A 95,264-nucleotide genomic window follows, 5' to 3' on the forward strand; every position below is an offset into this window, starting at 1 on the left:
GTCGAGCCGTCGACGTGGAACGCGGACTGGGCGGCGTCGTTGTAGACCCAGTGGCCGACCTGGACGAACTCCAGCCGTTCCGGCGTCGCCGCCTGCCCGGTCACGGCGAGCCCGATCAGCGCCAGGCAGCCCGCGACCACCAGCGCCACGGCCATTCTCGTCCTGGCGACCACGCTGAACCGCTTCGTGCCCCGCTCGTCGGTGTTCACGCGATCAAGCTAGAGAGCGACCATGAAATTTCGATGAAACAGCCTGTCTCGCCGCTCCCGGACGCCGTGTCATCGAAACCTCATGTTCGCCGGGGACGCTGAGCAGACCCGGTTGGAGGAGGCAGGACGATGACCGATCTCGGCGCGGCGAGGACGGACGGGCGGTACCCCGCGGTACCCCCGCCGCTTCCCCGGATCGCCCCGGCCGCACCGCCGGCCCAGGCCATGGCCGATCCGCTCGCCTACGCCGCGCCCGCCGCGCGGGCAGCCGCCCGTGAAGCCGCGCTGGCCGCGCTCACGGCGGCTCGCCAGGCGGAGCAGCGACCGCGCTGGTCCGCGACGGCGCACGTTCCCGCACCCGCGCCCGGTCCGCCGCCGCCGTCGCCTGGCCGAGGACGCCGGCAAGGCCGGCCGGGCGGGATCGGGGTGGCGCAGATCGTCTGCTGGCAGCTCGTCCTCGTCGCGCTGGTCCTGGTGGCGGGACGGCCCTGGCCGCTGGCGGCCGCGGTGGTCACCGCCGCCGTGGTGGTGCTCGCGCTGACCGCCGTGCGGATTCGCGGACGCTGGCTCTACGCCTGGCTCGGTTCGGCGTCGGGCTACCTGGCCCGCGACCGCGACCGGGATCTCCGGCAAGCGGGCGAGGCGGGCCGGGCGCTGCTGGGTCTGCTTTCGCCGGAAGCGACGGGGATCACCGGCGAGATCGGCGACGAGACGGTGTTCATGGTCAGCCGCGCCGACGGGATCACCGCTGTGCTGCAACCGAAATCCGCCGCCCGCGAGCAGCCGATGCCGTCGCCGCCGATGTTGCTGCCGCCGCCGTCCCGCGAGCTGGCACTGGACGTCGCCGCGCAGGTCATCCACCACGTCGGCGCGGACCGTTCCCGGCCGCCACGGGGCTGGGTCGCGCTGCAGGCACTGCGCACCGCCGAAGTCCACCGCGACGCCGACGTGCGGCAGGCGCTCGGGAACACGGTCAGGCGCGTGCGTCGGCAGCTTCGCCGCGACGGCCTGCCGGTGCGGGCGCTCAGCGAAAACGAGGTACTCGGCACGCTCGCGTCGCTGGCGCACGTCACGGCGGGCCGGGCGCGGATCCGCGAAGACTGGCGGTTCTGGCACAGCGGGCCGATCAGCCAGGCGACCTTCCGCCTCGACGGCTGGGACGCCCTTCCGCCGGTGCTCGCGGCGGACCTGTCACGCCGTCTGCTCGCCGCCGCCCCCGGGTCCGCGGTGACCCTGGCCGTGACCGCCCGCCGGAGCGCCGCCGAGACCGAACCCCGCGTCAGCGCCGCGATCCGGGTCGCGGCCGCGGGGGTTCAGGCGGTGGACCACGCGGTGCGGGACCTGGAACTCGCCGCGCGCCGGGGTGGGATCACACTGGAGCGGCTCGACGGCAGGCACGCCAAGGGAGTGGCCGCCACCTTGCCGATCGGAGTCAGTTGAGCACGACGATCGCGGCGGTGAGCGCGGTCGCGTACAGCGTCCAGGCGAGGTACGGCACCAGCAACGCGGCCGAAACCCGGGAAGACCGGCGGAAGTACAGCGCGGTGACGACGATCGCGACGTCGAGCAGGACGATGTCCACCAGTGCCAAACCGTACGCGCTGGCCGCGAAGAACAGCGGCGTCCAAGCGGCGTTCAGGACCAGTTGTCCCGCGTACCAGAGCAAGGCCCGGCGTTCGCCGCCGGATTTCCAGTACAGCCAGCCCGACACCGCGATCGCGAGATACAGGACCGTCCACACCGGACCGAACAGCCAGGCGGGCGGCGCGAACGACGGCAGTTCGAGTCCACTGTAGACAGAACGGGCGTCGGCTGCGGCGAGCCCGCCGACGACCGCCACCACCGCGACCGCCGCCAGGAACGGGAGGAACGCCAGCGGCGCGCGGAGTCTTCCCGGGATCGTCGTCATCGTTCGAGCGTACGGGCGCGGACACGGGCCCGCGCGCTCAAAGTAGTGGCGGCGGAGAGGATACGTACACCGTTCGAGTGGCATCAGTCTCGGCGTGCAACTCCACCGCGGTACTACCCGGTCGTGAGCTCGGCCCGGGCCCGATCCGCGCCGATCAGTAGTCGACATCACATCCGGCTTCGCTGTGAGGGCGGTACCGCGGCGAGCCTCGTGTGACCAGACTCGATGCAGGGGGTGCTGCTCGGAATGGAATCAGGCGACAGACACGAAAACAAGATCACCGGTGACGTTTCCGGAACCTCGGTACAGGTCGGTGCCGTGCACGGCGACTTCTTCCTCCAGCAGGGGGTGAAGCCCGTCGTCCCGCGGCAACTGCTTCCGGTGTCCGCGTCGTTCACCGACCGGGAACGGGAACTCACCACGCTGACGCGGTTGCTCGACGACGATCAACGGCAGGGGCCGGCGCTGGCGGTGATCACCGGGTCCGGCGGAATGGGGAAGACCGCACTCGCGTCACGATGGATCACGAAGCATCTCGACCGCTTTCCCGACGGCCAGCTCTACGTGAACCTGGGGGCCTTCAGCGCAGACGGGCCGACGACTCCCGACGACGTCCTCAGCGGTTTCCTCCGCGCGCTCGGCGTGCCCGCCGGGGAGGTGCCCGCCGAGATCGCCGAGCAGGCGGCCATGTACCGGTCGGTGACCGCCGGGAAGAGGTTCGCCGTCCTCGCCGACGACGCGGATTCGGCCGCACAGGTACGACCGTTGCTGCCCGCTTCACCGGACAGCGTGGTCGTCGTCACCAGCCGATGGCGGCTGGGCGCACTGACCATGGACGGCGCGCGCGTGCTCGTCGTCGACCCGCTCGACGAAGCCGCGGGTTTGAGACTGCTCGAAAGGACCGTCGGCACCCACCGCGTCACGACCGAACCCGAACGCGCCAGGGAACTCGTCGAGCTCTGCGGTGGCATGCCGATCGCCCTCTGTGTGGCGGCCGCTCGGCTTTCGACCCGGCCTCAATGGCCGATCTCCCATCTGGTCGGCGCGCTCTCGGACGAAAAGCGGCGTCTGGAAGCCCTCAGCATCGCCGACGAAGCGAGCGTCCAGGCGAGTTTCGACCTGTCCTTCGAGGAACTGGACGCGGAAACGGCGCGGGTCTACCGGTTGCTCGGCCTCCACCCCGGCCGCGAGTTCGGCGTGGGCCTCGCGGCGGCCGCGATCGACCGCACCGTGCTCGAGACCGAAGGCGCGTTGGACTCTCTCGTCGTCTCCAGTCTGCTGACCGACATCGGGCCGGACCGGTTCCGATTCCACGATCTGGTCAGGGTGCACGCCCGGCAACAGGCGGCAAAGACGGAAGACCGGTCGACCAGAGCCGGCGCGCTGCGGAGGATGCTGAACTGGTACCTCGACAACGTCGCCGAAGCGGATCTCGTCATCATCCCGCACCGGCGTCGGCTCAGCCCCCGCCATGAACACCCGCGCGAGCCATCACGATTCTCCGGCGCTCGAGACGCCTTGGACTGGGTGGAGCGGGAACTCGCGAACGTCGTCGCGACCATGCACACGGCCGTCGAAGAGGGCTGGTGGCAGGAGGTCTGGCAGTTCTGCGAGGGACTGTGGGGTTTCTTCCTCTATCGCAAGCACTACCGCCAATGGGAGAAGACCCACGAATGGGCCGTGACCGCCGCTCGGCGGTGCGCGGATCCCGCCGCGGAAGCGCGTATGCACGTCCAGCTCGGTTATGCCTACCTCAACACCGAGAAATTCGAGGACGCGCGGAGACAGTTCGCGGCCTCGTTGGAGGCCTCGCGCACGATCGAGGACGAGGACGGCGAGGCGACCGCGTGGGAACACCTCGGCATCGTCGCGCAAAGCACCGGTGACCACCGGCACGCGCTGGAACATTTCACCCGGGCCCTGCGGCTCACGGAGAAAACAGGGCAACGACGCGGCACGGTACTGCAGCTGAGGCGGGTCGGAGAGGCCAACGCGGCTTTGGGCCGGACTCAGGAGGCCATCGATCATCTGGAGCGCTCGGCCGCCGAAGCGCTGGCGATCGGCGACATCGTCCTCCACGCGCGGGCGCAGACACGGCTTGGCCAAGCCCATCTCACCCTGGGGCATCACGGCGAAGCCTCCCGGCTGCTGGAAGAAGCGGCGGCCACGTTGAACCGTGCCGGAGCGGACCCGTATCACGCAGAGGCGCTCGAAGTCCTGGCGGAGAGCAGGCTGCGTGAGGGCGAGACTCACGCAGCCCGTGCTCATCTCCGACAGGCGTTGAAGATCTACCGCGCATCGAGGGATCTCAAAGCGCATCGCGTGGAGGCACGGATCGCGGCGATCGCGGACGACACCGAAAGCTCCTCCGGGGCGTCGCCGGAATAGCGGGACCAGCCGTCGATCTCGGGCGCCGCCTCCCCGGCCCGAGGAAGGGTCGCGGCCGGCCGCTGATCCCGGAACCGGATCGACCTCCCGGCGATGACCGCCAGCGCCCCGGGCAACGCGGCGAGAACGTCGCCCGCGTGCCGCCAGGCGTCGTCCGGAGGCGCGGGACAGATGACCAGATCGGCCAGGCACAACCAGGTCTCGGGAGTGCGGTCCGTCCAGGCCACCAGCACGTGGTCCGGAAGGCCCCACTCGTCGGTCCACCGCACCTCGACGAGGGCGCCGTACGCCTGCGCCCTCATGTCCCCGGCGATTCTCGGGTGAGCAGCGGCACCGGTACGACGTGGACCGGACGGTCCGGCTCGGGCATGCCGAGTATCCGGTAGATCTCCTCACGGAGGCGCGCCGCCGCCTCCCCCGGCATCGACGTGATCCGTTTCTCGATGGCCGGAAACCGGCTCCGAACGCCCACGGCGACGAGCTCGTCCACCTGACGCCGCAAGGGCCGCGCGGGATCGAGCACCGGCGCGACCTTCCAGAGCCTGTCCGCGAGGCTTCCCTTCCGGACGTCGAGCACGGAACCGGGATTGAGCAGCACCGGTTTCCCCAGCCCGGCGGCGTACTGCGTGACCGAGCCGTGATCGCCGATCACACAGTCCGAAGCGACCAAGGCGGCGCGCCAGCCCTCCTCGGGCGGCAAGAGCCGGGTTCCCGCTTCGAGCGCGTCGGCGAGCCACGCGCGAACCTGCCGGGACCCGTGCGCCGACCAGGTCAACGGATGCAGCGCCACCATCACCCGGTACTCGGGAGCGGGCAGTGCCGCGGCCAGCCTGGTGATCAGGTCCAGATTCCCGCCGAACAGCGAGTGCGGCGACCAAGTCGAACTGATCATCACCAGTTTCTGATGTGCTTCGACACCGGCCGCGTCCCGGTAGCGCAGTCTCAGCGGCATGCTCGCCCGGATCCGGTCGTAGCAGACGTCGCCGGCGACGACGACCCGTGAAGCCGCCTCGGGAAAGACCCGGCACATCCGCCGGGCGTCGTCCTCGTGTGCGAACACCATCGCCTTCGGGACCACCCTGCCGTCCCGGACGAGCAGATCCCTGGGATGTCCCGTGACCTCCGTGCCCTGAGGACTGACCCGCGACCGGATCCCGCCGGTGCCGTGAGGCAGCACCATCACCGGTGCCTCGATTTCGTCGATGCCCACGTGACTGGACGCGAGGGCCAGATCGAAGCGCATTCGCGAAGCCTGGTGCCATGGCAGGACAAGGCCGCCCGAACGACGCAGATACTCGTCGACGCCGGGCCACCTGTCGGGGCCGTCCGGAGTGGAGAAGGCGATCTGCACCCGAGCGTCCTCCTCCAAGAGGGGCACCACGTCCGCCAGCCGGGTCCCCGCCGTCATATGCGGCACCACCACGAGTACGCGGCGGCACCCCGTTCTGGTCAGCCATCGCTCGGCCGTCCTGCTTCCCGGCACGCGCGCCCAGGAGGTCCCGGTCATCGCCGTCCCCTCCCCGAAACCGACGAAATCCGCAGTCGCTCCGCCATTCCCGCCTCCACTCGTTTCAGTGATTCATCGCCACTGCGGAAAAGCGTGACGGGCCGATCGTTCAGCGCCCTGTTCCGGGAATAACACCTCCCTTTCACCAGATGCCAGAGACATGACAGATGCTTGTCAGCCACCCCGTTGACCTGGCCAGATCCGGTTCCACCTGCGAAACTCGACCTTGGGAGCGCAGTCACTTCGGTGACACCTTGGGAGGGGAGGCCCCGTGGAGCAGCTCATTTCGCTCGGATTTCTCGGCCAGACAATCGTACGGATGCACGGTCATTTGACCGTGCAATGGGGCAGAGCGCAAGAACACGCCGTTCTCGCCGTCCTGCTCGCACAGGCGGGGCGGCGCGTTCCCATCCAAACGCTCGTACAGCAGGCCTGGCCGGAGAACCGGATTCCACGGAATCCCGCCGCGACACTGCATACCTACGCCAACCGGATACGCGCGACCTTGCGGCGCGGCGACACGAACGCAAGACTCGACAACACCGGCGGCGGTTACCAGCTCAGTGTCGACCGTAAAACGATCGACTACTTCCGGCTCAGCGAGCTGATCACTTCCGCGCATCAGGCGGCCCGCGAACACGATCACGAACGAATACGCACCCTTCTCGAAGCCGCGCTGCCCCTGTGGCGCGACATCCCACTCGCCGAAGTGCACACGGAATGGGCGGAAAACTGGCGTAATTCCGTCATATCCGATGAATGGATACCCGCCAACGGTCTGCTGATCGACGCTTACATCGGACTGGAGAAGTACGAACCGGCGCTTCGGCGGCTGAATGATCTCCATCGTGAGCACGGTTTCCTCGTCGGTCTCGCCCGGCGGAGGCTGACCCTCCTGCACAAACTCCAGCGGCACAATGACGCCAACGCGTACTATTTGGAAGCGCGGCGGCAACTCCAGGCCGACGGCGACTACCGGGGCGCCGAAGAACTCCGCCGTTTCCAGGATTCCTTTCCCGAACCCGATCCACCGCCGGTGGCGGACTGGCTTCGCGCGCCACGCCACGAACCGAACGTTCCCCTGCTGTTGCGCCGGCTTCCCCGCGACATCACCGATTTCACCGGCCGAGAGGCGATCCTGACGTCTCTTGACGACCTGACCGGAGCGCGCGAAGGACCTCCGCATCCCGCCGTGATCGCGCTCGTCGGCGCGGCCGGAGTCGGAAAGACGGCGACCGCGCTGAGATGGACCCATCGCACCAGTGCCCGGCATGCCTTGGGCGCCTTCTTCATCGACCTCCATGGCGACGGCACCGCGCCGAGAGTGGAGGCCACCCAGGTCGTCGACGATCTCCTCGACGCCTTGGGCTACGAAATCTCCTCCATCGCGGGTCCCGCCGGGCGGGAGGCCAAACTGCGATCGCTGCTCGCCGACCGCCGGATGCTGATCGTGCTGGACAACGTGGCCGACAGCGCGCACCTGCGCCCGCTTCTCACGGCACTGGCCGACTGCGTCGTCATCGTCACCTCACGCCGTCGCCTCACCGCGCTCTCGGTCCGCGACGCCGTAGGAAATCTCACGCTGTCCCCCTTGCCGCAGAACGATTCGGCGGAGTTCCTGATCCGGCGCATCGGCGCCCGGACAGCCAGGGAACCGGAGGCCGTGGCACAGTTGGCCCGGCTCGGCGACGGGCTCCCGCTCGCTCTCACCCTCATCGCCGAACGCGCCGCCAACCGAGCCGGAACCACGCTGACCACTCTCGTCGGCCAATTGCGGAACCCCGAATTCCTGCTGCACATCGGCGATGACGGCGACGGTGCGGACACCAGCCTCGACTCCGCCTTCTCCCTGACCTACCGGGCGTTGCGTCCGGCGCACGCCCGGGTTTTCCGGCTACTGGGCATCCATCCCGGCGCGGAGATCAGCGTCGAGGCGCTCAGCGCGATGGCCGCCACCAGCCGCTGGGAAACCCAGCGCGCCTTGGACGCCCTCGTTTCTTCACACCTCGTCTTCCAGCCGGGTGACATCGACCGCTACCGGGTCCACGATCTCCTGCACCGGTACGCGGCCGTCCTGGTCAGGAACGACCCCGAATTCGACTCCGCCCGGAACCGCATGCACTCCTTCTATCTGCACAGCGCGAACGCGGCGCAGCGAACCGCCTTCCCCCACCGCCAGGCGCCGCCGATGCCTCCGCTCGAACCGGGCTGCGTTCCGCAGCGCTTCGACGACGTGTCCGAAGCGCTGCGTTGGAGCCTCCTCGAGCGGTCGAACCTGGTGTCCATGGTCCATCACGCCGCGCGGGCGGGCCTGCACGGCTACGCGTGGCGGCTGCCCCATTGCCTCATCGACACGCTGAAGCGCTACGGGCTGTACGAAGACGGCATCAGCACGCTCACCACCGCCATCTCCTCCGCCGCCGAGGACCGGAACATCCAAGCCGAGGCGTCGTCGCTCAACGACCTCGGCGAGATCCACCTGATCACCGGCGCTTACGACCTCGCGGACCGCTACCTCGGCCGGGCGCTCGAACTGGCCCGGCTTCACGGGATCGCGGTGGGGGAAGTGACCGTGATGCTGAACCTGGCGCGCCGTCATCAGTACGCCGGGCGGCTTCCCGAGGCCGTCACCCGCTATCGGGAATGTCTGCGGCTCGCCGAATCCATCGGCGATCAGGAACGGCACGCGGTGGCCGCCCACCGGCTGGGCGACGCGCTCGTCGAACTCGATCTCCACCACCAGGCGCTTCCCCACTATCAGCTCGCCCTGGACCTGCGCCGGAAGGCGAACGACGTGGCAGGCACCGTCGGCTCCCACATCGCGCTGGTGGATCTGTACACGACGCTCGGACAACTGAACGCCGCGGAATCGCACCAGCGCCACGCCCATGAGCTCCTCGATCAGGTGCGAGGTTTGACAGCCGCGACAAGGCTGTACATCGTGATGTCAGAATTAGCCCATGCCCGACATCAGGATCGGGACGCATTACGGCACGTCCAACACGCCATTGAATTGGCCGAACGCGCGAATCATGTCAATGGACGAGCGCGAGCCTATACCGCACTGGGGCGAATACTGGCCGATCGCGGAAACCGCGAGGACGCCCGCTGGGTGTGGCGGGAGGCGGCCGGGCTCTATCGGGATACGGGCCGGGAACGGAAGGCGGTGAAACTCGACCGTCTCGTCACCGAAATCGACGAACCCGAGCCGGTCGTCCCGCTCGCGAGGTCGGGCGACGAGGACACCGTGGCGTTGCCTGCGCCGCCTCGCCTGAACGGACGACGCACGCCCCAAAAGGATGATCATTTGCACTCGTAGCAAGGCGAAGTAACCCGTTCTCCACCAAAGGTGCATGTCGAACGGGTGTTACCCGAATGGTCGAACAACCCTGCGTACGTCCTCGATCTTGCGGCGGAGGAACTTCCTCTCTACGATCCGATCCCAATCGGGTTCAACCCCGCGATTTTCACATTTCCGAGGAGTACGTTGTCCATCCCTGCGATTCTTGCTGCGCTTCCTGACGTCCCTACGCTTTTCGCGGTCATCGCGAGCTGGTGGAACTGCTGACGCACACCCGGTCGCCCGGACTTCGGTCCGGGCACCATCAAGCCCCGCGAAGTACCGGTATCGTGAGGATGGCCCTGCCCGACCGGACCCGACGGGGAGCCATCCGATGCCAGAACCGGTCCTCATTTCTCTCGCCGCCGCCCTCGCCGCTCGTTCCGTGACCGGTTTGTACAAGCTGGTGAAGGAAAAGTTCTCCGGAGACCCGGAAGCGGCGGCGGTACTCGAAGCCGCGGAAGGCGCAGCGGAGGATTCCCCCGAGGTCCGGGCGCTGGCGACGCGTCTGTCCGCCGCCGAGGACGAAGACCCTGGCTTCGCCGAACGACTTCGCCGCGAATGGGACCAGTCCGGCGGCGTGGTGAACGCGATCTCGGGCACGGTTTCAGGGAAGGTCGTCCAGGCCCGCGACGTGCACGGGAACATCTCGCTCTGATTTTCCGGCGCTCAAAACCCGTCGCTTCCCCGCGGGGCACGGCCCTACGATCTTCACGCGATGAACGACGACACCTTCCTTGCCCACGTGGCCGACGGCCTCGCCGCGCTGCCCGCCGTGCACGCAGTCACGCTCGGCGGATCCCGCGCCCAGGACACCCACGGTCTCGGCAGCGACTGGGATTTCGCCGTCTACTACCGCGGCGGCTTCGACCCGGCCGATCTGCGCGCCGTCGGCTGGGACGGCGAAGTCTCCGAAATCGGCGCTTGGGGCGGCGGCGTGTTCAACGGTGGCGCCTGGCTCACGATCGACGGCAGGCAGGTCGACGTCCACTACCGCGACCTGGACTCCGTCGAGCACCATCTCGCCGAAGCACGGCAAGGCCGGTTCCACTGGGAACCGCTGATGTTCCACCTCGCGGGTGTCCCGAGCTACCTGCCCGTCGCGGAACTCGCGGTCAACCGCGTGCTGCGCGGCGACCTGCCGCGACCGGACTACCCGGAAGCATTACGGGAGACGGCTCCGAAGATGTGGCGGGGTCGTGCCGAACTGACGCTGCGCTACACCCGCGGCGCCTTCGTCCCGCGCGGACAGGCCACGGAGGTCGCGGGCGCGCTGGCCACCGCCGCCATGGAGACGGCGCACGCCGTCCTCGCGGCCCGCGGCGAGTGGGTCACCAACGAGAAGCGGCTGCTGCGGCGCGCGGGCCTGCGTGAGATGGACACGATCCTCGCCGGGTTGCGCGCGGATGTCCTCGCGAAGGCGGTGGACGACGCGGAGGCGTTGTTCCGGACGGTCTGAGCGTTGTGGCGCGGGTCACGGAATGACCGGCGATCTTCAGCGCTACAGAGAGATGAGACCAGTTCCGTACCGAGGGAGAGACATGTCCGCCACCGCCACGCCGGAAGAGACCGCTCTGGCCGTCCCCGCGCTCGACGATTTCGACTTCCCGCTCACCGACGGCGCCGCCTGCCGCATCGACGACCCGGACTGCGAAGCCTGCCAGTAGCGGACTGGCCGTGACGGCCCGGCTTGGTCCCTGAAGTACATGAAGGCCCCCTTCCTTGCGCCTGGCGCAAGGAAGGGGGCCTTCATGTACTTGGGCAGGTGTTCACGCGCCGCCGTGGTGGTTGCTGCTGCAGGTGGCGATCTCTGAAGGTAGTGAAGGCCTCCTTCACTACCTTCAGGGTAGGCAAGGAGGCCTTCACGGACCCGACCCCTGATCAGCTACAGCCAAATCCAGTAGGCACTTAAGGCACTCGCCCTAACCCGAAACGCCACTCACGACCACCCGGACGGCGGGGGCGAAGGCTCCTTTTGTCGCATCACACGCGGCGAAGGGAGCCTTCGGCCCACGCACCTCGGACGCGTGGGCGAACTACCCCGTCCGGCCGTCGACGGCCGCCACGATGAGCGCGGCGCACCGCTTGACCGGCAGCCCCCGTTCCCGCGCCATCGCGGCGAGCGCCGCACGGGCGGCCTCCCCACGCAGTCCTTGCGCGGCAAGCACTTCCAGCGCCAGACCGATGACGTCGGCCGTCGGCGGGGAATCGGATCGGACCAGCATCGGAAGACCTCCGGCTCGCTCGAGGGACGGCCGCGGATACCCGCTCCGCACCGGTTTCACACCCACGTCACCGCGAAGATTGGCGATCCCGCCGGTCGTCGACGGCCTCCCGCCGGACCTGCTCGGTGTGCATGCCGATCTCCCCGAGCCGTTCGGCGAATCCGTTGTGCTCGCGCGGCAGACGGGCGCGCAGGTCGGCCATCGGCGCGAGGAGGCCGGTGACGTCGTCCTCGCCGAGCACGGCGCTCAGCCTGTCCGCGCTTTCCCTGGCCTCGGCGTCCAGCCCGGGCAGCGCGCCGGCCTGACCGGCGAGTTGCCGCAGGATCGCCGAATTGCGGCGAGCCCACTCCGCGACCGCGCGGTCACCGGCGCGCCGGTCCCGTTCCGCGTCGACCCGCGCCTCGCCCGTCCTCTCGCCACTGACGGACGGCCGCAACCGCAGGAACCGCCGTTCCGCGGCCTGACGGCTCGCGACCCCCAAGGCCGGGGCGAGCGCGGTCCAGCTGGTCCCGCCCGCGCGTGCCGCCGCGATCAGCTCCGGTTCCCACGCTGCCAGTTGTTCGCGTACGTCCCTCAGCGCCGTCAAAGCCGCCAACAGCCGCTCCGGGTCCGAGACGCCGGAGCGGGCCTCTACCACCACATCGCGCACCGCACGCACGGTCCGGGCGGGGTCTTCGTTCATCTTTGTCATCCCATCGACGACTCGGTGGTTGTCATCGTTTCGATGACATGTTAGAACAGTGGTGCGTGTTGACACCAGAGACAACGAACCCAGGAGGTGGAACCCGATGTTGATGCGCACCGACCCGTTCCGCGAGTTCGACCGGCTGACCCAGCAGATGTTCGGCGCCGCGACCCCGGGGACCTGGTCCAAGCCGGCCACCATGCCGATGGACGCCTACCGCGACGGCGACGAGTTCGTCGTCTGCTTCGACCTGCCCGGCGTGGCCGCGGACGCCATCGAGCTGGACGTCGAACGCAACGTCCTGACGGTCAAGGCGGAGCGCCGGCCCACGCCCGGCAAGGACGTGCAGATGCAGGTTTCCGAGCGCCCGCTCGGCGTCTTCTCGCGCCAGCTGTTCCTCGGCGACGCCCTCGACACCGACCACATCGCGGCCGGATACGAAGCAGGCGTGCTGACCCTGCGCATCCCCATCGCCGAGAAGGCCAAGCCGCGGCGCATCGAAATCTCCGGCGCCACGACCGACCGCAAGGAGATCCAGGCCTGAGTGTCCCGTTCGGTGCGGGGCCGCCGGGTCCCGCACCGGACGAGACCGGGGAAGAAAGGAAAATCCTCGTTGCTCACCATGCCTGTCCGCCACCCGCACACCCGGGACGCCGTGTGGGGCTATCTCGGCGAGGTCACCGACGTGCTCGGCATCGGCCTCGAGTCCTGCACCGTGGACATCGACGACCCGGTCTCGGCGTATGTCGCGCTCGACGAGCGGCTCGCCACCCATCCGGAGCGCGATGTCGCCCTGCTGTGGGACGAGGTCCACGGCTGGGCCGTGGCGATCGAGACCCATTCCGGCGAGGACCTCATCGTCCTCCGCTACCTGGGCGGGAAGTCCGCCACGCCGCGGCCCGCCGAGGTCGCGCGCTTCGTCAAGGCCGTCCGCGAGGACGACCATCGCGTCGGGCAGCTCACCCCGCCGGATTTCCGCGCCGTGCCCGCCGCGTGAGGGCGGCTCGCGTCGGGTACCTCCGAAGGGCGTCGACCCGGAAGGAGTGAGCCGTGATCGGCCTGCTGTACCCGACGCGGGACTGCGGCGAGGACGATTTCCTCGCGTGCGCGCGAAAACTGGATCCGGGCCTCACCGTGGACTTCGCCTACGTCCCGTGGGGCGAGAACATCGGCCGGGTCGACGACCTCGATCCGGCCGAAAAGCACGAAGCCGTCCGCGAACTCGGTGCGCCGGAGAGACTCGCGGCCGCCGCGCGGTTCGGCACGGCGCCGGACGTCGTCAGCTGGGCCTGCTCCAGCTGCAGTTTCACGCGCGGCCTCGCCGGCGCGCGTGAACAGGCGAGCGTGCTCAGCGAGCGGCTCGGCGTTCCCGCGCGCAGTACTTCCTTGGCCTACCTCACCGCGCTGGCCCACCTCGGGACCAAGCGGGTGGCGCTCGCGTCCGTCTATCACCGCGACACGACCGCGACTTTCGTCGATTTCCTTGCCGAGGCTGGAATCGAGACCGTTCATTCGGTCTCCGCCGACGCGCCTTCGGACCGCGCCCTCGCCAACTGGGATCGCCGCCGGATCACCGAACTGGCGACCGCGGCCGACCAGGAAGACGCCGAAGCCGTCCTGATCCCCGAAACCGCGTTGCACACGACACCCCTGCTCGAAGACCTCGAAACGACCCTCGGCAAGCCCGTGCTGACGGCCACCGCGGTCACCCTTTGGGACGCACTGCACGCACTGGGCACCCCGCCGGTCCGGCAGGGCCTCGGGACGTTGTTCAGCCGCTGAGACTGCCGCGCAGATCCTGCAGGATCTTCGCGAGCAGGCGGGAAACGTGCATCTGCGAGATTCCGATCCGTTCGGCGATCTGGGATTGGGTCATCCCGTCGAAGAACCGCATCGTGACGATCGCCCGCTCCCGCTCCGGCAGCCGCTGGAGCAGCGGGACCACGGTGTGCCGGTCCTCGATGTGCTCGAACCGGGAATCCAGTTCCCCCATCACGTCGGACAGGGGAAGCGAGCCCTCGCCGTCGTTGACCGACCGATCGAGAGAAGAGGTCTGGTAGCTGTTCGCGGCGAGCAGGCCGTCACGGACGGTGTCGACGTCCACGTCGAGATGCCCGGCGAGCTCGGACGGGGTCGGCGCGCGACCGAGGGTCTGGGTCAGTTCCGTGGTCGCCCGCGTGAGCCGGGTGCGCAGTTCCTGCATCCCGCGCGGGACGTGCACCGCCCAGCCGGTGTCGCGGAAGAACCGCCGCACCTCGCCCATCACCGTGGGCACCGCGTACGCCAGGAACTCCCCGCCCTGCGCGGGGTCGAACCGGTCGACGGCCTTCATCAGGCCGATCCGCGCCACCTGGATCAGGTCTTCCCTCGGCTGGCCGCGTCCGCTGAACCGGACGGCGATGTGCTCGGCGATCGGCAGCAGTTCGAGGATCAGCCGCTCCCGCAGGCGCCGCCGGTCCGGGTGACCGTCGGGCAGCGCGGCCAGTTCGTCGAACCAGGGGCGGCAATGCGAGTAGTCGTCCTTCCGCCGTGTCCGGCGCTCCCGGGGAGCGGGCGGCATGGGCTCCTGTGAGACGGTCCGGTCGACGTCTTCCATGAGGAGCGGGGCGCTCATCGAAGTTAACCTCCGTCCCTTGTGGACTGACATACGTCCGTACGTGCGTTGTCGAGCTGATACCCGGGATGTGGGCGGGGCAAACATCCGCCGCCGGGCCTGGCCGCGCTGACCTGGACGGGTGATCTTCCGATTCACCGGCGCGCGAAAGGGGTATCCGCAGGTCACGACGAAGGAGGAGCCGTGCCTGAACAGAGCTGGAGCGACAAACGCGAACGTCAGTACGAGCACATCAAGTCGTCGCAGAAGAAACGCGGCGCGAGCACCGGCCGCGCGGAGGAGATCGCGGCGCGAACGGTCAACAAGAACCGCGCGCAATCAGGTGAATCGAAAACGGCGAGCAAGAGCTCGACCAAGGACACCTCCCCGCAGAAGCGCGGCGGGCAACGGTCCGGCAACCGGAAGGGTCCCGGCGGGCCGACCAAGGACCAGCTCTACAACGAGGCCAAGAAGCGCAACATCAAAGGCCGTTCCAGTATGACCAAGAAGGAACTGCAGAACGCCCTCGGCCGCTGATCGGAGGCAGGATGGACCACTCGCGCGCACCGGTACTGGAAGCCATCGAGGCCTACCGCCGCGCGGGCGGGCTGGCCTTCACCCCGCCGGGTCACAAACAGGGCCGGGGAGCCGATCCCCGTGTGCTGGACCTGCTCGGCCGCGACGCGTTCGCGTCGGACCTGCTGACCCTCAACGGTTTGGACGACCGCAGGATGTCACGTGGCATCCTCAGCCAGGCGCAGGACCTGATGGCCGACGCGGTGGACGCGGAGCACACCTTTTTCTCCACCTGCGGGAGTTCGCTTTCGGTCAAAAGCGCCATGCTCGCCGTCGCCGGCCCGGGCGAACGGCTCCTGGTGTCGCGCAACGCACACAAATCCGTCGTCGCCGGCCTGGTGATCAGCGGGGTGCATCCGGTCTGGGTGCGCCCCCGGTACGACGAGGAGCACCATCTGGCGCATCCGCCCGGCCCGGAAGAGACCAAGGCGGCGCTGGCGGAAGCCCCCGACGTCAAAGGCATGCTGCTGATCACGCCGACCGACTACGGCACCTGCGCCGACATCCGGGGCGTCGCCCGTGCCCTGCACGACGCGGACAAACCGCTGATCGTCGACGAGGCGTGGGGCGCGCACTACCCGTTCCACGACGACCTGCCGACCTGGGCGATGGACGGGGAAGCCGACCTGTGCGTCACCAGCACGCACAAGATGGGCGGCGGGCTGGAGCAGGCCTCGGTGTTCCACCTGCGGGGTGACCGCGTGTCACCCGATCTGCTCAAAGCGAGGGAGGACCTGCTGGGCACCACCAGCACTTCCGCCCTGCTGTTCGCCTCCCTCGACGGCTGGCGCAGGCAGATGGTCGAGCACGGCGAAGAACTGTTGGGCAAGGCGCTGACACTGGCGGCCCGGGCACGCGACGAGATCGAAGGCATCTCCGGTCTCCACGCGCTGGCGGAGGAGTTCCACCCGCTCGCCTTCGAACACGATCCCCTCAAGATCGTGATCGACGTCGCCGAGCTCGGTATCACCGGCTATCAGGCGGCGGACCATCTCGCCGAACACCACCTGCACGTGGGGTTGTCCGATCACCGGCGGATCGCGACGCAGATCACCCACGCCGACGACGAGGACACCGTTTCCGCCCTGCTGCACGGTTTGCGCGGGCTGACGGACCACGACTTCGAGCGGCGCCCGCCGGTCGACCTGCCCTCCGGGGCGGACTTGACGCTGGAAATGCGGATGCTGCCGCGCGACGCGTTCTTCGCCGAGGCCGAGCACGTACCACTGGACAAGGCCGAGGGACGCGTCAGCGCGGAGATGATCAGCCCTTATCCACCAGGGGTTCCGGCGATCGCTCCCGGCGAGGTGTTCACCGAGGCGATCATCGACTATCTCCACACCGGCGTGCGGACGGGTATGTTCATCTACGACGCCGCGGATCCCGAGCTGGGCACCGTCCGCGTCGTCGGCTAGTCGCCCGCCATCTTCAGCGTCGGCGACAGCCCGGTGAGCTCTATGGCCCGGCGCACGACCTTGGACGGCGCGAAACGCAGGTCGACCCCGGACTCCTGACACTGCCGGTTCAGCTGTACCAGCACGGAAAGCCCCGACGAATCGCAGAAACCGACACCGGTCATGTCGACCACCACGCTGCCGGGGGCGTGCGCCAGCAACTCGAACAGCTCGGCCCGGAGCCGGGGGCTGGTCGAAATGTCGATGTCACCCGCCACCTCGACGGTGATCGCGTCTTCGGAGCGGGCCGCCTCGGCCACGACGAGAGGAGCGGCCTGCCCGGCTTCGGAGTCGATCGCCATTCATCGACGGTAGAAGGGGACGGTCCGGTCCGCAACCGTCGCGATCAGGAAGACTTGGCCACCTCGCGCGCGATCTCGTCCTTGTCCATCTTCGAAGCACCCGTCACGCCCGCGTTGCGCGCCTGGGTCAGCAACTCCCGTTTGGTGGCCTCACCGGGACGGTCGCCGAGATGCGCGGTCCGGCTGCTCACGAAAGCCTGCCCCAGCTCGCGTCGCCGGGCTTCGTTCAGCTCGCGCCGCATCTTCGGCAGGACGGTGGATTCCTCTTCCTTCACGTGATGCGTGACGGCCTCGACGAGGTCGGAGAGCACCTTCTCGAACTGCTTCGATTCGGGCTCGGTTTCGTTCAGCTTCGCGAGCAACTGCTCGGCTTCGGCGTGTTCCTTCTGGCCGTGCGCGACGTCTTCGGCCTCGCCCGCCTCGCCCTTGGCGGCCGGGTACACCTCGGCCTCCTCGGCGCGGCTGTGCGCGGTGAGCAGCGACGAGAGCACTGGGACGAGCAGTGGCCGTTTCTCGGGATGCCGCTCGAGTTCGCGGAACAGCCGCTCCACCTCGCGGTGGTCCTGCATGATCAAGTCCACGACGTCGCCCGCCACGGCCGCCTCCTCGGTTCGGGATCAACTCGACGCACCCGGATACCCGTTCCGCGCGGATTCAACCGGGCTATCCTCGGCCGTATGGCCTGCCGTATCACCGAACTCATCCTCGACTGCGCCGATCCGGTCCGGATGGCGGCGTTCTGGTGCGAAGTGCTCGGATACGTCGAGATCGGCAAGGACGGCGAAGACATCGAGATCGGCCCGCCCGGCGTCGGTTTCGGCGGCCCGCAGCCGACGTTGATCCTGAGCCGCAGCGACGATCCGAAACCGGGCAAACTCCCCCTGCACATCGACGTGAACCCCACCGACCGCGACCAGGACGCGGAGCTGGAGCGGTTGCTCGCCGCCGGGGCCCGCCCCGCCGACGTCGGCCAGACCGGGGAAGAGTCGTGGCACGTGCTCGCCGACCCCGAAGGAAACGTGTTCTGCCTGCTTCGCAGGCGCGTAGAACCGTCCACTTAGGACGAGCCACTGGTTGGCCCGCGGCCCCACCGGGTAACCGGCGAAGGACATCGAACCCGACTGGGATGGTCAGCTGATGGCGGACGAAAGACTGTGGCAACGCGACAAGGACGAATTCGGCTCCGGCGAGTACACCTCGGCGGGCCCGCTGGCAGGCCAGTTCGTCGAACTCACGCGCCTGCTCCTGGCCGCCTCGACACCGGCCCAGGTCCTCGAACAGGTCGTCGCCGCCGCGTACCGGGTGGTCCCGGGCGCGGATCTGGTGTCGGTCACCCTCCGTGCCCCGGACGGGACCTTCCACACCCCGGTTTCGACCGGCGAGGTGGCGCTGGAACTCGACGAGGTGCAGTATCGCGCCGGAACGGGGCCCTGCGTCGATGCGGCCGACAGCGGAAGCCCCGGCTATATCCGCAGTGAGGATCTGAAGGCGGAGAAGCGGTGGCCGGATTTCTCCGCGGCGGCCGTGCGGCACGGCTACACCGCGATCCTGTCCACCGTGCTGATGCCCGACGCGAACCCGCCCAGGATGCCCGGCGCGCTGAACATCTACAGCCACCGCCCCGGCGCCCTCGACTCGCAGGCCCAGGACTCCGCCCTCCTGCTGGCCACGCACGGCTCGCTCGCGCTGGCGAGCACCAACGCCGTGAGCCGGGCGGAGCTGGAGTCGAGCCATCTCCGGCGGGCCGTCGAATCGCGCGACGTCATCGGTCAGGCGAAAGGGATCCTCATGCAACGTCGCGGCCTGACCGCCGACGAGGCCTTCGACCTGCTGCGCCGGACCTCCCAGGACCTCAACGTCAAACTCGCCGAAGTCGCCCAGACCCTGGCCAGCCGGCATTCGGAGCTCGACACCCCTTGATGCGCGTGAAGGCCTCCTTCCCGCGGCTGAGCCGAGGGAAGGAGGCCTTCACGCGAGTCACGTCCAGCTGTACCGGCGTCAGTCGAGGTCGAACCGGTCCAGTTCCATGACCTTGGTCCACGCCTTGGCGAAGTCCGCGACGAACCGCTCCCGCCCGGCCTGACCCGCGTACACCTCGGAAAGCGCCCTCAGCTGCGAGTTCGAGCCGAAAACGAGGTCGACCGCGGTCGCCGTCCACTTCACCGCGTCCGTGGCGGCGTCGCGGATCTCGTACACGTTCTCCTCGGACTCCGACACCTTCCACCGGGTGCCCGGCGAGAGGAGGTTGGTGAAGAAGTCGTTGGTGAGCACGCCGGGCCGGTCGGTGAGGACGCCGTGCCGGGTGTCGACGGCGGTGATCCCGAGCGCACGCAGGCCGCCGACGAGGACGGTCATCTCGGGCGCGGTCAGGTCGAGCATGTAGGCACGCTCGACCAGCAGGACCTCCGGCTGCAGTTTCTCCTCGGGACGCAGGTGGTTGCGGAACCCGTCGGCACGCGGCTCCAGCAGCGCGAACGACTCGACGTCGGTGTCCTCCTGGGTGGCGTCGGTGCGGCCGGGGTGGAACGCCACGGTCACGTCGGTGCCCGCGTCGCGCGCCGCCTTCTCGACGGCGGCCGTGCCCGCCAGCACGATCAGGTCGGCCAGCGAGATCTTGGCGCCACCGGCGTCGTTGAACTCGCGCTGGATGCCCTCCAGGGTCTCCAGCACGCTCGCGAGCTGCTCCGGCCGGTTGACCTCCCAGTCACGCTGGGGCGCCAGGCGGATCCGGGCCCCGTTCGCGCCGCCGCGTTTGTCGGTGGACCGGAAGCTCGCCGCGGACGCCCACGCCGTGCCGACCAGCTGCTCGATCGTGAGCCCGGACTCGAGCACCTTCGTCTTGAGCGCGGCGATGTCGGCGTCCCCCACGAGTTCGTGGTCGACGTCCGGCACCGGGTCCTGCCACAGCTGCGGTTCGGGCACCCACGGCCCCAGGAAACGGCTGACCGGGCCCATGTCGCGGTGCAGCAGTTTGTACCAGGCCTTGGCGAACGCGAGCGCGAAGTCGTCCGGGTTCTCCAGGAAGCGGCGCGAGATCTTCTCGTACTCCGGGTCGACACGCAGCGCCAGATCCGTGGTGAGCATGGTCGGCTTGTGCTTCTTGGCCGGGTCGTGGGCGTCCGGGATGATCGCCTCGGCGTCCTTGGCGACGTACTGCTTGGCGCCGCCGGGGCTGGTGGTGAGCTCCCATTCGTAGCCGAAGAGGATCTCGAAGAACCGGTTGCTCCACTGCGTCGGCTTGTCCGTCCACGTCACCTCGAGGCCGCTGGTGATCGTGTCCGCGCCCTTGCCGCTGCCGTGGGTGCTCAGCCAGCCGAGGCCCTGCGTCTCGAGCGGGGCGGCTTCGGGCTCCGGGCCGACGTGGTCGTCGGCGATACCGGCGCCGTGGGTCTTGCCGAAGGTGTGGCCCCCGGCGATGAGCGCGACGGTCTCCTCGTCGTTCATCGCCATCCGGGCGAAGGTCTCCCGGATGAAATGCGCCGCGGCGGCCGGGTCCGCGTTGCCGCGGGGACCCTCGGGGTTGACGTAGATGAGGCCCATCTCGGTCGCGCCGACGTCGGGGACCATCTCGGTGTCGCTCGCGTAACGCTCGTCACCCAGCCAGGTGTCTTCGGGACCCCAGAAGATCTCCTCGGGCTCCCAGGTGTCCACGCGGCCGAAACCGAAGCCGAACGTCTTGAACCCCATCGACTCCAGCGCGACGTTCCCGGCGAGCACGAGCAGGTCGGCCCACGAGATCTGCTGGCCGTACTTCTCCTTGACCGGCCACAGCAGCCGCCGTGCCTTGTCGAGGTTGGCGTTGTCGGGCCAGCTGTTGAGCGGGGCGAACCGCTGCGCGCCGTCACCGGCGCCGCCTCGGCCGTCGTGGATGCGGTAGGTACCCGCGGCGTGCCAGCTCATCCGGATCATCAGGCCGCCGTAGTGGCCGAAGTCGGCGGGCCACCAGTCCTGCGAAGTGGTGAGCACCTCGGTGATGTCGCGTTTGAGGGCCTCGACGTCGAGTTTGGCGAATTCCTTGGCGTAGCTGAAGTCCGCGCCGAGCGGGTTCGACTTCGACGAGTGGGCGTGCAGCACCGAGAGGTCGAGCTGGTTGGGCCACCAGTCCTTGTTGGTGCGCGGGCGGCCGCCCGATTTGGGCGTCGGCGAGTCGATCGCCGGGTTCTCGCTCTCGCTACCGTGCGCGGTCACGGAGTCGTGGGCCACCGGGCAGCCCTTCTCCGGGTTGTCACTCATTTCTTTCCTTCCGAGCAGGCGAATTCATCACTGGACAGGTTCGGCCGCGCAGCCGGGGCACAGGCCCCAGTAGACGACCTCCGCCTCGTCGATCACGAATCCGTGATCGCCCGAAGCGGTGAGACAGGGGGCATGGCCGACGGCGCAATCGACATCCGCGATCGCCCCGCAGGAACGGCACACGACATGGTGATGGTTGTCCCCCACCCGGGTCTCGTAACGGGCGAGCGCGCCGGCGGGCTGGATCCGCCGGATCAGACCGGTTTCGGTGAGCGCTCGCAGGACGTCGTACACCGCCTGGTGCGAGACCGTCGGCAGATCGGCCCGCACCAGCGTGATCACCGTTTCGGTGTCGACATGCGGATGATCGCGCAGTGCCGCGAGCACGGCCAGCCGAGGCCGCGTCACGCGCAACGAAACCGCTCGCAGCTGTGCCTCGAAGTCGGACATCACCAAGGACGATAAGAGCGTCTTTGGAACGGGTCAAATCAAGAACCCTGGGGAGTGAAGGCCGGTTTCGAACGCGCTGACACCGGGTAGTCGTGGACCGAGCCATGACTTGCGTGAGGTGAGTTCATGACAACGACCGGCCGGATCGGTGTCGCCGACGTCGAATGTCTCGAAAACGCGGTCGATACGCTGCGCGCGTTGGACTATCGGCAGGGCGGCGCCTTTTCCCGCGACGCGGTGCACGTCGTGAAGTCGGTCAGCCTGCTGCTCAATTGGGGTGCCGTCCCCGGCGGGCTCCGGTCCCGGCTGTTGACCGTGCTCGCGGATCTGCACAATCTGCTGGGCTGGACGGAATTCGACATCGGCCGCCCCGTCCCGGCACGGCTCCGGTTCGATCGCGCGCTCGGCCTCGCCGCCGCGGCGGGCAACGACGATCTCATGGCCAACATCTGTTACCGCCTCGGCAGGCTGGCGCTGCACCACGACGACGTCGAAGGCGGGCTGGACCATCTCCGTCAGGGCCAAGCCGCCGCCCACCGCTGCGGTTCCCTGCGGGCACAAGCGATCCTGACGGTCAACGAGGCGTGGGCACTGGCCAAGGCGGGCGACGAGCGCGCCGCCCTCACGAGCCTGGCGCGGGCGGAGTGCGAGTTCGAGAACGCGGGCACCTGGGCGGCGCCACGGCCGTGGGAAGCCTTCTTCGGCACCACGGACATGGCCGCGATGCGCGGGACCGTCCTGACCGAATTGGCCAGGACGGTCGCCTCCCGGCACAGCGAAGAAGCGATCGCGCGGTTACGCGACGCCGTCGACGGCTACGGCGTCGACATGTCCCGCAGCCTCGCGCTCACCCTGATCATGCTCGCGCAGAACCACGCGCTCCAAGGCGATTTCGACGAAGCCGTCCGCATCGGCGACGAGGCGCTGGACCTCGCGCGGGGCCTCGGTTCCACCCGCACCAAGGACCGCCTCGCGCCGCTGGCGGCACTTCTGCGCGGAGACGCCGATCCCGCCTCCCGCGACCTGCTCGCCCGGATCGACCGCTATCGCGCCGAACCGGCCCCTTGACCGGCGAAACGCCGTCCGAGCAGGATCGCGGTCGCCGCGAAGCCGAGACACAGCCCGGCCCAGACCCCCCAGCCGCCCCAGGCGAACACGTAGGCGCACAAGAACATCGCGGGCACGCCGACCGCCCAGTACCCGATGAGAGTGCAGCGGAGGCCGGAAACGGTGTCACCGAGCCCGCGCAGCAGGCCGACGAGGATGTTCTGCGTTCCCTTGCCGTACTGCTGCGCGATGGCGAACACCAGCAGGGTCGACGCCGTGCCGAGCACCACCGTGTCGGTCTCGTCGTGCAGGAACGGCCACAGCAGCACCTGCGGCACCAGCAGGTACGCCAGGCTCACCACCGCCATCAAGGACCAGGAGAGGGTGAACGCCTGGCGGGCGATCACCGGCACCCGCCATCGTTCGTCCCTGGCGACCGCGCGGCTGACCAAAATGGACGATCCCTGCGACAGTCCGATGTTGGCCTGGTAGACGATGTAGGCGAGCTGGTTCGCGACGTTCGACGCGGCGAGCATCGCCGGGCCGAACGCACCCATCAGCATCGTCGCGATCGAGGTGATCGCCGCTTCCGAACCGTAGGTGAAGCAGATCGGCGTCCCGTGCCGGACGATGCGCCGGACCACCGTCCGGTCCGCGCGCCACAGCGCGAGGGACACCATGGGGCGCAACAGCGGATCCCGACGGAGGGCCGAGGCGAACACGGCGAGCGTGAAGAACTGGACCAAGGTCGTCGCCAGGCCGATACCGGCGACGCCCAGCTCGGGCAGGCCCGCCCACCCGTAGATGAAGGCGGCGTTGAGGCCGGCGTTCACCGCGATCGACACCAGCGTCACGGCGAGGAGCGAACCCGGACGCCGCAACCCGACGGCGAACTGGCGCACCACGTTGAGCCACACCATCGGGAACAGCCCGCCGGCCAGCGCGAACATCATCGGACCGGCGAGCGACACGATCTCCGGTTTCTGGCCGAGCGAGGGCAACGCGGCGGCGAGTCCACAAAGGACGGCCGCGCCGAGTGCCGCGGTCAGGGTCGCGACGAGCAGCGCCGACCGCAGGAGCGACCGGATCTCGTCCCGCGCCCGTTCGTCGAGTTCGCCGGTGCCGGTGCGCAGCTCCCCGGCCCCGGCCGCCGTCGCCACGAGGTTCCCGACGCCGGTGACCATGCCGACGCACATGGTGCGGATCTGGTTGTAGAGCAGGATCGCCAGCCCGCCGGCCGCCACCGCGGTCACCCCGAGCAGTCCGAGCATGGCCAGGTCGACGCTGGTGAGCGCGACCTGTGCCAGCTGGATTCCCGCGATCGGCGCGGCCAGCCCGGCGAGCGCCCGGTAGCCGCGGGTCGTCACCGCCGTGCTCATCCGCCCACCGCCACCGGGGTCCGGCGCACCGCCCGGTCGCGCGTGGCGACCTTCACGGATTCGGCGTAGGTGGCGAACCAGCGGTCCATCCGGCGGTGGGCCAGTTCGTCGAGTACGCCCCTGGCACGCAGCCACTCGTCGTCGTACACCGAATCGAGGTACTTCTCCCCCGCGTCGTTGCACAGCACCACGACGACACTTCCGGCCGGATACGCGTAAAGCCGCCGCAGCGCGACGTGGATCGCGCCGCCGGTGGTCCCGCCGACCAGCACGCCGGTGCGCCGGGCGACGACGCGGGCCCCGGCGAACGCGTCGCTGTCGGAAACGCGGTGGGCTTCGCCGATCACCGACCGGTCGACGTTGTCCCCGATCGGGAAACCGGCCGGGCTGCCCGCCCCGGTCTGGTGGTAGATCCCCGGCGCGCCACCGAAGATGATCGAGCCGACGGGTTCGACCGCCACCGCGTGGGTGCCCGCTCCCGCCGTGCGCAGGGCGCGGGCCGTACCGCACAGGGAGCCGCCCGTGCCGATCGCCGCGACGAGCACGTCGACGTCGCCGAGTTGGTCGAGGAGTTCCCGCGCCAGCCCGGTGTAGCCGTTGCCGTTGCCGGGATGGTTGTGCTGATCGGGATGGTAGGCACCGGTTTCCGCGGCGATGCGGGCCGCGACCCGCCGCCGCTGGACCGAACTGACCCCGCCGTCCGGCGGGCAGTCGACGAACACCAGTTCCGCGCCGAGCGCGCGCAGCATGCCGAGTTTCTCGCGGGCGGCGTGGTGATCGACCACGGCGGTGAACCGGTAGCCGCGTTCCAGCGCGACCAGCGCGAGCCCGTTCCCGGTGTTGCCGGAGGTGGGTTCGACGATATGCCCGCCCGGCCGCAGGAGTCCGTCGAGCTCCGCCTCGTCGATCATCTGCCTGGCCATGCGCACCTTGCACGAGCCGGTGGGGTTGAGGTGGTCGAGTTTGAGCAGCAGGCGCGTCCCGGTGCCGGTGCGCGCGAGCTCCAGCAGCGGCGTGTTCCCGATCAGGTCGGACGCGCGCCGGACGATCGTCATCGGATCTCCTGGATCGGGTGGTCGGTGTCGAGGTGCCAGCGACCGCCGTCGACCACCACTTTCGGCGGCAACGGAAGCTGGTGGAAACCGCTCTCGTTCTTGTCCATCTGGTAGCCGGCCGTGTTGGGGTACACGAGCAGGTCGCCGGTCCTCGGCCGCGCGGGCAGCTCGACCGCACGCCAGGTCAGCACGTCGTACTCCATGCAGCTCGACCCGGCGACGATGGTCCGCACCGGCGTGCCGCCCGGTCCGTCCCGGCGCACGAGCAGCGGGTCGGGCAGGAACTCGCTGCCCTTCCACTGTTCGGACAGGCTCATGGACAGGCCCGCGACCGTGGTGATCAGGTGGTCTTCGGCCGGTTTGCAGCCCAGCACCGGGAACACCGAGAACCCGGCGCCGTCGACGAGGGCCCGGCCCGGTTCGAGCAGCAGCTCGATCCCGGCCGCGCGCAGGCGCTCCGCCAGTGTCTTCCCGGCGATCTCGTGCCGGAGGATCGCGGTCACCATCGCCGCCCCGGTCGGCGCCTGGTGGTACGGGTACGTCCTGGCCGGATTGCGGCCGGCGTGGAACCAGCCGTCGTGCCTGCCGGATTCGAACCGCGCCCAGTCACCGGCGTCCACATAGGACACGGCGATCCCGCCGCCCGCGCTGATCTTCGACGCGGGATGTCCGAGCGCACGGGCGTCGTGGCACAGATCGATCAGGTACGCGGCGAGTTCCGCCCTCGGCACGGAGTCGTATCCGTCGAGATGGAACGAGAAACCCCGCAAGACGACCGGGCCGCCGCACTGTCGCACCGCCGCTTTCACCGCGTCGGGCGCGAAACCGAACCGGCTTTCCGGCGCGGACGGCGGCCGCACCCGCAGCAGCACTTCGGCGGTCTCCCCCAGTTCGGTGGCCAGCCGGACGACGCGTTCCAGCTCGTCGGCCGCGTCCACCGCGATGAGACAGCGATGCCGCAGGGCGAGCCAAAGGAGGCCGTCGGGTTTGGCGGCGCCGGTGACCCCGATCGACTCGCCGCGCAGACCGTTTCCGAGGGCGTGCACCAGTTCGGGCACACTCGCGACATCGACCCCCGTGCCGGGACGCGTGCACTCCCGCAGCCAGGCCGCCGCCTTGTTCGCCTTTTTCCCGTAGTAAACGGTGCCTTCGACGCGTTCGGCGGCGAGCGCGTCGACCATTCCCCCGAGATTCTCGGAAAAAGTGGCCGGATGGATCACGTGGAACGGACCGCCGCCGACCCCGCGGGCGATCTCCCACAGCGTCTCCGAGTCACGCAGCCGGCGTGCCCAGGGACGTTCGAGCGCGGGCAGGGGCGGGGACAGGGTGTCGATCAGGTCCACAGGGCCACCTCGCGGCCGCGGCCCGCGGCGATGGCGCGGGCGGCCAGCGCGTGCGCCACCGGGATGTCGGTGATGATCATGCCGCTGCTGAAGGCGAAAACCCGGTCTTCGTCGCCGCGGCGGCCGGGAGCCTTGCCCGCGAGGATCTCCGGGAGTTCGGCGTCGATGCGGAACACGCCGTCCGGACCCGCCATCCGCTGCCCGGTCACCTCGACCTGCGCGCCGCTGGTGGCCACCGTGTAGTCGGCCTCGGCGAGCGTGCCTTCCTGGACTCCCTTGCTGGCGACCGAGATCAGCAGCCCGCCCGGCGGCAGCCAGCCGAGGCGGATCTTCGGGTGGGCCGCCCGGCCCGACGCGGCGACCACGATGTCGGACTCGCGCGCCGCGGCCTCCACGTCGTCGACGAGTTCGACCTCGCGGTCGGGGAAGCGCTCCTTCAGCGCGGCGACGCTGTCGCGAAGACCGTCGGGATGCGTGCCGAACAGCCGCAGCCGCTCCAGCTCCGGCAGCGCGGTGAGCAGGTACGGCAGCGTTCGGATCCCCTGCGCGCCGGTGCCGACCATGAGCGCGGATCGCGCGCCCGGCCGAGCGCAGGACCGCGCGATCAACGCGGTGCTCGCGGGCGTACGGGTGGCACCGACGCGGTGGCAGTCCATGAGCGCGAACGGCAGGCCCGTGGTGTCGTCGTACAGGGTGATGGTCGTGTAGTACTTCTCGGCCGACGTGCTGCCCTGGCGGTAGCTCGTCTTGAACGCGGCCTGTTCGAGGGAACCGTCGTAACCGAGCATCGAGTACGCGACGGCGTCCCGCGCTGGATCCGGCATCGGCACCATCAGCTTCGCCGGGTTCCGCGACGCCCCGGCCGCGTAGGCCAGATAGCCGTCTTCGACCATCGTGATCGCCTCGCCAGGGGTGAGTTCGAGGCTGTGCAGATCCGAGCGCGTGAGTATGTGCAGCGAGGGACCGGAGCTCATGGACGATCGACCTTTCTCGTGGGAAGGTGGCGCGCCGCAGCTTAATGAAAATGATTGTCTTTATCGATGACTGTGGTCCTTGTCACGCTAGGCTGGCGGCCGTGAGTGGACCCTGGAGCGCTTCGGAAAGCCGCGCGCGAGCGGAAGAAGTGCGGCATCTCAACGCGATCGGCCATCTGGCGCCGCACGATCACGCGGCCGCGCCGGCGGGCCCGCTCAGCGGGATCCCGTTGGTGGTCAAGGACAACATCCACGTCGCCGGGATGCCGAACACCGCGGGGACCCCGGCGCTGGCGGACCACGTTCCGCGCGAGCACGCGACCGTGGTCCGGCGGCTGACCGACGCGGGCGCCGTCGTCGTCGGCAAGGCGACCATGCACGAACTCGCCCTCGGCATCACCTGCGACACGACGCCGCTCGGCCCGCTGCGCAACGCGTGCGACCCGTCCCGGTTCGCCGGGGGCAGCAGCGGCGGGACCGCGGTCGCCGTCGCGGCGGGCATCGTGCCGGCCGGCCTGGGCACCGACACCGGCGGTTCGGCCCGGGTTCCCGCCGCGCTCAACGGGGTTTGCGGCTTCCGGCCGACCACGGGCCGGTACCCGTCCGACGGCATGACGCCGCTGAGCAGCACGCGGGACACGGCCGGACCGATCGCCCGCACGGTCGCCGATCTCGCGCTCCTCGACGCGGTCCTCGCGGCGGAAGAGCCGGCACCGCTGATCGAGAGCACGTCGGTCAGGCTGGGTGTGCCGCACGGTTTCCTGACCGGCGACCTGTCCGAAGACGTCGAAGAACTCTGGGAGGCCGCGCTCGCCCGCTTGGGCGCGGCAGGCGTCACCCTGGTGCCGCTCGACGACACGCCCCTCGCCGAACTCGTCGCCGATCAGGGAATGCCGCTGGTGATCCACGAAGCGGGCGTCGGGCTCCGGTCCTACCTCGCCGAGCACGTACCCGAGGTCTCGTTCGAGCGGCTCGTCCGCGAGATCGCCGCACCCGACGTCCGGGCGATCTTCGCCGAGGCGGTCGTGCCGGGCGTCGAGCCCGCGGTCTACGAGGCGGCCCTCGCCACCCGCTCCGCCTTGCGCCGCACCTACGCGAAGATCTTCGACGAGAACGGCATCGACGCGCTGGCGTTCCCCACCACACCGGCGACGGCCCGGGACTTCTCGGCCGTCGGGAGCTTCGTGCACCGAGGGCGCGAGGTGCCGACCTTCCCCACCTTCATCCGCAACTGCCAGCCCGGCAGTATCGCGGGATTCCCCGGCCTGACCGTTCCGATGGGGCGCGCACGCGATGGGCTGCCCGCCGGGCTGGCACTCGACGGTCTGGTCGAGGACGACCGGAAGTTGCTGGGCGTGGGGGCTTTCGTCGAGCGGGTTCTGTAGAGGTCCGTGAAGGCCTCCTTGCCTACCCTGAAGGTCAGAGCTCCGGCAAAGTCACATAAGCGCAGGTCCAACGCTTGGTTGCCCCTGGTCGACGGGAGTCGAACGGGCTCCAACCGTCCACTGTGGTCACTTCTCGGCGACCGAATGTCCCATTCATGGCGAAATGGGTGATTATGCCGAGGGGTCGTGAGTGGTAAAGGTCGTTCTAACCCTCTTTGCCACTCACGACCCCTTTGCGAAACACCCAAATCGGGCACTCTCACCCTGGAAGAGTCCCTTGTGGACAGTCGGGAAAGGAGTCAGACCACCGTGGCGAGTGCCTCCGTTGCCCACTTGACCAGCGAATAGGCGACTTTGCCGGAACCCTGACCCTGAAGGTAGTGAAGGAGGCCTTCACTACCTTCAGGATCGCCACCTGCGGCTCTTCAACACCGCCGGCCCCAGCAGTCACAGCGGCCGCGCGTGAAGGGCCCCTTCCCTCGGCTCAGCCGAGGGAACTCGACCTTCACACCTTCCCAAGTACATGAAGGCCCCCTTCACCGCGTCTAGCGCAGTGAAGGGGGCCTTCAGGTACTTCAGAACCCCGACCTAAGCCCGGATGCTGGCCCGAAGCGCGTCGATCAGCGCCGCCGCAGCCGGAGGGTCGGGCGGATCGCCGTAGGTGACGGCGTAGATCTGACGCGGGTCTTCGGCCAGTTCGGTGGCGTGCACACCGGGCATCCGATGCGCGCGCAGCGCCAGCCGGGGCAGCGTGGTGACGCCCATCCGGGCCGCGACCAGCGCCTGCATGACCACGATGTCGTCGCTGACCATCGAAATACGCGGGGCGAACCCGGCCCGCCCGCAGATCGTGACGAGTTCGTCCTGGCAACGGGCGCAGCCGCCGATCCAGGTCGAGTCACGGTGATCGGCGATGGTCTGCCCCGGTTCGCTGGTGAGCAGGTAGATCGGGTCCTCCAGCAGGTGCACGAGCCGGAGCCCCTGCTCCTCACGGGGCGTGTCCGCGTACCGAAAAATCAAGGCGACGTCGATCCGCCCCTCCCGCAGCATGCGCAGCGCCTCGCCCGGATGTTCGTCCACCAGCCCCAGTTCGAGTCCGGGATGCGCGCGGGCCAGCGTCGCGGCCGCGTCGGGGACGATCGTGCTCAGGATCGACTGGAACCCTGCCATCCGGACCCGCCCGGCGCGCAAGCCCACCTGCGCCGCCAACTCGGCTTCGGCGCCTTCGACCCGGCCGACGATCTCGGCGGCGCGAGTGGCGAGCAGTTCCCCTTCGGGGGTGAGCCGGATGCCGCGGCCGATCCGCTGGACCAGCTTCGCGCCCGTCGCCGCCTCCAACCTCGCGAGATGGTGGCTCACCGCCGGCTGCGTGTAGTGCAGTTCCTTCGCCGCCGCGGTCATCGAACCGTGCCGCGCGACCGCCGCCAGCACCATGAGCTGCACCAGATTCAGCATGGATAAAGAATATCTATGTCAAGGAAAGAACGTCGTCATTGGACGCCGCCCGGACGGCGGACCACGATGAGAAACGACGAGAAGGGAGAACGAAAATGACCGTCACCACCCTCAGACCGGGCCTTCCGGAGCTGATCAAACGTCTGATCCAATGCACCGGAAGACCATCCGAACCCCTTGTCACCGCACAAGCCGTGGCGAATGTTCTCACCGAACTCCGCCCGACCCCGCAACTGCTCACCGCGGCGGAACGCGCCGGCTCCCCCGACGGCTACACCCGCACCACACTGCACGCCGAGTCCGCCTTTTCGATCGTCGCCCTGGTGTGGCGGCCCGGCCAGCTCACCGAGATCCACGATCACCTGGTGTGGTGCGCATTCCTTGTCCTGCAAGGAACCGAGACCGAGACCATCTTCGACATCGACGACGATCGGCTGGTCCGGAAGGCCCAGCGGCTACGCCCGGCGGGGTCGGTGAGCGGCGTCGCGCCGCCCGACGACATCCACCAGGTGCACAACGCGGGCGACACCGTCGCCATCACCTTGCACGTGTACGGCGCCGACCTGAGCAAGGGGACCAGCGTGCGCCGCAATTACCGGATGCGCGCCACCGCGCGGTGAAAGGCGCAATCGGCAGGGCCATTTCGCCCAGCGCGCCCGACCGATATCGGCGCACGATTCCCGGACGCCCTATCCGGCGTTTTGGCGCCGCATGCCGATGGTCCCGGGAGCGGTCTCCACGAAACCGTGGCGTTTGTAGAGCCGCCATCCGGGTGGATCGCCGAGCAGATTGACGTACGCACCCGGCGCCGCGGCGTCGATCGCCGCGAGAAGGGCATCGAGGACGGCGTCCCCGATGCCGCGGCGCTGATGGGGCGGCAGAACGGCCATGTCGACGATGTGGAAGTACCACCCGCCGTCGCTGATCACCCGGCCCATCCCGACGGTCTCGCCGGTGGGCCGGTGGATCACCCGGACCGACGTCCAGGCGCCGCCGACCCCGCGCTCCGCCTGGTCCCTCGGCGGTTCGCTGAGACCGGCCTCGCGGCGCAGCCGCAGGTAGTCGTCGACCGACGGGGAGCCTGCTTCCAGGCGGTAAGAGTCGTCCATGACGGGCTTGCCTTTCTCTCATGCCAACGGCCTACAGCGTCGCACCCGGAGCCGGTCCATCCACAATGGCCCCACGGTGAATCGCCGGAGTGAGCCCGGAAAACGACTTCACGAAGTCGATATCGGACGCCATCGGGTTTTCCAACGAAATCAACCAGTCCGTTACGCCGGGCGCCGGACCCCGGCTTTCCACGCGTCCGGTGCGGCGCGTTCGGAATCTGTATCCCCGTTCCGCCGTCCGGCCCAAATCCGGCGCCCCGCGTGGCGGCTTTTCACCCCTTGTCACCCGATTGCTGGTCCTCACTCGCGCGGATAAGCGGGAAGATCACTGCCGGACCGCGACGAAAGAGGATTCGGCGAAAAATGAGTACCGACGTCGCCGCGACGGTCGGTTCGACGGATCGCCCGAGCGAGCGAACCTGTTCTCGGCGAATGCGAGCGCCGCCCGGCCCGGGCCGACCGCACGGCCCGGGCCACACCGGGCGCCCGTCGATACCCCAAGGGGAACCATGAACCGCGTCACCACGCTCGTAGTAGACGATCAACCCCTCATCAGATACGCGCTCAGCAGGCTGTTGCGGGATTCGGCGGGGGTGGGGGCGGTGGCCGAAGCCGCGAGTGAGCCGGAAGCGTTGTGGCAATGCGAAAAGAGCCATCCCGACATGGTCATCACCGAGCTGTCGATCTGGGGTGAGCCCGCCGGCACCGCGATCTGCCGGTTCGTGAAGGAACAGTTCGAACGCGCGGCCGTCCTGGTCTTCGCCGGTGATTCGTCGCCGTCGGCCATCGCCATGGCGCTGAACGCGGGCGCGGACAGCTTCGTGCACAAGTCGGCCAGCGGCGGCCAGGTGATGTCGGCGGTGCGCTCGACGCTCGCCGGGCAGCGGGTCTGCGTGCAGGCGGGCGGAACCCCGCCTGCGGTCACCGAGGCCGTGCGCTACGCGAGCGCGATGACCAGACGGGAGGAGGAGATCCTCGCGCTGATCCTCTACCGGTGGTCGAACGACGAGATCGCCGAAGAACTGCACCTCGCGACGCAGACCGTGAAGAACTACGTCAGCCGGATCCTGCAGAAGCTGGGCTTCGGCAGCAGGCGCGACCTGTTCCGGGCGCTGCGTTTCCGGCCGGGAGGAAACCCGTTGCCGCGCCTGGAGACGACCGAACGCGAAGGCGAGTTGCACACCGCGGACGGGTACCGGGGCTAGCCCGGCCGGGCGAGCGGCGTACCGGGAGTACCGAGACCGGACGAGGTTCGGTACCCGCCGTATCCTGTGGCACCGAGATCGTTTTTCTAGCGTTGCTGTCATGACGAAGCCAGGTTCCCTGTTCCTGCTCCTCGTGCTCGCCGGAACCCCCGCCCCGGACACCGTGCGGGCTTCGTCGGCCAAGATCCACGAGGTGCTCGGCGGCCCGGCAGGCTACATCGACCTGCACAACACCGGCGCCACCACCCTCGACATCGGCGGCTGGTCCGTTCAGGCGTGCACGGGCGAGGCGACGCCCGTCGAACTGGCCACCATGCCCGCCGGGAGCGAGATCCCCGCCGGTGACCATTTCCTCATCACCGCACAGGGTTTCGGCGGGACGGCGCAGCAGCTGGTCGTCGAGGCGATCGTCGGGGACGGCGAGATGCTGCTGGACCGGCGCGGGGCCAAGGCCGACAGCGTCGGATGGGCGCCGTCGTCGCCCTGCCGCGAGAACCAGGCCGCGGTCCCCTGCCCCGGGCTCGCCCAGTCGAGGGACGCCGTCAGCCGCGACACCGACAACAACAAGGCCGACTTCGGTTGCGTACGGCCGGCCGACTGAAAGCACTCCACCAGTACGAGAAAGGTGCGGTCGTGACCGCGAACAGCGAACGCGGGGACGCGACCCCGCTGTGCGAACTGCTCGCCGAACAACGAATCGCGAAAGGATGGTCACAAGGCGATCTGGTCGTGAGGTTGCACATCCGCTCCGGCAACGACAGTGTGACCAGGGAAGAGATTTCCCGCTGGGAGCGGGGAAAACGCATTCCCGGTCCCTATTGGCGGCAGTGGCTGAGCGCTGTGCTGGACACCTCCAGCCGCGAGCTCGAACTCGCCGCCGCGGTCGCCAGAAGGCGGCGCCGGAGCATTATCGCGTGACGCGAAAGTACCGGAAAACTGGCCCCTTCCCGGCGGCACCCGGATTCTCGGATGATTGTCGGTGTCGGCACCGGCGGGAAAGGATTCCGGTCCGACGGAAAATCCCCCGGAAAACCAAGCTGAAAGGAATTTCCCGTGCGACGAATTCTGGGCGCTTCGGCGGTATTCGCGATGCTGGCGATGGGTATGGCCGGTGGTGTCGCGAACGCGGCAGGCGAGAGCGAGGGCACTGAAGCCGCCCCGCTCGTCTCGTCCACCGTGGTCATCAACGAGGTTTCGACCCGCGGCGTGAACGGTCTGCTCGACGAGTTCATCGAGCTGCGCAACGTCTCGAACCAGCCGCAGGACGTGAGCGGGTACGTGATCCGGATCTACTCGCCGTCGAACGTCGTGACCGACACGATCGTCCTGCCGGCGGGCACGATCCTGCAGCCGAAGGGCAACGCGGGCCAGTACGCGGTGCTGGTCGGGCAGAACTTCTCCGGCACCATCGTCGACCAGACCTACGTCATCCCCTTCACGCTGACCGGCGCCGAGGGCATCCCGACCGCCGGTGGCCTCTCGCTGCAGAACATGGCGAGCGCGAAGATCGACGGTGTGGCCTTCAGCAACGCGGTCGTGACCCCGCGTGAAGGCCAGGCCGCGATCCCGGAGAACGCCGTCACCGATCAGCTCAACGCGGCGAACACCCGCAACATCCTGAGCACCGACACCGACAACAACCGGCAGGACTTCTCGCTGCAGCTGCGCACCCCGGGTCTGTAAGTCCCCCAGTACCGACCCGTCTCTCGACCGGGCCCGGGCCGCCGTCGGCGGTCCGGGCCCTTCCATGGCGGTATCTCGCCAACGGCGACATACCGCCAACGATAATTGTGTTCATCCGGGAACTCCTGCCTCATCCTCGGGAAACTCCATCTTCGCGGCGGCCGTGCCCACGGCCGCTTCTCACTATCCGAGGAGAGTGAGGCTCGATGTTCCCCCGTTCCCCTCACCTGACGAGACACCCCTGGCACCCGGTGGCGATCCTGGCGGCCTCCGCACTGGTCGCCCTCATCCCCCTGCCGGTGATCGCGACCACCGCGACCGCCGCCGTATCCGGCCCCGCTCCCGTCACCGGGCGGCCGGACGTCCATCGCGTCACGTTGCTCACCGGCGACGTGGTGACCTACGAACGAGACGGCGCCGGGCACGGCACCGCACAGGTCGAACCGGCGGTGCGGCCGGACCGGCCGAGCCCGGCGTTCCAGATCACGACCACGGCCGAAGGGCTGATGGTGTATCCGTCGGACGCGCTTCCGTTCGTCGGCAAGGGATTGCTGAGCCCGGAGCTGTTCAACGTCACCACGCTCGTCGAAGACCGGCGTGACGACGCGGCGAGCACCACGATCCCCGTCATCGTGCGTTACGGCGACCGGCCGGGGCTGTCCGCCCGGACTCTGGGCGCGAAGGCGAAGGCGCTTCCGCAGACGCAGCGGCTCACTCCGCTGGTCACGGCCAACGGAGTGGGGGTCCAGGTCAAGAAGGCGGGGACGGGCGAATTCTGGCGTTCGCTCGTCGCGTTCGATCCGGGCGGGAAACCCGTGTTGAATCAAGGGATTTCGCAAGTCCGGCTGGACAGGAAGGTCCGGGTGACGCTGGACAAGAGCACCGCGCGGGTCGGTGCGCCGTCGGCGTGGAGCGGCGGGTGGACCGGGAAGGGGACCACGGTCGCGGTGGTGGACACCGGGATCGACGAGAACCATCCCGACCTGGCGGGCAAGACGGTCGCCTCCGCGGACTTCAGCGGGGAAGGCGACGTCGTGGACCGCCACGGCCACGGCACGCACGTCGCGTCGATCGTCGCCGGTACCGGCGCGGCCTCGGGCGGCCGGTACAAAGGTGTGGCACCGGACGCGAATCTGGTGGTGGCCAAGGTTTTCGACGCCTCCGGCGAGGGTGACACCGCACAGGTGATGGCCGGGGTCGACTGGGCCGTCGCGCAGGGCGCGAAGATCGTGAACCTCAGCCTCGGCGCCGGCGTCAGCGACGGGGCCGACCCGATGAGCGAGCAGATCGACTCGCTTTCGGCGAAGTCCGGCACGCTGTTCGTGGTCGCGGCCGGGAACTCCGGCCCGGGCGACCGGACCGTCACGACGCCGGGGGCGGCGACGTCCGCGCTCACCGTCGGGGCGGTCGACCGGGAGGACAAGATCGCGTGGTTCAGCAGCCGCGGCCCTCGGTTGCGGGACGCCTCGGTCAAGCCGGAGATCACCGCGCCGGGTGTCGGGATCGTCGCCGCCAGGGCCGCGGACACGGCGCTGGGCGAACCGGTGGACGCCTCCTACACCGCCGCGTCGGGCACCTCGATGGCGACTCCGCACGTGGCGGGAGCCGCGGCGATCCTGCTGCAGCAGCGACCGGAACTGACCGGGCAGGCGCTGAAGAACACCCTCGTCACCACGGCCAAAGACGTCGGCCTTCGCTGGTTCGAGCAGGGCGCCGGACTCCTCGACGTCGCGCGGGCCGTGTCGCAGAAAGCGACCGGCACCGCGGTCGCGAGCTTCGGCCGTAACGAGCGGACGACCAACGCCTCGGCACAGGTCGTCCGGCAGCTGTCCTACACCAACACCGGGGACCAGCCGCTGAACCTGAACCTGAAGCTGACCGTGCGACCTTGGGACGGCGGCGCCGGGCCGGGCACCGGGATGCGCCTGGCGAAGACGGATCTGTCGATCCCGCCGAAGTCGAGTGCCACCGTCGACCTCGCCGTGAACCCGAACGAAGGAACGGCGGGCGTCTACGGCGGCGCCGTGGTGGCCACGACCGCGGACGGGACCAACGCGGTGCGGACACCCGTGAGCACCTACAACGCGGCCGAACTGTTCCCGGTGACGATCCGGGTCCGGGACTCGGCGGGCGGGCCCGCCCAGTCCGCGTCGGCTCAGCTGATCGACGACGCGGCCGGTGCGGGTAACCGCAACGACCCGTTCCTCGACCAGGTCAGCCAGCAGATCGGCCTGGTCGACGGGGTCGGCCGGGTGCTCGTGCCCGCCGGACGCTATTCGGCGCTCGGCTGGGCGATGGAGCGCGGGCTGACGGTGCGCCGCTGGTCGGCGATGAGCGCGACGCAGGTCTCCGTCACGGGCCCGGCGGAGATCGCGCTGAACGCGGCGAGCGCCGTCCCGGCGGGGCTGATCACGCCCACTCCCACCGATCTTCGCGATCGCACGGTGATGCTGCGGCGCGTGATCCCCGGCGGAGCGGGAGTGAACGGTTACGTCGGCGAAGCCGGGCTTGCCTCGGGCGCGGGCTGGGAGGTGCGCGTGACCCCCGCGGCCGCCACCTCGGCGGGCGCGATTTCGTTGCAGGACAGCGCGACACTGTCCCAGACCGCGGTCGAGATGCGGATCGCCGATGGCGGTTCTGCCGTGCTGAACCCGGCGTACGACGTGCCGACGTTGACGGCGAAGTCACCCGGTGAGCGAACGCTGCCGGTCGTGTTCGGCGGCGCGGGTGATCTCACCGGTCTCGACGTCCGAGGAAAGGCCGTCCTGGTGAGGATTCCGGTCCCGCCCGGGGCGCCGGACCCGGTGAGCGCGGTCTCCGCGGGCATCGCGAACGCGGCACGCGCGGTGTCCGCCGCGGGCGGGGCGGCGTTGATCCCCTACGCCGGTTCGCCAGGCTCGCTGAGCGTTCCGGGCCTCAGCAGCGCGGTGGTACCGACCTTGTCCCTCGGCTGGGAGGAAGGCGAAAAGCTGCGGACCGCCGGTGCCGTTTCGGTGCGCTTGCTGGTGCGCGCGGCTCCGGACGCGATGTACAACCTCAGCTACCTCGATGCCAACGGCGTGCCGAAGGGGCTCGTCCGGCGGGTCGACCGGAAGACCTTGGTCGCCACGAAAACCGGCTACCAGGCCGAAAAACCGGGACTGACCGGACAGAAGAACTGGTACGCCTTCCCGACCGGCCTGTGGAAGACACAGGCGGTGCAGGGCACGAAGATCCCGGTTCCCGGCTCCTGGACCGAATACACCGGCCCGGCGGACGATCGGCTGGTCTGGAAACGGGTCGTCACCCTGTCCGGCAACGACACCGCGGGGCGTCGCGCCGCGCTGAGCATGAACGCGCAGAACGTCTACCGCGCGGGCGAGCGGTCGAGACCGGACGAGTTCTGGTTCCGCGCACCACTGCACAGCGGCTCGGTGGAACTGCCCGCCGATCATCCGGCCCGGTATCCGGCGACGGCCTCCGGCTGGGCGGTGCTGTGCTCGATGTGCCGTGGTGGCACGGATCCCGATCTGTTCGTCCCCGGCCTGCAGTGGATGGACGGCACGACCGGGGCGGGCGGGCATTACGCGAATCCCTACGAGAACGCGCGGTACTTCGCGGCGACCACGGCTCGGCTGTACCGGGACGGGACCGAGATCCCGCGGTCCAATGCGGACGATCCGCTCGCGCTCATCCCGGAGTTCCGGCTCGCACCGACCCCCGCCACCTACCGGCTGGACGTGACCGACGTGATGCCCGGCCCGGCGCAGGTCGGCATCCCGAGCGGGGCGCTGTTCCAGCACGCCCCGAGGACGGACACGTCGTGGACGTTCACCTCGGCGCGGTCGGACGCTCCGGCACCGCTCGGCTTCTCCTGCCACAACGCGGGCAAGTCGTGTTCCTTCCAGCCGCTCATCCAGCTGGACCACCGGCTGCCGCTGGATCTCGGCGGCCGCGCCCCGGCCGGGCGCCCGTTCACCTTCGACGTGTCCGCCGGCTCGCACAGCGGCGCGCGGGGCGGCGGACCGGTGACGCGGCTGCAGGTGTCGGCGTCGACGGACGGCGGGCGCACCTGGACGGCGGCGACCGTCCGGCCGGGCGCGAACGGGCTGTGGTCGGTGACGGTGGCCCACCCGCCACTCGCGGCGACGGACGGGTTCGTCTGGCTGCGCTCGGAAGCACGGGACAGCTCGGGCAACACCGTGACGCAGACGGTCCAGCGGGCCTACGCGCTCACGGACGTGGCGAAGGCGAACCCGCGCGCTCGCTGACGTCGTCGTCGATCGGGGGCTGGGTCGACGGCAAGGTGACCCAACCCCGCGTGGCGACCTGAAGGCCGGCCTGGAACCGGGTTGTCGCGCCGAGCGCGGTCATGAGGTCGCGAAGCCGTCGCTGGAAGGTCCGGTAGCTCATGCCGAGTTGTTTGGCGATGCTCCGGTCCGGCAGGCCGGTGGTCAGCAAGGCGAGCAGGCGGGCGTCGTCTGACGGGGCGACGTCCGCCAGTTCGGCCGAACCGGGCAGGCGTAGCGGAAGCCCGCTCTGCCAAAGGAAAGCGAAGACCGCGCCGAGCGCGTCGAGCAACGCGCACGGGTGGATCACCAAGGCCGCGCCGACCTCGGGGAGATCGGACCGCAGTGGCACCAGTCCGACGCGCTGGTCGACCACGATCATCTTGAGCGGGGCGCTGGTGACCACGCGGGCCTCCTCGCCGAGGGCGAGGCCCGCCTCCAGATCGGAGGACAGGTCGTGCATTTCCAGCGCGCTGCGCTCGTAAACCCCGCGAAAGCGCACCCCCCGGCCGAGGAGATCACGCTCCGCGGGATGCAGGACGCTCGGCGTTTGCGCGTAAGGCGGTTTGTCGACGAAGGCGACCTCCCGCTCGGCCGACCGCAGCAGCTGATCCGCCCTTTCGGCGATCAGCGCGTCGCCGTGGATCACCTCGATGAGATCGACCGGGCGTTCGCCGGACGTCGCGCGGTACCGCTCGCGCAACCTGTCGGCGACAAGCCGCGCACTCGCGAGTTCCTGTTCCTTCAGCCGGAGCATCGCCTCCAGCGCGATCTCCGGCCGCACCGCCGAATACGCCTCCGCGCGGCCGGGAAGCCTGACGAGTAAACCTTTTTCCGTCAGCGCGCCCAGCACGCGGAGCAGCCGTTGCCGCGGCAGCCCGGTGCGTTGCCGGATTTCGGCGACGGTCAGCGAACCGGTGCCGGCGAAGGCATCGTAGACCTCGACGTCGGTTTCGTTCAGACCGATGATGTCCAGCAAATCGTCTCCCGCCCCAGCCGCGGTCGCCTTCGTCCGACCATACCGCCGGAATCCGGCGGGCAAAAGGACCGCGTCGCGTCCGGACCGTCCACTGTGGTCAGTCGTGGTCAGGGATCCCGTGGAGATGGTGATCGGCCGGGTTCATGACCTCGGCCAGCAACCGCCGGACGGGTTCCCTTCACCGCGTCTAATGCGGTGAAGGGAGCCGTCGCCCCGGTCACTCACCGGCCAAGTCAGCCTTTCGCGCGCATCACCGGGCCGCCACCGGCGGCAGCGCGCGCACGGCCTTGGCGGCGAGCACCGCGAGCGGTACCGCTACCGCCAGAACCGCCACGGTCTGCCCGGCGGCGATCGCGGTCATCATGTCCAGTTCCGCGGTGCGGGCCGCGAGCCGGAGGTAGTCCAGCAGCGTCACGACCCGCTGCACGAGGGCGACCAGCGCGAGCGAAGCGAGCGTCGTCGACCACGACACCGCGGCACTCCGCCAGCCCAGGCGAGGCACGCTCAGGTAGACGACCGCGGCGACGAAAACCGCCACACAGACCACGCCCGGCCAGTCCACGAGCGCCGGAACGCTGACATAGGTGACCGCCATCGCGACCGCCAGGAGGCCGACGCCGGCAAGCAGCGCGACGAGCCACGGCCGCGCTTTCACCGGTGGGGCCTGCCGATGGAACGCGACCAGTGCCACCACCGGCAGTGCCTCCAGCAGGAGTCCGACGGTCCCGGACAGCCCGTACGCACCCTCTGCGGCCACGAGATCCACGCCGAAGAAGACCGAGGCTTGAGCCAGCGCCGTCACCGCGAGCCACCGCGCCGCGCGCCGCCGGCCGGTCACCAGGCACAGATAAGCCGCCACCCAGACCAAGCCGAGCAGGGTCCGCACGTCGGCCGCGATCGGACTCGTCATCGGGGGAGACCACAGCCACGCCCCGATACCGACCAGCGCGGCCACCGCCTGCACGAGCAACCCCACCAGCGCCAGCCGCCGGACCGTCTCACCCCAGACGAGGTAGCGGAGCGGCGCGCCGTCGCCTCCCAGTCGCAACCGCACCGCCAGGGCCACGACGCTCGCCACTTCCGGCCAGCTCGGCCGGCCGTGGTCGGCGGCGAACTCCGCGTCCTCGGCGTCTTCCGGCATCTCGCTGTGCAGGAAGGTGGCGACCATGTCCTCCTCCCACGCCTGCCGATAGGACGCGGGGAGCAGCCGCAGCACCCGCCGGTATCGCTCCTCCAGGCGGTTCACGCCAGGCCCCCGGTGTCCGCCGGCCGCCACGCGCGCAGCCGTTCCGAGGCGGCGCGGGCGTTCGAGGCCTGCCGCTGGACCTCGGCCGCGAGCGCCGTGCGGCCGTCCTCGGTCAGCCGGTAGTACCGGCGGAGCCGCCCGTTGGCGACCTCCTCCCGATCCGGCTCGACCAGACCGTCCGCGACCAGCCGATCCAGCACGCCGTACAGCGTGCCGACCTTCAGCTTCACCCGGCCGTCCGACAGATCCCCGACCTCGCCGACGATCCCGTACCCATGACGCGGCGCGTCCACCAGCGCGGTGAGGACGAAGAACGCCTGCTCCGTCATCGTTCGACCAACCATGGGCACAATATATCGCTAACCGATATATTGTGCCACCGCCGGAGCCACCCGTACGAGGTGCTTGATCTCCTGGAACGCCTCCAGGCTCCGCGGACCGTTGAGGCGACCGAGCCCGCTCTGCCCGAATCCGCCCTCCTCGAACTGGTCGTGGACCACCGCCCAGGCGTTGGTCCACACCGTGCCCGCCTTCAGTTCCCGCGCGAGCCGCAGCGGCCGGTCGGCGTTCGTGGTCCACACCGACGCGGCGAGACCGAATTCGGTGCCGTTCGCCAAGCGCGCGGCCTCCTCCTCGGTGCGGAAGACCTCGAAGGTGGCGACCGGACCGAACACCTCACGCTGCACGATGTCGTCGCCGGGGCCTTGGGGTTCCAGCAGGCTGGGCCGGTAGTAGGCGCCGCCCGCGAGCGGTCCGTCCTCGACCGGACCTCCGCGCACCAGCACCGTGGCCGTGCGAGCGGCCTCCTGGACGATCCGGTCGACCCGGTCGACGGACGCCCGGTCGATCATGGGACCCATCCGGCTGTCCGGATCGTCGCCAGGGCCTAGCCGGACCGCCGACAGCGTCTCGATGAGACGTTCGCGCAACTGCGCCGCGATCGCTTCGTGGGCAAGGATTCTGCTGCCGGTCATGCAGAACTGACCGGCGAAGGTGGTGACCGCCGCGGTCAGCACCGGGACCGCGGCGTCGAGGTCCGCGTCGTCGAACACGATCATCGGCGTCTTGCCGCCGAGCTCCAGCGACAGCCGTTTCAGGGTCCGCGCCCCCTCGGCCATGATGACGCGGCCGACGGCGGTGCTCCCGGTGTAGCTGATCACCGCGGTGCCGGGAGAGGAAACCAGCTCCCGCGCGCCGTCGTCGCCGGACTCGGTGAAGAGGTTGAGGACACCAGAAGGCAACTCCGGGGTGTCGGCGACGACTTCGGCGAGGATTCCGTTGACCAGCGCCGTCTGCGCGGGCATCTTCATCGCCACGGTGCAGCCGGCGGCGAGCGCGGGCGCGAACGACCGCACGGCCAGCACCACCGGCGAATTCCACGGCACGATGACACCCGCGACACCGATCGGTTCGAGCAGCGTGCCGCTGTAGTACCCGGGTCGCACCTCGGCCGACCGGCCGCTGTCGACCAGGGCCAGGGCCGCGGCGTAGCGGAGCTTCGGGGCGCACATGTCGACCTCGAACGCGGCCTCGCCGAGAGTCTTGCCGTTCTCCTTGGCCAGCAACGAAACGAGGTCGTCGCGGCGAGTCTCCAGGCGATCGGCCAGCCGCAGCAGCGCGGTCGCCCGGGCCTGGCGGTCGCGAGACCAGGAGGTGCGTTCGAAGGCGACCCGGGCGGCCTCGACCGCTGCCTGGGCTTCCTCGCGACCACCGTCGGCGAAGGTACCCAGGGCCGCACCGGTGGCGGGCCCGGTGGACGTACCGGTTCTCGTGGAGTCCTGCCAGCCACCGTCGATGAAATGCCGCGCGTGCGGGAGTGCCGTCGTCATACTCGAAACCGTTCTGTGAAAGGAAAAAGGTCAGCCTTCGGGTGCGCGGAACGCGGGGGTCCGGGGGCACAGGGCCAGCAGAACCGCCGCGACGACGGCAAGTCCGGCGAAGACGGCGAATCCCGCCAGGGGGTCGCGGCCGCTGACCAACCACCCGATGACGATCGGCCCCACGATCGTGCCGGTGCGGCCGGCGCCGAGGGACCAGCCGAGCGCACGGGCACGGCGGCCGGTCGGATACGAGGCGCTGACGAAGGCGTTGATCAGGATCTGACCGCCGTGCCCGCCGACACCTGCCACGGCGATGCAGACCAGGAGCGACAAGGACGGCAGTTTGATCGAGAGCGCCATCAAGGCGGCGGCCATGCCGAGGTAGGTGAGGACGACGACGGGCCGGTTGCTCCACCGGTCGCTCGCGGCGGCGATGACCAGCGAGCCCGTCACCGCACCGAGATTGAGGACGAGCAGGAAGACCAGGGACGAGTCGAGCGCGTAGCCCGCCTTCGACATCAGGCCGGGGAGCCAGGTGGCGAGCCCGTACCAGGCGAAGAGCCCGCAGAAGGTCGCGGTGGCGAACACGATCGACGCGGTCCGGTAGGACCGGCCGAAGATCCCCTCGGTCTTCTCCCGCGTGACCACCTCGAGTGCCGGCGCGTCCAGCCCGAACCGGGCGCGGATGGCCGCGGCGTGATCGCGGCGCCCGATGGCGTCGAGGAACTGCGGCGACTCGGGGAGGTATCTGGCGGTGATGAACAGGCAGATCACGCCGGGCGCCCCGGCGAGCAGGAACATCGCCTCCCAGCCCCAGGCCGGAATGACCGGCAATGCCGTCACCGCCGCGAACACGCCGCCGACCGGTACGCCGGACAGCATCAAGGTGTAGGTCAGGGTGCGATACCGCGGGATCGCGTACTCCAGGGTGAGCGCGGACGCCGCGGGCATGATCGCCCCGATGCCCAGCCCGGCGAGCAGCCGGAACAGCGCCAGCGGCCAGACGCTGTCGACCGTCCCGCACAAGACCGTGAACAAGGTGAAGATCGTCACCGCCCCGATGGCCACCGGCCGCCTGCCGTAACGGTCGGAGAGCGCACCCGAGGACAGCGCCCCGACCATCGCGCCGACGAAGACGGCCGAGCCGATCCAGCCGATGTTCTCCGGTGTGAACCCGTTCTCCGGGTTCGCCAGCAGCACGGGGACGACGGTGCCGAAGGCGACGATGTCGTAGCCCTCGATCACCACGATGATCCAGCACAGCAACGTCACGCGTATCGCCGCGCGACCGGCCGGGCGGCGGGCGCGACGGTCTGATCCTGCATGCCGGTTCCTCGTTTCGGGGTCGCCAGTGGGAGCTCGGGAATGCCTAGAGCCAGGGTGGGAGGGGCCCGCGCGATCGGCCCGTGAGGACGCCCGCGAGCGCGGCGGCCTGGCCGCGGGCAAGACGCTGCTCGACGATCTCGAAGACCAGCGCTCGCAACACTTCCTCCGGCCACCGCTCCCAGGAGTCGTCCAGATCCACCCCGTGGACCACGACCTCGCGGACCCTGAGCCACGGGATCTCCTCGGCGGAGACCGTGCGCCCCTGGGCGGTGACGACGTGACTCGTCCACTGCTCGTCGGTCAGCGCGGACAAGACGCCGTCGAGCTCGGCCGCCGACTCGCGCACCAGTTCCTTCAGCACCGCGGGCGGCAGGGTCGCCCCGGTGGCGATCTCCCGTTCCCGCTGCCCCGCGCCGTCGTACATCGGGGTCTCGACGCCGGTGGCGGCCCACGAAGCCAGTCGTCCCAAGGCTCGCGCGTTGAAATGGAGGTGGGCCACGAGATGGCCGATGGTCCACCCCGGCAGCGGCGACGGCTCGGCGAACCGCGGTTCCTCCAGCCCGTCGACGATTTCGAGGAGCCGCTCGGTCCCCGCCCGCATCCACGTCAGGTACGCGGTGGAGGACGCCGTCACGACTCGGACCTCACCGTGTTCTCCAGCGAACCGATGTGCTCGATCGTGGTGACGACCTCGCTTCCCGCGGTCAGGTAGCGCGGCGGTTTCCGGGCGTGGCCGACGCCGCCCGGCGTGCCGGTGGCGATCACGTCGCCGGGGCGGAGCGTGATCATCGTCGAGACGTACTCGACCAGCGCGACCGGATCGAAGACCAGATCGCCGGTGTCGGCGCGCTGCATCTCCTCGCCGTCGACCACGGTGGTGACGGTCAGAGCGGGCCGGACGTCACCCGGCAGTTCGTCGGGCGTGACCAAGACCGGCCCGATCGGGGTGCTGGCCTCGAAGTTCTTACCCTGCAACCATTCCCGGGTGCGGAACTGCCAGTCGCGCATCGAAACGTCGTTGAGCACGGTGAATCCCGCGATCGCGGCGGCCGCCTGTTCGGTGGTGGCACGGCGGACGGTGGCGCCGATGACCACGCACAGCTCCGCCTCCCAGTCGACCGAGCCGGACTCCGGCGGGAGGACGATGTCGTCGTGGGCACCGATGAGGGTGTCGGCGAACTTCGCGAACAGGGTGGGGTACTCGGGAAGGTCGCGCCCCATCTCGAGGATGTGGGTCCGGTAGTTCAAACCGACACAGACGACCTTGCCCGGCGCCGGGACCACCGGCGCGAGCCGGATCTCCGCGGCGGTGTACCGCTCCCCCGGCTCCTGCGCCTTCGTCCGCCACGAAGGATCTTCGAGCAACTCGCGGACGTCCGCCGCGGCCAACGCCGTGTACGTCTCGCCCTCGACGCGGGCCGCGCGGCTGGTGCCGTCGATCAGGATCGTGGCCAGTTTCATCGTGTGCTCCCGTGGGTGGCCCGGGCGAGGTCGAGCCGCTCGTGGATCGGTGCGTCGGTGAACTCGAACAGGTCGATCCCGGGTTCGGTGGCGATGGTGAGCGCCTGCCAGGACGGGACGACGAACAGGTCGCCGCGGTCGACGTCCCAGGCCGAGTCGCCGACCGTGACCCGGGCCGATCCTTCGAAGACCTGGAAGACCGCCGAACCCACTTCGCGGCGCTCCGCGGTGGCGGCGCCGGGCGCGAGGCGGTGGAACTGGGTACGCAGTGTCGGCATCACGTCTTCGCCGGTCGTGGGGTTGGTGAACCGCACCGCCGCGTGACCGGGCTCCGGCGTGACCGGGTAGCCCTCCGCCTCCAGCTCCAGTTGCTCACGCAGCGCCCGGTCGGTGTGCTCCCAGCGGTAGGCGAGCAGCGGCGTCTTGGGCGAAGGCGCCAGATGGGTCAGCGGACGCAGCCCCGGATGTCCCCACAGCCGCTCGGAACGCGACCGCTCCGGGGTGCCCACGTCGCCCACGTGGTCGGGACCGAACTCGAAGAACGTGGAGTCGACGGCGTACGCGAAAGGGATGTCCAGGCCGTCGATCCAGGCCATGGGGGCATCGCTGGTGTTGAGGTGGCCGTGCCAGTGCCAGCCTCCCTGCGGCAGGAAATCGCCGCGGCGCATCGCGACCGGGTCGCCGTCGACCACGGTCCACACGCCTTCGCCCTCGACGACGAACCGGAACGCGTTCTGCGTGTGCCGGTGCACCGGCGCGTCCTCGCCGGGGTTGAGGTACTGGATCGCGGCCCACAACGTGGGGGTGGCGAACGGACGTCCGCCGAGTCCGGGGTTCGCCAGTGCCAGCGCCCGGCGTTCCCCGCCCCGGCCCACCGGCACCAAGGCACCGGCCTCGGCGGCCATCGCGGAGAGCGAGTCCCAGGACCATCGGTGCGGCAGGGCCGCCGATCTGGGGGTGGCGGGCATGAGGTCGCCGATCTCGCACCACAGCGGGACGAGGGACTCCTCGCCGAGACGTGCGTAGAGCCGGTCCAGCTCGGGAGTCGTTTCCGGTTGGGAGGCCATGGCCGAACGATCTCCGAGGCCGGACCGCGTCGCTATACTTTTCCTCCATGCGGAATCCGCCGGCGTCGCTGTTGAACTCGGTCGATCACGCGTTGCAGGTCGCCATCCTGCTTCAGCAGGAGGGACCGCTGCGGCTGGTGGACATCGCCCACCGGATCTCGATCGCTCCCTCGACGGCACACCGGCTGCTGACGTCGCTGGTCTACCGCGAATTCGCGACCCAGGGCGCCGACCGGCTCTACCGCCCCGGCCCGATGCTCAGGCCGGTCGAAGCCCCCGATCCCGGCGCCCAGCGGCTGTGGCGGGTCGCGCGGCCCCGGATGCGCCGGCTCATGGAGCTCGTCAACGAAACGGTCACCCTGCTCGTGCCCGTCGGGACCGACGCCCGCTTCATCTCCACGGTGGAGTGCGCCCGGACCCTGCGCGTCGCCGATCGCACCGGTTTCGTCATGCCGCTGCACGACACCGCCGGTGGCCGGGCCATCCTCGCCGAGAAGACCGCCGAAGAGCTCACGGACCTCTACCGCGACGAGGACGTCGACGGCCGCCGCCTCTACCGCGACCTGTCACGGGTGCGCGCCAAGGGTTTCGCCATCAACGACCAGCGCACCGAGAAGGGCCTGACCGCGCTCGGGGTCGCCGTGCGGAGCCCGCAGGGGCCGGCGTGCGGCGCCATGGCACTGGCCATGCCGACCACGCGTTTCCGGGCTGACCCGGTCCAAGAGTGGGTCGCGCTGCTCAAGGCCGCGGCCGCCCTGGTCGAGGAGGAACTCGCGACGGAGGCGTAAACCACGCTTCGGCAGAGTGCGCTGCACTTGAAAAGAAAGTTCGGCGCGCCTAAACTTCAGCTTAGGCGTTCCGACAACACCGCGGACAGGTGACCCGATGCACTGGAGTCAGCTCCTCGTTCCCGTGACCAGCGGTGTGTCCGTCGCCCTCATCGTGGCGACCGTCAGGTTCCTGTGGCGGCGCACCCGCCTGCCGACCGGCCTGTCCCAGCGGATGACCCGGCGGAACTACCTGGCGGAGATGCTCGTCATCTCCAAGAACGACAACGTCGACCGGCTCGACGCCCTGGTCCCGAATCTGCTGCCGGCACAAGGCTCCCCGGTGCTCGTCGAGATCCAGGAATCGTGGGCGCAGATCAACGGCCGCCGCGGCGTCCGGGTGATCACCCGCACCGAACCCGCGTCCCTGACCGCCGGAGCCGAGTTGCTCGCGGCGGGGATCGAGGTCCGCGTGTCCCGCGCGCTGACCGCGGATCACCTGTCGTACCACCTGTTCTCCGGTTCGGAACACCACACGGTGCTCAACCGGCGCAACGGCGGGAAGGACCGGCCCGAACGGCTGGACGAGATCTCCGCCGCCAAGGTGTTCCGCAGCCATTTCGACGAGACGTGGAGCGAGTCCGAACCCCTGGAGTCGTTCCTGGCCGGGGAACTCCTCGCCGGGCCCGACTCCGGCCTCGCGGACCGGATCCGGGAGCAGCGCGCGGCGTACCAGCTGCCCGCCAAGGCGGAGGACGCGATCCTGCGGCATCTGGCGTTCCGCCACCGCGCGCCGGTCGTCTTCGTCACCGGTCTGCCGGGTGCCGGCAAGTCACTGGTCCGCCGAGCCCTCGCCGAAGAGCTTCGGCGGTGGCGGATGCAGGTCGACGAGCTGAACGATTACGTCTACGCGTTCGAGGAATTCCTCCACGCCTTGATGCTCCTCGGCGACGGCCGCGGCGCGGGCTTCAGCGCCCAGCAGGGCGGCGCGTTCCAGGTGGAACGCGAAGACGATCTCCGGCCTGCCCTGCACACACTCGGCCACCGCGTTTGGGAAAACCGCCGCAGCAACCCGATCACGATCGTCGAGTTCGCCAGGGCCGACACGATCGGAGCGCTCCAGGTGTTCGGCGACAAGGTCCTGGCGGCATCGCAGATCATCCACGTCCGCGCCTCCGACACCAAGCGCTCCGCCCGGCTGGCCAGACGGGGCGAGCCACCGAAGATCTCGGTGACGGGCCAGTCGATCAGTCTCGAAGTGTCCGACGAGCATCGGCTGCCCAGCAACGCCGCGGACACCCTGTACAGCAGGGACGACTTCGCACTGCTGAAGGCACAGAAGAACATCGCCAACCGCCTGTTCCTCGTCGAGAACGACGCCGAGGAGAAGGCGCACGTCGACGAGCAGGTCACGGCGTTCGTCGAAGCGGTCGTGCGCCCCTACCGAGCACTCGCGCGTATCTAGGACCCGGCGGCGTCCACCTCGGAATCCGCGGCGTGCCGGCGAGGTACCACTGCGCCACTTCTGGGGTGTCGTGTCGTAGCGGCGCCGGGCTCGACCGATCGAGTGACTTCGCCGCCCTGACCCATCCACGCCGTCCGCAGCCTCGAAATTCGATCGACCGAGGTCGACGGAGGAGCGGGATGGACGGGGCACGAGGATTCGCCGACGACGAGGATTCCGACCGGCTGTTCTCGGTGAACATCGACGTCGAACTCGAGCGGCTGATCCAACGGGTCGCCTGGACCGCGGAAGTCAGGCTGGACCTGTCGAAACGTCCAGAGCTCCGCCACCTGCGCTCAACGGTGGCCGATCGCCTGAATTTCGGTCGCAGCGAGCAAGAACCGATGGGTGGGCTCCTGCTCGTCGTGGACGAGCTGGTGGCCAACGCCTATCTGCACGCCACCACCCCTGGTGAACTGCGAGTCACCAGACAGTCCCGGGGAATCCTGGTCGAAGTCACCGATGACCAGGCCGATACCGGGATTCCGGGGCCGGAAAGCTGTCGAGACACCCATGGTCTCCGTCTTGTCAGTCACCTTTCGCTCGATTGGGGCGTTCGGCCCGAACAAGCGGGGAAAGTGGTGTGGGCCTTGGTTCCAGCGCAGACGTACTACGAGACCTGACTCGCCACCGAGGCCTGGTCTGCCCGAAGGTCGTGAGTGGCAATGGTCGTTCCAACCCTCGAGGTGGGGCCGGTCATCGCGACCGGCCCCACCCCTCTCACCCCACCTGGTCAGAAGGTGATGGTGAATCCGTCGATCGAACCGGTGTCGAACTTGAAGACGTCCTGAACGCTCAGCTTCCAGGTGCCGTTGGCGTTCTCGTTGGCGGCGTCGACCGTGTAGGTCTCGTGCACACCGGCGGGGCTGCCCACCCCTCCCGCCTTCTTCAACCGGTAGGTGGCGCCGCTGGGCCCGATGAGACTCACCGTCAGGTCGGCCGAGTAGGTGTGGCTGATGTCCACCTTGACCGGCAGCGACGAGGACGCCTTGCCATCACATCCTTCCTGGGTCACCGAGCTCGTCACCGCGGCACCGGCGTCCGGGATCGCCACCGGGGTGGTGTTCGACTTGGCGCCGCACTTCGGCTCCGGGCCTCCGCCACCGATGAACGAAACGTTCAGCAGCTTGTTCAGCGAGCCGCTGCCGGGGTTCTTGACCACCCCGTCCGACGCGTTGTTCACCAGCGCGTCCCGGGCCTGTTTCGGCGTCGCGGACGGGTTGGCCGCCAGGTAGAGCGCGGCCGCGCCGACGACGTGCGGCGTCGCCATGGACGTCCCGCTCATCACCGCCGAACTCCCGCTGTTCGGGCTCAGCGACGTGATGTTGCTGCCCGGGGCGAAGATGTCCGTGCACGAACCGTAGTTCGAGAACGACGAACGATTGTCGCCGGAGTCCGTGGCGTTCACCGTGATGGCTTCGGGAACCCGGGCGGGGCTGGTGTTGCAGGCGTCGGTCGACGCGTTGCCGGACGCGACGCCGTAGACGACGCCGGACGCGATCGACTTCTTGAGCGCGTCGTCACCCACGCCGGGCGCGTCCATCGTGAGGCTCATGTTGGCCACGGCCGGTTTCCGCGCGTTCGCGGTCACCCAGTCGACGGCGTCGATGATGCCCGAATCCGGACCGGTGTTGTTGCATCCGAGCACCCGGAGGCCGACGATCTTGACCTTCTTGGCGACACCGTAGGTCTTGCTCGCGATGGTGCCCGCGGTGTGACTGCCGTGCCCGTTGCAGTCCTTGCCGTCACCTCCCATGAAGTCCTTGCCGATACTGGCCCGGCCTTCGTACTCGGGGTTGTCGGGGTTGATGCCCGTGTCGAGGTCGTACGCGGTGACGCCCTCGCCGCTGTTGTTGTAGGTGTACTTCTTGTCCAGCGGCAGGGATTTCTGGTCGACGCGGTCCAAACCCCACGTGGGGTTGGTCTGCGTGTCGGTGCCGCGGGCGGTGCCGTCCTGGTAGACGGCCTTGACCGACGGATCCGCCGCGAGCCGCCTCGCCTGCCGCTCGGTCATCTTCTTCACCGAGAAGCCGTTCAGGGCCGCGGACCACGTCGACCGCACCTCGCCGCCGAAACGCCCGGTCAACGAGGTCGCCGATGCTTGCGCGGTCGCGACGCCGTCCTTCAGCACGACGATGTACTGGTCGGCGTAATGCTGTTTCGCCTGGACCACAACGCCTTCGGCCTCGGCCGCGACGGCGTTTCCGATGCCCAGTGCCAGCAAGGGGGTCAACGCGCCCAAGGTCAGCAGCAATTTCCGGTGGTTACGCATGGAACATCACCTCCGTGGGAAGAACGATCACTGGACGGTGAGCGTGTAGGTGGCGGTCGACGTCTTGCCGGCGCCGTCCTTCGCCGTCACGGTGATCGGGTAGGTACCGGGTTGGAACGGCGCGAAGATCTGCATCGTCGAGCTGCCGCCGCTGGAGATGCTTTGCGGGTTGAAGAACGGCGCGATCGGCAGCCCCGAACCGGACGCCGACAGCGTGATGGAGCCACTGCCGCCGGTCGCGGAGACCGTCGCGTTCACGAACTGACCCGCCCGTGCGGTCCCCGAGCCGGGGTTGACCGTGACCTTGAGGTCGCCCGGCTCACTGCCGCCCTTGCCGACGGTCAGCGTCAGCGTGGTGGTCGCGGTGTCGGTCGTTCCCTTGCCGGACACGGTGATCGTGTAGTCCCGCTCCGGCGTTCCCGCCGCGGTCTCGATCGTGAGCTTCGCGGTGTCGCCGGACATGATGGACGAAGGCTGGAAGGTCGCCTTGGCACCGTCGGGCAGGCCGGACGCGCTCAGCGCGACGTTCTCGCTGCCGTTCTTGCCTTCCTTGCTCGTGATCGACGTCGAAACGTACTTGCCGGGGTCGGTCTTCACCGCGCCGGGGGACGCCGCGAGGGTGAACTTGTCACCGCTGGGCACGTCACCGATCTGCTGCTTGACCCAGTCCCCCATCTCGTTGTTCAGGCGGCTGTAGACGCTGTACCAACGGAAGTCGCTGCGGCTCCACGACGTGATGCCGACGACCACGCCGTTGACGATGAACGGACCACCGCTGTCACCGGGGAGCACGGTCTTGCGGCCGTCGGAGTACCCGGCGCAGATCATCGTCTTCGGGTCGACGCCGTTCTCGACCCCGGTGCACTGGTTCGGGTCGACGATCGGCAGGGTCAGCTTCTGCAGTGTGACGTCGGGCGGGCTGTCGTTCTGGGTCTTCTTGCCGTATCCGAGGCTGAAACCGTCCTTGCCCGGCGTTTCGAGGCCGGTGTCGGCCGAGGTGGCGACCTTCGCGTAACCGCCCGCGGGGACCGGGATGTCCCCGTCGGTGGTGATGATCGCGACGTCGTATCCGTTCCAGGGCTGGGTGAACTTCGGGTGGAGTTGGTAGTCGACGACCTTGAGCTGGGTGCCGCCCGTGCTCACCAGATCGTCCAGTCCATAAAGGACTGTCTTTTCGCCTGCCAGTTCCTTGCAGTGTGCCGCGACCATCACCTTGCGCGGTGCCACGACCGAACCGCTGCAGCTCTGCCCCTTGGGCCGTGAGCCACCTTCGCGCAAGGCCGCGATGGCGAACGGGTAGTCCTTCACCGAGGCGGGTACGCCGCCGATGCCCTGGGCGTGGGCGCCGTCGGGGATACGGACGTCACCGGTGGGTGCGATCGCCGACGCGGTCGGCTGGGGAGCGGCACCGGCCGTTCCGCCCAGGACGGGGATCGACAGGGCCGCCACACCCAGCGCCAGCAGGCCTGCGATTCTCTTCTTCTTCACGGTGGTTCCTTTCACAGGGGAGAAATCAGAAGGTCAGGGCGAAGTCGTCGATCACGCCGGTGTCGAACCGGTAGACGTCCTGGACACGCAACTTCCAGTCGCCGGTGCGGCTTTCCCCCGAGGTGTCGACGGTGTAGGTCTTGGAGAGGTCGATCGTGCTCACGCCACCGGCCTGCTTGAGGTTGACGACCTTGCCGCTGGGCGTCACGAGGTCGATCTTCAGATCGGCCGAGTACGGGTGTTTGATCGCCACCGCCACCGAAGTGCCGGAAGTTCCCTTGGCGTCGCAGGAGCCGATGGTCACCGTGCTGGTCACGGCGTCGCCTGCGTCAGGGATCGCGACGTCGTCCGCGCTCGTACCACCCGCGCAGGACGGCGGATTCGGGGTTCCGCCGAGGAAACCGGTGTACAGCAGCTTGTTCGGCGAGCCCTTGATGTCGGAGATCTTGCCGGGCGTGGCGTTGTCGAGCAGCGCCTTGGTGACCTGCGCCGGGGTGGCGGACGGGTTCGCGGTGAGGTAGAGCGCGGCCGCGCCCGCGACATGCGGGGTGGCCATCGAGGTGCCGCTCATCTGCTGTGTCCCGCCGCCGTTGCGGGTCGACGTGATGTTGCTGCCCGGACCGAACAGGTCGGTGCAGGACCCGTAGTTCGAGGACTGCGAGGAGTTGAAGATCGATCGCTTGTCCTGGATGTCGCTCGCGGCGACCGTGATCGCCTCGGGCGTGCGGGCAGGCGAGACGTTGCAGGCGTCCTGGCCCTCGTTGCCCGCGGCGACCGTGACGGTGATACCCGCCCGGACCGCTCCTTGAACCGCCTGGTCCACTGTGGACGTCGCCCCGCCGCCGATGCTCATCGTGAGCACCGCGGGTTTCCGGGCGTTCTTGGTGACCCAGTCGATACCGGACACGATCGTCGACCAAGGCGCGCTGCCGTTGCAGCCGAGCACGCGGACGGCGACGATCTTCACACCTTTCGCGACCCCGTACGTCGTGCTGCCGACGGTTCCCGAGACGTGTGTGCCGTGGCCTTGGCAGTCCGAGGCATCGCTGTCGTTGTCCACGAAGTCGTAGCCACTGCTCGCGCGGCCGCCGAACTCCGACTGGCGATAGTCGGTGCCGGTGTCGAGCACGTAGACCGTGGCACCGTCGCCTTTGTTGGCGTAGTCGTACTTCTTGTCGAGCGGCAGGTCCTTCTGGTCGACCCGGTCCAGGCCCCAGGTGGGGTCGTTCTGGGTGTCCGTGGCACGCGCGAGGGAATCCGGCTCGACCGAGGCGACGGCGGGATCCGTCGCGAGCCGCCGGGCCTGCGCCTCGGTCATCCGGCCCGCGAAACCGCGCAGCGCGGCGTCATAGGTGCGCGTGACCTGTCCGCCGTACTCCGCCGCCAGTGAGCGAGCATCGGCGGTGGTCATCGTCGATGCCTTGAAAGTGACGAGGTACGAGCCCGGAATGGCGTCCGGTACCCAGGCCTGGACGGCGGGCCCTACCGGCGAGGCGACCGCGGGCAGCGCCGACATCGAAGCGCAGACGGCGAGCGACAGGCCCGCGATGGCCGACACCCATCGGGGTCGGAGATTTTCGCGCATTGAATACTCCTGAATGCAGGGGAATCGACACCGGGGAGACAGTGCGAACGTGACCACAACCACGTTGTGACAACAGTGAGTTCTCCACCGGCGAAGAACAATAGGTACTACACCCGGCCGGATACTCAATTAAAAGCGCACATTTTTATGCTCAGTGCCGTGGTGTCATTGAATAAGGGACCTCATGAAATGCCGAATACCCGACGATGCGATATCGGCATTCTTTCGTGACGGTCAGGCCCGCTGCTCGCGCAGCAGATCCTCGGTGAGCACCGCACGCGACGGCAGATCCAGCTTGGTCAGCGCCCGCCCGATGTGGACTTCGACCGTCCTCGCGGAAAGGAAGAGCCGCTCCGCGATCTCACGGTTACTGAGGCTTTGCGCGGCAAGCCGCGCGACCTCGAGTTCGCGCGGCGACAAGGACTGCCCGTATCCACGACGCCCCCTCGACGGAGTGGTCGGGTCGTGGCGCGCCAGAAGCCGACGGCACCGCTGGGCATCCGCGGCGGATTTCAGAGAACGGTAAATGGTTTCGGCGGAGGTCAGCGCTCCCAGCAGTTTCCGGTGGTCACCGAGTTCGGCGTGACACTCACCCGCGAGTTCGCTCGCGACGGCGGCGGCATAAGGCCTTGGCAACGCCTGATAGGCCAGGGACGCCCGGCCGAACGATTCGGCCGCGTCGCCCGGTCGTTTTCGGGCGAGCAGACCTCGGCAGAAGAGGGCGGCGGCGTGGGCGAGCGGCGCGTCGCGCTCGGCGATCCCTTCCTGATACTCGTCCACCAGCCGCGTCGCCGCTTCGTGCTGTGCCAAGGCGACGAGCACCCGTACGGCGGACGGCAGGAGTTCGGCCGCCCAGACCCAGTTGTTCTTCCGGCGAATGGTCTCGAGCCCGCTCTCCGCGAGCCGCGCGGCGGTGGGAAGTTCTTTGGCCGCGAGGAGGACGGTCACCCGCCCGGCGAACGCCGAAGCCTGCTGCGGCACGTTCCCGGCCGCGAGCGTGAAGGCGGCGTCGAAGTTCCGTGAGGCCTCCTTGCGACGTCCGTTGCCCAGCCGGTGCCAGCCCAGCGCGAGCAAGGGTTCCGCCGCGAGCGAACTGCCCTCCCCGACACGCTCCAGCAACTCGCGGACGCGGGGCTCCACTTCCGGCCAGATCCCCATCGCGACATCGAGCCGAAGGTCCGTCCCGGCGGCGAGCGCCTCCAAATAGGGCTGTTCCTCGTCCTGGATCAGCCTCCGGGCCGTGGCCAGATAAGTTCTCGCCACGGGGTAGTACCCGTTCCACGCAGCCGCGTCGGCGAGGTTGATGTAGGTCCGGCTGACCTGCCTGCGCACCTCGGCCGACCGCGGCGAGGCCGGCAGCGTACCGACGTCCTGCCAAGCTCCGGGATCGGCGATCTGCATCCGCCCGGAAACCCTGTTCGCGGTCACCGCGGCGATCAGTTCGACGTCACGGGTGCCCTGGCTGGCCCGCACCGCCTCGTCCAGCCGGCGCATGTTCTCCTCGACCGGAACCGCCCCGACGTGAGGAAGCGCCAAGGTGATCAAGCCGCGAGCGAGAAGCGGGCGCCGGTCGGCGAGATCCGTGATGGCCAGCTCGATCTCCGAACGGCCGGCGTCGATCTGCCCGGCCTGATTGATGAGGACACGACCGAGGTTGATCCGGATCTCGCCGCGGGCGGCCTTGCTCATCGGCCACTCACGCGCCGCCGTGCGCAGCAGCCGCAGAGTGGATTCGCCGACCAGCCCGTACGCCGTCTCCCTGCTGAGGCGGACGGCGAAGTCCTCCCTGTTCGCACGGGAAAGTGCCGCGTCCCCGAGCGCGGCCTCGAGCAGACGCACGGCGTCCTCCGGCCGGCCTTCGGCGGTCGCCAGGTCCACGGATTCCGCGACCCGCCGGGCCCACTCGTCGAGCTCGCCCGCCTCCCGGTGGTGGTACGCGATCCTTTCGGGTCGCGGTTCGTCCGAGCCGGCGAGGAACCGCGCGGCGTTGGAGTGCAGCCGGTACCGCCGAGGGCCCGGGACGGCGGCATGGACCGCGTCGGCGATCAAGGGGCTGCGCACCGCATAACGATCACTGCCCTGGTCTCGCAGGAATCCCCCGGCCATCGCCTGAAGCAGGTCGTCGACGATTCCGGCCCAGTCCGAGCCTGCCACGGCCGCGAGGGTCTTGCCGCACACCGGTCGCCCGAGGATCACCGCGGCGGCCACGATCGCCGCGGCGCCTTCGTCCAGCACGGCGTACCTCGCGGCGAGTTCCGCCGCCCAAGCACCGGGGACGACCTTCTCCGAAAGTTTCACCACGGCCCGCGCGTCGAGTCCGGCGACCGATTCCAGGACCGCCGTGACCGCGGCGGCCACGCCGTCGGTCCGGCGATGGACCCGCTCGGCGAGTTCCAGCGAACCGGTCATCGCCGCGATGTCCTCGACCTGAAGCGGCTTCAGGGTGAACCGAGCCGTCACTCCGGCGCGGGGAGGCCACCACGAGTCGCGGGCTTCGCGTTGCCGCAACCGGATCGCCGAGCTCGTCAGGACGACCAGCCGTTCGGACGGCCTGGACGCCAGGTAGCGGAGGAACTCCTGGGTTTCCTCGTCCGCCTCGTCCGCGTCGTCGACGATCAGCAGCGTGCGTTCGGGCAAAGTCAGCAGCTCACGAAGCGCGCGGTGCACCAGGTGACGATCGGACCCGAGTGGATCCGGCAGTACGGGCCTCAGCTCCGGAAGCAGCGGGTGAAGAACTCCGGCGAGGGGCGACAGACGGTCGGCCATCCCCGTCCATTCGCCCGCCGCGGTTCCCAGCGCGTCGAGTACCGGCGCCAGCGGCACGGGAGCGCGCTCTCGCGCGCAGCGGGCCTCGATCACCGTCCGGTTCCGGCCTTCGGATCGTGCGACCCGATCGAGGAGGCTCGTCCGCCCGGAGCCGGGCTCACCTTCGACCACGATGAAGGCCGACGGCTTGGCGATCTCCTGCTCCAGCGCTTTCTCCACCGCGGGTGCCCCTTACGTCAGTGTGACCGGCCCAGCTCGACGAGCGAGTCGAACAACGACTCGACCGCTCGGCACACCGCGTGTGGAGGCGTGTCGTGCGGGCCGATGACCTCGGCGAGCCGCTCCCAGGCGAACGTGCCCAGCACACGGGCCAGCACCGCCCTGACCGCCGCCGGTTCCCCGGGCACAGGGTGCAGCGCGTCCGCTCCCCCGCTGAGATCCGCACCGGGATCCAGCGCGTCGACGCATCGCGACACCACCTCCCGGGTCAGCCGGACCACCACCGCGAGCGCCGGCCCGCGCAGGTAAGGCGCGATGTCGGCGGCCGCGCTCATCCGGACCAGGACGGCGGCCACGATGCTGTCGCGGACCACGGACGCGGGCGAGACGACGGCCGGCACATTCTTCCCTTCGACGCCGTACCTGAGCCTCTCCAGCATCTCCGTGGACGGTGGCCGTGACCAGCCCGCACGCGATAAGTGAGGGTACGTAGAGAATGCGGCGCGCCGTTCAGGCGGAGGGCCGGCGCGTCGCCGGTGGTTGTGTCCAAAATGGATCTCGACGGCTTCGACGCCGCGTTCATGACTCCGCCACTGTGGACAGCGGTGCGCCTCAGGCACGGGTCTGCCGGTCGAACAGGTGCCGGACACCGCTGTAGCCGCGGAAAGGATCCGCTCCACCGAAATGCAAAAAGTCCCGACCGCTATGGTCGGGACTTTTTGGATCGATGCTGCTGGTACCCCCGACGAGGTACGAGCAGCTTCCACCCAGGCTGACAACGGCTCTGACCTGCGGATTTCCGCAACCGTAGCGCTGCCACGCCGCAGCCGCCGCCGCTCGGGAGGCGCCGCGTGAGCGCCTTCTCCCTCCGGATCCAATGCGCCTGCACCGCGCTTGTCGCCCTCGGCGCCGCCTACGCCTCCTACATTCACGGACGCCAATTCGCCCTCCGATTCGGCGCCGACACGATGACCGCGTCGATCTGGCCACTCATCGTCGACGGCCTGCTCACGACCGCGACCGTCGAGCTCTGGAAACCGAGCCGCGACGGCTCCAGCCGGTGGGCCGCCTGGGCAGCCTTTCTCTTCGGCATCTCGCTGTCGCTCTGCGCGAACATCGCCTCGGCTCCGGTGACGAGCGCCTTCGGCGTCGCCGTAGCCGCTTGCCCGCCCCTTGCTCTGCTGCTGGCCGTCGAACTCCTCAAACGCGCCCTAGAACGCCACCGCGCCGAACCTGCCGATCAGAAGCCGGCACCCGCTGAACGACCTCCCACCGAGCCGGCCGTTCCCGTGACACCACCCTCGAGCGCTCCTCTTCCCACGATCACGTCAGAGCAGGAGAACCACTTACCGAAGCCGACAGCCGAACAGCTGATGTGGACCCACTATCAACACGAAAGCGCCCAAGGCCGAACACCCACCGGCGCCGAACTGGACCGCGTCGCCGGAACCCACAACTACGGCCGCCGCATCCTCCGAAAGTGGCGTCGCGAAGGCACACTCCCGCGCACAACCACCGCCGAGCCCGAAGCACCCCGCTCCCGCAAGACACAGCCCGAATTCCAAACGACGACACCGAACCCCCTCCCCCAGGTCAACGCCCTTGAGCGACAACTCACCGAGTCGGCGCCCTGAGGCTCGCTCCAGATCCTTCTGATCGACAACGGGCCAGGCCGGTTATCGACAAATAAGCCAAGCGTGGCGGGTTGCCTGCCACAGGCTCACCCTGCGGGGATTCGACCCCATCCAACCGTCTACAAAGGACGACGATTTCATGGTCAATCCTTGATTCACGGGAGCGCTGCTCGCGTCCGGTTCGGCGACGATCGTCGCGGCGATCAACCGGGTCGGTGACCTGGCGACCGCGGCGGTGTCCGTCGAACTCCACGAAGCCCTTCAGCGAGGCCTTCCCGTGGCCGAAGCGCTAGCCGAAGTCGTCGGCCGCGACCCACTGCGCCGCCCGTTCATCTGTCTGGGAAGCGGCGCGTAGAACCCTCAACCGAACCACAACGAGTGTTGCCCTGCGTTGCGCGCTGATACAGCGCCTTCTTCTCCCGCGGCCGTGAGCCACGGCCAATCGCGTTACCCGTCGAGTCGAAACACAGCCGGCAGGACGTCTTCCTCGGAGCCGTCCTGCCCCGAGGTCCGGCTGGCCGGCCTGTGGTGCCGAGGCACCCGGCCCTGGCCTGCCTTTCACTCACTTGTGGTTTCCCGACCGTCGTTCGGAGAGCCAACCACTCGTTCACCGACTACATGGACTTCGAACCGGCCGGGGTCGTAGCCGCCGGCCTCCCACGCCATCTCACTCGTCTCGACATGCCACTCTCGCCCTGTGTCACGTTCCCGCACCAGCCAGGTCAGCCCGTCCACCTCCTCGCCTACCTAGTGCCTGAGAGTAGAACATACGTTCGCAGCCGACTCAATCGCCCGCAGAGGACCCGCCCAGACTCCGGAGCGACCGGGTTCAAGCGGCAAAAGTCGACGAGCGCACGGGGGACGAGTGTGGCTTGCGGGATCTCCAAGGTGAACTCATCCGCAACTTGGGCGTGCGGGAACGAGCGAAGGCGATCAGCTCAGACGGCAGCGGATTTCTTCTTCCGAGGCGAACGCTTGCGGGCGGCCGGGACCTCTTCGACCGGCTCCGCCGCGGCGACCTCGGCCGCGTCATAGGCTTCGTAGACCTCGTTGGGGATCCGGCCTCGGGCGGCGACCGCGTAGCCGTTTTCGCTCGCCCAGGCGCGGACAGCCTGAGTGCGCTCACGGTCGACCGTCCGTTTCGGACCTTCAGCGGTGTCCGCGCTCGTCGCCTGCCCGGTCGCGACCTTGACCCGACGCCCGCCAACACGTTTACCCGCCTCGACGTACCGCGCGAGCTCCTCACGCAGAGCCTCGGCGTTCTCGTCCGACAGGTCGATGTCATACGAGACACCGTCGAGAGCGAAGGGAACCGTCTGGGTCGCGATCCCGCCATCGATATCGTCCACGATCTGGACGACGACTTTCTGAGCCATGAAGGGCCTCTCCTGCAGAGTTGTTCACACCAATGATCTAAGGAATCCTAACGGACCTTCACCGGATCGACCGTAGACCCGCCATGAATGAAACACCAGGTCGACGTGCATACCTTCATCGAACCATCGCACGACCATCCGGGAGGCGTTCGTGAGTGACGAAGACGTATTGCCACGCAAAGCCTGGACCCCTCGCGAGGCCGCGCTGCAACTGGGCATCCCCTACGAGACGGTCTTGCGCCTCATACACGACGGCAAGCTCGCCGCCGTCACCGCCGGTCGCTACTACCTCGTCCCGGACGCGGCGATAGACAGGTTCTTGAATCCAGGAGCTTGAGCAAGAAAGTAACAACGAAAATGGGACGCCCTCCTACCCCTGTCGGCGCATACGGTGTCATCACGACGCTGAAGTTGCCACCGACGAAATCCGGCCGTCCGCGCTACCAGGCGCGCACTTACTTCCGAGCCGGGGACGGGTCGCGGCGACTCGTCCGGCGGGTGGCCGCCACGAAGACGCAGGCCATCAACCGCCTGAAAGAGGCGCTAATCCAGCTTTCCGACGAGGCCACAGGCGACGACATCGGCAAGGAGACCCGGCTGGATGTCGTCGCCGACCTGTATCTCGAGGAACTGGAACTGGAGGCCGAGCTCGGCAACCTAGCGCCCGGCACCGTGAATCTCTATCGCCGCGTACTGAAGAATTGGGTCCGTCCCGCTTTGGGACGGCTTCAGTGTCACGAGGTCCGGGTGTCTAGGTGCGACCGGGTCGTCAAGAACGCGCGGGTGAAGAGAAGCTACGACACGGCCAAGCTCGTCAAAGCGGCGCTGGCCGGCGTGTGCGACTACGCGGTCCGGCACGGCGCCATGGACGTGAATCCCGTCCGGTCTTTGCGGCGCTTGTCGCGGGGCGGCAAGAAGGAGATCCTCGCGTTGACCACGAGTCAGCGTATCGATCTTCTCGCCAAGCTCCGCGCCTACGGACCGACTCGTCAAGCCGACTCGCGAGGGCGATCGCTGGGCCGCCGGGGACGGATCTGGCTGGACCTGCCGGACATCATGGAGGCGATGCTGTCGACCGGCGTCCGCATCGGGGAACTGCTCGCGATGTTCGGTTCGGACGTCGATGTGGATGCCTCGACTGTGGCGATCGGCCATCACGTCGTCCGCGTGACGGGAGCGGGGCTCCGACGGGAGCCGCTACGCAAGGGCGGGGTCGACGGCTTGCTGCTCATCGTCCCGGAATGGTCGATGGCGATGTGGGAGCGGCGCCGCGAGGCCGCTGGCGATGGCCCCTTGTTCGCTTCGTTCGCCGGTGGCCTCCTCGACCCGTCGAACGTGATCAACAGGATCGAAGAGGCGATGAAGGCGATCGGCTACGGGTGGGTCACCAGTCACGTGTTCCGGAAGACGGTCGGTCTGGTGCTCGACGAAGCGGACCGGCCGAGCACGGCGATCGCGGATCAGCTGGGCAACACGGTGGCCGTCGTCGAACGTCACTACCGGAAGCCGAGGGCGTCGAACCAGGCCAACGTGGCGGCCTTGGAGGGGATGCTGGACCCCTCCGGTTTGTAATCGCTAAATCATCCCTCGGTTCGAGACGAGCCCGGAAAACGAAGAAGCCCAGGCCTGTGGCCTGGGCTTGTGCTCCCCCGCTTGGACTCGAACCAAGAACCCTCCGGTTAACAGCCGAATGCTCTGCCAGTTGAGCTACAGGGGATCGTGCTCCGCACCGGCCGGATCGCTCCGACCGATGAGAGAACTTTAGCCCATGCCCTCCGGCGGCCGTTCACCCACCCCCCACTTTCGACATCACCTCGTCAAGCTCGCGTTTTGAGGGACAATGACAGCCGGAGCAAGATCGAACGGAGGCGTGGACTCGGATGAAGATGTTCCTGCTGGGTGCGGCCGCGGGCTATGTGCTGGGCGCGAAGGCCGGCCGCGGGCGGTACGAGCAGATCGTGCGGACCTACCGCAAGATCGCCGACCACCCCATGGTGCAGGGCGCCGCCGGGGTCGCTCGCGCCAAGGTCGGTGAGCGGTTCGGGCGGCCTCAGCGCTGATCCTGGGCCGAAGGGGCCTTTCGCCGCGTTCGACGTGGCGAAGGGCCCCTTCACTGCGTCACGGCGACCACGAAGACGCGCCGGAACTCGAACCAGGTGGTCCCGTCGGGGCGTGGCGGATAGGCCTCGTCCAGTTTGCTAGCGAGCTGCGCGCGGAAGCGGTCCCAGTCCTCCCCGCGCAGGGCCTCCTTGACCGGCCGCAGCGCGGTGCCGGTGATCCATTCGAGTACGGCGTCCTCCCCGGCCAGCCGCTGCAGATACGTCGTCTCCCAGGCGTCGACGGCGCAGCCCGCGTCGGCGAGGAGGTTCCCGTAGCCGAGCGGGCTTTCGACGGCCCCGTTCTCCCGCAGGACGACGTCGGCGAGGCGCGTGGCCCACTCTTCGGTGCGCGCGAGGGCGCGGATCAGGGCGTGCGACGGGGCGTCGAAGTTGCCGGGGACCTGGAACGCGAGCGTCGCCCCGGACGGCAGGAGGTCCACCCAGCGGCGGAGCAGGTCACGGTGTTCCGGGACCCACTGGAGCACGGCGTTCGAGATGACCACGTCGGTGTCCGGCTCGGGCACCCAGTCGTTGACGTCGAGCACTCGCGCGTCGACACCCCGCGATCGCGCGGCTTCGACCATTTCGGGTGAACTGTCGCTCGCTTCGATGATCGCGTCCGGCCAGCGTTCCGCCAGGCCGGCGGTCAGATTCCCGGGGCCGCAGCCGAGGTCGACGACACGGCGGGGCGCCTCGGCGGGTATCCGCCCGACGAGGTCGTGGAACGGCCGGGCCCGCAGGTCGGCGTAGTCGAGGTACTTCACCGGATCCCACACAGTACGAGCGTACTGCTAGCCGTTCGGCTTCGCCAGCTTCTTGGCCGCTTCCTCGGCGATCGCCTTGACCAGTTCGACGTCGGTGCCCGGATCGGGCCGCACCTGCAGCACCGTGCCGTCCTGACCGGGGACCTTGCGCTCGACGAACCACGCTCCCCCGGTCCCGATTTCCTTGCGGTGCCGACCTCGGACCGAGCCGTCCACCCGCTGCCGCACGAGGATCGGGACCTTGCCGGGCCGGGTGAGCTCGAACCGGACCGGCGTCTTGTCGGCCAGCAGCACGGCGTCCCCCGCCATGCCGATCTCCTCGGACTCGGTCAGGGTCAGCACACCGGTGGACCACGCCGCCTTGCCGACCAGATGCCAGCCGACCCGGCGCGGCCCCGGGATCCACAGCCCCAGCGGTGTGACCAGCAGATATCCGCCGCCTTCGACCGCCGCGCTCCCGACGACGTGCTCACCGTCGTCCAGCGAGCCGCCGAAATCCGCCGGGACACGGTCACCCAGCAGGTGACGCAGCCAGCCCATGCTCAGTCCAATCCGCCGATGGCCTGTTCCTTCAGCGCCTTCCGGTACTGCTCGAGCGCGACGAGGTCGCCGAACAGCGCGCGATAGTCGTCCGGCGCCTCGACCGGGGAAAGCCGTTGGAGCTTCGACTTGATCTCGTTGATCTGGCGGCCGACCAGGCTTTCCTGCACCGCCGCGAGCTGCGCGGAGATATAGCGCGAGTCGACCTCTCCCTTGGCGCGCAACGGTTCCACCGAAAGCTCGCTGAGCACGCGCCGCACCGTGCCCTGCGGGCAGTGCGGGGCGGCCGCGTCGAGCAGGGCGGGCCCGGTCAGCCCGGAGCCCGCTCCGCCGGCGGACAGCAGCGCCTTGTGGATGGCGACGTAAACCGGATGGGTGAAGGCGTCCTCGGGCAGGGCGTCGTACTCGGCTCCGGCGAGCATGGGCTGCTGCAGTGCCGCCTTGAGCGCCTCGCGCTGCGCGATGAAGCGCGGATCGCCGGGTGCGGGCCTGGGCAGGTCCTCTTCGGCGGTGGCGGTGGCCGCGGCGGCCGGGCGCCGGACCTCGACGGTGGCGGAGCGTTTCGCCGCCGCCCCGGCGCTGCCGCGCACCCGGTTCACCACCTGCGCCGCGTCCTGCCAGCCGACCCACCAGGCGAGTTTCGACGCGTAGCCGTCGCGGCTGGCCCGGTCCTTGATCCCCGCCACCAGCGGGACGGTCTTCTGCAGCGCCGCGACCTGGCCGTCGACGGAGTCGAGGTCGAAGGCCTTGAGCATGCTCTTGATCGCGAACTCGAACAGCGGGATCCGCCGCGCGACCAGGTCGCGCACCGCGGTGTCGCCCTTGGCGAGCCGCAGTTCGCACGGGTCCATGCCGTCGGGCGCGACCGCGATGTAGGTCTGCCCGGCGAAGGTCTGGTCGCCCTCGAAGGCCTTCAACGCCGCCTTCTGACCGGCTTCGTCACCATCGAAGGTGAAGATCACTTCACCGCGGAAGGCGTCGTCGTCCATCATCAGCCGCCGGAGGACCTTCATGTGGTCCTCGCCGAACGCCGTCCCCGAGGACGCGACGGCCGTCGGGACCCCGGCGGCGTGCATCGCCATCACGTCGGTGTAGCCCTCGACGACGACGACCTGGTGCCGCTTCGCGATCTCGCGTTTCGCCAGGTCGAGGCCGAACATCACCTGCGACTTCTTGTAGATCGGCGATTCCGCGGTGTTCAGGTACTTCGCCGAGACACGGTCGTCGTCGTAGAGGCGCCGCGCGCCGAACCCGACCACCTCGTTGCCGACGTCGCGGATGGGCCACAGCAGCCGCCGGTTGAACCGGTCCATCGGCCCGCGCTGCCCCTCCTTGGCCAGCCCGGCCGTGAGCAGTTCCTTGACCTCGAACCCGCGATTGAGCAGATGTTTGGTGAGTTTGTCCCAGCCCGCCGGCGCGTATCCGCAGCCGAACGTCTGCGCGGCGGCGGAGTCGAAACCCCGTTCCGACAGGAAGTCCCGCGCCGCACGCGCGTCCGGGGTGAGCAGCTGCTCGGCGTAGAACTCCTGGGCCGCGCGGTGCGCCTCGATCAGCCGGGCGCGGGTGCCGCGATCACGCTGGACGCTTCCGCCGCCGCCTTCGTAGGTCAGCCGGAAACCCACGCGATCCGCGAGCCGCTCGACGGCCTCCACGAACGAGATCAGGTCCATCTTCTGGATGAACTTGATCACGTCACCGCCTTCGCCACAGCCGAAGCAGTGGAAGGTGCCGTGGGTGGGGCGCACGTTGAACGACGGGGTCTTCTCGTTGTGGAACGGGCAAAGCCCTTTCAGGCTGCCCCCGCCCGCGCTGCGCAGCGCCACGTAATCGCCGATGACCTCGTCGATCCGGTTGCGCTCGCGCACCTCCGCGATGTCGCTCTCCCGAATCCGTCCTGCCACGCTCATCACTCTAGGCCGTGTCCGGTCCGTCGCTTCGATGGGCTTCGTGATCCAGGTGGTTCCTGGCGGTGCGGGCGGATCGGCCTCGTACCGGGTCGTACTCGGCCGCATCCGCCCGTGCCGTCAGGGGCCGCCTGGGCGCGAAGACCGCGAAGTGACGGACCGGACACGGTCTAGTTCCCACTCCTCGAGCGGTGTGCGGCACACTCGGGGAATGAGCACCGCCCTGGACGAACTCGCCGGGAACTTCGCCGCGCTGCGGCCTCATCTGGTGTCGGTCGCCTACCGGCTCACCGGCACGCTGTCCGACGCAGAGGACGCGGTCCAGGAGTCGTGGCTGCGCCTGAGCGGCATGGACGAACGCCGCCGCGAGGCCATCGAAGACCACAAGGGCTGGCTGACCACCGTCGTCAGCCGGATCTGCCTCGACCGGCTGCGGTCGGCGGTGGTGCGCCGCGAACGGTACGTCGGGGAATGGCTGCCCGAACCGGTTCTCGGCCCGCTCGGCACCCCTTCGTCGGAGGACCCGCTCGCCGTCGCCGTCCGCGACGACGGCATGCGCATGGCGGCGATGGTGGTTCTCGACCGGCTGACCCCGGAGCAACGTGTCGCGTTCGTCCTGCACGACGCGTTTTCGGTGCCGTTCGGCGAGATCGCCGAGATCCTGGGCTGCACGACGGACGCCGCGCGTCAGCACGGTTCCCGCGGCCGCCGCGCGGTCGCCGACGCCGATCCGCCGCCGCGGACGGCGCTCGCCGAGCAGCAGCAGATCATCGAGAAGTTCATGACGGCCATGCTCACCGGGGACATCCAGGCGGTGGCGGAGGTCCTGCATCCCGACGTCGTCCTCGTCGGCGACGGCGGCGGCAAGGCGCGCACCGCGGTGCACACGGTCGCCGGGTTCGACAAGGTCACCCGCCTGTTCCAGGGCCTCATGCGGATGTACGACCCGGCGGGGATGGACCAGGCGCGGCTCGCGCTGGTCAACGGCGACCTCGGGGTCTACCTGCCGCCGCAGCCCGGTTCCGAGCGGTATCGGGCGCTCGACGAGCACGTCGACGCGTTCTCCATCCGCGACGGGAAGATCGTGGCGATCTACGACATGGCGAACCCGGACAAGCTCACCACCGCGCGGACCCGCGTCGGCCTCTGACCGCGTTTAGTCCTCTGAATGCGCCCAGGCGCATTCAGAGGACTAAACGCGGGTGGTTTCAGGGGAGCGGGATCTTGCAGGCATCACCCGACGTGAAGCCCTGCGCGGTGATGTCGAGCGCGCTGTTCATCCGGGCACGCATGTTCTCGAGGCCGATCTGGTAGGTCAGCTCGATGACGCCCTTGCGGCCGAATTCGCGTTCCAGTTCGGCGACCTGCTCGTCGGTGACGGTCACCGGGCTCGCGGTCATCGCGTCGGCGTACGCGAGCGCGAGCCGTTCCTGGTCGGTGAAAGCGGGCGACTTCGCGTAGTCGTCGATGTTCTTCAGCCGTTCGATGTCGAGACCCTCGTGCAGTTGCAGCATGGTCCCGAAGTCGATGCACCACGAGCAGCCGAGCTGGGTCGCGACGCGGTACACGGCCAGCTCGCGCACGTTCGACGGCAGCGTCTTGCTGGCCTTCTCGGCCATCATCTCGTGCATGCCGTTCGCCCGCAGCAGGGCGGGATGGTGCGCGTAGACGGCCATCGGCTCGGGCACGGCGCCGAAACGCTTGCCGGCGAACTTGTAGAACAGCTTCAGCAGGAAGCCGGCTTCGGCGGTCTTCACGGCGGGAATGCGCGGCATGGTGTCCTCCTCGTGCGAGTGCGTTCACCGACTGGACGAGGCGGCCCGCGCGGACGTGACAGCACCGTCGGTGACGTGCGCCACCCCCGCTTTTTAGCCTTTTCGCCGGAACCGCCAGTCGATCATCGACGCTAAGCTGGTGAGCTGGCACTTTTCCTTCCACCGAGGAGGACCATGCTCGCCGTCGAGGATCCCGCCACCGGACAACGGATCACGGACGTCCCCGACTGCGGGCCCGCCGAAGTCGACAAAGCGGTACGCGCCGCGGCGGCCGCCTCCCCCGCCTGGCGTGCCACGGACCGGCGCGCGGCCTTGATGTCGTGCGCGGTCGTCGTCGAGGAGGCCGCGCCCGTACTGGCGCCCGTTCTCACCGAGGAGCAAGGGAAACCGCTTCGCGAAGCCGAGGCCGAGTTCGCCGGAGCGGCGGCACGCTTCCGGTACTTCGCCGGTTCCGGGCCCGAATCCCGGGTGCCGGTCGACGGACCGGTCGCCGCGATCACGTCGTGGAACTTCCCCGTGCAGCTGGCCGTCGCGATGCTCGCACCGGCGTTCGCCGCGGGGAACACGGTGGTGCTCAAGCCTTCGCCGCGCACGCCGCTCACCACGCTGCACCTCGGGCGGATGCTCGCGGAGGTGCTGCCGCCGGGCGTGCTGACCGTGCTCACCGGCCAGGATCCCCTCGGCGAGCTCCTCATCGCCCATCCCGGGATCCGGCAGGTCGCCTTCACCGGCTCGGCCGAAACCGGGAAGCGAATGGCGGCCGCGCCGGAATGGCGACAGCTGACGCTCGAACTGGGCGGCAACGCTCCCGCGATCGTCCTTCCCGGCACCGATCCGGCCGCCATCGCGGAACGGCTCTTCTGGAGCGCTTTCGCCAACTGCGGGCAGATCGGCGTGGCGGTGGAACGGGTCTACGCCGTCGGACCGGTCTACGACGGCGTCGTCGAGGCGCTGGCGGCCATGGCGACGGAAGTCGTGGTGGGCGACGGAAGGACGCCGGGAACGCAGATCGGCCCGGTGAACAACCGGCCGCGCCACGACCGCGTCACCGGTCTCACCGACGAGGCGCGGGCGAGCGGCGCGCGGATCGTCACCGGCGGACCGCTCGACGGGCCCGGGTACTTCTTCGCACCGGCGATTCTCGCCGAGGCGCACGACGGGATGCGAGTGGTGACCGAAGAGCAGTTCGGGCCGGTGCTTCCGGTCGTCCGATGCTCCACAGTGGACGAAGCCGTCGGGCTCGCGAACGCCACGGCGCCCGGCCTGTGCGGATCGGTGTGGGGCGCGGACGAGGAGCACGCCGCCGAAGTCGCGGCGCGGCTCGACTTCGACACGGTCCGGGTCAACGAACACCGGGCCGACGAGCCGTTCGCCGGCTCGCGGTGGTCCGCGAGCCGGGCCGGACTCAGGGAGTGATCGTCCGGACGTCCCACACCCAGACGCCGTCGATGAACTCGGCGGGCTTCCGCAGCAGAAGGTCCACTGTGGTCCGGAAAGCGTCCTGGTGTTCGCGCGGGATCAGCACGAGCACGTCGGCGTTCCAGTACCGCAGATCCGCCAGCGCCTGCACCCGCTGCGACTCGGTGATCGTCGCGGGCACGCCGGTCTGCTTGATCTGGTCGAAGATGATCGACGTCGGCCGCTGGATGGCGCCGTAGCGGCCGCGTTTGTCGTCGGGCCCGCTCGGGCCCACGAAGTAGCCCTCCGGCATCGAGTAGCCGAGCCCCGCGTCGATCTGCCAGTGCAGCGGTTCGGATTCGCCGGAACTCGGCAACGGCACGGGCACCACGGTCCCGCCGGGCGCGACGTAGCTCCGCCAGGTGCCGTCGGCGAGGAATCTGGGTGTCTGCGGCCGGTCCTTGACGATCAGCTGGGTCGGCGCGATCGGCAGCAGGACCGCGATGACGACGCCGATCCACACCAGCCGCAACGGGAATCGCCGCTCCCCCGGCACTTCGGGCAGTTTCGACGCGACCGTGTAGACGCGTTCGGTCGCCAGCGCGAGCAAGGCGCCGATGAGCGGGATACAGCCCATCGCCAGCCGCGATTCCAGCAGCGACTCGAACAACGGCAGTTCCGAAAGCAGCTTCCACGGCCCCGGGATCCCGGTCTCCTCGTGCACCACGATCAGTTGCACGCCAAGGGAAAGCCAGGCCATCACGAACATGGAGATCGCCAGCGCCCGTGCGAACACCTCGCGCCACAGCCAGGCGGTGATGACCACCATCAGCACGATCAGCGGCCAGCCGAAGAAGGCGTTCTCTTCGGTGCGGTTCATCGACACGTCGGCGGCGGCCTGCGGCTGCCCGGCGACGGACTGCGTCGCGAACCGGGTGAACGCGGCCGTGTCGTTCCCGACCGGGCCGTGCTCGATCGCCTGATAGCTCTGCGGGCCGAAGAACTGCCACCACAGCGGGAAAGCGCACAGCACGAGCGCCACGAGCACCCCGATGCCGACGCCGATCCCCAGCGGTTTCGCCATCGGCGGGAACTCGCGGTGGTTCGTCGCGAAGTAGGCGATGGCGAAGATCGCGAACGCCATCGCGAAGATCAGCAGCGGTTCCTCGCCGAGGAAGATCTGGTACGCCGCCAGCAGCCCCAGGAAGATCCCGTTGCGGACCGGGCGTTCGCCGCGCGCGATCTTGAAGACCTTCAACGCGATGAACGGCAGGACGAACCACGCGACGAAGTTCGGGTGCGCGTTGCCGTGCGAGATCATCGGCGGGGCGAAGCCGACGAACGCGCCGCCGATGGCCGCGCCGACCCGGTGGGTGACCAGATGCCGCGAGAAGACCCAGTACCAGGCGGCCGCCGTGCCGGCGAGACCGCCGGTGAGCGCGATGGCCCAGGTGACCGTCGGGCCGAAGGTGAGCGTGACCGGCGAAAGCGGGATGCCGATGCCGAGCATGGCCGTGTTGGCCATCAGGTTCACGCCGAGCGGATGGTTCTGGAAATGCGAACTGAGCGGGTTCCTCAGGTGCAGCACGTTGTCCGCGGTGACGGAGAAGAACCACTCCCACAGGTTCTGATCCGACGCGCTGTTCCAGAGATAGCCTTCCTTGAGGTCGAGCCAGAGCCCGTTGTAGAGCAGGAAGGCGAACAGCAGGAAGCCGCCCATGATGGCGGCGTCGGCGGCGGCGAACCGGCGGGGTCTCGTGGGAGCCTTCTCGGGTTCCACACTCGCCGCCTCAGCCTGGAAAAGGCTCACTGACCGTCCTCACGGCTCGACTACGCGGGCGAGGAAGTAGATCACACCCGTCGAGGCATGCCTCACGAGCAGAAGGAAGGGCCGATCGACGGCGACTTCCAGGGGTTCGTCGACGATGAGCGACGTCAGCCGCATCAGCACCGCCGTCGCGGCGGCGCCTTCGAGGCCCTGCTCGTCGATCCGGAGCACGGACTGGTGGAGCACCTCGGACACTTCGAGCCGGTCGTCGTCGGCGAGGCCGGTGAGGTCGGCGCTCGCGGTGAACATCGTCCGCACGCCGAGATCCTGGAGTTTCGCCGTCAGCGGGCTGTCGACGTCGAGGTCGAGTTTCGGCAAGGACAGCGCGATCGTCTTGGACCGCGTGTTCTCCAGCAGCCGCGCCAGCTTCCCCGCGTCGAGTTCGGCGTCGTCGAGGTCTCCGTCGGGCAGCAGGACGATCGCCTCCACCCCGCCCTCGGCGCCGAGACGGACGACCTGCCAGCCGTCCTCGTGGGTGTGGTCGAGCTGTTTTTCGAGCCACATCGTCGGCACCGTACGGGTGCCGGACGGCGCGTGGAAGTCCGCGGGCGCGGTGTTGTCACGCGAGAACGGATTGGTCCAGGCGGTTTTGAGATACAGGGCGTTGACGATCGCGGCGACGGTGTCCTCCGCGACGGTCCCCGGTTTCAGGAGTTCGGGGATCAGCTCGCGGGTGGCCCGCGCGACGTCGGCGTTGATCAGCGCTCGCGCGGCCTCCGGATCGTCGCCGAACGGGGCGCTCTCGACCTTCCCGCCCGGCCAGGTGGCGAGTTCCTCGCGGAACGAGTCTTCGAGCGGGAGCCCGTCCCAGGCCCAGAGCGTGTTCGCGACCGCGAGTTCGGGACTGTCTTCGAGCAGTGACGAGGCCTTGCCCAGCAGGTCGGCGAGCTCGTCCGGGTCGCCGAGCAGCGCGATCAGTTCGTCTCTGGTCTTCCCCTTGGCGGCCTGCGTCACCAGGCCGAGCGCGCTCGCGATCGAGTACGGCGAGAAGCACGCGTTCTCCGCGCGGCTCGCCAGCACCCGATAGAGGTCCAGACCAAACCGGAGGTGGCTTTCGACAGCTCCCATGCCGCAGACCGTACCGTGCACGGGCCCGTCCGTCTCCTGTCCGAAGGTAGGTGCCGTCAGTGGTAAGGACGGTTCCAACCGCCCCTAGCACTCACGAGGCCGGCACCGCACTCACGTGATCGAAGGCGGAATTCGCGTGTTCAGAGGCGGAACACCCCGAGTGCGGCCTCCAGTCACGCGAGTCACGTCCCTGATCACGCGAGTTACGCCTCCGCACACGCCGCGCCCTGGGTGCCCAGTCCGTGAAGGCCTCCTTGAGGGACCCAGAGTCCCTCAAGGAGGCCTTCACGGACTTCGGACAAGGAGGTACAGAAGACACGGTTGGCCCTAACCGCCCTTACCAGTCACGCGACACCGCCGTGGCGGCCGGTGTGCCAGGCGTGCCACGCGTACGCCTGCGCGTCCGTGAGGGACGCCACTTGGTCGACGACCACGCGCAGGCGGGCCGCGTCGTCCGCGGCGGCCTCCCAGGCGGGCAGGAACAGGCCGTCGAGCGCGTCCGGGGCGCGGCGGCACAGCGCGCCGACCAGTTCGGCGAGCGTCTGACGCTGACCGTCCTGCATCGCGAGGCGCCGTTTGTCGCTCATCACGTACCGCAGCGCGAGCGCCTTGAACAACGCGACCTCGGCCGCGACCTGCTCCGGAATGACCAGGCGTGCGGCATAGCGGCTCAGCGGCCCTTCGCCGTACACCTCCCTCGTCGCGCCGACCACCGCCGTCGCGAACCGGCCGACCAGCTCGCTCGTCAGCCGTTTCAACGCGACCTGCGCCTTGAGCGAACCGTCGAGCCCCGGTTCGGTGAGTTCCGCGACCACGGGCAGGTCGAGCAGTTCCTTCGCCGCACCTTCCAAAGTGGACTGCGACTGGTGCGAAAACCTGCGCGCCGCCTCGGCCACCGCCGCGCGTTCCTCCGCGTCGGCCAGTACCCGCAACGAGATCCTGCCGGCCAGCACCCCGTCCTCGACGTCGTGCACGGAATACGCGACGTCGTCGGACCAGTCCATGATCTGCGCTTCCAGACTGGTGCGGCGCTCCGGCGCACCGGCCCGGACCCAAGCGAAGACCTCGGCGTCGTCGGAGTACACGCCGTATTTCGGATTGCCTTCTTCACGGGGCCACGGGTACTTCGTCGAGGCGTCGAGACAGGCGCGAGTGAGGTTCAGCCCGCCGGCGGCCCCGCCTTCGAGCAGGACCTTGGGCTCCAGCCTGGTCAGGATCCGCAAGGTCTGCGCGTTGCCCTCGAAACCACCGCACGGCTGCGCGACCTCGTCCAGCGCGCGCTCGCCGTTGTGCCCGAACGGCGGGTGCCCGATGTCGTGCGCGAGACCGGCGGTGTCCACCAGATCCGGGTCCGCGCCCAGTTCGTCCGCGATCCCCCTGCCGATCTGGGCGACCTCCAGCGAATGCGTCAGCCGCGTGCGCGGTACGCCGCTGACCTCGGCACCTTCCCCCGGGCCGACCACCTGGGTCTTGCCGGCCAGCCGCCGCAGGGCGGCCGAGTGCAGCACGCGTGCGCGATCACGGGCGAAGGCGCTTCGCCCGTCTTCCGCGCCCTCCAGCGCCGCGCCCTTGGGCCGCTCGGGCAGCAGACGCGCCCTGTCGGCCTCGGTGTAGGTGTCGCTCACCAGCCAAGCTTAAGCGCGATCACCGACACTCATCGGGTTCAGACCTCCGCGGGGAACCTGGTGAGGCGGTAGTACAGCAGCGCGCCGGTCTCGCGGACGATGTAGCGCGCCTGCGTCTCGCGGGCCTGAACGATCGGGCCGCGGTGTGTGGGCGACGTCCAGGCGTCGAGGCCGAGGTCGTCGGCCATCACCCGCGCCCGGAACGAGTGCCACGGATCGCTGACCAGCACGGCGGTCTTCCAGCCCCGCTGCTGCACCTGTTCGGCGACCGCGCGGAGGCTGCGCAGGGTGTCGCTGCCCTCACCGACCGGCAGGGTCGCCGACACGGGCACACCCCGTTTGCGCAGCCATTGCGCGCCCGCGTGCGCCTCGGTGTAGTTGTCGTCGGCCTTCTTGCCGCCCGCGGTGACGATGACCTCGGCGACGCCCTGGTCGTACAGCGCCTTCGCCTTCTCCAGCCGGGAACGGAAGATCTCCGACGGCCTGCCGTTGTACTGGGCCGCGCCGAGCACCACGATGACGTCGGCGCGGTCGCGCACGTCCTCCCGCGCCACCTGCCAGACCCGGAACGCCGTTCCGCCGATCAGCGCGACGACGATCAGCAGGAACCCCGCCAAGGTCCGGCGCACCCAGCTCGCGCGGGTGGGCTTGGTCCGTTCGGCGGTACTCACGAAGGTGATTCTCGCAGAGCCGCGAGGTGATCTCAGAGCCAGCCGTGCTCTTCCGCGAGCCGCACCGCCTCGGCCCTCGTCCTCGCCCCGGTCTTGCCCATCGCGGCCGAAAGATGGTTGCGCACGGTGCCTTCGGAAAGGTGCAGCGCGCGGGCGATGTCGGCCACCGTGCTGCCGTCCTTGGCGGCCTTGAGGACGTCGTGTTCGCGTCCGGTGAGCGGGCTCGCGCCGGTGGCGAGCGATTCGGCGGCGAGTGCGGGATCGACCACCCGGAGTCCGCCGTGGACCCGGCGGACGGCGTCGACGAGCTGCTCCGGCGGAGCGTCCTTGACCACGAATCCCGCGGCACCGGCGGCCATCGCCCGCGACAGGTAGCCAGGCCTGCCGAAGGTGGTGCAGATGATGATCCGGCACAGCGGGAGCGCGCCGTGCAGTTCGGCGGCGGCTTCGAGACCGTCCTTGCCCGGCATCTGGACGTCGAGCAGCGCGACGTCCGGCGAGGTCTCCTTCGCCCGCTGAAGCACTTCGTCGCCCGAGCCGACCTGGGCGACCACCTCGATGTCGGCTTCGAGGCCGAGCACGGTGGCCAAGGCCCCGCGCACCATCGCCTGGTCGTCGGCGAGCAGGACCCGGATCACGCGCAGCCTCCAGTGGGTTCGGAGAGCGGCGCGGCCACGTCGCTCCGCAGGGCGGACTCGGGTACGTCCGCCCGGACGAGCCATCCTCCCCCAGGTGGCGTGGTGGCGGTCAAGGTCCCGCCGACCGCGTCCAACCGTTCGGTGAGGCCGCGCAGGCCGTTGCCCGCCATCGCCTCGCCGCCTTCGCCGTCGTCCTCGATTTCCAGCCAGGTCTTGCCGAGACGGACCTTCACGCGCTTCGCCCCGGAATGCCGGAGCACGTTGGTGACCGCTTCCCGCAGCACGTAACCGAAAGTGCGCTGCAGGGCGGGAGCGACATCGTCCACCGCGTGCGGCAGATCCGCGTCGATCTCGGCCGCCCGCAGCGCCGCCCGCGCTCCGGCGACCTCCGCCGACAGCGACACCTCGCGATATTCGGAGACCGTGGCACGGATGTCCGCGAGAGCGCTGCGAGTCAGGCTTTCGACCTCGCTGATCTCCTGCAGCGCACGGGTGTCGTCCTTTCCGCTCTCCAGGATCCGGCGGGCGAGCCCGGCCTTGACCGTGATGGTGGTGAGGCTGTGGCCGAGGATGTCGTGCAGATCCCGCGCCAGGCGCTCGCGTTCACCCGCCACCGCGAGCGTGGCGATCTCCCGGTTCGCCGCCTCCAGTTTCCGCACCGCGCGGACCAGGTTCGCCATGAAGAACATCGCCGCCGTGATCGAGGCGACCGCCACGAGGTCACCGAAGTCGTATTTCCCGATGATCAGATGGACGGCCAGCACCAGCAGCAGGGCACCGCCGTCGAGGATCAGCGACCACGCCGGCGGCAGTGTGAAGGCCAGCACCGCCGTCGCGTAGATCAGGATGTACGGGTTGTTGTCGTGCAGGAACACCAGCGCGAGACCGATGAGCAGCATCAGCACCGAGAAGACGTAGGTCGTCTTCCGCCGGGAAGGCCGCAGGGCGAGCGGGAACAGCAGATAACACGCGCCGTAGGCGATCAGGAAACCGACGACCACCAGCGTTTCCGCAGTGACCCCGCCGGTGGCCAGCTCGACCACCGTGGGAATGAAAGTCGGCAGGACGAAGGCGGTGCCGAGTACGGCCCACTTCGCCGGCCGGGGCCCGCTGCCGGTCCGCGGCGGCATGTCCGACCACCAGTTCTCCCGGCTGTTCAAGCCCGTCTCGACCCTGCCCGGGTAGTCGCTCACCGGTTCACCCATCTCTCAGACCCGCGCACTGTCCTTACGGTAACGCCTGATCACCAGCGTCCCGAGGACCGCGGTCCACGCCGCCAGCACGCCGAGCGCGGCCGGGAGACTCACCGTGAGATGGTCGGTGACCACCGGGCGGACCAGCTGGATCAGCCAGTACGTCGGCGTCACCTGGGCGATGTCGGCCATCCACGACGGCATCCCGTCGATCGGGATCCACAGGCCGCCCAGGAAACCCATGCCCATCATCACGATCATGTTCAGCGGCTGCATCGACTCCGGTGTGCCGAACTGGCCGAGCAGCAGGCCGAGCAGCACCAGCGGGATCGCGCCGAGCCAGCAGCCGAGCACCAGCCGCAGCCAGCCGGCGGCGTCGAGGTGGACACCTTGGAACAGGACGCCGATCAGCGGGACGACGAGCAACGACGGGAGCGCGACGAGCATCGCCGAGAGCGCCTTGCCGCCGAGATAGCCGGCGCCCGTCAGCGGGGTCAGCCGCAGCTGGCGCTGCCAGCCCGTGGACCGCTCGATGGCCAGTTTCGCGCCGCTCGTCATCGCGGCGGAGAAGGTGCCGAAGGCCATCATGTTGACCATGATCACGCCGGCGATGTTCATCTCCGCGGACCCGAAGACGTTGGCCTGCAACAGGAACATCAGCACCGGGAAGGCGACGGCGAAGAGCACGAACCGGGTGGAACGGAAGGTGCGGACGATCTCGGTCTTGAGATAGGTCGGGTTCATCGGACGGTTTCCTCGGTGGCTTCGGTGGTCAGGGACAGGAACGCGCCTTCAAGACCGACGGCGCTGATCTCGATGTCGTGCGCTTCGGGGATTTCGGTCAGCAACGCGCGCAGCGTGGCGTCGGAATCGGAACTGGAGATCGCGGCGCGGCCACCGCGGAGTTCGAATCCGGTGACCGCGGGCAGCCCCGCGATCACCGGCTCCGCCGCCGCGGGCACGACCGCGCGGATCGTGCGTCCCCCGGCCAGCGCACGGACCTGCGCGACCGAACCGTCCGCGACGATCCGCCCCGACCGCATCAGCACGACACGGTCGGCGAACTCTTCGGCCTCTTCGAGATAGTGGGTGGCGAACAGGACCGTGCGGCCGGTGTCCGTGTACTCGTACATGGACTTCCAGAACTCGCGGCGCGTGCCGACGTCCATCGCGGCGGTCGGCTCGTCGAGGATCAGCAGATCGGGGTCGCTCACGAGCGCGACGGCGAACCGCACGCGCTGCTTCTGCCCGCCGGAAAGCCTGGTGGAGCGCCGGTTCGCGAGATCCTCGATCCCGGCGCGGCGCAACGCGTCCCGCACCGGCATCGGCTTGCGGTGCAGCGCCGCGACCATGCCGACGGTCTCGGCGACCGTGAGATCTTCGACGAGCGCGCCGCCCTGCAGCATCGCGCCGATCATCCCGTCGCCGACCGCGTCCCCCGGCTCGCGGCCGAACACGGTCACGGTGCCGCGGTCGGGCACGCTCAGGCCCAGGATCATGTCGACGGTGGTGGATTTGCCCGCGCCGTTGGGGCCGAGGAGCGCGACGACCTCGCCCGGCGCGATCGTCAGGTCCACGCCGTCGACGGCGTGGACGTCGCCATAGTGCTTACGCAGCCCGGAAAGCCGTACCGCCGCCCCCGCGGTGATGTCTTGTTCTCGCATGCTTGGAGCTTGTCGCGCGAGGGGGTCGCGGCCGTGGGCCGCGCGTCACGACCTGAGGGTGACAGTTGTCAGGGGTGCGCCGCTCCCGAACGTCATGAAAGGGCCGTTCAGGACAAGAAACGTCCTGAACGGCCCTTTCATGACACTTGGCCGGACGGTGCGGCGCGAGTAAGCGGAACTCAGGCGCCGATCAGCCGGCCCGCCAGGTACGACTCGAGTTTGTCGATCGCGACCCGTTCCTGCGCCATGGTGTCGCGCTCCCGCACGGTCACCGCGTGGTCGTTGAGCGAGTCGAAGTCGACGGTCACGCAGTACGGCGTCCCGATCTCGTCCTGGCGCCGGTAGCGGCGGCCGATCGCGCCGGCGTCGTCGAAGTCGACGTTCCAGTGCTTGCGCAGCGCCGCCGCGACGTCGCGCGCCTTCGGCGTGAGATCGGCGTTGCGGGACAACGGGAGGACGGCGACCTTGAACGGCGCGAGCCGGTAGTCCAGCTTGAGCACCGCGCGGGTGTCGGTGCTGCCCTTGGCGTTCGGCACCTCTTCCTCGTGGTACGCGTCGACGAGGAACGCCATCATCGACCGGCCGACACCGGCCGCGGGCTCGATGACGAACGGGCGGAACCGCTGCTTCGTGGCCTGGTCGAAGAACGACAGGTCCACACCGGAGTGGTTCGAGTGCGTCGTGAGGTCGAAGTCGGTGCGGTTCGCGATACCTTCGAGCTCGCCCCATTCCTGGCCCGCGTTGAACGCGAAGCGGTACTCGATGTCGACGGTGCGCTTCGAGTAGTGGGAGAGCTTTTCCTTCGGGTGCTCGTAAAGGCGGAGGTTGTCCGCCTTGATGCCGAGGTCCTTGTACCACTCGGTGCGCGCGTCGATCCAGTACTGGTGCCAGGTCTCGTCCTCGCCCGGCTCGACGAAGAACTCCATCTCCATCTGCTCGAACTCGCGCGTGCGGAAGATGAAGTTGCCCGGCGTGATCTCGTTGCGGAACGACTTGCCGATCTGGCCGATGCCGAACGGCGGCTTCTTGCGCGCCGCGGTCTGCACGTTGAGGAAGTTGATGAAGATGCCCTGCGCGGTCTCCGGACGGAGGTAGTGCACGCCTTCCTCGGACTCGACCGGGCCGAGGTAGGTCTTGAGCATCATGTTGAAGTCACGCGGCGCGGTGTACTGCCCGCGGGTGCCGCAGTTCGGGCACGGCACCTCGGACAGGTCGTCCTCGGACACCTCCTTGCCCGAACGGGCGGAGAAGTCCTCGGCCAGCTGGTCGGCGCGGAACCGCTTGTGACAGGAGAGACATTCGATCAGCGGGTCGGTGAAGACGTCCAGGTGACCCGACGCGACCCACACCTGGCGGGGCAGGATCACCGACGAGTCGAGGCCGACGACGTCGTCGCGGCTCTGCACGACGGTCTTCCACCACTGGCGCTTGATGTTGTCCTTGAGTTCGACACCGAGGGGCCCGTAGTCCCACGCCGACTTGGTACCGCCGTAGATCTCTCCACACGGGAAAACGAAGCCTCGACGCTTGCACAGGCTGACGACGGTCTCAATGGTGTTGGCGGGCACTCCACGCTCCGAAGCATGCGGGGACGGGTATGGGCTAGAAGGACAAGACTAACCGCCCGTCCCCGCGCGACCTCCGGCGAGGTCGGACCGCTCAGGGCCTGCTGACCAACGAGGCGGTGACGATGCGGTTGTCCTCGTAACCGTCGGTCCCGCCGACGTACTCGCCACCGCAGGTGACCAGCACCAGCCGATGCGGCCCGTCCGGCCCGAACAGCTTCTCCGACTGTTCGGCGAGCTTCGTCTTGTGCACGGTGACGATCTCGCCGATCTTGTACACCCACTTACCGCCGTCGGTGTCGACGACGTCGACCTCCTGACCGGTCTTGAGCCGCCACAATTCGTCGAACGGGCCCTTCTTGCCTTTCCAGTTCACATGTCCGGAAAGCAGGGAAGCGCCCTGGTCGGCGCCCAGTTTCGCGCCCCACCAGGTGGCTTCGTCGAGACCCTCGGGGATGGGCAGGGTCCCGTCCGCGGTCAGTTCCTTGCGGATCAGTTTCGCCGTGCCGCCGCCGGGGAGTTTGACCGTGCCAGGCGCCTGTCCCAGGTCGGCCGGGGTCTGGGGCGGCTGAGCCGCCGACGTGGTCGCCTGGCCCTGGGTGGCCGCGACGACAGGATCACTCGTTCCGGTGAACACGAACACCGCGACCACGGCCGCCACCACGAAGATCGCGGCACCGATGAGGATCAACCCCAGGCTGGAGCGCTTCTTCAGCTGCTCCTCGCTCGCCGTACCGTCGTCGAACTGTCCCACCATCGGGTATTACTCCTTGCTCGCGTGTGGCCGCCGGAGCGGCCGGTGTCGCTAGACACGCGACGCGAGCCGAGAGAGGTTGCACCCACTTCCCGCGTTTCGTCCTCTGAATGCGGTCCTTGCGCGTGCAACTACCGCATTCAGAGGACGAAACGCGGGGTCAGGCGGGCGGGCCGGAAACGGGGGTCGCGACGATCACCCGGTTGTCCCGGTAGCCGTCGGTCCCGCCCAGGTAGTCGCCGCCGCAGGTGACCAGGACCAGCCGATGCGGCCCGCTCTGCGCGAACAGCTTCGCCGCCTGCGCGGGCAGGTCGTTCTTGTGCACCGTGACGACCTCCCGCACGCGATAGACCCAGATACCGCCCGCCGCGTCGCTGACGGCCACCTCCTGGCCCTCGTGCATCCGCCACAGCTCGTCGAACGGCCCTTTGACGCCGCCCCAGTTGACGTGCCCGGAGATCAGCGACGTACCCGCTTCGGCGCCGAGCCGCGCGCCCCACCAGGCCGCGTCGCCGAGCCCTCGCGGGATCGGGAGGACGCCGGTGGAGTTGACCTCGGAACGCACGAGCCTCGCCGATCCGCCTTCGGGCAAACGGATGGTGCCGGGCCGCTGCCCGCGTTTCGAACTGTCGGCGGGCAGCGCCAGCGGGGCGCCGTCCTCACCGGGCAAGACCGCTGGTTCCGCGAGCGACACCGGCTGTTCCGGCGGGATCCAGGTCAGCACGATCACGCCCGCGGAGATGGCGAGCGCCGAGACGACGGCGGACAGTGCCGCCAGCCAAGGCCGCACGAGGTCGCTACTTCTCCCGCACCGGAACGGGTTTACGACGGCGCAAGAGCAGCATGGCCGCGGCGCCGATCACGATGCCGCCGCCCAGCAGCCCCAGCCCGACCACGGTCCGCGTCGAGTCGGCGGCCTGCGGCGGGATACCGCCCGCGGGCACCGTCCCCGGCACCGCGGGCTGTTCGGGCGCCGCGCCCGGGCCGGTACCGCCGGCGGGTTTCGCGACGAAGTTCTTCGGGATCGAGCAGCTCACGCCGCCGAGCACGAGCGTCGTGCGGGCCTCGCGGAGATCCTTGCCCGCGCCGTCGCGCACGTGCGTGACGATGTCCACCTTCCAGCCCGCCACCGCGGTCACGTCGCCGTCGCGCCAGCCGTCCTGCCGGATCAACTGGTCGAAGGCGGTCACGCGGGACACGGTCAGGTCGGAGGTGGTCTTGTCCTTGCTGGCCGTTTTGTCGATTTCGCCGGTCGAGGGCGGGCCGAGCTTGAGCCCCTTGACATCGACGCCCGAAGCGCCGGACGGCTTGAGCGCGCCGGTTTCGTCGCGCACCCAGATCTTGCCCACGCTCGTCGACGACGTCGTCTTGCTAGGCGACGAGCAGTCGACGGCGCTCTTCGCGCCCTCGAGGACCAGCACGGTGTTGTCGGCGGGCTTCGCGCCACCGCGCCCGTTGTCGAGCAGGGCATAGTTGCTCTCCGCGACCGCCGTCGGGACCGTGGTCTGCTGCAGCGCGGCGAGCACGTTGTGGTCGCGGCTGGCGATACCGGGCGGGAATGGGCTCTGAGCACCGAAGCGGCCCAGGTTGACGGCCCATTTGTCGCCGAAGGTGTTCTTCTCGCCGTTGTCACGCGGGACGACGGTGCGGTCCGGAGAGAGTTTCGATTGGCCGGGCGTCAGCGGTGAGCGCTGGGTTTCGGTGATCAGCGATCCCGGGTTCCCGATGCGCACCGACGCCACATTCGCGAACGACACGGGGCCGGTCTTCTCATCGACGGCCTGTGTCGTCTGCGCCGAGGCGAGCCCCGGGACCGACGCCAAAGCGACGGCCGCCGTCGCGGCGGCCAGCTTCGTCACGAAACGAGTCATGTCTCCCCACTGCCTCTCCGGGCCCTCAGAGCGCGGTCGTCGGCGTACGAGAAGCGACGAAACGCTCCGCGACAACCTTGCACCGTTGGCGACCACATGCGAAGTGGAATGGTCATTTCTTTGCGAAGTCACCCGAATGGAGCAGTAACATCGCCGCCAAGTGGTCGCCCGGTCGGCGAACAGACCACCGGGGACGGGAACACTAAGATGGGCTGGACTGTTACTGGCAATGACTTCGGAAATCATGATGGACATGGAGGCGGCGATGGCTACGGTGACCCCGGACTCTGCCGCCCCGGGTCTCGCGGAAGACCCCGGACCGCATTCGTCGGCCCGTCCCCCCGCCGAACCCGCGACGTCGGCCTCGCCCGCCGTCCTCGCGGACGCCGGCGACCTGCTCAGGGCGCTCGCCGCGCCCGTGCGCATCGCCATCGTCCTGCAGTTGCGTAACGCGGACAGGTGCGTGCACGAACTGGTGGACACACTCGATGTCGCGCAGCCGCTGATCAGCCAGCACCTGCGGGTGCTGAAGACCGCGGGTGTCGTACAGGGTGAGCGACGCGGCCGTGAGGTGGTGTACCGGCTGGTCGACGATCACCTTGCGCATATCGTGGTGGACGCCGTAGCCCACGTTCAGGAGGGGAAGTGAGCATGAGTCCGACGACGGCCAACAGTTCCGCGCCGGTGCCGGGACGCCGGTCGACGAAACAGCGGGCCGCCGTGGTCGAGCTGCTCAAGGAGATCGACGACTTCCGTTCCGCCCAGGAACTGCACGACGAGCTGCGCAAACGCGGCGACGGCATCGGGCTCACAACGGTGTACCGCACGCTGCAGTCGCTCTCGGAGGCCGGCGAGATCGACGTCCTGCGCACCGACACCGGCGAGGCCATCTACCGGCGTTGCTCGTCGCACCACCACCATCACCTGGTGTGCCGTCTCTGCGGCAGCACGGTCGAGGTCGAGGGCCCCGCGGTGGAGCGATGGGCCGAGAAGATCGCTTCGGAGCACGGGTTCTCCGACATCAGCCACACCGTGGAGATCGTCGGGACCTGCTCGAACCACTGACGAGTGTCATGAAAGGGTCGTTCAGGACGAAAGATGTCCTGAACGACCCTTTCATGACATCCGGCTCAGTACTCGTAGGGGTCCTTCGGCGCCGGCACCTGCCGCACCGAGGTGAGCGTCAGATCCGGCATGTAGCTGTTCTCCCGCACCGCGGTCCCCGGCACGACCGTCCCGGTGACCTCGAGCCAGGTGTCGTTCCCGAAACCCGACACGCCGTCGCCCACCATCCGCACGGTGATCGGGAAGGCGTCGGCCGCGCAGCAGCCGATGACCATCCGCGCCAGCATCGTGTTGCCCTCGTTGTGCACGACGAAACCGGACAGCCGCACCGTTCGCCCGTTCAGCGAGCCACTGGAATCCCACCCCGCCCGGCTGACGAACTCGTTGACCTCCAGCGGGACCACGTCCCCGGCGGGCAGGGGTGGGAAGGCGGCCGCGTTGCTCGCCGAAGCGCTCTGCGGCGCCCTGGCCTCGGTGCGGGTGACCGAATCGGCGCCCAGCGCGGGCGGCGCGACCAGGAACACGGCCAGCACCGGCACCATCAGCAGCCACGCCGACCGGGTGTTGTGGTCGTGCGCGTGGACGTCCCCGGACACGACGGCGGCGGCCCGCGCGGCCAGCAGGTCGCGGACGATCGCGACCGCGCCCAGCGCGACCATCACCGCGCCGCCCGCGATGATCCACGGCTGCTGCGCGGGTTTGACGTAGCGCAGGTAGTCGCCGTTGATCGTGATCTTCAGCAGCGCGCCGCCGAGCAGAATCAGCAGGATGTTCTGGGTCTCGCGTTTCACGCGCCACCTCCGAGGATCAGCACACCCGACACGACGGCGCACGACAGCGCGACCACGAACGTCACCGGCGCGAACCGGAGCGCGAAGGACTTGCCGAAGGTGCCCGTCTGCAGGGCGAACAGCTTCACGTCGATCGCGGGCCCGACCACCAGGAACACCAGTTTCGGCAGCAGCGGCATCGCGGTCAGCGACGCGGCGACGAAGGCGTCGGCCTCACTGCACAGGGCCAGCACGACGGCGAGCACGGCCATCACCAGCACCCCGAGCACGATCTGCTCCCCCAGCACCCCGAACCACTTGGCGGGCACCAGCACGTTCATCGCGGCGGCGATCATCGCGCCGAGCACGAGGAAACCGCCCGCCTCGACCAGATCCGCCCGCGCGGTCTCGGCGAAGGTCTTCCACCGCGATCCGTGCTGAACCTCCGGAAGCCGCCGCAGAGCGCGCTCCGCGATCCAGTCGAGCTTGCCCCACTTCGCCCACAGCCAGCCCATCACCATCGCGGTGGCGAGCGAACCGGCGAACCGGGCGAACACCATTTCCGGGTTCCCGGGGAACGCCACCGCCGTGGCGACCAGCACCACCGGGTTCACCGCGGGTGCGGCGAGCAGGAAGGTCAGCGCGGCCGCGGGCGCGACGCCCTGGCCGATCAACCGCCGCGCGACCGGCACCGACGCGCATTCACACCCCGGCAGGGCGACCCCGGCCAGCCCCGCGACACCGACCGCGGCACCGGCCCGGCGAGGGAGCACCTTCTCCAGCACCCGCGCGGGCACGAACGCCGCGATCGCGCCGCTGATCAGCACCCCGAGCACCAGGAACGGCAGCGCCTGCACGCAGACGGCGACGAACACGGTCGAGCCGGTCCGCAGCGCGGGCACGTCGAACACCTGCTGGAGCCAGCTCTGCCCGAGGATCGCGATCAGCAGGATCGCGCAGAGCACCTCGATCGAGGTGATCTTGAACCGCCGGGCCGGCTTCTTCTCCGGGGCGCTTCTGGAAATGGTTTCCATGCGCGCGATGATGCCAGGTGACCGTGCGTCCCGGCGGTCACTCCCCGGGAGCGGTGCCGAGCAGGTCCGAACGCAGCTGCGAAGCGGTCGAGACGACCAGCATGAGCAGCGTCCCGAGCGGCGAGGGGTCCATGCCCTCGGCCGGGAACGCGTACCTCAGCGTGATGTCGATGCCCTTCTCCGAACGCACGACCCCGAGCGTGCCGAACAGGCCCTGTCCGGCGCGTTCCGCCGCCGAGGCCGCGATCGCCGGGTCGTCCGGCAGATCCCAGGCCACGACGCAGGTCAGGCTCAGCACCGTCAGCCCTTCGGCCAGCCGGGTCGCCTGGATGACGCACGGGACGTCCGCGTGCGAGAAGGTCAGCGCGCCGTCGTCGTCGACGTGGACTTCGAGATAGCGCTCGAGGGCTTCCCGCGCCGACGTCAGCAACGCCGCCGTGTCCGCTGCTTCGGTGGTCATGCGGTCCCTTCGGAAGCCTTGTCGACGGCCCCGCCGAAGCGGCGGTCCCGTTTCGCGAATTCGAGGCACGCCCGCCACAGGTGGGTGCGGTCGAAGTCGGGGAAGAGCGTGTCCTGGTAGACCATCTCGGCGTAGGCCGACTGCCAGAGCAGGAAGTTCGACGTCCGCTGCTCCCCCGACGGCCGCAGGAACAGGTCCACGTCCGGCATGTCGGGCTGGTACAGGTACTTGCCGATGGTCTTCTCGGTGACCTTGTCCGGGTTCAGCTTCCCGTCGGCGACGTCCTGGGCGATCCGGCGCATCGCGTCGCCCAGTTCGGCACGGCCGCCGTAGTTGACGCACATCGTCATGTTCAGCGCCGTGTTGTGCTTGGTCTTCTCCTCGGCGACCTGGAGTTCCTTGATGACGCTCGCCCACAGCTTGGGGCGGCGGCCCGCCCAGCGGATGCGGACGCCGATCGAACCGAGGTAGTCGACCTGGCGGCGGATGGTGTCGCGGTTGAAGCCCATCAGGAAACGGACCTCCTCCGGGCTCCGCTTCCAGTTCTCGGTGGAGAACGCGTACACCGAAAGCCATTTGACGCCGAGCTCCACGGCGCCGCTGGCGACGTCGATCATCACCGCTTCACCGCGTTTGTGGCCCTCGATCCGCGGCAGCCCGCGCTGGTTCGCCCAGCGGCCGTTGCCGTCCATCACCAGCGCCACGTGCTTCGGGAGGAGTTCCTTGGGGATCTCCGGCGGCCGGGCACCGGACGGATGCGGCTCCGGCGCGCGAAGTTCGAATTGTGACGCCTTGTTCTCGCGTCCCCTGCGCAGCACCTTCGAGCCTCCTGAACGAGTGAACCTGTGCCTGCGACCCTACTGCGCCTGCGCGCCGGCCTCCCGCGCACGCCTCTCCACCAGCGGCAGCGACCGCAACTGACGCTCCAGATGCCACTGCAGATGCGCCGCGACCAGGCCGGACGCGTCCCGCCGCGGCACCGGCAGCGACGCCTCGGCCACCGGCCACTCGCCGTGCAGGAGCGCCGCGAGCAGCGTCAGCACCTCCTGGGAGGGGTGGACACAGCCGGGAACCCGGCAATCCGGGCACATCGAACCCCCGGCGGACACGCTGAACGCCTTGTGCGGACCGGGCAGGCCGCAGCGGGCGCATTCGGTGATCGCGGGCGCCCAGCCGGCGTAGGCCATGGCCCGCAGGAAGAAGGCGTCGAGGATGAGGGAACTGTCCCGTTCGCCGCCCGCCAGCGCCCGGAGCGCTCCGACGACGAGCATGTAGAGCTTGAGCACCGGCTCGCCTTCTTCGGCGGACAGCCGGTCCGCGGTCTCGGCGATGGCGCTCGCGGCGGTGTAGCGCTGGTAGTCGGCCACCAGCGGCAGCGCGAAGGCGTCGACCGTCTCGACCTGGGTGATCACGTCGAGCGAGCGGCCGGTGTAGAACTGGACGTCGACGTGCCCGAACGGCTCCAGACGCGCCCCGAAGCGCGATGACGTCCGACGCACGCCCTTCGCGACCGCACGGACCTTGCCGTGCCGTCGCGTGAGCAGGGTGACGATCCGGTCGGCCTCACCCAGCTTGTGCGTCCGCAACACCACTCCGGTGTCGCGATAGAGGTTCACCACCCCGACATCGTCCCACCTGGGACCGACATCGGGGTGGTGTGCCCCGGAATCAGCAGTAGCTACTGCTGTAGCAGCTCGAGACCGACGCGGTCGCGACGATCGAGATGATGATCATCACGATGGCGAACACGCAGCCGAGGCCGCCGATGATCGACGCGATCATGCACATGGTCCTCGTGGACCTCGACGCGTCCGCGGCGGCGGCGTAGTTGCCCTGCATCTTGTAGGTGTTGACCTCGTTGGACTTCATGATCGCGAAGATCGCGATGATCCAGCAGAGGAAGATGCAGCCGATCGCCCAGCCCTTGTAGTCCTTGATGGCGTTGATGTCGCCCCCGGGCATACCGCCCGGCGCGCCGTAAGGGGAAGGCTGACCGTACGGAGCAGGCTGGCCGTAGGGGGCGGGCATGCCACCGGACGGCGGCCCGTAGCCAGGCTGCTGTCCGTAAGGCTGCTGCTGGCCGTAGGGGTTGGTCATGAAAGTGGTCCTCGTCGTTCTTTCGGCTACGGGTCGGGCTAGATGCTCGCGGCGACCAGGACGATCCAGAGAATGGAGAACAGGCAGCCGACACCGCCGATGATCGAGGCGATCATGCACATGGTCTTCGTCGACTTCGACGCGTCCATGGCGGCGGCGTAGTTGCCCTGCATCTTGTACGTGTTGACCTCGTTGGACTTCATGATCGCGAAGATCGCGATGATCCAGCAGAGGAAGATGCAGCCGATCGCCCAGCCCTTGTAGTCCGGGATCGAGTTGATGTCACCGCCACCACCGGGCATACCGCCCGGCGCGCCATAGGGCGCGGGCTGACCGTACGGCGCGGGCTGGCCGTAAGGCGCCGGCTGGCCGTACGGCATCGGGTTCGGGCCGGAAGGCTGGCCGTACGGCGCGGGCGTGGCGCCGGACGGGGGTCCGTATCCGGGCTGAGGCTGCTGGCCATAGGGCTGCTGGCCGGGCTGCTGGCCGTACGGGTTCGTCATCGGGGTTCCCCACTTTTGTCGCATTTGCCGACGGGTGGATCCCGCCGGTTTTTCCTTACTGTTGCGGTGTTCCGGGCCCGTTCGGCCCATCCGCTCCGGGCAACTGCTGCCTCAGCTGCTCCGGGGTGATCTTCTGCGTCGGCTCGGCTTCGTCGAACCCTGACGGTGCCTGCTGAGGCTGCTGCCCCGGGCGGAGGACCTGCGTCGGCTCGGCCTCGCCCAGAGCCGGCTCAGGCTGGGACTCCGGTGACGGCGCCGCGGTTCCGTGCGGCGGCTGCCCGAAGGGCTGGGACGGCTGCTGCCCGAACGGCTGCGGCTGCTGGGGCTGCTGGCCGAACGGGGACTGCTGCTGCGGCGCGCCGAACGGCTGGGACGGCTGCTGTTGCGGCTGGCCGAACGGCGCGGGCGGCGCCGGGAACGACGGCGGCGCCGGGAATCCCGGGGTCTGACCGAACGGCGCCGACGTGGTCGCGGCCGCGTCGCCCGGCACGACGACGGTGCTGAGGATCTTGTCCGCGAACGTCTGCTTCTTCTCGTCCCACAGCGGCCAGAGGTAGCCGAGACCGCAGACCCAGCCGTCCAGGTTGTGGCACAGGTCCCGGACGAACGCCATCAGCGGACCGATCGGCTGGCCGTCGCTCTCGCGGACGAGCTTGGTGTTCACCATCTTCTTGCCGAGCGACTGGCCGGTGGTGCCCATCTTGATCCACCGGTTGTAGACGGTCCAGCCGATCCCCGCGAGGTAACCGACGCCGGAGATGATGCCGCCGATGAGCGAATTCGCGTTCGTGGCGATGATGGCGCCGATGATCGGAAGGACGAAGATCGGCGCGAAGTCGATCAGCGACCCGGCCGCGCGCAGGCCCCAGTGGGCGTAGTCGGTCCGCGGACCGAACTGGGAGGCCTGGCCGAACGGAGAGGCCTGCCCCTGCTGGCTGAAGGGGGACTGCGGCTGCGCGCCGAACGGCTGGCTCGGCTGCTGGCCGAACGGCGAAGACTGAGGCTGCTGCCCGAACGGCGAGGGCTGTTCTCCCGACGGCTGCTGCCCGAACGGCGACTGCGGCTGCGGCGACTGCGGCTGCCCATCCCCGGATCCGGGCGGCGGCTGCTGTCCCGGCGGCTGCTGGCCGTAGGGAGTGGTCATCGAAATCCCCTCGCTGGTTCCTCGCCCCTGGCGCACGGGGCCTCTGCGGCGACCCGGGCTGAATGTACGGCATGGGTACACACCGAGCAGACCGGTGCGCGGGAGCGTACTCGGTACCACCGACGATCCGGGCCTCGGCCCGGCACTCACACGTAAAGCGAGGTGAACGGGGCGAAGGGCAGGTTACGGATGACGAACCAGACGACGAACACGACACCGAACGCGAGCGGAGTCCAGCGCCAGTGCAGCCAGCTGTCCACCGCGCGGCCGCGGAGCCTGCCGACCGCCCAGGCGACGGTGCTCCAGATGAGCAGCAGAACGACCACAAAGGACACCGCGTTGTAGTGCAGCGCGGCGGGGATGTCCCCGTGCAGCGCGCTGTAGACCATGCGCATGCCGCCGCAGCCCGGACAGGCGATACCCAGCAGGGTCTTGGTGGGACAGACCGGAAGCGGCCCGCCCGGAGTGGTGGGATCGCCCAGCCAGAGGGCGACACAGCCGAGGCCCGCCCCGGCGGCGATGGCCAGGGGCGGCCCCAGCGCGCGGGCCTTGGCTTTGAACCCGCGCGCCGGGAATCCCGTGTAGACGGACGACGTCACGGCGTGAAGCTTCCCGCCGACGCGCCGATGATGATCATCACCACGATGAAGATGATGTACAGCAGGAAAAGACCGCCGGTGGCGATCGCTCCCCACATGGACCACTTCTTCGCGTCGTCGGCGGCCTTCTGGGCTTCGGCGTGGAAGCCCTGCGACCACAACGTCTGCACCTGGCTCGACTTCACGATCGCGACGATACCCAGCGGCAAGCAGCACAACACCGTGCAGAGGATGGCCCACACCAGGTTGTTGTCCGGCGGGGGTCCGTAGTTCGGCACGCCGCCGTAATACGGCTGCTGCGGCGGTGGCCCGCCAGGAGGCGGGTAGTTCGGGTACTGGTCGGTCATGAGGTCTCCCCCTCGAGCGCCGGGATCAGCGGTAGTTGTTCACGTCCACCGAGGCCGCGAACACGCCGAGGAAGACGACGAGGACAACGTACAGAACGATGAGCACGCCACCGACGATCGCCGCGATGATCGACCACTTCTTGGCCGCGTCGGCCGCTTCCTGCGCGGCGGCGGGCTGGCCCTGCGCCCAGAGGGTGTTCACCTGGTTCGCCTTGACGATGGCGACGATACCGAAGGGCAGGCAGCACAGGATCGTGGTGAGGATCGCCCACACCAGGTTGTTGTTGGGCGGCGGGCCGGGGTTGTTGAAGCCTCCACCGCCCTGAGGGTCGCCGGAGTAGTTGGGCAGGCCCTGGTTGTCGGTCATTTACCGCTTTCCCTTCACGAATGAGATGTGGAACTGCGACCCGGGCGCGCCGCCCGATCAGCGATCACCGGAGTCAAGGGTTGAGACTCTAAGGTCACCCGTCCGGTTCCACACCATCAACCGGTCTCCGCGACCGAATCGAGACATTCCGTTCAGTCAGAAGCCCAGCCGTCGCAACTGACGGGGGTCGCGCTGCCACTCTTTGGCGACCTTGATGTGCAGATCGAGGTAGACCTTCGAACCGAGGAGGCCCTCGATCTGCTGCCGGGCGCGGGCGCCGACGTCCTTGAGCCGCTCCCCCTTGTGCCCGAGGATGATGCCCTTCTGGCTCGGTCGTTCCACATAAAGGAACGCGTGCACGTCGATCATGTCGTCCCTGCCCTCGTGGGGCAGCATCTCCTCGACGGTGACGGCGATCGAGTGCGGGAGTTCGTCCCGGACGCCCTCCAGCGCCGCCTCGCGGATCAGCTCGGCGACCAGGGTCTGTTCCGGCTCGTCGGTGAGTTCGCCGCCCGGATACAGCTGCGGACCCTCGGGAAGGTGGCGCACCAACAGATCCGAGAGCGCGCCGACCTGGAAACCGTCCACAGCGGACACCGGGATCAGCTCGGCGAACTCCATGACCTCCTGCAGGGCGAGCAACTGCTCGGCGACCTGCTCGGGTTTCACGAGATCCGTCTTGGTGACGACGCCGATCACCGGGGTGCGCTTGGCGATCTTCTTCAGTTCGGCGGCGATGAACCGGTCACCGGGGCCGACTTTTTCGTTGGCGGGCACGCACAATCCGACAACGTCCACTTCGGACCATGTCGAGTGGACGATGTCGTTCAGCCGCTCGCCGAGCAGGGTCCTCGGCCGGTGCAGGCCCGGTGTGTCGATGATCACCAGCTGGGCGTCGTCGCGGTGGACGATGCCGCGGATGGCGTGCCGGGTGGTCTGCGGTTTGCTGGAGGTGATCGCGACCTTGCTGCCGACGAGCGCGTTGGTCAGCGTCGACTTGCCCGCGTTGGGCCGCCCGACGAAGCAGGCGAAACCGGAACGATGCGGCTCGGCCATCAGTTCAGCACCTTGCCGCTGGGGTCGGCCAGGTAGATCGGGGCCTCGGCGGCGATGTCGCGCACCGCGTGCACGGAAGCCTCCTGGAGCAGCCCTTCGGCGCTGACCACGACGGCGGCCTCGATTCCTTCGGCTCCGCTCGAAACGGCGGCGGCGACGGCGGCCTGCAGCGCGGTGAGCTTGAACGACGGCTGGTCGACCGTGCTCGCCGCGTACGTGCGGCCGTCGGTGTCGCGGAGCGCGGCGCCTTCGGCGGCCTGGGTGCGGGCTCGCGCGGACCTGGCCAGGGTCACCAGCTTCTCGTCCTCGGCGTCCAGCTCAGGCATGTTCGACACTCCTGTCACTTTCATCGGGCTGCGGGACCCGGGTCCGGCGCCTGCCCTGGGCTGCGTCGGTCACCGCGTCCGCGTCGGCGGGGTGGACGACCACCGTGGTGATCCGCATCCGCCCGCGCCGGTCCTTACCGCCTTCGGCGAACAGCCGAAGTCCGGCGACCTCGGCTTCGGCCCCCGGCAGCGGGACCCTACCCAGTCGCTCGGCGAGCAGCCCGCCCACGGTCTCCACGTCGTGGTCTTCGAGGTCGATCCCGAACAGTTCACCCAGGTCGTCGATCGAGAGCCGGGACGAGACGCGGACCGCGCCGTTTTCGAGTTCTTCGACCTCGGGGCGTTCGTCGGCGTCGGATTCGTCGGTGATCTCGCCGACGATCTCCTCGAGGATGTCCTCGATGGTGAGCAGGCCGGCGGTGCCGCCGTACTCGTCGACGGCGATCGCCATGTGGTTGTGCGAGACCTGCATCTCCTTGAGCAGATCGTCGAGCCGTTTGGAGTCCGGCACGAAACTCGCCGGGTTCATCAACTCCTCGACCCGCCGCTGCGAGCCGCCTTCGGCCATGTACGCGGGCATGAGGTCCTTGATGTTGACCACGCCCACCACGTCGTCGACGGAGTCGCCGATCACCGGCAGCCGGGTGAACCCGGTGCGCAGGGCCAGCGCGAGCGCCTGGCGCACGGTCTTGTCGTGCTCGATCCAGACGATCTCCGTGCGCGGCACCATGACCTCGCGCGCGACGGTGTCGCCGAGTTCGAACACCGAGTGGATCATCTCGCGTTCGGATTCCTCGACGACGCCCCGTTCCTGGGCGAGGTCGACCAGCTCACGCAGTTCGACTTCGGAGGTGAACGGGCCTTCACGGAAACCGCGGCCCGGGGTGATGGCGTTACCGAGGACGATCAGCAGCCTGCTGAGCGGGCCGAGGATCGACCCGAGGACGCGGACGGGTCCCGCGACGACGAGCCCGATCCGGTACGGGTGCTGGCGGCCGAGGGTGCGCGGGCCGACACCGATGAGCACGTAACTCACCACGACCATCACCCCCGCGGCGACCACGATGGCGAGCCACAGCGGCCGGATCCAGCCGAGGATGTCGACGGTGACCAGCACGGTGGCGGTCAGCTCGCAGGTCATCCGCAGCAGCAGGATCAGGTTGATGTGGCGGCGGCGTTCGGCGATGACCAGCGACAGCTGACGCGCGCCGGGGCGGCCGAGCCGGACGAGACCGTCGGCGCGGGCCTTGGAGACCGTGCTGACGGCGGCGTCGGCGGCCGCGAACACCCCGGCGAGCAGGATCAGCGCGATGGCGATGACCAGCAGGGCCGTGGGACTACCCATGTCCGCGAACCGCCTAGGCGGGGGGCTCTTCGGCGGGCGCGGCGTCGAGGCCGGCGGTGCCGAGGAGCCTGTCGTCCGCGGAGCGCTGCGCGTCGCGCTTGTTGTGCGCGGCCACCGCGGCCTGGAACTCGCCGAGGATCCGCTTCTGCAGACCGAACATCTCGCGTTCCTCGGCGGGTTCGGCGTGGTCGTAGCCGAGCAGGTGCAGCACACCGTGCGTGGTGAGCAGGTGCAGCTCGTCCATCAGCGCGTGCCCGGCCGTCTTGGCCTGGTCCTTCGCGAACGCCGGGCACAGCACGATGTCGCCGAGCAGGGCGGGCGAGGCGTCGGGCGCGTCGGGACGGCGCGACGAGTCGAGCTCGTCCATCGGGAAGGCCATCACGTCGGTGGGACCGGGCAGGTCCATCCACCGCTCGTGCAGATCCTCCATCACCTCGAGGGTGACGAGCAGGATGGACAGCTCGGCGAGCGGGCTGACCTCCATCTTGTCGAGCGCGAAGCGGGCGGCCGACACGATCGAGGTCTCGTCGACGTTCACGCCCGATTCATTGGCGATTTCGATGCTCATGAACGGCGCTGACCCTTCCAACCGCTGCCCTGGTCCTTGCTGTCCTGCAGCGCCTGCCACTTCTCGTACGCGTCGACGATGTCGCCGACGAGCTTGTGCCGCACCACGTCCTGGCTGGTGAGCTGGGCGAAGTGCAGGTCCTCGACACCTTCGAGGATGTCGCGGACCACCCGGAGGCCGCTCTTCTGGCCGTTGGGGAGGTCGACCTGCGTGACGTCGCCGGTGACGACGATCTTGGCGCCGAACCCGAGCCGGGTGAGGAACATCTTCATCTGTTCCGGCGTGGTGTTCTGCGCTTCGTCGAGGATGATGAAGGCGTCGTTGAGGGTGCGGCCGCGCATGTACGCCAGCGGCGCGATCTCGATGGTGCCCGCCTGCATCAGCCGCGGGATCGACTCGGGCTCGACCATGTCGTGCAGCGCGTCGTACAGCGGGCGCAGGTACGGGTCGATCTTCTCGTTGAGCGTGCCCGGCAGGTAGCCGAGGCGCTCACCGGCTTCGACCGCCGGGCGGGTCAGCACGATGCGGGTGACCTGCTTCGCCTGCAGCGCCTGGACGGCCTTGGCCATGGCGAGGTACGTCTTGCCGGTACCGGCGGGGCCGATGCCGAAGACGATCGTGTGCTTGTCGATGGCGTCGACGTAGCGCTTCTGGTTGAGCGTCTTGGGCCGGATCGTCTTGCCGCGCCGGGAGATGATGTTCATGCTCAGCACTTCGGCCGGTGACTCGTGGTCACCGGTGGAGAGCATGCCGACGGTGCGGCGGACGGTGGCCGGGTCGACCTGCTGGCCGCGGCCGGCGAGCGTCACGAGTTCGGCGAAGACGCGTTCGGCGAAGGCGACGTCGGCGGGAGCGCCGGTCAGGGTGACCTCGTTGCCCCGGACGTGGACGTCGGCGGCGAGGAGCTCCTCGGCGACGCGGAGGTTTTCGTCCCTCGAGCCGAGCAGGCTGAGCGCGGCGGCGTCGGGGATGGGGAATCGGGACTGGGCCGCTTCGGTGATGGCGGCTTCGTCAGCCTTCGTCGGGGTGACGTCCGCGGGAACGTCGGGTCGGGCGGCTTCACCCGGTACGGTTCCGGCCACGTGGCCTCGGGCCTACTTCCTGCGCTTACGCTGCGATTTTCAACGACAGTGACGAGTTCGATGTTACTGGTTGCGGGTGGCGGCACGCAGTCCGGTTTCCGCAGGCCGCGCGCTTCAGCGCCCGAAATGCCCCAGCTGCTCGCCGCCGAGCACGTGCGCGTGCACGTGGAAGACGGTCTGCCCGGCGTCACCGTCGGTGTTGAAGACCACCCGGTAACCGGACTCCGCGATCCCCTCGATCTCCGCGACCTTGCGCGCCGTCAACGCTACGTCCGCGAGCAGCTGCGGATCGGCGGCGGCCAGTTCGCCGACGTTCCGGTACCGCTTCTTCGGCACCACGAGCACATGCACGCGAGCCTGCGGCGCTATGTCCCGGAACGCATACGTCGTCGCGTCCTCGTACACCTTGTCGGACGGGATCTCCCCCGCGATGATCCGCTCGAACAACGTCTCCGCGTCACTCATCCCCCCACCCTATCGCCCGCGGGAGCCCCACGCGGACGGGGCGAAGGGAGCTTTCGCCGCGTCGCATGCGAGGAAAGTCCCCTTCGCGTCCACGCTTCTCGGGCGGGGTGGTCGTGAGTGGCACCGCACTCACGTGATCGAAGCCGGAACTCGCGTGATTCGCGGCGGAACACCCCGAGTGCGGCCTCCAAGCACGCGAGTCACGTCCCTGATCACGCGAGTCACGCCTTCACTCACGCCGCCTGTGTTCCCAAAGTCCGTGAAGGCCTCTTGGAGTCATGGGGTTGTTGCAACACCGTCTGTGGGAAGGGGCGGGTTGTGCGGGTGTTTCGGTGGTTGCCGCGGTCGGTGCGGGTGGGGTTTTGGGATCAGGTTCGGGCGGGGGTGGCGGCGAA

The 95,264-nt window shown here is 69.0% G+C and carries 96 protein-coding genes and 1 tRNA gene (1 of these 97 only partly in view); 32 read left to right on the forward strand and 65 right to left on the reverse strand.

From position 1 onward, the window contains the following. Positions 1-209, reverse strand: partial view of a fibronectin type III domain-containing protein gene (locus DMC64_RS34075; RefSeq protein WP_125736822.1) — the beginning only. Its footprint begins 1,936 nt before the window's first position; only the first 209 of its 2,145 coding nucleotides appear in the window; the start codon lies at positions 207-209; its stop codon lies beyond the left edge, outside the window. 129 nt (positions 210-338) lie between these two features. Between DMC64_RS34075 and DMC64_RS34080 the strand changes: the two genes are divergently transcribed. Beyond that, positions 339-1,649 carry a type VII secretion protein EccE gene (locus DMC64_RS34080; protein ID WP_233629906.1) on the forward strand — a complete coding sequence of 437 codons (1,311 nt, stop codon included), beginning with the start codon at positions 339-341 and terminating at the stop codon, positions 1,647-1,649. On the opposite strand, the gene DMC64_RS34085 is transcribed toward DMC64_RS34080, so the two are convergent. Further along, positions 1,642-2,118: a TspO/MBR family protein gene (locus DMC64_RS34085; protein WP_125736823.1), complete on the reverse strand. Its 477-nt coding sequence runs from the start codon at positions 2,116-2,118 to the stop codon at positions 1,642-1,644. The genes DMC64_RS34080 and DMC64_RS34085 overlap by 8 nt on opposite strands. Before the next feature lie 246 nt (positions 2,119-2,364). Between DMC64_RS34085 and DMC64_RS34090 the strand changes: the two genes are divergently transcribed. Further along, on the forward strand, positions 2,365-4,506 hold the full coding sequence (locus DMC64_RS34090) for a tetratricopeptide repeat protein (protein ID WP_233629907.1): 2,142 nt from the start codon (positions 2,365-2,367) through the stop codon (positions 4,504-4,506). Here DMC64_RS34090 and DMC64_RS34095 read toward each other — a convergent pair. Further along, the gene (locus tag DMC64_RS34095) at positions 4,407-4,808 is read right to left on the reverse strand and encodes a hypothetical protein (protein WP_125736824.1); all 402 of its coding nucleotides are present in this window, start codon (positions 4,806-4,808) and stop codon (positions 4,407-4,409) included. The genes DMC64_RS34090 and DMC64_RS34095 overlap by 100 nt on opposite strands. Further along, positions 4,805-6,013, reverse strand: a complete 1,209-nt coding sequence (locus tag DMC64_RS34100) for a hypothetical protein (protein WP_125736825.1) — start codon at positions 6,011-6,013, stop codon at positions 4,805-4,807. Before DMC64_RS34100 ends, DMC64_RS34095 begins: the two co-directional genes overlap by 4 nt. Positions 6,014-6,332: 319 nt before the next feature. On the opposite strand from DMC64_RS34100, the gene DMC64_RS34105 reads away from it, so the two are divergent. The 4 genes from DMC64_RS34105 (at position 6,333) to DMC64_RS43565 (ending at position 11,020) form a co-directional block, all read left to right on the forward strand. Then, positions 6,333-9,332 (forward strand): tetratricopeptide repeat protein, encoded by a 3,000-nt coding sequence (locus tag DMC64_RS34105; protein ID WP_125736826.1) that lies wholly within the window; start codon positions 6,333-6,335, stop codon positions 9,330-9,332. Between the two features lie 355 nt (positions 9,333-9,687). Then, positions 9,688-10,011 carry a hypothetical protein gene (locus DMC64_RS34110; protein ID WP_125736827.1) on the forward strand — a complete coding sequence of 108 codons (324 nt, stop codon included), beginning with the start codon at positions 9,688-9,690 and terminating at the stop codon, positions 10,009-10,011. Positions 10,012-10,071: 60 nt separating this feature from the next. Then, positions 10,072-10,812 (forward strand): nucleotidyltransferase domain-containing protein, encoded by a 741-nt coding sequence (locus DMC64_RS34115; protein ID WP_125736828.1) that lies wholly within the window; start codon positions 10,072-10,074, stop codon positions 10,810-10,812. 82 nt (positions 10,813-10,894) lie between these two features. Next, on the forward strand, positions 10,895-11,020 hold the full coding sequence (locus tag DMC64_RS43565; protein WP_007031507.1) for a hypothetical protein: 126 nt from the start codon (positions 10,895-10,897) through the stop codon (positions 11,018-11,020). Positions 11,021-11,389: 369 nt separating this feature from the next. Here the strand turns inward: DMC64_RS43565 and DMC64_RS34120 are convergent, their stop codons facing one another. Beyond that, entirely contained in the window at positions 11,390-11,578 is a 189-nt protein-coding gene (locus tag DMC64_RS34120; RefSeq protein ID WP_125736829.1) for a hypothetical protein, read from the reverse strand. Between the two features lie 67 nt (positions 11,579-11,645). After that, entirely contained in the window at positions 11,646-12,260 is a 615-nt protein-coding gene (locus DMC64_RS34125) for a hypothetical protein (RefSeq protein ID WP_037342017.1), read from the reverse strand. A 106-nt stretch (positions 12,261-12,366) separates the two neighbouring features. Between DMC64_RS34125 and DMC64_RS34130 the strand changes: the two genes are divergently transcribed. The 3 genes from DMC64_RS34130 to DMC64_RS34140 all read left to right on the forward strand — a co-directional run bounded on the left by DMC64_RS34130 (position 12,367) and on the right by DMC64_RS34140 (position 14,045). After that, the gene (locus DMC64_RS34130; protein WP_125736830.1) at positions 12,367-12,807 is read left to right on the forward strand and encodes an Hsp20/alpha crystallin family protein; all 441 of its coding nucleotides are present in this window, start codon (positions 12,367-12,369) and stop codon (positions 12,805-12,807) included. A 78-nt stretch (positions 12,808-12,885) separates the two neighbouring features. Next, complete coding sequence (locus DMC64_RS34135) at positions 12,886-13,260, forward strand: DUF6292 family protein (protein ID WP_037342012.1); 375 nt, start codon at positions 12,886-12,888, stop codon at positions 13,258-13,260. A gap of 53 nt (positions 13,261-13,313) precedes the next feature. Beyond that, the gene (locus DMC64_RS34140) at positions 13,314-14,045 is read left to right on the forward strand and encodes a decarboxylase (protein ID WP_125736831.1); all 732 of its coding nucleotides are present in this window, start codon (positions 13,314-13,316) and stop codon (positions 14,043-14,045) included. On the opposite strand, the gene DMC64_RS34145 is transcribed toward DMC64_RS34140, so the two are convergent. Continuing rightward, positions 14,035-14,823: a SigB/SigF/SigG family RNA polymerase sigma factor gene (locus DMC64_RS34145; protein ID WP_037342582.1), complete on the reverse strand. Its 789-nt coding sequence runs from the start codon at positions 14,821-14,823 to the stop codon at positions 14,035-14,037. The two genes, DMC64_RS34140 and DMC64_RS34145, sit on opposite strands and share 11 nt — an antisense overlap. A gap of 237 nt (positions 14,824-15,060) precedes the next feature. On the opposite strand from DMC64_RS34145, the gene DMC64_RS34150 reads away from it, so the two are divergent. Further along, positions 15,061-15,393 (forward strand): hypothetical protein, encoded by a 333-nt coding sequence (locus DMC64_RS34150; protein ID WP_037342007.1) that lies wholly within the window; start codon positions 15,061-15,063, stop codon positions 15,391-15,393. Between the two features lie 11 nt (positions 15,394-15,404). Next, positions 15,405-16,847 (forward strand): aminotransferase class I/II-fold pyridoxal phosphate-dependent enzyme, encoded by a 1,443-nt coding sequence (locus DMC64_RS34155; RefSeq protein WP_125736833.1) that lies wholly within the window; start codon positions 15,405-15,407, stop codon positions 16,845-16,847. On the opposite strand, the gene DMC64_RS34160 is transcribed toward DMC64_RS34155, so the two are convergent. After that, entirely contained in the window at positions 16,844-17,188 is a 345-nt protein-coding gene (locus DMC64_RS34160) for an STAS domain-containing protein (RefSeq protein ID WP_125736834.1), read from the reverse strand. The genes DMC64_RS34155 and DMC64_RS34160 overlap by 4 nt on opposite strands. A 44-nt stretch (positions 17,189-17,232) precedes the next feature. Continuing rightward, the gene (locus tag DMC64_RS34165; RefSeq protein ID WP_125736835.1) at positions 17,233-17,784 is read right to left on the reverse strand and encodes a hemerythrin domain-containing protein; all 552 of its coding nucleotides are present in this window, start codon (positions 17,782-17,784) and stop codon (positions 17,233-17,235) included. An 81-nt stretch (positions 17,785-17,865) separates the two neighbouring features. On the opposite strand from DMC64_RS34165, the gene DMC64_RS34170 reads away from it, so the two are divergent. Further along, the gene (locus DMC64_RS34170) at positions 17,866-18,249 is read left to right on the forward strand and encodes a VOC family protein (RefSeq protein ID WP_125736836.1); all 384 of its coding nucleotides are present in this window, start codon (positions 17,866-17,868) and stop codon (positions 18,247-18,249) included. Positions 18,250-18,325: 76 nt separating this feature from the next. Next, the gene (locus tag DMC64_RS34175) at positions 18,326-19,108 is read left to right on the forward strand and encodes a GAF and ANTAR domain-containing protein (RefSeq protein ID WP_125736837.1); all 783 of its coding nucleotides are present in this window, start codon (positions 18,326-18,328) and stop codon (positions 19,106-19,108) included. A 78-nt stretch (positions 19,109-19,186) separates the two neighbouring features. On the opposite strand, the gene katG is transcribed toward DMC64_RS34175, so the two are convergent. Both katG and DMC64_RS34185 read right to left on the reverse strand, forming a co-directional pair. Continuing rightward, the gene (gene katG, locus DMC64_RS34180; RefSeq protein WP_125736838.1) at positions 19,187-21,421 is read right to left on the reverse strand and encodes a catalase/peroxidase HPI; all 2,235 of its coding nucleotides are present in this window, start codon (positions 21,419-21,421) and stop codon (positions 19,187-19,189) included. 27 nt (positions 21,422-21,448) lie between these two features. After that, positions 21,449-21,871 carry a Fur family transcriptional regulator gene (locus DMC64_RS34185; RefSeq protein ID WP_037341998.1) on the reverse strand — a complete coding sequence of 141 codons (423 nt, stop codon included), beginning with the start codon at positions 21,869-21,871 and terminating at the stop codon, positions 21,449-21,451. Positions 21,872-21,997: 126 nt separating this feature from the next. Between DMC64_RS34185 and DMC64_RS34190 the strand changes: the two genes are divergently transcribed. Next, a complete protein-coding gene (locus DMC64_RS34190; RefSeq protein WP_125736839.1) occupies positions 21,998-22,939 on the forward strand; it encodes a hypothetical protein in 942 nt (313 codons plus the stop codon). On the opposite strand, the gene DMC64_RS34195 is transcribed toward DMC64_RS34190, so the two are convergent. From DMC64_RS34195 to DMC64_RS34210, 4 genes are read right to left on the reverse strand one after another with little or no spacing between them, the layout of a single operon-like run. After that, positions 22,915-24,297, reverse strand: coding sequence for an MATE family efflux transporter (locus DMC64_RS34195; RefSeq protein ID WP_125736840.1), 1,383 nt, complete (start codon positions 24,295-24,297; stop codon positions 22,915-22,917). The genes DMC64_RS34190 and DMC64_RS34195 overlap by 25 nt on opposite strands. Then, positions 24,294-25,352 (reverse strand): PLP-dependent cysteine synthase family protein, encoded by a 1,059-nt coding sequence (locus DMC64_RS34200; protein WP_125736841.1) that lies wholly within the window; start codon positions 25,350-25,352, stop codon positions 24,294-24,296. The genes DMC64_RS34195 and DMC64_RS34200 overlap by 4 nt, the downstream gene beginning before the upstream one ends. Then, positions 25,349-26,695 (reverse strand): Y4yA family PLP-dependent enzyme, encoded by a 1,347-nt coding sequence (locus DMC64_RS34205; RefSeq protein ID WP_125736842.1) that lies wholly within the window; start codon positions 26,693-26,695, stop codon positions 25,349-25,351. Before DMC64_RS34205 ends, DMC64_RS34200 begins: the two co-directional genes overlap by 4 nt. After that, entirely contained in the window at positions 26,686-27,669 is a 984-nt protein-coding gene (locus DMC64_RS34210) for an ornithine cyclodeaminase (RefSeq protein ID WP_125736843.1), read from the reverse strand. The genes DMC64_RS34205 and DMC64_RS34210 overlap by 10 nt, the downstream gene beginning before the upstream one ends. 101 nt (positions 27,670-27,770) lie before the next feature. Between DMC64_RS34210 and DMC64_RS34215 the strand changes: the two genes are divergently transcribed. Continuing rightward, complete coding sequence (locus DMC64_RS34215) at positions 27,771-29,054, forward strand: amidase family protein (RefSeq protein WP_125736844.1); 1,284 nt, start codon at positions 27,771-27,773, stop codon at positions 29,052-29,054. Between the two features lie 588 nt (positions 29,055-29,642). On the opposite strand, the gene DMC64_RS34220 is transcribed toward DMC64_RS34215, so the two are convergent. Next, entirely contained in the window at positions 29,643-30,509 is an 867-nt protein-coding gene (locus tag DMC64_RS34220) for a LysR family transcriptional regulator (RefSeq protein ID WP_125736845.1), read from the reverse strand. Positions 30,510-30,604: 95 nt separating this feature from the next. Here DMC64_RS34220 and DMC64_RS34225 point away from each other — a divergent pair, with 95 nt between their 5' ends. Next, positions 30,605-31,129 (forward strand): cysteine dioxygenase family protein, encoded by a 525-nt coding sequence (locus tag DMC64_RS34225; RefSeq protein WP_125736846.1) that lies wholly within the window; start codon positions 30,605-30,607, stop codon positions 31,127-31,129. Positions 31,130-31,198: 69 nt separating this feature from the next. Here the strand turns inward: DMC64_RS34225 and DMC64_RS34230 are convergent, their stop codons facing one another. Continuing rightward, complete coding sequence (locus DMC64_RS34230; protein WP_125736847.1) at positions 31,199-31,618, reverse strand: GNAT family N-acetyltransferase; 420 nt, start codon at positions 31,616-31,618, stop codon at positions 31,199-31,201. Between the two features lie 509 nt (positions 31,619-32,127). On the opposite strand from DMC64_RS34230, the gene DMC64_RS34235 reads away from it, so the two are divergent. The 5 genes from DMC64_RS34235 (at position 32,128) to DMC64_RS34255 (ending at position 38,756) form a co-directional block, all read left to right on the forward strand. Next, positions 32,128-32,823: a response regulator transcription factor gene (locus DMC64_RS34235; protein ID WP_081975893.1), complete on the forward strand. Its 696-nt coding sequence runs from the start codon at positions 32,128-32,130 to the stop codon at positions 32,821-32,823. 100 nt (positions 32,824-32,923) lie between these two features. Continuing rightward, a complete protein-coding gene (locus DMC64_RS34240) occupies positions 32,924-33,424 on the forward strand; it encodes a lamin tail domain-containing protein (protein WP_037341982.1) in 501 nt (166 codons plus the stop codon). 32 nt (positions 33,425-33,456) lie between these two features. After that, entirely contained in the window at positions 33,457-33,741 is a 285-nt protein-coding gene (locus DMC64_RS34245; protein ID WP_037341979.1) for a helix-turn-helix transcriptional regulator, read from the forward strand. Positions 33,742-33,876: 135 nt separating this feature from the next. Next, on the forward strand, positions 33,877-34,506 hold the full coding sequence (locus DMC64_RS34250; RefSeq protein WP_043848321.1) for a lamin tail domain-containing protein: 630 nt from the start codon (positions 33,877-33,879) through the stop codon (positions 34,504-34,506). Between the two features lie 206 nt (positions 34,507-34,712). Next, positions 34,713-38,756 (forward strand): S8 family peptidase, encoded by a 4,044-nt coding sequence (locus DMC64_RS34255; protein ID WP_233629908.1) that lies wholly within the window; start codon positions 34,713-34,715, stop codon positions 38,754-38,756. Here DMC64_RS34255 and DMC64_RS34260 read toward each other — a convergent pair. The 8 genes from DMC64_RS34260 to DMC64_RS34300 form a co-directional block, all read right to left on the reverse strand. Further along, a complete protein-coding gene (locus DMC64_RS34260) occupies positions 38,719-39,753 on the reverse strand; it encodes a helix-turn-helix domain-containing protein (RefSeq protein ID WP_125736848.1) in 1,035 nt (344 codons plus the stop codon). The genes DMC64_RS34255 and DMC64_RS34260 overlap by 38 nt on opposite strands. Before the next feature lie 250 nt (positions 39,754-40,003). Continuing rightward, a complete protein-coding gene (locus DMC64_RS42780) occupies positions 40,004-40,999 on the reverse strand; it encodes a hypothetical protein (RefSeq protein WP_158634276.1) in 996 nt (331 codons plus the stop codon). Beyond that, the gene (locus tag DMC64_RS34275; protein ID WP_370325348.1) at positions 40,996-41,343 is read right to left on the reverse strand and encodes a PadR family transcriptional regulator; all 348 of its coding nucleotides are present in this window, start codon (positions 41,341-41,343) and stop codon (positions 40,996-40,998) included. Before DMC64_RS34275 ends, DMC64_RS42780 begins: the two co-directional genes overlap by 4 nt. A 15-nt stretch (positions 41,344-41,358) precedes the next feature. Beyond that, complete coding sequence (locus DMC64_RS34280) at positions 41,359-42,828, reverse strand: aldehyde dehydrogenase family protein (RefSeq protein ID WP_125736849.1); 1,470 nt, start codon at positions 42,826-42,828, stop codon at positions 41,359-41,361. Between the two features lie 30 nt (positions 42,829-42,858). Further along, on the reverse strand, positions 42,859-44,091 hold the full coding sequence (locus tag DMC64_RS34285; RefSeq protein ID WP_158634277.1) for an aromatic acid/H+ symport family MFS transporter: 1,233 nt from the start codon (positions 44,089-44,091) through the stop codon (positions 42,859-42,861). Between the two features lie 97 nt (positions 44,092-44,188). After that, positions 44,189-44,779, reverse strand: a complete 591-nt coding sequence (locus DMC64_RS34290) for a maleylpyruvate isomerase N-terminal domain-containing protein (protein ID WP_233629909.1) — start codon at positions 44,777-44,779, stop codon at positions 44,189-44,191. Then, positions 44,776-45,606 (reverse strand): fumarylacetoacetate hydrolase family protein, encoded by an 831-nt coding sequence (locus tag DMC64_RS34295; RefSeq protein WP_125736851.1) that lies wholly within the window; start codon positions 45,604-45,606, stop codon positions 44,776-44,778. The genes DMC64_RS34290 and DMC64_RS34295 overlap by 4 nt, the downstream gene beginning before the upstream one ends. Beyond that, on the reverse strand, positions 45,603-46,673 hold the full coding sequence (locus DMC64_RS34300) for a cupin domain-containing protein (protein WP_125736852.1): 1,071 nt from the start codon (positions 46,671-46,673) through the stop codon (positions 45,603-45,605). Before DMC64_RS34300 ends, DMC64_RS34295 begins: the two co-directional genes overlap by 4 nt. A gap of 47 nt (positions 46,674-46,720) precedes the next feature. Here DMC64_RS34300 and DMC64_RS34305 point away from each other — a divergent pair, with 47 nt between their 5' ends. The 3 genes from DMC64_RS34305 (at position 46,721) to DMC64_RS34315 (ending at position 49,567) form a co-directional block, all read left to right on the forward strand. Continuing rightward, positions 46,721-47,461 (forward strand): IclR family transcriptional regulator, encoded by a 741-nt coding sequence (locus DMC64_RS34305; RefSeq protein WP_125736853.1) that lies wholly within the window; start codon positions 46,721-46,723, stop codon positions 47,459-47,461. A gap of 97 nt (positions 47,462-47,558) precedes the next feature. Beyond that, positions 47,559-48,905, forward strand: a complete 1,347-nt coding sequence (locus DMC64_RS34310) for a hypothetical protein (protein WP_125736854.1) — start codon at positions 47,559-47,561, stop codon at positions 48,903-48,905. A 179-nt stretch (positions 48,906-49,084) separates the two neighbouring features. Continuing rightward, positions 49,085-49,567 carry an ATP-binding protein gene (locus tag DMC64_RS34315; RefSeq protein WP_125736855.1) on the forward strand — a complete coding sequence of 161 codons (483 nt, stop codon included), beginning with the start codon at positions 49,085-49,087 and terminating at the stop codon, positions 49,565-49,567. A 110-nt stretch (positions 49,568-49,677) separates the two neighbouring features. Here the strand turns inward: DMC64_RS34315 and DMC64_RS34320 are convergent, their stop codons facing one another. The 5 genes from DMC64_RS34320 to DMC64_RS34340 all read right to left on the reverse strand — a co-directional run bounded on the left by DMC64_RS34320 (position 49,678) and on the right by DMC64_RS34340 (position 57,714). Further along, positions 49,678-51,216 carry a S8 family peptidase gene (locus DMC64_RS34320; protein WP_125736856.1) on the reverse strand — a complete coding sequence of 513 codons (1,539 nt, stop codon included), beginning with the start codon at positions 51,214-51,216 and terminating at the stop codon, positions 49,678-49,680. Between the two features lie 27 nt (positions 51,217-51,243). Further along, positions 51,244-52,704 carry a trypsin-like serine protease gene (locus DMC64_RS34325; protein ID WP_125736857.1) on the reverse strand — a complete coding sequence of 487 codons (1,461 nt, stop codon included), beginning with the start codon at positions 52,702-52,704 and terminating at the stop codon, positions 51,244-51,246. Positions 52,705-52,729: 25 nt separating this feature from the next. Then, complete coding sequence (locus tag DMC64_RS34330; protein WP_125736858.1) at positions 52,730-54,289, reverse strand: S8 family peptidase; 1,560 nt, start codon at positions 54,287-54,289, stop codon at positions 52,730-52,732. Positions 54,290-54,523: 234 nt separating this feature from the next. Then, entirely contained in the window at positions 54,524-57,274 is a 2,751-nt protein-coding gene (locus tag DMC64_RS34335; protein WP_125736859.1) for a LuxR C-terminal-related transcriptional regulator, read from the reverse strand. A gap of 17 nt (positions 57,275-57,291) precedes the next feature. After that, positions 57,292-57,714, reverse strand: coding sequence for a hypothetical protein (locus DMC64_RS34340; RefSeq protein ID WP_037341956.1), 423 nt, complete (start codon positions 57,712-57,714; stop codon positions 57,292-57,294). Between the two features lie 411 nt (positions 57,715-58,125). Here DMC64_RS34340 and DMC64_RS34345 point away from each other — a divergent pair, with 411 nt between their 5' ends. Beyond that, complete coding sequence (locus tag DMC64_RS34345) at positions 58,126-58,908, forward strand: DUF2637 domain-containing protein (protein WP_125736860.1); 783 nt, start codon at positions 58,126-58,128, stop codon at positions 58,906-58,908. 938 nt (positions 58,909-59,846) lie between these two features. Here the strand turns inward: DMC64_RS34345 and DMC64_RS34355 are convergent. Continuing rightward, entirely contained in the window at positions 59,847-60,284 is a 438-nt protein-coding gene (locus DMC64_RS34355; RefSeq protein WP_125736861.1) for an Lsr2 family protein, read from the reverse strand. Between the two features lie 151 nt (positions 60,285-60,435). Here DMC64_RS34355 and DMC64_RS34360 point away from each other — a divergent pair, with 151 nt between their 5' ends. Continuing rightward, a complete protein-coding gene (locus DMC64_RS34360) occupies positions 60,436-60,621 on the forward strand; it encodes an excisionase family DNA-binding protein (RefSeq protein ID WP_158634278.1) in 186 nt (61 codons plus the stop codon). Between the two features lie 161 nt (positions 60,622-60,782). Further along, on the forward strand, positions 60,783-61,856 hold the full coding sequence (xerC, locus tag DMC64_RS34365; RefSeq protein ID WP_158634279.1) for a tyrosine recombinase XerC: 1,074 nt from the start codon (positions 60,783-60,785) through the stop codon (positions 61,854-61,856). A gap of 72 nt (positions 61,857-61,928) precedes the next feature. On the opposite strand, the gene DMC64_RS34370 is transcribed toward xerC, so the two are convergent. Next, positions 61,929-62,001 (reverse strand) — tRNA-Asn (locus DMC64_RS34370). A 163-nt stretch (positions 62,002-62,164) separates the two neighbouring features. On the opposite strand from DMC64_RS34370, the gene DMC64_RS34375 reads away from it, so the two are divergent. Continuing rightward, entirely contained in the window at positions 62,165-62,344 is a 180-nt protein-coding gene (locus DMC64_RS34375; RefSeq protein WP_007031230.1) for a hypothetical protein, read from the forward strand. A 50-nt stretch (positions 62,345-62,394) separates the two neighbouring features. On the opposite strand, the gene DMC64_RS34380 is transcribed toward DMC64_RS34375, so the two are convergent. From DMC64_RS34380 to dnaG, 3 genes are read right to left on the reverse strand one after another with little or no spacing between them, the layout of a single operon-like run. Beyond that, positions 62,395-63,159 carry a trans-aconitate 2-methyltransferase gene (locus DMC64_RS34380; RefSeq protein WP_125736864.1) on the reverse strand — a complete coding sequence of 255 codons (765 nt, stop codon included), beginning with the start codon at positions 63,157-63,159 and terminating at the stop codon, positions 62,395-62,397. Positions 63,160-63,174: 15 nt separating this feature from the next. Further along, positions 63,175-63,687 carry a hypothetical protein gene (locus tag DMC64_RS34385; protein ID WP_125736865.1) on the reverse strand — a complete coding sequence of 171 codons (513 nt, stop codon included), beginning with the start codon at positions 63,685-63,687 and terminating at the stop codon, positions 63,175-63,177. Between the two features lie 2 nt (positions 63,688-63,689). Continuing rightward, positions 63,690-65,594, reverse strand: a complete 1,905-nt coding sequence (dnaG, locus tag DMC64_RS34390) for a DNA primase (protein ID WP_199755185.1) — start codon at positions 65,592-65,594, stop codon at positions 63,690-63,692. Between the two features lie 208 nt (positions 65,595-65,802). On the opposite strand from dnaG, the gene DMC64_RS34395 reads away from it, so the two are divergent. Continuing rightward, on the forward strand, positions 65,803-66,741 hold the full coding sequence (locus tag DMC64_RS34395) for a sigma-70 family RNA polymerase sigma factor (RefSeq protein ID WP_125736867.1): 939 nt from the start codon (positions 65,803-65,805) through the stop codon (positions 66,739-66,741). Between the two features lie 58 nt (positions 66,742-66,799). Here DMC64_RS34395 and DMC64_RS34400 read toward each other — a convergent pair whose 3' ends face one another. Further along, complete coding sequence (locus DMC64_RS34400) at positions 66,800-67,366, reverse strand: carboxymuconolactone decarboxylase family protein (RefSeq protein ID WP_125736868.1); 567 nt, start codon at positions 67,364-67,366, stop codon at positions 66,800-66,802. 174 nt (positions 67,367-67,540) lie between these two features. Between DMC64_RS34400 and DMC64_RS34405 the strand changes: the two genes are divergently transcribed. Continuing rightward, on the forward strand, positions 67,541-68,782 hold the full coding sequence (locus DMC64_RS34405; protein ID WP_125736869.1) for an aldehyde dehydrogenase family protein: 1,242 nt from the start codon (positions 67,541-67,543) through the stop codon (positions 68,780-68,782). Here DMC64_RS34405 and DMC64_RS34410 read toward each other — a convergent pair. From DMC64_RS34410 to DMC64_RS34470, 12 genes are all read right to left on the reverse strand, one after another. Further along, positions 68,772-70,574 carry a glycosyl transferase gene (locus tag DMC64_RS34410; protein ID WP_125736870.1) on the reverse strand — a complete coding sequence of 601 codons (1,803 nt, stop codon included), beginning with the start codon at positions 70,572-70,574 and terminating at the stop codon, positions 68,772-68,774. The genes DMC64_RS34405 and DMC64_RS34410 overlap by 11 nt on opposite strands. 9 nt (positions 70,575-70,583) lie before the next feature. Beyond that, on the reverse strand, positions 70,584-71,660 hold the full coding sequence (locus DMC64_RS34415) for a serpin family protein (protein ID WP_125736871.1): 1,077 nt from the start codon (positions 71,658-71,660) through the stop codon (positions 70,584-70,586). 344 nt (positions 71,661-72,004) lie between these two features. Further along, complete coding sequence (locus tag DMC64_RS34425; protein WP_125736873.1) at positions 72,005-73,285, reverse strand: deoxyguanosinetriphosphate triphosphohydrolase; 1,281 nt, start codon at positions 73,283-73,285, stop codon at positions 72,005-72,007. A 38-nt stretch (positions 73,286-73,323) separates the two neighbouring features. Beyond that, positions 73,324-73,956 (reverse strand): YdcF family protein, encoded by a 633-nt coding sequence (locus DMC64_RS34430; protein WP_037342869.1) that lies wholly within the window; start codon positions 73,954-73,956, stop codon positions 73,324-73,326. A gap of 32 nt (positions 73,957-73,988) precedes the next feature. After that, positions 73,989-74,594 (reverse strand): response regulator transcription factor, encoded by a 606-nt coding sequence (locus tag DMC64_RS34435; protein ID WP_037342867.1) that lies wholly within the window; start codon positions 74,592-74,594, stop codon positions 73,989-73,991. Then, positions 74,591-75,787 carry a sensor histidine kinase gene (locus DMC64_RS34440; RefSeq protein WP_125736874.1) on the reverse strand — a complete coding sequence of 399 codons (1,197 nt, stop codon included), beginning with the start codon at positions 75,785-75,787 and terminating at the stop codon, positions 74,591-74,593. The genes DMC64_RS34435 and DMC64_RS34440 overlap by 4 nt, the downstream gene beginning before the upstream one ends. A gap of 15 nt (positions 75,788-75,802) precedes the next feature. Next, positions 75,803-76,531, reverse strand: a complete 729-nt coding sequence (locus DMC64_RS34445; RefSeq protein ID WP_125736875.1) for an ABC transporter permease — start codon at positions 76,529-76,531, stop codon at positions 75,803-75,805. Next, complete coding sequence (locus tag DMC64_RS34450; protein WP_199755186.1) at positions 76,528-77,451, reverse strand: ABC transporter ATP-binding protein; 924 nt, start codon at positions 77,449-77,451, stop codon at positions 76,528-76,530. Before DMC64_RS34450 ends, DMC64_RS34445 begins: the two co-directional genes overlap by 4 nt. A gap of 179 nt (positions 77,452-77,630) precedes the next feature. Next, positions 77,631-79,019 carry a glycine--tRNA ligase gene (locus DMC64_RS34455; protein WP_034316415.1) on the reverse strand — a complete coding sequence of 463 codons (1,389 nt, stop codon included), beginning with the start codon at positions 79,017-79,019 and terminating at the stop codon, positions 77,631-77,633. 91 nt (positions 79,020-79,110) lie between these two features. Then, positions 79,111-79,773, reverse strand: coding sequence for a class F sortase (locus DMC64_RS34460; RefSeq protein ID WP_125736876.1), 663 nt, complete (start codon positions 79,771-79,773; stop codon positions 79,111-79,113). Between the two features lie 157 nt (positions 79,774-79,930). Then, positions 79,931-80,560, reverse strand: a complete 630-nt coding sequence (locus tag DMC64_RS34465; protein WP_125736877.1) for a class F sortase — start codon at positions 80,558-80,560, stop codon at positions 79,931-79,933. A 7-nt stretch (positions 80,561-80,567) separates the two neighbouring features. Then, a complete protein-coding gene (locus DMC64_RS34470) occupies positions 80,568-81,641 on the reverse strand; it encodes a hypothetical protein (RefSeq protein WP_125736878.1) in 1,074 nt (357 codons plus the stop codon). 265 nt (positions 81,642-81,906) lie between these two features. On the opposite strand from DMC64_RS34470, the gene DMC64_RS34475 reads away from it, so the two are divergent. Next, the gene (locus tag DMC64_RS34475; RefSeq protein ID WP_037343441.1) at positions 81,907-82,290 is read left to right on the forward strand and encodes a helix-turn-helix transcriptional regulator; all 384 of its coding nucleotides are present in this window, start codon (positions 81,907-81,909) and stop codon (positions 82,288-82,290) included. A 2-nt stretch (positions 82,291-82,292) separates the two neighbouring features. Then, positions 82,293-82,706, forward strand: a complete 414-nt coding sequence (locus DMC64_RS34480) for a Fur family transcriptional regulator (RefSeq protein ID WP_020629376.1) — start codon at positions 82,293-82,295, stop codon at positions 82,704-82,706. A gap of 65 nt (positions 82,707-82,771) precedes the next feature. Here the strand turns inward: DMC64_RS34480 and DMC64_RS34485 are convergent, their stop codons facing one another. The 17 genes from DMC64_RS34485 to DMC64_RS34565 form a co-directional block, all read right to left on the reverse strand. Then, the gene (locus tag DMC64_RS34485; protein ID WP_038517042.1) at positions 82,772-83,497 is read right to left on the reverse strand and encodes a TIGR03943 family protein; all 726 of its coding nucleotides are present in this window, start codon (positions 83,495-83,497) and stop codon (positions 82,772-82,774) included. Further along, positions 83,494-84,510: a permease gene (locus DMC64_RS34490; protein WP_016332474.1), complete on the reverse strand. Its 1,017-nt coding sequence runs from the start codon at positions 84,508-84,510 to the stop codon at positions 83,494-83,496. Before DMC64_RS34490 ends, DMC64_RS34485 begins: the two co-directional genes overlap by 4 nt. Before the next feature lie 37 nt (positions 84,511-84,547). Beyond that, positions 84,548-84,970: a hypothetical protein gene (locus tag DMC64_RS34495; RefSeq protein WP_005158775.1), complete on the reverse strand. Its 423-nt coding sequence runs from the start codon at positions 84,968-84,970 to the stop codon at positions 84,548-84,550. Further along, positions 84,967-85,788 (reverse strand): isoprenyl transferase, encoded by an 822-nt coding sequence (locus DMC64_RS34500; protein WP_016332472.1) that lies wholly within the window; start codon positions 85,786-85,788, stop codon positions 84,967-84,969. Before DMC64_RS34500 ends, DMC64_RS34495 begins: the two co-directional genes overlap by 4 nt. 39 nt (positions 85,789-85,827) lie before the next feature. Then, positions 85,828-86,589, reverse strand: a complete 762-nt coding sequence (gene recO / locus DMC64_RS34505; protein WP_037342846.1) for a DNA repair protein RecO — start codon at positions 86,587-86,589, stop codon at positions 85,828-85,830. Between the two features lie 49 nt (positions 86,590-86,638). Further along, the gene (locus tag DMC64_RS34510; RefSeq protein WP_037342843.1) at positions 86,639-87,067 is read right to left on the reverse strand and encodes a CD225/dispanin family protein; all 429 of its coding nucleotides are present in this window, start codon (positions 87,065-87,067) and stop codon (positions 86,639-86,641) included. 38 nt (positions 87,068-87,105) lie between these two features. Continuing rightward, positions 87,106-87,570 (reverse strand): CD225/dispanin family protein, encoded by a 465-nt coding sequence (locus DMC64_RS34515; RefSeq protein WP_125736879.1) that lies wholly within the window; start codon positions 87,568-87,570, stop codon positions 87,106-87,108. A gap of 55 nt (positions 87,571-87,625) precedes the next feature. Beyond that, positions 87,626-88,714 (reverse strand): RDD family protein, encoded by a 1,089-nt coding sequence (locus DMC64_RS34520; RefSeq protein WP_125736880.1) that lies wholly within the window; start codon positions 88,712-88,714, stop codon positions 87,626-87,628. Between the two features lie 146 nt (positions 88,715-88,860). Next, a complete protein-coding gene (locus DMC64_RS34525; protein ID WP_037342836.1) occupies positions 88,861-89,313 on the reverse strand; it encodes a DUF2752 domain-containing protein in 453 nt (150 codons plus the stop codon). Then, positions 89,310-89,660 (reverse strand): CD225/dispanin family protein, encoded by a 351-nt coding sequence (locus tag DMC64_RS34530; protein ID WP_125736881.1) that lies wholly within the window; start codon positions 89,658-89,660, stop codon positions 89,310-89,312. The genes DMC64_RS34525 and DMC64_RS34530 overlap by 4 nt, the downstream gene beginning before the upstream one ends. A gap of 25 nt (positions 89,661-89,685) precedes the next feature. Beyond that, the gene (locus DMC64_RS34535) at positions 89,686-90,027 is read right to left on the reverse strand and encodes a CD225/dispanin family protein (RefSeq protein WP_016332465.1); all 342 of its coding nucleotides are present in this window, start codon (positions 90,025-90,027) and stop codon (positions 89,686-89,688) included. A 156-nt stretch (positions 90,028-90,183) separates the two neighbouring features. Beyond that, the gene (gene era / locus DMC64_RS34540; protein WP_016332464.1) at positions 90,184-91,083 is read right to left on the reverse strand and encodes a GTPase Era; all 900 of its coding nucleotides are present in this window, start codon (positions 91,081-91,083) and stop codon (positions 90,184-90,186) included. Next, positions 91,083-91,409: a hypothetical protein gene (locus DMC64_RS34545; protein ID WP_037342833.1), complete on the reverse strand. Its 327-nt coding sequence runs from the start codon at positions 91,407-91,409 to the stop codon at positions 91,083-91,085. Before DMC64_RS34545 ends, era begins: the two co-directional genes overlap by 1 nt. Then, positions 91,402-92,754, reverse strand: a complete 1,353-nt coding sequence (locus DMC64_RS34550) for a hemolysin family protein (RefSeq protein WP_037342830.1) — start codon at positions 92,752-92,754, stop codon at positions 91,402-91,404. The genes DMC64_RS34545 and DMC64_RS34550 overlap by 8 nt, the downstream gene beginning before the upstream one ends. Positions 92,755-92,767: 13 nt before the next feature. After that, a complete protein-coding gene (ybeY, locus tag DMC64_RS34555) occupies positions 92,768-93,322 on the reverse strand; it encodes an rRNA maturation RNase YbeY (protein ID WP_016332461.1) in 555 nt (184 codons plus the stop codon). After that, positions 93,319-94,404 (reverse strand): PhoH family protein, encoded by a 1,086-nt coding sequence (locus tag DMC64_RS34560; protein WP_037342828.1) that lies wholly within the window; start codon positions 94,402-94,404, stop codon positions 93,319-93,321. Before DMC64_RS34560 ends, ybeY begins: the two co-directional genes overlap by 4 nt. 114 nt (positions 94,405-94,518) lie before the next feature. Then, on the reverse strand, positions 94,519-94,869 hold the full coding sequence (locus DMC64_RS34565) for a histidine triad nucleotide-binding protein (RefSeq protein ID WP_125736882.1): 351 nt from the start codon (positions 94,867-94,869) through the stop codon (positions 94,519-94,521). Between the last annotated feature and the right edge of the window lie 395 nt (positions 94,870-95,264).

The organism is Amycolatopsis sp. WAC 04197 (assembly GCF_003947475.1).
In the GTDB taxonomy this organism is placed as follows: domain Bacteria; phylum Actinomycetota; class Actinomycetes; order Mycobacteriales; family Pseudonocardiaceae; genus Amycolatopsis; species Amycolatopsis japonica.

What these genes read in the sequence shown, in the direction of transcription:
- DMC64_RS34080 (WP_233629906.1), top strand. Translation starts at nt 339, where the DNA reads ATGACCGATCTCGGCGCGGCGAGGACGGACGGGCGGTACCCCGCGGTA.
- DMC64_RS34085 (WP_125736823.1), bottom strand. Translation starts at nt 2,118, where the DNA reads ATGACGACGATCCCGGGAAGACTCCGCGCGCCGCTGGCGTTCCTCCCG.
- DMC64_RS34090 (WP_233629907.1), top strand. Translation starts at nt 2,365, where the DNA reads ATGGAATCAGGCGACAGACACGAAAACAAGATCACCGGTGACGTTTCC.
- DMC64_RS34095 (WP_125736824.1), bottom strand. Translation starts at nt 4,808, where the DNA reads ATGAGGGCGCAGGCGTACGGCGCCCTCGTCGAGGTGCGGTGGACCGAC.
- DMC64_RS34100 (WP_125736825.1), bottom strand. Translation starts at nt 6,013, where the DNA reads ATGACCGGGACCTCCTGGGCGCGCGTGCCGGGAAGCAGGACGGCCGAG.
- DMC64_RS34105 (WP_125736826.1), top strand. Translation starts at nt 6,333, where the DNA reads ATGCACGGTCATTTGACCGTGCAATGGGGCAGAGCGCAAGAACACGCC.
- DMC64_RS34110 (WP_125736827.1), top strand. Translation starts at nt 9,688, where the DNA reads ATGCCAGAACCGGTCCTCATTTCTCTCGCCGCCGCCCTCGCCGCTCGT.
- DMC64_RS34115 (WP_125736828.1), top strand. Translation starts at nt 10,072, where the DNA reads ATGAACGACGACACCTTCCTTGCCCACGTGGCCGACGGCCTCGCCGCG.
- DMC64_RS43565 (WP_007031507.1), top strand. Translation starts at nt 10,895, where the DNA reads ATGTCCGCCACCGCCACGCCGGAAGAGACCGCTCTGGCCGTCCCCGCG.
- DMC64_RS34120 (WP_125736829.1), bottom strand. Translation starts at nt 11,578, where the DNA reads ATGCTGGTCCGATCCGATTCCCCGCCGACGGCCGACGTCATCGGTCTG.
- DMC64_RS34125 (WP_037342017.1), bottom strand. Translation starts at nt 12,260, where the DNA reads ATGAACGAAGACCCCGCCCGGACCGTGCGTGCGGTGCGCGATGTGGTG.
- DMC64_RS34130 (WP_125736830.1), top strand. Translation starts at nt 12,367, where the DNA reads ATGTTGATGCGCACCGACCCGTTCCGCGAGTTCGACCGGCTGACCCAG.
- DMC64_RS34135 (WP_037342012.1), top strand. Translation starts at nt 12,886, where the DNA reads ATGCCTGTCCGCCACCCGCACACCCGGGACGCCGTGTGGGGCTATCTC.
- DMC64_RS34145 (WP_037342582.1), bottom strand. Translation starts at nt 14,823, where the DNA reads ATGCCGCCCGCTCCCCGGGAGCGCCGGACACGGCGGAAGGACGACTAC.
- DMC64_RS34155 (WP_125736833.1), top strand. Translation starts at nt 15,405, where the DNA reads ATGGACCACTCGCGCGCACCGGTACTGGAAGCCATCGAGGCCTACCGC.
- DMC64_RS34160 (WP_125736834.1), bottom strand. Translation starts at nt 17,188, where the DNA reads ATGGCGATCGACTCCGAAGCCGGGCAGGCCGCTCCTCTCGTCGTGGCC.
- DMC64_RS34170 (WP_125736836.1), top strand. Translation starts at nt 17,866, where the DNA reads ATGGCCTGCCGTATCACCGAACTCATCCTCGACTGCGCCGATCCGGTC.
- DMC64_RS34175 (WP_125736837.1), top strand. Translation starts at nt 18,326, where the DNA reads ATGGCGGACGAAAGACTGTGGCAACGCGACAAGGACGAATTCGGCTCC.
- katG (WP_125736838.1), bottom strand. Translation starts at nt 21,421, where the DNA reads ATGAGTGACAACCCGGAGAAGGGCTGCCCGGTGGCCCACGACTCCGTG.
- DMC64_RS34185 (WP_037341998.1), bottom strand. Translation starts at nt 21,871, where the DNA reads ATGTCCGACTTCGAGGCACAGCTGCGAGCGGTTTCGTTGCGCGTGACG.
- DMC64_RS34190 (WP_125736839.1), top strand. Translation starts at nt 21,998, where the DNA reads ATGACAACGACCGGCCGGATCGGTGTCGCCGACGTCGAATGTCTCGAA.
- DMC64_RS34195 (WP_125736840.1), bottom strand. Translation starts at nt 24,297, where the DNA reads ATGAGCACGGCGGTGACGACCCGCGGCTACCGGGCGCTCGCCGGGCTG.
- DMC64_RS34200 (WP_125736841.1), bottom strand. Translation starts at nt 25,352, where the DNA reads ATGACGATCGTCCGGCGCGCGTCCGACCTGATCGGGAACACGCCGCTG.
- DMC64_RS34210 (WP_125736843.1), bottom strand. Translation starts at nt 27,669, where the DNA reads ATGAGCTCCGGTCCCTCGCTGCACATACTCACGCGCTCGGATCTGCAC.
- DMC64_RS34220 (WP_125736845.1), bottom strand. Translation starts at nt 30,509, where the DNA reads ATGCTGAATCTGGTGCAGCTCATGGTGCTGGCGGCGGTCGCGCGGCAC.
- DMC64_RS34225 (WP_125736846.1), top strand. Translation starts at nt 30,605, where the DNA reads ATGACCGTCACCACCCTCAGACCGGGCCTTCCGGAGCTGATCAAACGT.
- DMC64_RS34230 (WP_125736847.1), bottom strand. Translation starts at nt 31,618, where the DNA reads ATGGACGACTCTTACCGCCTGGAAGCAGGCTCCCCGTCGGTCGACGAC.
- DMC64_RS34235 (WP_081975893.1), top strand. Translation starts at nt 32,128, where the DNA reads ATGAACCGCGTCACCACGCTCGTAGTAGACGATCAACCCCTCATCAGA.
- DMC64_RS34240 (WP_037341982.1), top strand. Translation starts at nt 32,924, where the DNA reads ATGACGAAGCCAGGTTCCCTGTTCCTGCTCCTCGTGCTCGCCGGAACC.
- DMC64_RS34255 (WP_233629908.1), top strand. Translation starts at nt 34,713, where the DNA reads ATGTTCCCCCGTTCCCCTCACCTGACGAGACACCCCTGGCACCCGGTG.
- DMC64_RS34275 (WP_370325348.1), bottom strand. Translation starts at nt 41,343, where the DNA reads ATGGTTGGTCGAACGATGACGGAGCAGGCGTTCTTCGTCCTCACCGCG.
- DMC64_RS34280 (WP_125736849.1), bottom strand. Translation starts at nt 42,828, where the DNA reads ATGACGACGGCACTCCCGCACGCGCGGCATTTCATCGACGGTGGCTGG.
- DMC64_RS34295 (WP_125736851.1), bottom strand. Translation starts at nt 45,606, where the DNA reads ATGAAACTGGCCACGATCCTGATCGACGGCACCAGCCGCGCGGCCCGC.
- DMC64_RS34300 (WP_125736852.1), bottom strand. Translation starts at nt 46,673, where the DNA reads ATGGCCTCCCAACCGGAAACGACTCCCGAGCTGGACCGGCTCTACGCA.
- DMC64_RS34305 (WP_125736853.1), top strand. Translation starts at nt 46,721, where the DNA reads ATGCGGAATCCGCCGGCGTCGCTGTTGAACTCGGTCGATCACGCGTTG.
- DMC64_RS34310 (WP_125736854.1), top strand. Translation starts at nt 47,559, where the DNA reads ATGCACTGGAGTCAGCTCCTCGTTCCCGTGACCAGCGGTGTGTCCGTC.
- DMC64_RS34315 (WP_125736855.1), top strand. Translation starts at nt 49,085, where the DNA reads ATGGACGGGGCACGAGGATTCGCCGACGACGAGGATTCCGACCGGCTG.
- DMC64_RS34320 (WP_125736856.1), bottom strand. Translation starts at nt 51,216, where the DNA reads ATGCGTAACCACCGGAAATTGCTGCTGACCTTGGGCGCGTTGACCCCC.
- DMC64_RS34330 (WP_125736858.1), bottom strand. Translation starts at nt 54,289, where the DNA reads ATGCGCGAAAATCTCCGACCCCGATGGGTGTCGGCCATCGCGGGCCTG.
- DMC64_RS34340 (WP_037341956.1), bottom strand. Translation starts at nt 57,714, where the DNA reads ATGCTGGAGAGGCTCAGGTACGGCGTCGAAGGGAAGAATGTGCCGGCC.
- DMC64_RS34355 (WP_125736861.1), bottom strand. Translation starts at nt 60,284, where the DNA reads ATGGCTCAGAAAGTCGTCGTCCAGATCGTGGACGATATCGATGGCGGG.
- DMC64_RS34375 (WP_007031230.1), top strand. Translation starts at nt 62,165, where the DNA reads ATGAAGATGTTCCTGCTGGGTGCGGCCGCGGGCTATGTGCTGGGCGCG.
- DMC64_RS34385 (WP_125736865.1), bottom strand. Translation starts at nt 63,687, where the DNA reads ATGGGCTGGCTGCGTCACCTGCTGGGTGACCGTGTCCCGGCGGATTTC.
- dnaG (WP_199755185.1), bottom strand. Translation starts at nt 65,594, where the DNA reads ATGAGCGTGGCAGGACGGATTCGGGAGAGCGACATCGCGGAGGTGCGC.
- DMC64_RS34395 (WP_125736867.1), top strand. Translation starts at nt 65,803, where the DNA reads ATGAGCACCGCCCTGGACGAACTCGCCGGGAACTTCGCCGCGCTGCGG.
- DMC64_RS34400 (WP_125736868.1), bottom strand. Translation starts at nt 67,366, where the DNA reads ATGCCGCGCATTCCCGCCGTGAAGACCGCCGAAGCCGGCTTCCTGCTG.
- DMC64_RS34405 (WP_125736869.1), top strand. Translation starts at nt 67,541, where the DNA reads ATGCTCGCCGTCGAGGATCCCGCCACCGGACAACGGATCACGGACGTC.
- DMC64_RS34415 (WP_125736871.1), bottom strand. Translation starts at nt 71,660, where the DNA reads ATGGGAGCTGTCGAAAGCCACCTCCGGTTTGGTCTGGACCTCTATCGG.
- DMC64_RS34445 (WP_125736875.1), bottom strand. Translation starts at nt 76,531, where the DNA reads ATGAACCCGACCTATCTCAAGACCGAGATCGTCCGCACCTTCCGTTCC.
- DMC64_RS34450 (WP_199755186.1), bottom strand. Translation starts at nt 77,451, where the DNA reads ATGCGAGAACAAGACATCACCGCGGGGGCGGCGGTACGGCTTTCCGGG.
- DMC64_RS34460 (WP_125736876.1), bottom strand. Translation starts at nt 79,773, where the DNA reads ATGGTGGGACAGTTCGACGACGGTACGGCGAGCGAGGAGCAGCTGAAG.
- DMC64_RS34470 (WP_125736878.1), bottom strand. Translation starts at nt 81,641, where the DNA reads ATGACTCGTTTCGTGACGAAGCTGGCCGCCGCGACGGCGGCCGTCGCT.
- DMC64_RS34475 (WP_037343441.1), top strand. Translation starts at nt 81,907, where the DNA reads ATGGCTACGGTGACCCCGGACTCTGCCGCCCCGGGTCTCGCGGAAGAC.
- DMC64_RS34480 (WP_020629376.1), top strand. Translation starts at nt 82,293, where the DNA reads ATGAGTCCGACGACGGCCAACAGTTCCGCGCCGGTGCCGGGACGCCGG.
- DMC64_RS34490 (WP_016332474.1), bottom strand. Translation starts at nt 84,510, where the DNA reads ATGGAAACCATTTCCAGAAGCGCCCCGGAGAAGAAGCCGGCCCGGCGG.
- DMC64_RS34495 (WP_005158775.1), bottom strand. Translation starts at nt 84,970, where the DNA reads ATGACCACCGAAGCAGCGGACACGGCGGCGTTGCTGACGTCGGCGCGG.
- DMC64_RS34510 (WP_037342843.1), bottom strand. Translation starts at nt 87,067, where the DNA reads ATGACCAACCCCTACGGCCAGCAGCAGCCTTACGGACAGCAGCCTGGC.
- DMC64_RS34515 (WP_125736879.1), bottom strand. Translation starts at nt 87,570, where the DNA reads ATGACGAACCCGTACGGCCAGCAGCCCGGCCAGCAGCCCTATGGCCAG.
- DMC64_RS34520 (WP_125736880.1), bottom strand. Translation starts at nt 88,714, where the DNA reads ATGACCACTCCCTACGGCCAGCAGCCGCCGGGACAGCAGCCGCCGCCC.
- DMC64_RS34530 (WP_125736881.1), bottom strand. Translation starts at nt 89,660, where the DNA reads ATGACCGACCAGTACCCGAACTACCCGCCTCCTGGCGGGCCACCGCCG.
- DMC64_RS34535 (WP_016332465.1), bottom strand. Translation starts at nt 90,027, where the DNA reads ATGACCGACAACCAGGGCCTGCCCAACTACTCCGGCGACCCTCAGGGC.
- era (WP_016332464.1), bottom strand. Translation starts at nt 91,083, where the DNA reads ATGGCCGAGCCGCATCGTTCCGGTTTCGCCTGCTTCGTCGGGCGGCCC.
- DMC64_RS34545 (WP_037342833.1), bottom strand. Translation starts at nt 91,409, where the DNA reads ATGCCTGAGCTGGACGCCGAGGACGAGAAGCTGGTGACCCTGGCCAGG.
- DMC64_RS34550 (WP_037342830.1), bottom strand. Translation starts at nt 92,754, where the DNA reads ATGGGTAGTCCCACGGCCCTGCTGGTCATCGCCATCGCGCTGATCCTG.
- ybeY (WP_016332461.1), bottom strand. Translation starts at nt 93,322, where the DNA reads ATGAGCATCGAAATCGCCAATGAATCGGGCGTGAACGTCGACGAGACC.
- DMC64_RS34565 (WP_125736882.1), bottom strand. Translation starts at nt 94,869, where the DNA reads ATGAGTGACGCGGAGACGTTGTTCGAGCGGATCATCGCGGGGGAGATC.